This window comes from Nostoc sp., assembly GCF_036917975.1.
In the GTDB taxonomy this organism is placed as follows: Bacteria; Cyanobacteriota; Cyanobacteriia; order Cyanobacteriales; family Nostocaceae; genus Nostoc.
The window spans coordinates 173,015-257,636 of record NZ_JBALEJ010000025.1 but is presented as its reverse complement, the minus strand read 5'-3'; the positions used below and the strand labels follow the sequence as shown (position 1 = coordinate 257,636).

Here is an 84,622-nt window from a genome sequence, read left to right as displayed (position 1 = left end):
CAGAAATAGTCAAAACAGCGCGAGGACAAGATTCCGTGCGAGCTTTTGCAAAAAAAGCTGGAATCAGTCACAGGACTGTAACACGGTTAGAGGAAGCTGATCTCCATGAACCGGAGGTTACTACTTTGCAAAAAATCGCGCCTTTAGTTGGCTACTCCAAAGAAGAGTTGATAGCCATCTTAGAGGCGAAAGCACATACTCCAGAGATCCGCCAATATCGCATAGCTGAAGATATCATTCCGATGATTAATCAACTCCCCGATGCCGAGGCGGCGAAAGTAGCCCAGCACATAATTGCTCGATTAGCTCGTCCGAAGATTTCAATTAATGGCATTCCGGGAGAAGGCGTCAGTTTCCACATTGAACTGCTGAATCAGAAGGAAATGGCTGATTTATTAAGAGCGATCGCGGAACGGATTGAGCAGTAAAAAAGCGCTTAGTGGAACGGGACAAGCTCGTTCCACTAGGCGCTTACTAGTGTCGGAAGTTTTTGGACGAATTAACAATAGCGAATACTTGCTAATGTCGGAAGTTTCTGGACGAGTTGACAGAATTTAAACGAGATGTGTTGGAATTTCTGCGTCAACCTCTAGAAGATGGCTACGTCACAATTTCCCGCACCAAATTATCGGTAATGTTTCCCGCGCAGTTTACTTTGGTGGCGAGTACTAATCCCTGTCCTTGCGGTTACTATGGCGATACCATCCAACAATGTACTTGTTCTCCCCGGCAACGCGAGCAATATTGGGCAAAACTTTCTGGGCCGTTGATGGATCGAATTGATTTACAAGTTGCAGTAAATCGCTTAAAACCAGAAGAAATTACCCAACAACCGACAGGAGAAACATCAACATCAGTACGCGAAAGGGTGCAACAAGCAAGCGATCGCGCCATCACCCGTTTCCAAGGAGAAGCAAATCTGCGTTGCAATGCCCATTTGCAAAGTCGTCATCTCCAGAAATGGTGCAAGTTAGATGATGCTAGTCGCAATTTATTAGAAGCAGCAATTAGAAAATTAGGTTTATCAGCCAGAGCCAGCGATCGCATTCTCAAAGTAGCACGAACTATTGCAGATTTAGCAGGAGAAGATGAGCTAAAAACTAATCATGTGGCGGAAGCAATTCAGTATCGCACAATCGACAGAATGCAGTAGTTTTCTTATATGATGGCTTAACTCTATCAAAGGTTAACGCAGATAATTCGTGCTACCAGCAGCTAGAACAGCAAAGCTAAAGCTATGATTCTAATAAATGAGTGACAGTCCAAATCTTATGGAAATCAATACTTTAGCAGAATCACAGACCACAAATTTAAAAGTCAATATTTTGCTGGAAATTAGAGAAGATGGTAGCGCGATCGCATCTATTTTGGAACTTCCACAGTATCGTGTCGAAGCGGCAACTCGTGAACAGGTACTCTTGAAACTGAACCAGCTTTTGGTTCAACATCTGGACAAAGTTGAAGTCATTCCGATGGAAATCAAATTGCCTCAAACTCATCAATCTCAAAAACCTTGGATGAAATTTGCAGGAGTATTTAAAGATGATCCAGACTTTGACGTAGTTCAGCAGTATATTCAAGAGTATCGTCAAGAATTGGATACTACTGAGAATCAGAGGGAAGCAAGTTGAGTCTTTGGATTCTCGATACTGATAGCGTTTCTCTTTTCCAGAGAGGAAATTTAGAAATTGTTCGTCGCCTAAACATGATTGAAGCTGGCGAATTAGCGATTACAATTGTTACTGTCGAGGAACAACTTCGTGGACGATTTCAAGTCATTCGACGAGCGGCTACTAATGATTTGGTTTCGGCTTATGAAAAACTACAGGTAACGTTCGATAGTTTGAAAAGCTTCAATATTTATTGGACTTTATATATTTATTGGACTTTATAAAGCTGTAGACGCAGAAGAAATTAACTGACCAATACGCTTGAGAATTTGCAAAACGGCGTACAGTTCTCTCGCGGATGCAAACGGGGCAAAAACTCTTGACAAATCGTACTGTGGCGTATTTGTTTGCGTCACTTTCACAAATAAAATATCGTCTCCATTCGTCACCATCCCAAACACAGGTTTACTGGGGTTAGGGTTAGCCATCATATAAGCTAGGGCTTGCGGTAAAGCTGACCAAACTGATAGCGTGGTTTTTTTTGACTCCAACACCATCACCCACAACTGATCTTGTAACACTAAAACATCAATCCTTCCGCGCAATATCTCCTCACCATCATTTAGCACTAGTTCCACGGATGATTCAGCCTTAATTCTGAAAGGAGGATCGTAAAATCCAGAGAGTGCAAGTATTGGTGATACTAACAACAATATGACTGTCCCTTCTAGTAAATCACCCCCGGCACGGTGATAAAGATACCTACGACGCACGACATCTACAGAGGCTTTTTCCGCTTCTGTAATTTCAGACAATCCCTCATACCACTCTGGGAAAAATTGCTCGTCTTCAACGCGGACAAAACCAAATCGATTTTCTGCATCCTCAAGAGTGGTAATCGCTTCTGTAATTGCTGCGGTCTGTGTCATTGCTTCTAGATAGGCTATAGGATCAACATTAGCGCATCTTTAATTATCGCCAATTGGCGATAAAGTTCTAAACTCCTCCCCAAGGACGCTGCAAAAACACCCTTGGGAGGATGTTACAACTCAGTAAATCAGTATCCAATATATCAGGGACTAAGCAACATCCCTAGAAGGAGACTGATTTGATGAATCTGCGAGCAATTTGGAAGTTATTACAAGAGACATTCAAAGAATGGAGTGAGGATAAAGCCTCAAGGTTAGCGGCGGCGTTAGCTTATTACACGATTTTTTCCATTGCACCGTTGCTAATTATTGTAATTGCGATCGCAGGTGCAGTGTATGGAGAGGAAGCGGCAAGAGGTCAAATCGTCGGACAAATCCAAGGTTTAGTCGGGCCAGATGGCGCAAAGTTTCTCGAAACAGCGATTCAGAATGCTAACAAACCACAAACAGGAGCGATCGCATCCATTATTAGTGTTGTAGTTTTGATCTTAGGTGCTACTGGTTTATTTACTGAATTGCAAGATGCCATGAACACGATTTGGGAAGTGAAACCAAAACCTGGACGTGGCGTAACTAACATGATTCGCCTACGTTTTTTGTCCTTTGCAATGGTGATTGGGATTGGCTTTTTACTTTTAGTTTCTCTGGTAATTAGTACGGCGTTAGCAGCATTAGTAACATACTTTAGCAACTTGTTACCAGGTGTTGATTTTATCTGGCAGATTCTCAATTTCATCCTCTCTTTTGCCATCACTACGTTCCTATTTGGACTAATTTTTAAAGTTCTCCCAGATGTCAAAATTGCTTGGAGTGACGTTTTAGTTGGAGCTATTCTCACCTCATTTTTGTTTTCCATCGGGAGATTTTTATTAGGACAATATTTAGGTAATGGTAGTTTTGGTTCAGCTTATGGTGCTGCTGGTTCACTGGTTGTGATTTTAGCTTGGGTTAATTATGCCGCACAGATTCTTTTCTTTGGTGCAGAGTTTACCCAAGTTTATGCCAGAAGATACGGTAGCGGCATAACTCCAACTAAACATGCCATACCTCTGTCTGATAATACAAAATATGATGACACTACTTCAACCAAGCAAGTATCCACTAATAAAAAGACATCTTCCAGTTTTATTAATCCCTTATTTCAGAATTTTAAAAAGCCCAAGCGCTTAAAACAGAGAAGAAGAAATCAGCGATTTTAATCCATGATTGCAGTAAAATTATACTTCTAAATCTGATAGATATTGAAGCATTTAATATCAAATCTGGTTAATTAGTGATGATTCCCATATTTGAATTTCTTCCCCGTCAGTTGGGTGGAGTTATTCGGGTTTAATTAAGTCATCAACCAGAGATGATATAACTTCTAATAAAAGTCAGCTTTATAAAAAAACACAAATAAATTTATACTGGATTTTTTCCAGAATTATATGGAAAAATGGTTTTTCATCAATTGGCACGCAATTTTTGTTCCTAGTATCAGTGTATTTGAGTTGATTATCCGTGGTTCACTGGTCTACTTAGCGCTGTTCTCAGTGCTACGCCTACTTCCTAGCCGACAATTAGGAACGCTAGGAATTACTGATTTACTCGTAGTTGTGTTATTTGCGGAAGCTGCTCAAAATGCAATGGCAAGTAATTACACATCGATTACTGAAGGTGCGATTCTGGTCGGAACGGTGATTTTTTGGAGTTACTTGCTGAATTGGTTAGGCTACAAACTTCCCCAGTTCCAACGTTTCTTGAATCCGCCACCACTGCTGCTGGTAAAAAATGGTCGGATGATTGAACCTCATCTGCAACGAGAGTTAATTACAGAGGATGAGTTGATGAGCAAGCTACGTCAGCAAGGTGTAGAATTTTTAGCTGATGTGAAGTTCGCGTATATAGAGGCTGATGGCAGGATTAGTATCATCATGTCGGATTCAAAAACTAGTTCCGTCCCTGAGCAAAAAGTAGCGTTAAAAAGCGATCTAGATTAATTAAACTGTAAAATATGACGGTTGTATTCTGTGCCGAACTGTGATTGAGCGTTATACTTTGCCCGAAATGGCTAATCTGTGGAATGAAGCCTATAAACTAAAAACTTGGCTGCAAGTCGAAATTGCTGTTTGTGAGGCTCAAGCTGAACTTGGTTACATTCCATCTGAAGCTGTTGAGGAAATTAAAGCCAAAGCAGATTTTGACCCGAAGCGGGTGTTAGAAATTGAAGCTGTAGTCCGCCATGATGTCATTGCTTTCTTGACAAATGTCAACGAATATGTAGGTGATGCTGGACGCTATATTCACCTGGGTTTAACTAGTTCGGATGTTTTGGATACGGCTTTAGCACTGCAATTAGTTGCCAGCCTAGATATATTGTTGCAACGTCTAGAAGATTTGATTCAGGTAATTCGCCAAAAAGCACGGGAACATCGTCATACAGTGATGGCTGGCCGATCGCATGGTATTCACGCTGAACCAATTACTTTTGGTTTTAAGCTAGCTGGTTGGTTAGCAGAGGTGTTGCGACATCAAGAACGCCTGATAATACTCCGGCAAACGATCGCTGTGGGTAAGATTTCTGGTGCGGTGGGAACTTATGCCAATATTGAACCCCGTGTAGAAGCGATCGCTTGTCAAAAACTCGGACTAAAACCCGATACAGCCTCAACACAAGTTATTTCCCGCGATCGCCACGCTGACTACGTGCAACAATTAGCCTTGGTAGCAGCCACCATTGAACGCTTTGCTGTAGAAATTCGCAATCTCCAAAAAACAGACGTTCTAGAAGTTGAAGAATTTTTCGCCAAAGGTCAAAAAGGTTCCTCAGCAATGCCACACAAGCGCAATCCCATTCGTTCGGAACGATTAACGGGAATGGCACGACTCGTCAGAAGTCACGCAGGTGCAGCTTTAGAAAACGTTGCCCTCTGGCATGAGCGAGACATTTCCCATAGTTCTGTAGAGCGGGTAATTTTGCCAGATGCTTGCACTTTGACTCACTTCATGTTGTCAGAAATAACCGACTTGGTGAAAAACCTGTTAGTCTATCCTGAGAACATGAAACGGAATCTCAACTGTTACGGTGGCGTTGTGTTCAGCCAAAAAGTATTACTGGCTTTGATAGACAAGGGAAGCAACCGAGAAGATGCTTATGCGATCGTCCAAGAAAGCGCTCACGCCGCTTGGAACAAACCAGCAGGCAACTTTCAGGACTTAATTAGCAAAGACCCGCGTGTTACCCAAAAGCTGTCTCCAGAAGAACTAGAGGTGTGTTTCGACCCCCAGCAACATCTGCGGCATTTAGAAGAAGTTTACCAACGATTAGGAATTTAGCATTAATTTACCTGTAGTGAGCGCTTAAGCGCTTGCTACTAACCTTTTAGGGAACTCCAAGAAATAAATTATCCAATATTGTGGGGTGGGCATCTTGCCCGCCATATCGACTGGGCGGGCGAGACGCCCAAGTTAATTGGATATTTTTTTATTTGGAAGTCCCTTACCCCAAAAATACGCAGATATTATAAAACAAGATATAAAAAGATACCAACAATATTTAGTATTGCATTGTTGAAGAGTGTCCCTCTAATGCTGAAATTATTGTTTACACTGGGTAGTATATAGAACAAATACTTATTTATTAGTGTTAACAGTGCTTTGATGATTGAAATCCTAGCCACACTTTCTGCCTCTGCGGCAGCAGGAATGAGAATAGGCATACCTTTGTTGATTATTGGACTATTGCAAGGTAGTGATTTGTGGTCACAAGTTCCAATTTTATCTCACATTTCTCCACCACTATTATTAGGTTGCCTCACCAGCTGGTCATTAATTGAATTATTAGTCTCAAAAAAACTATGGGGGCAAAGATTTTTACAACTGGTTCAGTTATTCATGTCTCCCATCGTCGGCGCAATTATGGGGTTAGGAGTAGCTACCGCAACAGCAACGCCAAACTGGTTGATTGCCATCATTGGAGGTTTGTTAGCTTTGGTACTCCAGCTAGTCCAAGTTGGTTGGTTCTATAGGTTACGTGGCTTACCATTGTGGGCAGTCTTTCTTCAAGATACCTTGTGCATTGCCCTAGTACTTTTTGCCTTTGATGCTCCTTGGCAAGGAGGAGTAATTGCTTTAATACTGCTCTGGTTCGCAGTTCGTAGTGCGAAGCAGTGGTATGACTGGCGCAGGGGATTAGGGACTAGGTACTAGGGACTGGGGATTGGGGATTGGGGACTGGGGACTGGGGACTGGGGATTGAGGATTGATTGGTGGTAGGGCAATAGGTTCGGTTAAGGCAAGAGATGCGATGAATCGCCGTCCCTACAATAATCAGTTTTTGGTAGAGATGGCGATTCATCGCGTCTTTGTGATCTAGAATTTTCATCAAAAAACCTTAAGCGAACCATATTGGGTGGTAGGGGACTAAGAACTGGGGATTAGGGATTATATTATTCTTCCTTTACCTCTCCTACTCCTTTCTGCTTTTCCCTTCCACTCTCCCTCTTCATTACCCAATCCCCAATCCCCAGCCCCCTTTACTGCAAAATCCCAATCATGTGCAAGAAGCCGTGACCGGTAATTAGCTCAATGATTAAGGCAATAAAACCCAGCATCGCAATCCGACCATTCCATACTTCAGCGCTAGTTGTCAGTCCCCATTCCCAACGCTCTTGGGGGTACATCTTTACCATTTTTTTTATTTGGGCAGCTTGCGAAAGCTTGAAACTAGGGTTTCTCAGCGCATCAATCACTAATTGGGCTAGTGCATTAATAAATACTGGATGGGTATTGGGAGCCGGTACGCGGCGGAAGTTGTGGATTCCTGCTTCTTCGGCTACTTCTCGATACTCAATATCAATTTCTTGTAGTGTCTCGATATGCTCTGAGACAAAACTGATTGGCACTACAACCAAATCTTTTACGCCTTGTGCGCCTAGTTCTTTGAGGGCATCTTCAGTATAGGGTTGGAGCCATTCTACTGGGCCGACACGACTTTGGTAAGCTAAGGTGTGAGCATTGGGTCGATTGAGGGTCTGGATAATCAGGGCACTACATTCTTCAATTTCCTGCTGGTAAGGGTCGCCTGCTTCTTCAACGTAGCTTTTCGGAACGCCGTGAGCGCTGAAGAATATATGAACCTCATCCGGGTTAGGAAACTGCTCAAGTTCTTGGGCTATGAGTTGCGCCATTGCTTGCAGGTAGCCTGGTTCTTTGTACCAAGAAGGAATGACGGTGTAATCAATGGGTTGAAGTTTTGGATCTTCTTGCCAAATCTTTTCTAAAAGCCGGAAGCTGGAACCACTGGTACTAATGGAAAACTGGGGATATAGTGGTAATATTACTAGGTGTTCTACATTATCTTGGGCAATCTGTGCGATCGCTTCTTCTGTATAGGGATGCCAATAACGCATTCCTACGTAAATATTGGCTTCTTGTCCCAAATAACCCAACTGTTCTTTTAAAGCTTCCCCTTGTGCTTCTGTAATCCGTCGCAGTGGAGAACCACCACCGATTTGCTTATAATTTGCTTGAGATGTTCTGGTTCGCCGTGTGGCAATAAACCAGGCTAGGGGCTTTTGCAACCAGCGAAATGGTAGGCGAATAATTTCTGGATCGGAAAATAGGTTGTACAAAAACGGCCCGACATCCTCTAGCTTGTCGGGGCCACCGAGATTGAGTAATAAGACGCCTACACGACCCATAGCAGTTACTTTCCCCCAATCTTTTCAGGTTTTTTACTAATGTTAACAATATATCTTTATTAAATATAAAGCTTAATAGCAAGGAAATATGCAATGGCAACAATTTTAAGAGATTGGAGTTACCGTTATCAGTGGTTGTATGATGGTATTTCGCGTTTAGCAGCCTTAAGTGTAGGTGGTGAAGCCCGTTTTCGGCAACTTGCTTTGCAAGGCTTAACAATTCACTCAGATACTCAGATTTTAGATTTGTGTTGTGGCAGTGGTCAAACGACGCAATTTTTGGCAAAAACTTCACAAAACGTAATAGGATTAGACGCTTCACCCAAGTCTTTGCAACGGGCGCGGCAAAATGTACCTGAAGCTTCTTATGTAGAAGCTTTTGCCCAGGAGATGCCATTTGCAGATAATCTATTTGATTTGGTGCATATCAGTGTTGCATTACATGAGATGCAGCCTCAGCAATTACAAAAAATTATTAATGAAGTTTATCGAGTGCTGAAACCTGGAGGAGTATTTACGTTGGTAGATTTTCACGCTCCGACAAATCCGATATTTTGGCCTGGGATATCGATATTTTTGTTGTTGTTTGAGACGGAAACAGCTTGGGAATTGCTGAAAACTGATTTAGTTGAGTTGTTAGCTAATACTGGCTTTAAAGCGAGTAAGTCAACTTTATATGCAGGTGGAAGTTTGCAGGTGATACAGGCGAATAAGTGAATAATACTACTTTATTAATATCAGCTAAAAAACTCTGCTATTAATAAAGTAGAGGTGATGTTATATAGTACTTAAGCAGGTTGGCAGTGAAGAAATGACACAGGAACTAATAGACCTCAAAAAGAGTATTCTGGAAGGACGTTATGCAGATGCCTTGGCAATTGTAGACGAATTAGAAGGCATGAGTAAACAAGCTATTCTGCGGAATATCCAAGCTTATTTAAGGATTCTGCTAATTCATTTGATTAAGAACCAAGTAGAACAACGATTAACTGGTTCATGGGCAAATTCTATTCGTAATTCAATTCGAGAAATTAAAAGTCTTAATATCAAAGATAATAAAAAATCTTACTATATTAATTTAGGTGAGTGGGAGAGCTTGATAGAAGAGGAAGTAATCGAAGATGCGATCGCTGATGCCAGTGATCAAGTAATGAATGAAATATATAATCAATTCCAACTGTCTGAAATAGTGGATAGGAACCAAATTATTCAGACTGCATTGAAGTTTTTGGCACTAACTTATTCCTATTCGGCTAAGGAGTTACCCGCAGTTTTAGCTGAAAATTTAACCCAGTTATCCGGTGGAGAGGATTGGAAAGCAGGTAGGCGGTAAGCTGATTGATAAGTTGTAGTATTTATTTTATAGTACTGTACGTATAACAAATAATAAAATTTTCGCTAATTAAAGGTAGAGATGATGCAAGAAGTAACTCGCCGCCAATTCATTGCAACAGCCACCCTAGCAACAGGTTTTGCCCTCGCAGTACAACCCATTTCTGCCGGAGTCATCACCACTGATGATAAGGGGTTAGTCGCTGGTGCGGTGAAAATTCCTGTTAAAGATGGCGAAATTCCTGCCTATAGGGCAGCACCGGCTACTGGTGAAAATTTCCCAATTGTTTTGGTAATTCAAGAAATCTTTGGCGTACACGAGCATATTCAGGATATCACTCGTCGCTTTGCTCGGTTGGGGTATTTAGCGATCGCACCGGAATTATTTATCCGTCAAGGCGATGTCTCAAAGTTAAGCAGCATAGACGAAATTCGCCCAATTGTCGCTAAAGTACCAGATGCCCAGGTGTTATCTGATCTCGATGCCACAGTAGATTGGGCAAAGAAGTCAGCTAAGGGTAATGGCCAAAAGTTGGGAATTACAGGCTTTTGTTGGGGTGGTCGTATTACCTGGTTATATGCAGCGCACAATCCCAGCGTGAAGGCAGGTGTGGCATGGTACGGGCGACTCGTAGGTGATGCCACTGAACTTCAGCCCAAGTACCCCATCGATATTGTATCGACGCTGAAAGTCCCCATTCTCGGACTTTATGGTGGGAAGGATACGGGTATTCCTCTAGATACTGTAGAGCAGGTGCGCGATCGCTTAAAATCCAGCAATAGCAAATCTGAAATTATCGTCTATCCCGATGCGCCCCACGCATTTTTTGCCGATTATCGCCCCTCCTACCGCGAGAAGGAAGCGAAGGATGGCTGGAAACGCCTCTTGGCATGGTTTAAGCAAAATGGTGTTTAAAAAACTTTGGTCTATGAACTGTGACGTTGAAAAAAGTTCCAAATTGTTTCGCTGGCGTTCAACCCCAGCTTGGCATTGAATTTGTTTAGGTTCTCGTCAGTTGAGGAACCACCAGGCCAAAAATGTCCACCGTTTACTACCGCTAGCTGCCAGACTTCTGAGTTGCCACTGCAAGCTGTGTAGAGAGCGGTTTTTACTTTCTCTTCAGAAAAATTTGGAGATGCCTTTGATGAGCTACATTGATCGTGCGATCGCCAAAAATCTACCATATCTGAGATCGAAACCAGCGCTCCTCGTTGAGTGTGGTCGTCACCTTCATAAAGTACGTCGTGATCGTTTGTACCGTTAATCATTAACATCGATACGGAAGTTTTAGGCTGGCAATTAGGTTTGAGTCTAACTGGAAGCGAACCCGCTACTGATGCAAAACCAGCAATTTTATCAGGTAATTTACAAGCCAGTGCTTGGGTAAGTATGCCACCTCTAGAAAAACCAGTGGCGTAAACTTTATGGCTATCAATATTGATATCCTGCTGAAGGCGATCGATCAAAGCACTGACAAACAAAACATCATCCACCTTTCCTTGAGCGTTACCTCTCAGGCTCCATTTTTGGTCAATTCCATCTGGATAAACAACAATAAATCCTTGTTGCTCTGCTAATTCATTGAAGTGAGTCACATTACTAATAGACCGTCCACTACCATCATCTCCATGAAACACTAAAACTAACGGCATTGGGCGGTCTGGATTATAAGATTTTGGAGTATAAAAATAGTAAGTACGTAATTTTCCTTGGTTATTTAATTCTCCATAATGATCGCCACTCAAGATTTTTTCTTTACCTATATTTCTTTCTTCAGCCTGAATGGAATCGCAGGCTGTCAATAAAGTAATTCCTAATATAAGTATCAGAAGTTTTTTAAAAAGTCCAGAAGTTTGATATATGTTCATATTAATAGATGCTTTGCAAGTCTTATTGAGCAACAAGTTTTTATCTAATAGAGGCTAACAACCCAAGTAGGATTGTTAGCCTCTATCCAGATACTAAACTCTTATATTTACATATCGAGCAGGAACTCGAATCTTAACCCATCTGTTACCACGTCGTACTGTTTCCCAATGTGCACGAATTAACTTTCGTTGATATCGAGCAACAACAGGTTTATGCACAACAGCAACTCTATGAACATCGGGTCTGACAATTAGTTCTGCTGCTGATGCTTGTGAGGGTAAGGAGGAAATTGCAAATGGTAGAGCAAGTAATGCACCTAATAAAATACGTTTCATGTTCAAATCTCCATCAATTAATTAACTTGAGTTTGCTGCACAGCTTCATTGATTTGCTGTATTACTCCCAGTTTAAAATACTGAATAATAAAATACAGGGGAATAAAGTCACAATTGAAGTATGACTTTATTCACATTTTGGACTTTGGATAAAAAGATGAGTTCAGTGATACCACTTAACAACTAGTATTATTTTATTATTTAAATCATTCTACATACTGAATTTTTAAGACAATAATACCAATCAATACAGCAAGACCTAACGCTCTGCGAAAATAGTTAACGCCTTGAAATAGTTCCAGCCACGCCCAAGTGAACAAGGAGCCATTTGCCAGAACATCTAATACTGTATTGATTTTCCCAGTTGTAAAAATTAGAGTTAGTAAACTAGCTACTATCCAAAGAATAAGTGGCGGGTTTGGCATTTCAGCCACAACAATTTTGCCATTGCTATCACGGAAGGTTTTATCAAATAATGTATTTTGCATTCTTTGAAATTGCTTGCTACTTAGGTAAAAATTTTTAACTTGCAAAAAATCCGGGGCGTTATACTGAGAATAGGCTGAGGACTTATTGCAAATTATCTAATAATATTAAAACATTCAGACAAATATCTTTTCAATTATCTAATGGCTGAGATTAGAGCGGTCAAGCATATTCATATATGATTATATTGAAAGGCATACTCAGATGAAATTGCCAATATATTTCAGGATAAATGACATCCCAAACATAGAAAAGCCTCCTAGTGTAGGAGGCTTAAAAATTAGCAGAGACAACTTGTTTAACTACAGCTTAACTACAGCGATCGCTCCTCCTAATGCAGAGAAAAAGGCGGAAACGGATGCTGTGGCAAATAACCACCACGCTGCTGTCGCTGCGGCTTTGCGGGTTTCTTCTGCTTGGCGCTGTGCTTGATGCTTCACCTGTTCTAGGCGGCGTTGGGCTTCATGCTGTATGCGTTCTGCACGTTGCAATACTGTGTTGCGGGCCCGTTCAATTTGGTCGATGATCCGGTTGGCGTCTTCCTCGGAGATGTCCTCACGAGAACTCATAATTGCCACTAGGGTATCACGGTCAAAGGAGGAGAGGCGATCGCGCAGAGCATCAAATCCTGCTTGAGGATCGTCAAAAAATGTGCGAACATCGCGCTTAATACTATCATAGTTAAGTTCTGGGCGATCCAGAGAGTTGAGATAGTTACGGATACGAGCAAAAACCCCATCAATTGCATCTTGAATGCCTCGTTGGATGTTCCGCACTTGTTCGACAAATTGATCCTTTACGGATACGATGCTATCGGCAATCCGCGCTGCTTCTTCATCAGAAATATCTTCCCGAATTTTCAGCAGGGCGATAATGGTAGAACGATCAAACTGAGAAAGGCGATCGCTAAAACTTTCCACCCCAACTCGCGGATCGTGCAATAATAATTGCAAGTCGCGTTTGATACCTTCTGGATTTAGTTCTTCTTTGCCAGTTTGACGCAGATACTCTTCTAGATAACCTTTGAATGTTTCCACTCTTTGCTGTGTACGGCTAGCTAGGCGACGAGGCGCACGTACAAAGTTGCGAATCGAAGTTTGGGTGGAATCAATGATTTCATTGACTTGTTCTTCACTCAAATCTTGGCGTTGACTGAGTAATTTCACCAGTGTATCCCGGTCTACCTGCGACAAGCGACGGCGCAGGGCGACGGCTCCCTCTTTGGGATTTTCAAACAATCTGGTCAAGTCTCGCTGAATACCTTCTGGATTGAGTTCTTGTTTACCAGTGTTTCGTAAGTAATCTGCGATCGTTGTCGTCACCGAGTCGTATTGCTCTTTCGCTTTATCGACTACAGCTTGGGGTGTATGGCGAATATTATGCCATGACTCTTCAGTAGCATTGATGATTTGATTAACTTGATCTTCACTCAAATCTTCTCGCTGACTCAACAATTGCACTAAGGTATCGCGGTCAAAGCGAGATAAGCGCGCCCGAATTGAGGTAATCCCAGCTTGCGGATCTTCTAGTAGCTTTTTGAAGTCGGCGCGGATGGCATCAGGATTCAGTTCTGATTTGCCGGTGTTACGCAGATATGATTCTACATTCAGCCACAGGGTTTCTGCCTGATATTGTGCCTGTTCTGCTAGTCCTTTGGATTCTACCAAGACGCGATCGCGTTGTTTTTCCAACTCGTCGAGAATGCTGTCTACTTCATATAGCTGGACATCATTACGTTGTAGCAATATCTCCCGAATTTCTTGGCGTTCAATGTGAGCCAATCGCAATGTCAGGGTTTCATAATCTGCTTCTGAGTCTGTCAGCAGTGGTTTGAAATTCTGCTCAATGCCTTCGGGAGTCAAATCTGCTTTCGGAGTAACAAGCAGATAACTTTCTACTGCGCGTTGCAAGTCTTGGACTATATCTCTTTCTTCAATAGCTCTGACTGTTACTAGCACTTCTTGGCGAACAGTTTCTAGCTGATTTGCAATGCGCTGAATTTGACCTTGGGTAAGCAATCCCCGTTGTTGCAAAATTTTGGCGAAATCATTGCGGGATAGTCGTTCTAGTTCCCTGCGGACGATTCCAGGGTCGGCTGCTGGGTCGTAGATGACATCATGAAATTCCTGGGCAATTCTTTCTGGACTCAGTTGCCAAGCATAAGTATTGTACAGGTAGTTTTCCACATCAGCCCGAATTGGGCTATAAGGTTGTGATGGTGTTGGCAAGCCTAGCTTATCTGCTTGTTCGGTGACTTTATCTTTGGCGCTGGTGAGAGTACCCAAGATTTTTTCCACATCCAAATCAGACAAATCTGTGCGTCCTAACACAATGCCGGTTAAGGCAGATAATCCTTGCTGGAGTGTACTTTGAATTGGCCCGGTAGCTGCCTTTTGACCAGATTCTTTAGAACCACGGTTTTCTGCTAATAACCGTTCCAGCTTGGCGTTGAGTTCATCTGTTTTGTTTTGTCCTGGTGGGAGTGATTTCAGATAATCGATTAACTCACCCAAACGGTCTTGGGTGGCTGGTTGCTGACTTACCACTTGCTGCCAAACTTTAAATAAAGTATCAGCAATGCGGCTAACATCTTTTTTGGAAAGATCGGTGCGACTGCTGACTAACTCGATAAATTTTTGGCGATCGATGTTGCGGATATCTGGAGTCCCGGCGATCGCTTTTAATTGCGGATCGTTGAGTAGATTTTCAAAATCGCTCCGAATCTTTGATACATCGAGTTCTGGAGGACGGATCTTTTCTAAGTAATCTTCAATGTTTTCTCGGATACTCGCGGGGTCGATGGCGCTTCCGAGTTCTCGACGGACAGCGGCGGCGGCGGCTTCTGCTGTGGCTACCACTTGGTTATTTATAGCTTTAGCACCCAAGGCGGCAGTAGCAGTCCCCATAATCGCCTGAAACCCAGATGTTGCCGTATTGACAACTGAGCCGATTAAAGAGCCTACAGTGGTGGAACTGACCCAAACTAGGAGCAAAAAGTAAGCACCCCAAATCACCAAACCGAGAATCGCTCCCAATCCTCGGTCTGAGATTACAAGGCTCAATTTTACTGCTAGGAAAGAAGCGATTAATAAGGCGACTGTTACAGTGACTAATGTCCAAATCCCCACTGCTGTGCCGATTTTGCGAATACTGCCGCCTAAACTTCCGACTTCCCCATTATCTGAATCCGAGTCAGATGAGTGCCCCAGGTAGGAAATACCGGCTGCAAGGGAGAGATTAGTTAGAACTAATTGGAAAGCAAAGGCTAGAATCACGCCGGAGATTAAAGCCACAAAAAAGCGTGGCCCGGAAATGAGAACCGATGCCTGTGCTGGCGTGATATTTGAGGCATCTACTTGAGTCTGTGCCACCCATAGTAGTGGTTTGTAGAGTCCCACCATGATTTCCGTACTTTGGAGCATTGGATTTCCTTTTTCTAAGTTTAAAATTGGGGAATTAAGAATTTCTTGAGAAGCAAATCTTAGTATTTATTGTTTTTACCTATGGCATTACCTAACTCTTTAGATCAGAATCGTAGAATTTAGCTGTTTAAAGCATCTCTCTAAGGGTTGAAACCGTCATCCAACGGAAGATATAAATTTTACCATCTCTTGCTAAAAATATTAATTAAATTAGCATGTAAACATTAATTGTATGCTGTCGATTTTTAATTTTTAATTGCTTATTTATAGCGATTTGTTTTAATTAAATTGATGATATTTGCTATCCTTTATCACCCTCTATAGGTCAATAAACTTGGGTTAGGAAGGTAGATTAAATAAGATGTAAAACTTCATCCTGTCTCCAGCTTCCCTCTCCAATATATCGGCTACGATGTACACACAAGTCCTAAAAAGCTTGTTTGATAGGACTTTTTTCGTTCCCAGTCTCCGACTGGGAATGCATTCATTGAGTCTCTGACTCCATATCTGACTGGAGGCAGAGCCTCTAAATCAGGCATTACCATGCAGAGCTTGTGTTCGAGAGCAACGATAAAACTCTACAATATAAAAGCTCGATTTTCAAGATAGTCGCTATAAATCGATGCGATTCCACTCCGTAAAAGCTGCTATAAAATACTTACAAAGAACAGCGATCGCATTTTCTCGTAAAATATTGGGTTTTGTTCCCTAACCCAATCCAATACTGTTCGCTTAAGTCAAGAGACGCGATGAATCGCCGTCTCTACAATAGACATAGGAGTGAAAATGAATGTAGAGACGTAGCACTGCTACGTCTCTACAAGGATTCTGGATAACGCATATTTAATTTCTGGAGATGTCTAATAATTAATCTTTCGTCTTTGCGATGATTTATCGCATCTTTAGTGATCTAAAATTTTCATCAAAAAACCTTAACCGAACCGTATTGTAACCCAATCTACACATTTTTATTTTTTAGTCTTAGCAGTATTGCATTGGTTTCTACCCAAAGTTTATTTACTGAGTAGCTAAAAAAGCCACCTAGTTGTTAGGTGACTTTTCTCCGATCAAAATTTGACAAAAATTACTGGAATTTTAAACAGCGATTATTCATCAATACTACTGGGAATACCCAAAACGGCACAGGGAAAATTAGAACCTAGAGCCTCAATCATCGGATGATTGACAGAGTTGCAACCGAGAAACAGAATATCAGCCGTTTCTAATTCAACTACTTTGCTAAGTTCTGTAGAAATGCAGCCAAACCGCAAATGAGATTTAAAGGAACCCTGCCATTCTTCAGCTAAACTTCGCGCTTGCCAGAGAATTATATCTGCTTGTTGCAGGGGAGTTACCATAGTCTGCAATTTGGGTTGAGTTAATACCTGTGTGACAGACTTTGATACTTCACTAACTTGACATGCCAACGGAAACTGTTGTGTTGGAAAACTCAAGATATTTGAATACTGACTACTTTGATTATCTTCTACCACATAAACAGCTTGAACTGTGACTTCTGCATTAGTGGCTAAACGGGTTTGATGGGCAATCCAAAAAGCAATATCTAGTGCTGTATGACTGTTGGGAGATGCGTCATAAGCAACAATTAAGTTAACTGCTTTTGAACTTTGAGGTTTTTTAGAAAAAGGTTTTTTTGGTTCTGGCACGAGTACCATTTGTTCGATTAAGTCATCTCGACCTGTGGCACTTTGCAGACGTGCTAACATTGGTTTGATTTGCACAGCTTTACTTCTCCTAATGAAATGAATTAGCAATGAGAAGCAGGGGGACAAATTTTAGATTTTAGATTTTGGATTTTAGATTGAGTGACGATCGCCAAAATCTCAAATCTGAAATCAGTCAAGGAAACCCCAATAATAACTGTATTACAGCCAAAATCTTGGGGGTTCCTTCCATTGCCTACGGAGTTAGCTGACGGGCTAAGACTGGAAGGTGTCTCTCTCTTAGGAGTGCTGAGTGGTGTTAGCGATAGCGGGGCGTTTAGCCCGTGCTGAGTGCTGAGTTAATATTAATAATTCCTAACTCCCGACTCTTAACTCCTCACTTTCTTTGAGATACGCCCCACAATATGGTTCCTCCGTTCCAAATCCAGCTTTCATGAATTTGAATTAGGCTACCCACTAAAAAAAATGATAATCTAATTTACTCGTCTTGGGTAAAATATCGATCGAGGAAATTTAGGGCGTGGTTGCGGAGTTCAAAATACTCTTTTGAGTTTCGTATGGCGGCGCGAGCCTCTTTCAGAGGAGCTTCGCTAACGCGCGGACGCTCAAAAGGAACTTCTAAAATCTCTCCGATACTAGCAGCCGGGCCATTGGTCATCAAGACGATGCGATCGGACATATAAATTGCTTCGTCTACATCGTGGGTAATCATCATCACTGCTTGACGATTATTTTCCCAAATATCCAATACCTGCTGCTCTAATTTGCCACGAGTTAGTGCATCTAGTGCCCCAAAAGGTTCATCCATCAGCAACATTTTGGGACGAATTGCTAAGGCTCTGGCAATACCTACTCGTTGTTTCATACCTCCAGAAATTTCATCGGGATATTTGTCGGCCGCCGCCGTCAAGTTTACCATTGCCAAGTGTTGATTTACAATGCTAATTTTTTCAGATCGATTAGCATTTTTTAACACTTCATCTACGGCTAAACGGATATTTTCTCTTACTGTTAACCAAGGTAACAGTGAATAGTTCTGAAATACCATCATCCTTTCGGCTCCCGGCTGACGAATTTCTTTCCCATCTAGCCTGACTGAGCCGGAAGTTGCTTTTTCTAAACCAGCTACTATCTTTAATAGAGTTGATTTCCCACAACCTGAGTGACCAATTACAGAAATATATTCATCTTCACCAATCGTCAGATTAACTCCATCTAAGACGACAAACTTATCTTTATCAGGTGTCGGATAAGACTTGACTAAATTTTCAATTTCTAAAAATCCAGGGCGGGGCAGAACTTGGTTCTGAGTATTAATAGGTAATGAGGTATATTCCATCATCCAATGCTCCGCAAATAATTTAGTCGTCAATCAATTTTTGATTTTGAATTTTGGATTTTAGATTGATCTTGACCAAAAAGATGTTGTGCTGCTGATAGCACAGCGTAAAGCCTTCTCTAAGAGAGGCTCCGCCAACGGCATGGCTTCGCTTAGAGCGACGTAGGAGCTACTAGCCAAGCTATACCTAAACTAATTCGCAAGCCTGTAAAAATATACGGCAAACTTGCAGGCCAAATGATTTTTGTAATCCGTCGCCAACGGGGCATTTCTAACACTCGCGCCACATCTAAATAATCTTGGGGAACGCTAGAAACTCCTAAGGCGGTATTAATAATCGTCGGACATAAGGAGGTAATAAAGATGACAAAAATGGCGGAAGGTTCTGCTAAATTGAAAATTGCTAAGGCAATGGGTAGCCAAGCTAGAGGCGACACAGGTTTAAAAATTTGAATGATCGGATTAAGCGCTAGCATTGCCGGTCTGGACATGCCAATTAGAAACCCTAGAGGAATCGCTACTACCGCACCTAACAAAAAGCCCAGTAATACCCGACGCAGACTTGCGATCAACAACCAACCAATTCCTAAGTTGCCTGGGCCTCTTTGATAGAAAGGATTTAAGATGTAGTCTAGATTTGCGATTAGCGCTTCTGGTGGAGTGGGCATTAATTCATGGTTGGCAAGGGCAATAATCCACCACAACACAATTATTCCCAAGAAGCCCAATACAGGTAGAATGAAGACATCTCTAAGGATGACAGGTTTTGTTTTGTTCCAAACGGCTTGTGTGGCGATCGCTGCGATCGCTGCTAGATTTAGTTGAAATATCATTTACGACCTCAACAGATTTAAGTGCAGGTACAAAACATTTGAGCAGTACCAGCCTTGGACACCGATGAGATCAGAACATTATAAAAATGCCGTCTCTTCAGTCTCCTCTCAATGCCTACGAAGTTAGCTGACGGGCTAGGGCTGAGAGATGCCCTTCTGAAGAAAGTTATGAGTTATGAGTTATGAGTTAATTATTTAGTAAAATAACTTCTAACTCCTCACTTCTCACTTTTAACTCCTCACTCTCAATTCCTCACTTTCTTTGAGATACGCCCCACAATTTGGTTCCTCCGCTCCAACGTCACGCGCTGTGATCTACTGGATTAGGCTGACTTACTCTAATTAAGTACAAACTTATGTACACTATAACATTGATATACATAATATAACATCAATGCTTCCGTGAAAGTATCTGTCTTATACTTAATCTTGTTTATTTTGTTACATAAATCAAGCGTATACCCTCACTTTTCGGTAATCAAGCATAATCTCAGCAACAAAATAATTTGTAAAATCTATTTCTTTTGGTAGGTGAGACACATCGCTATTTTTGTTAAAACACCACTCTAGTCGCTAAACTATTTGGATATGGAACTTCACTCATCTATCTCCTAGCTGAATTTAACATAATGGATTTTAGTCAACTACTGGCTGAAAAAACTGACATCATCATTGATAAATGGATTTTAGCTGTTCGCAAGGATAGACGGATTGAAAGTGCTGATGACTTATCTTATACATCGGTAAAGGATCACATTCCTGATGTTTTGAAAGCGATGGTGACAGTGCTTTCAAAACATCAGGATAATGATATTCAGTCAATGGTTACTGCCAGTTTTCAGCATGGAGCTATTCGAGCCGAACAAGGCTTTGATCCAGCAGAAATTGCCAGAGAATATCATCTGCTGCGGACAGTAATATTTGATGCTCTACAAGCAGATTTATTAGAAGGAACACCTGTAGAGATAATTCTTTCCATGCGTTTGATTGATGCGATTGTAGATGAAGCGATCGCTCGATGTTTTAAAAGTTATGTTGAGGAACGCTTACGAGAATTAAAGCAGTTGCAAGCATCACTAACGCTTCATAATGAGGAACTCACACGGTTAATTAGCGCCAATCAAGAATATCTTTCCCAACTCGCCCACGAATTGAAACATCCTTTAACTTCCATTATTGGCTACTCGGATCTGTTTTTACGCCAACAACGACGCAAGACTGAAATAAAAGACAACTATACCAATTTAGAACATATTGAGCGGGTACTACGCAATGGTAGACAGTTACTTCATCTAATCAATGATGTGCTAGAACTTTCGCGCTATGAAGCAGGGCAGATAAAAATCCAATTAACACCTACAGATGTGCGTGAATTAATTGATAATGTGTGTGAAATGTTGGAACCTTTGGCTGCGGGGAAAAATTTACAAATCGTAGTAGATTGCGAACGCGCTCCCGAAAAACCATTAACAGACTCTTTTCAGTTACAACAAATTGTCACAAATCTTATTAGTAATGCGATTCGTTATACAGAGTCGGGGACTATTATTATTATGTGTCAGATGTTGGAGAATCAGGGATGGGCGATCGCTGTTTCTGACACTGGAGTTGGCATTGCCCCCGAAAACCAAGCCCAAATATTTGAACCCTACTTTCGCGTGACTTCTAGCGATCGCCCCTATCTTCCTGATAGTACAGGATTGGGATTAGCGATCGTCTCGCGGTTGGTGAAACTATTGCGGGGTGAAATTAACCTAGTGTCACAGGTAGGTGTTGGTTCTACTTTCACCGCGATTTTCCCTCTAGAAGTGGAGTTTTAAAAGTATTGGGCGATTGGAAATCGCGGCTACACAAGCAAAGTCCACCTCCGTGGACTAAGAATAAGAGAAAATCACGGGTTTGCTAACCTGCGGAGGCAGGTTTTGTCTAGACATCTCCGAAAAAGAATTGTTTTGACTTAGCACTGCTACGTCTCTACAAGAGTTCTGGGTAACGCATCTTTAATTTCTGGAGATGTATTCTGTATAGCCGCGATTTCCAATCGCCGGGGTTTTTCTTAGGGATGGTGTGTACCATCCCCGATGTTTCATCTTTCTATTTCATCTACTGCTTTAGGAACCCCCGCAGTTAACACCTCATATCCATCAGATGTAACTAACACATCATCCTCAATCCGAATGCCAATGCCAACCCATCGAGGATCGGTCTCTGGTTGGTCTTCTGCTAGTTTGGTATCTGGCACAATATAAATTCCCGGTTCTACCGTCAAAATTTGACCTGGTTGCAAAATCTGCGGTTTGTCTTCACCATGCTGATAAACTCCCACATCATGGACATCCAGACCTAACCAATGACTGGTGCGGTGCATATAATATGGCTTATATTTCTCTTCTTCAATTAACTTATCAATTTCACCTTTGAGAATACCAAGTTCAACTAAACCTTCCGTGAGGACGCGAACTGCTGTATCGTGAACTAATTTGAAGGGATTACCTGGCTTAATTTGAGCGATCGCTTGTTTTTGTGCCTCCAAAACAATCTCATACAGCGTTTTTTGTTCTGGCGTAAATTTACCACCCACAGGAAATGTTCGGGTAATGTCAGAGTTGTAATAACCGTAAGCACAACCGGCATCAATTAGCAGTAATTCTCCATCATGCATTTGACGATTATTTTCAATGTAGTGGAGTACGCAAGCATTCACACCAGAAGCCACAATGGAAGGATAAGCTGGCCCTAAGCCACCCCGCACTCGAAAGATGCGTTCCATCTCCGCTTGGATTTCATATTCATAACGTCCAGGTGCGGTGATTTCTTGGGCGTAATTGTGTGCTTCTGTAGCGATCGCTGCTGCTTGACGCATCAATTCCACTTCAGCTTCGCTTTTGATCAATCTCATACTGTTGAGGACAGGGCCAGTATCTTCAATAGCGATCGGCCCAGTACCGCGCTTAGGATAAGTCCGCAATAAACTTTGGTAATGTCTGATGATTTGATCATTAAAATTGCGATCGCGTCCTAAGTGATAATAAATCCGGCTGGCTTTTTCTAAATACTGCGGCAACTTTTCATCTAACTCGCTAATGGGGTACGCTTCATCAGCACCATAAATTTCCTTGGCTGCATCTACCCCACAAAGATAACCAGTCCATACTTCCTTTTCGCGATCCTTCGGTTGGACAAACAGCACAAACCGATGTTCTGAATGATGCGGCGCTAAAACTGCTACTGCTTGTGGTTCATTAAAACCTGTCAAGTAAAAAAAATCACTGTCTTGACGATAAACATACTCTACATCGTTGTGCATTACTGCCATAGGCGCACTGCGAAAAATGGCTGTACCATCACCAATTTTTGCCATTAATTGCTCGCGACGCTGCCGATATTCTGCTTGCATAGCTGATGTTTTTAGGAAAATATTGTATTATTTTACACTTTTAACAACTGACAGATGCACAGTTCATGCCTCTTAATAGTTGCTAATCTAAGTTATTCTAACCAATATTTGTTTCCACTCAAGTCATAAATCATTAGAGAATAATCAATTATCTCGAAAAACTTAGATCCCCGACTTTTTAAAGAAGTCGGATATCTTGTTGTTATTGAATAATTTAGGATATTTATGAAATGAAATAAATTTTAAACGTTTATCTTATATAAATTCTGGTATTTCATAAATCTAACAACACACAGGATAAAAATATGTCCACTCAACTCATAACAAAAAAAGCGATCGCTTACGTGACCAATAAAGATGAATTAATGGTATTTACACATGCTGATTTTCCTGAAGCTGGCGTGCAAGTACCTGCTGGTACAGTTGAAGAAAGTGAAGAGCCATCTGAAGCTGTGCTGCGAGAGGCTTATGAAGAATCTGGTGTTAAGGGAGTTCGTATTATTGAGTTATTGGGTATTTATCAATACAATATGACTCCCTATCGCAATGAAATTCAAGAACGTTATGTTTATCATCTCGAATTAACTCAGTCTACACCATCTACTTGGCAGCATTGGGAAATACATCCAAGTACTAGCAAAAACCCTATAGCCTTTGATTTTTATTGGGTTAAACTGGATGGCTCAGATTTAGGACTAGCTGGTGGTCAAGGTTATTTTTTATCTAAACTTGCTCACAAAATAAACAATAGTGGTTCTCCAGATAATACTTGAGAAAGTGCCAATAAAACAAAGATAAGATTATACAAATTTATTAGGAATAATGTAGCGATCTCTTCTATTTTCAGCAAGCCCTAATTAAACATACAATAAATTTATAGTTCCTAATTAGAGATTCATCGCTCGAAACAATGATTTTCAGGACTAAAGTACTTACTACAAACTTTAATTTATTTACGCCTATCTACTTAGGATATTTCTAAGTTAAGAAAAAATATATGGCTAGTGTGGATATTCTTATCTGACTGATTCCTCGTTAAAAATACAAGTAGATTGTTGATACAACATTTAAATGTCAAAGAAACTAGATATGATAATCATTTTTTATTTACAAATAATCATATATAAAATACAAAAAATATTTTGCAATTGCTTATATAGAACTTGAAAATTTTAGAATAATAGTTTAAAAAATATTTATTTTCAAATGGTGACATTAATAAAGAAAAAATAGTTATAAAGAAATATTGAAACCCTGGTAAATGTTATTTCGTTACAGAAAGAGATGATTACAAAAAGTTAAAAGAATATAATAACCAATCATAAAAATACACCATGCCTGGAACTGCAAATAATTCCTCACCCTTATCTTTGAATACAACTGAATGGGCATCAGATTCTTTTGCCAAATCACAAATATTGACAAATTCTCTTAGTAGTTTAGATACTAATTTGGGGCTTGGGAGTACGAGTAGTAGTTCCTCACTAGCACTACAAAGTGAACCGATGACTGCGCCTGTTAAAACCTCACCAAATCCCAATCCTAATCCTTATATAACTAGTGCGGCGATTACTCCTGACTTTAACGGTGATGGTAAAACAGACAAAGTTTGGGTCGATTCTACAACTGGTGAGATTATCATTCGGTTAATGGATGGATCAAAAGTTTTGGAACAGGGTTCTCTAGGTAAATTCGACCTAACTGCGTATACTTATGAAATTGGTGACTTCAATGGTGATGGCAAAACCGACTTCTTATTACGCAATAAGACAACCGGTGCCAATAGCATCGTACTAATGGATGGCACAAAAGTTGCTAGTATGGCATCTTTAACCAGCGTTGACCCAGCGTGGACTCCTGAGATTGGCGATTTCAATGGCGATGGCAAGACCGATATCTTCTGGCATAATGCTACAACTGGTGAGAACGCTATTTGGGAGATGAATGGCACCACAGTTCTGAGTGCAACTGTTTTAGATAAAACAGACCCAGCGCTAACTCCTACCATTGTTGATTTTGATGGCAATGGTAAGAGCGATATTTTCTGGCGCAATCCGACAACCGGTGCTGACAGCGCTTGGTTTATGGATGGTACACAAAAGACTGAATTGGCGCTGCAATCACAGGATGCTGCCTGGACTCCTACCTTTGGTGATTTCAACGGCGACTATAAGACTGACATTCTCTGGAGAGACACTCAAACAGGTCAGAACCAGATTTGGTTGATGAATGGTATCTTAGTCACGCAGGGTACTTTGGATACACTTGACTCATCTTGGACTTCTCAAATTGGCGATTTCAACGGCGACGGCAAGACCGACATCTTCTGGCACAATAGCAAAACCGGCGAGAACACCGCTTGGTTGATGGATGGCACAACAGTTGCTACTCAAGCTTTCCTACCGACCACAAACACAGCTTTGACACCATCCCTTGGCGATTATAATGGCGATGGTAAGACCGACATCTACTGGCGCGATCAGACAGGAGGTGCAGACACCATTTGGACTATAGATGGGACAACAGCGACTCCAAATCCGATTAGCGATGCTGATAAACTTACCCCAGAATGGTACACGTTCTAAATTTAGGGGCATTGGGCATTGGGAAAGAGGAGGCAGGAGGCAGAAATAAATTCTTGAGTTTTGTTAGCGCAGCGTAAAGCCTTCTCTACGAGACGCTACGCGAACGGCATGGCTTCGCTTAGAGCGAGTTTGCGTTCGCTTTTAGCGTCTCGTAGAGAGCGTCCTGCTTGAATTTTGAATTGATTTCTCCCTCATCCACTCATCCCGTACTTCTCAAAACTTGTAACTCAAAACCTGAATCACGGTACTTTCCGGCAAATCTTTAGGGCTAATGGAAATACTATCTCCATTGCTGCGCCGCACTTTCATACCTTTCATCAAGGCAAGAAAATCGTCGAGTGGCGAAATATCGCACTTAGCAGCATCAGCAGCTTGTGTCCGATAATGGGTCGGAATCACCAATTTGGGATTTAACACTTCAACAGCCTGCTTTGCTTCTTCAGCATTGTAGGCTTTTGCGCTACCTCCCACTGGAATAAATGCTACATCGGGACGCCCCATGAGTATTTTTTGCTCAATGGAAATGGGTGCAGCGGCTCCGCCTAAGTGTACGATATTAATTCCGCCTTGCTTCCAACTCCAAGCTGTATTTGAGCCAAACTGCTTACCACCTTTGCGATCGTGGTCTATAGCAATTCCTTGAAACTTAATACCTTTGAACTCATAAACTCCTGGTTCGTAGATGAGTTTTGCGTTTCCCGGTAGTATGTCCACAGCACCTTCATCCAGCAGTTGACTGCTAATCAGTACCAAATCTGCTGCAACTTTTGGTGGACGATACCCAGCAGTACAGCCGATTGTCCGAAATGGATTGACGAGAACTTTCGCACCGCCACCAGTAAAAAGAAAGCAAGTATGACCCAACCACTGAACTGATAAACCGCTAGATTGTGCATCAGCTTGAGATTCAGAACCCAAGGTAGTAAGCAAAGCTGTTACCAACCCCGCCCCAGCATAGCCCATCAACTGTCGTCGTTTCATTAATTATGCTCTTGACTATAACTGTTCCAGAAAATTTCGCAATAACTGTTTTCCTGAAGATGTCAGGACACTCTCTGGGTGAAACTGGACGCCCTGAATGTGAGGATAGTTCCGGTGTCGCACTCCCATAATGGTGTTATCTTCAACCCAAGCGGTGATTTCTAACACATCTGGGCAAGTTTCACGTTCTATCACCAAACTATGATATCTGGTAGCAGTTAGAGGATTTTCTAATCCCCGGAAAACCCCCACTCCAGTGTGAGACACCTGAGAGGTTTTGCCATGCATCAACTCTGGAGCCGGAATTATTTTACCACCGAACACTTGACCAATACTTTGATGTCCCAAACAGACACCCAAAATAGGTAACTCTTGTCCTAGCTGTTCAATTAATTCTAAAGAGATGCCAGCATCTTCCGGGCGACCAGGCCCAGGAGAAATAACTACGGCTTGCGGTTTTAATGCCCGAATCTCATCTATGGATATTTTGTCGTTACGAAAAACTTTAATATCATCTGCCACTGGGAATTCTGCTGCCAATTCTCCCAAGTACTGTACTAAGTTATATGTAAAACTGTCGTAATTGTCGATAACTATAATCAAAGCTCATCACTCCTGGTTTTTACCACTTATCAGTTGCAAAAAGCATAGATAAGTATCTCATATTATTTGTTGGCTAGGTATAAAAATAACGCTGACGTGGACGCGTAGGCATTAAGCGGCTACTCTACGGCCACTTTATAAAGAAATTACCAAGTAAACCTTTAGTTAGGATGCTTGGCGCGTAGGCGTAGCCCGTCGTAGACATCGCAACATTTAAATTTTTAATATGTTCTCCAAAGGAGAGGAGACAGAGTGCGATCCTCTGACTGAGTAATTTGGCGATGCCTGGGTTGGGCAAATCACGTCTACAAAGCCGATATAATTAACTTTACGAGAGGAGGGAGTAATAGGATGCTAGCTACTAGCATCGCTACCAAAGCAGAAACAAGCACTGCACCAGCTGCACAATCTTTAGCAATTTTTGCCAAATCATGGTATGTCTGCTTAACGGTTAAGTCCACAACGGACTCGATCGCTGTATTTAATAACTCTAATGCCAAAACTAAACCACTAGTTATCCCAATTACCGCTATTTCCACCGCTTGCAGATGCAAAAATACGCTTAACGCGATCGCCATTGCACAAACGCTGATGTGGATGCGAAAATTACGTTGAGTCTGAAAACTATAGCTGATTCCAGCCCAGGCATATTTAAAACTAACAAATAAATTAGAGGCTACTTTCCAGGAAAATTCCCGTTCGTTAGACACCAGTGTTTGTAACGAGGTGGGCGTTGGTGATGGAGAAATTTTTTGGGACATAGACTTAAAAACACAAGAACAGAGTTGCTACAGTGGGAATATTCGCCGATCTTAATGGCGAAATTAACTTTGAGGCAATCTTTAAGCAATTTTGCACAAAAGTATTATAAAAGTATCACCCCAAATTAACATTAAGGGATACATAATTACTACTATTCTATGTCAATAGCAATACCTATTCCCTTCAGCAATTTTACTTGCTGTTCTAACATTCGCTCCAAACTTTCTTCATCAGGATGATCCCAGCCCAATAAGTGCAATAAACCATGAGATGCCAACCAGGCTAGCTCGGTTGGTAAGCTATGTTCCTGTTGTTGAGCTTGTCGTTGTGCTGTATCTACAGATACGATAATATCACCTAAATATAATGGTACAGAAGCAAGCATTTCTTTGCTTTGAGGAAAATCCACCTCCAAAGCAGCAAATGCTAAAACGTCTGTCGGTTTATTTTGCTGACGATACTGAGCATTTAGTTCTTGAATTTGCGAGTCATCTGTCAAACGCAGCCCGATTTCATAACTTGGCGCTGGTGGGATTTGAGGGTGAAGTATTTCTAACCAGTGATTAAACCAGTTTTCCCAAGTTTCAGGAGTAATTCGGGCATGAGTGTCCTCAATCTTTACAGATGTTGTCGGGGACAACTCATAAAAATACTCTTCCACATATAATTCAACTCTCAGGGGCATATAGCCTCCTCGTCTGAGGTTTACGGTTTGTTTGTTAGTGAGTAAGATAAGCAAGACCAACAAGGAGAGCTAAAAGCCCTACGGCAGTCAGTCCAAAATGCTTTAGGGAAGTTCCACCCTTCCGCACCATGTTTCGCATGGCGAGTTTTACGTAGCTAGGTTGGGGTTCTGTTGAAGGTGAATTGCTCATAGTTATTTGTCTACAGACTCTTTTATAACTGTAACAGTTGGTCTGGACATAGAATTGCGATCGCCCATATATTGCTAAGGCGTTTCTCAGTGAAACGCCTTAGCAGTTGGGGTGTTATGTAATGAGTGCCTTTATGCCGTAGTGTTTTCTACCAGCTTATTTTCTTGGCGCAGATAAGCTTGAATGAATGTATCAAGTTCACCATTCATCACATCAGCGATCGCTGTTGTTTCCGTGGTTGTACGTAAATCTTTCACCATTTGGTAAGGGTGAAATACATAGTTACGGATTTGGTTTCCCCAGGAGGCCTCTACCATATCGCCGCGAATTTCGGCAATTTCTTGGGCGCGTTGCTCTTTAGCTATAACCAACAGCTTTGCTTTGAGACGATTTAGGGCTTTTTCTTTATTTTGCAGCTGCGATCGCTCTTCTGTACAGCGCACGGCAAGACCTGTGGGCAGGTGAACAATCCGTACCGCCGTTTCTACTTTGTTGACGTTTTGCCCACCTTTACCGCCAGAGCGAGTTGTGGTGATTTCCAAATCCTTATCTGGAATATCCAATTGCACAGAGTTATCAATCTGTGGCATCACTTCCACCCCAGCGAAACTGGTTTGTCGCTTGCCGTTGGCATTAAAAGGTGAAATCCGCACTAAGCGATGTGTACCCATTTCCGATCGCAAGTAACCATAAGCATAACGACCAGTAATTTCTAGAGTTGCCGATTTAATTCCGGCTTCATCACCCTCTGACTCTTCCGCTAAAGTTACCTTATAGCCGTGAGCTTCGCCCCAACGGGTGTACATCCGCATCAGCATAAATGCCCAGTCTTGAGCATCAGTGCCACCAGCACCAGCACTAATGGTCAGTACAGCCCCTTCAGCATCATAGGGGCCAGAAAGTAACTGTTGTAACTCCCATTGGTCAAGGTCACGATTCAGTTTAGTGATGGTAGATTCCGCTTCTTGGAGTAGTGCCTCATCGGTTTCTAACTCCAATAACTCAACAACTGCCCTAGTATCTTCTAGATTGGCGTGCCAGCGATCGTATTGCTGGAGATGGGCTTTCAGGTCATTGAGTTCTTGCAGGGTTTGTTGGGCTTGGGTTTGGTCATTCCAGAATTGTGGCTGTGATGATATTTTTTCGAGGTCTTGAATTTTTGCTGTCAGTGCAGGTACGTCAAAGATAGTCCTGGGTTTTACCCAGGCGGCCAGACAACGTTTCGATTTCGCGTTTGAGTTCTAGGACATCCATAATGCTTGCTGAATGATAGATAGAGCGCTTTAGATTAAAAAATTGCTCTTTATTCTACTGATGTTTCTTGATTTTAGCAGTTGGGCAAATTTTTTCTGCACTAGTTACAAAAGTTACTTGAAATTATCAAGCACTTCTTTACCCACTGAAGTAGTGTGATTTAGCTGTTGCAGATAGGCTTTGATAAACAAATCAATTTTACCGTCTAATACCTCTTTCGCAACAGTTGTTTCGACATTGGTACGTAAATCTTTTACCTTGGTGTAAGGATGTAAGATATATTCACGGATGAGCTTGCTGGATAGCGATTTGATCAGCCGGGGTTGAATTTCGTCAACTTGCTGGACATTTTGGGCTAGTGCGTAGGCGTAGCCAGCCGTAGGCATCGCAAACAGTTTACTCTTGAGAATAGCTAAGGCTTTCTCTTTGTTTTGCATCTGACTGCGTTCTTGATCGCAAAATACACTAATTCCGGTACGAATGTGAACCATATTTACCCATGTTTCTACATGGTTGACATTCCCCCGATAGCGAGGCCAAGTGATTTCCAAATCCTTCTCTGGAATCTCCCACTCAACTGACTCACCAAATATTGGGATAACTTCTATACTAGCTAAACTCGTCTGCAAGTTGTTAATAACATGGAAGGGTGATATTTGCTGTAGTTGATGTGTGCCTGTTTCTGATTTGAGGTAGCCGTATGCACAACTTGCTGTAATTTCTAAGGTTGCATACTTAATCCCGCCCTCATTCCCCTCATAAATCTCTACTAGATGCAATTGGTAATTGTGACTTTTTCCCCAACGCCAGTACATTTGCAGCAACATAGATGCCCAATATTCAGCATCTATGCCACCAGCGCCAGCAGTAATAGTGATAAATGCACCTTTTTTGTCTTGTGGGTCAGACAATAATTGTCGTATTTCTGCTGTTTCGAGTTCTTGTTGGAGTTGGGTAAGGTTGCTTTGCACCTCTTGCCACAATTGCTCATCGGCTGATAATTCCAACAATCCCAGTGCAGCCTTGATATCTTCTACAATCGAACACCAGCGCTGATATTCCTGATGCTTGTAGAATATGGAGTATTCAATTTCTTGAACTACTTCATAAGCAGGGGTTGGATTATGCCAAAAACCAGGTTGAGCAATTACTTGATCTAAATATTGAATTCTTGCAGTCAAATATTGGAGGTCAAAGACAGTCCTCAGCCTTACCCAAGATATTAGACAATCTTTCTACTTCGCCTTTGATATTTAAGAGTTCCAGCATGGTTTCACTCACTTAAGGCTGAACCTATCTACATATTATACTATTAAAACGATGAAAAAACCGTGGCTGCTGAAAATTTAACCACGGTTTTTACTTTATAAAACTTTATCTTTTGTTAGTGCCTACAAACAATTAATTGCGGCCATTTAGAGAAATTATCAACCGCAAGATAAAGACGAACAAGTTGATGTAAGTTAAGTACATCGACAAAGCAGCAGGCAGATATTGATCATCGCTGTAAGTGCGGGGCAAGATGTAGAAATCAACTACAGAAACCCCAACAAACAGGAATACTCCTAAACCGGAGATGGCGATTTCTAACCAATTTGGTGTATAAACACCAAACATAGCAAAGCCGAATTGCGCTAAACACACAACCACCAAGGCTATAACGCCAAGATTGATGGTTTTCGTCAAAGCCATGCCATCTTGTTCAGAAAGATTTGAACCAATTTGACGAGCGAAAATAAAAGTGACACCACAACCAAGGGCAGCTAAACCAATGCCTTGAATGCCAACACCTTGGGATCTCAAAGCGACAAATATCAAGCCACTGAGAGTATACCCAGACAAGAGGCTGTAGGTTGCCAACAGGGGTAGTGCAAGCCCTTTATTACCTTTTTGGGCAACATTTTGGGCAACAAAGAACAAAATTAACTCCAAAATCACCGCACCAATGAAGGTCGGAAAGAAGATTTCGGGGTTAGTACGGATAATTCCCAAACCGCCGTAGGTTCCTAATGCCGTTAGCACCAATCCGCCACCAACATAGGGGAGGGCGTTGGCAATCACGTTTGGGCCAACAAGGGCGTGAGATTTAGCCTCACGGATAGCTTCACGAAAATTACTGGTATTGCTCATATTGAAAAACTGTTTTTTAGGAAAACGTTCTGCCTATTCTTATTCTTACCAATCTTTACGGTTAACGGACAAGGATTTAATATCGTTGTTAAATCTGAAGGACGGCTTTGTTGTTGAAAATTAGAGTCGTCAGTTTTTGAGGATTTCACAGCCTCTTTAGTACTGATAGCATACTCTTTACCCTTGATTGCAACCTATTTTGCGATTAATTCAGTACCGATCCACTTGCACTCAGTATGACAGATGCGTATTAGGTCAGTCATGCATTTTTCAGCAAGCCCTAGCTAGTTTTTGTTGCGAAAGCTAAAGATTATTTACCATTCAAGAGTTATATAAAAAGCAAAAATCACTTGTAACAGAGGGGTTCGCAAAATCATGCGTACAAATACTGAATTGTGGAGTTAGACCCCTAACAAGTTCAGTGAAACGACGATGGCTTATTCTTCCCTGACTCAGCAAAATAATAACAGCTTAGAAGAAAATATACGCAGCTCCATTTTCTCAGGAATTAGGAGTTACAACAAAGGTAATGTATATGGCAACAAGTGAGTCCTCTTTACGAACTGATGGTATAGAATTATTACACTTGTACCACCAGAATCCTTCTATTAAACTTCGTAATAAACTTGTACAGTTACATACTGGCTTAGTGCGAAAGATGGCTCATAAATTTAGCCATCAATGTAACGAACCTTATGAAGATTTAGAACAAATCGGTTATTTTGGTTTAATTAGGGCAATTGAGCGCTTCGACCCAAGCCAAGGATATGCTTTTAGTTCCTTTGCAGTGCCATATATTCGCGGTGAGATGCTGCACTTTTTGCGCGATCGCAGTACTCTATTAAAAATTCCTCGTCGTTGGCAAGAATTGTACAACGAAGGACAAAAGATTCGCAAGGACTTATCAATCTCTTTAGGTCGCCCGCCCAAGGATGCTGAAATTGCCAACCAACTCCGGGTATCTGTGCAAGAATGGCAAGAAACCAAGTTAGCGGCTCAAAACCGGATGCCTTTGAGTTTAGATGCAACCGCAGTTAACTATGTTGATTGTCAAATAACCTTGGGTGAAGCACTTCCTTGTCCTCGTTCTCATGTGCTTCTGCAACAAGAAGAAGAACGCCAACAACTCCAAGGCGCAATCAATATGTTGGAAGAAAAACCCCGCATGGCAGTTGAAATGGTATTCTTGAAGGAACTTTCTCGCAAGGATGCGGCTAAAAACATTGGTACTAGCCCAATGACAGTAACGCGCTATCTCCAAAAGGGAATTCAAGATTTGATTTGTTATTTGCAACCACAGGTAATGCCCACTGGTTCGTAGTCGTTTGAGGGAGACGGGGGAGAACAAGTTATTAAAGATCGCAAAGATTTAGAAGTTTATAAAATGGCTTTTGATTGAGCCATAATAATTTTTGAACTATCAAAAAAGTTTCCAGTAAGTAGGTGGGTGGGAAAATTTATAAGTATGTCATTGCGTTGGCGTAAGCCTTCCCGCAGAGTATGAAACGGAGTGTAACGAAGGCGAGTACGTCTCTAAGAGTTGCAATCACAAGGACTTTGACAGATTTTACATTTGGTTACATAGTTAGGTTAATTTGTGCCTACCTACTTAGAGGAATGTTATTCACTAACTGACGGGCTACTGGCAACAATTTTGGGTTTTCGAGACGCGATAAATCGCCGTCTCTACAAGTGTTTTGGGTTTATTTGAACTGTATTGTCCTATAGAACTTTCATTTCCCTAAACCTAGATGATTTTGTAACGCTTGGCGCATTACTTCTACAGGCAAAGTTTCCTGCTGCAACCAGATTTTTAATGCTGCTACCCCTTGTTGAACTAGCATTTCTAATCCATCGATTGCAATTGCGCCTTGTTTTTGTGCCTGTTGGAGAAATTGCGTCGGTTTAGGAATGTATATTAAATCGTAAGCGATCGCACCTGTTGGTAAATTTGCTATTTCTTCTACACTCAAAGGCGATTCATCAACTTTGGGATACATCCCAATCGGAGTTGTGTTTACGAGCAGATTGGCTTGGGGAATGAGCTTTGGCAATTCCTCCCATTGATGAACCTGAAATTTATCAGCTAGGGGTGAATTGCTCCAACTGTTGCGAAATTCTTCTAATTTCTGCATATTGCGTCCAACAACATGAATTTCTGCAAAACCTAGCTGAGTACAACCTACTACAACAGCTCTTGCTGCACCACCATTACCTAAAATTACCGCTACTTTTTGACTCCAATCTTGTTTATATGTTGTTTGCAAAGGGGCGATAAATCCTTCTATATCTGTATTTGTGCCTACCCATTGGTTATTTTGGCGGCTAACAGTATTCACTGCTCCGATAGTTTGAGCCAGGGGAGTAATTTCTGAGAGGAGGGGGATGATTGCCTGTTTGTGAGGAATTGTGACACTAAAGCCCACAACTCCAATAGCCGCGAAACCTGCGATCGCCACCTCTAAATTTTGTGGTTCAATCGGAAAAGGTAGATAAATGTAATCTAATCCTAATTGTGCGATGTCTTCTCTACGAGAGGCTTCTCTTTCAGAGATGCTAACGCGAACGCCAACGACGAGCTGCGCTAACGCAGCATTATGCATCACTGGTGACAGTGAATGCTCCACCGGATGTCCAATGACTCCTAGTAATTTAGTTTTCCCTGTAATTTCTTTTGTCATTTGTTATTTGTCATTTGTCATAGCTCATCCCTGTCTCCAGTCACCACTCCCCCACCTAGCCTACAATTATTAAAAGCTCCTTAACATTTCTTTAAATCATGCAGGCAACTACAGCCCCCTCTACAATTCCAATTCCTGGTAAATATTGGCAGTGGCGCGGGCACAACGTTTACTACGTGCGTGCGGGAGAGAAACAAACGCAACGTCCGCCCTTGCTTTTGGTACACGGATTTGGTGCTTCTACAGACCACTGGCGCAAGAATATCACAGGATTGTGCCAAGATTTTGAAGTATTTGCGATCGACCTTTTGGGATTCGGGCGATCGGCAAAACCAAAATTGCAGTACAGTGGCGACTTATGGCGCGATCAACTCCATGATTTTATCAGCGAAGTGATTGGTCAAAAAACAGTATTAGCAGGTAATTCTCTTGGTGGTTATGCTTGCTTATGTGTTGCCGCCCAACGTCCTGACAGCGTAGCTGGATTAGTATTGCTCAATAGTGCCGGGCCTTTTAGCGACAGCCAGCCGACATCTGAACCTGAAGCTTTACAAAGCGAAATTCAGCCACCCAAAAAACCCTCTTCTTTAGAGAAACTCTTGGGTGATTCAGTTAAGTGGATTTTTCAACAACCTTTAGCTCAGTTTGTGTTATTTCAATACGTGCGACAACGTTGGGTAATTCGCCAAACTTTAGAAAAGGTATATCTTGATAAAAGTGCAGTTACAGACCAATTGGTAGAAGAAATTTATCGTCCCGCTTTTGATGCAGGTGCATTGGATGTATTTGTTTCAGTTTTTAGCAGTCCTCAAGGGGAAAAAGTTGATGTGCTGTTGAAGCAATTAACTTGTTCTTTGTTGATGTTATGGGGAGAGGCTGACCCTTGGATGAATGCTAGAGAACGTTCTCAAAAATTTCGCCAATATTGTCCTGAGTTGACAGAATATTTCTTAACAGCAGGTCATTGTCCTCATGATGAAATACCCGATAGAGTAAATCAACTTTTACGCGATTGGGTTTCATCTATTGACTAGTGATATTAAATATCATTAGACCAAGTTGAATAGAGATGCGACAAATTGCGTCTCTACTCGCAGGTTTTTCTATGAAAAAGATAGTTATATGAAAGAGTAAATTACTATTAAGCTAAAATTCCTGTTACAACAATCTGACTTTTCCCGTTAAGTCGTGAAACAACGAAATAGCAAGGGTTTAATATCAAATTTTGCCTAAGCTGGGTCACTAAGCCAATTTGGATTTTTTACACGCGCCAAGCATCTAAATCCTAGCTGCTTAAAAATGTAAAACCCGTTCATTAAGCTGACTTTTCCCGTTAAGTCTCTCTAGCAAGCTGCCAACCTTCACAAAGGTCGTGCAATTTTAACCAGCCCGTCCACAGTACCTGGATTCCAATCGGAGTTTTATGTCGATGTTCAAGATAGCCACCAAGACGAGCGATACCTTCGGCACACTTCGTGAACGCTTCCACAGCCCAAGCAACTGTTAATACCTTGGGGAGTTTGGGTGATTTGGCGCTCATTACCTTGATCTCAAGGGGATTGAGCAGTTCAGTAGCGTTGGTATCCGGCTGGGTGCGGTGTAAATAAGTCAGCTGCAACAGTTCAACAGCAATTATACTCAAAAACCAATAGTATTGCCTTCATACCATCGGCAGCAAGTCTGTATCGTTCAACTTGACACCCCGATTTTAAAATTTTATGATATTCCTCTACTCGCCAACGGTAAGAATACCAACGCAGAATTGTAGCAGCAATAGTTGCATCGGTGACTGCTTCTGTTGTCAATAACATCCATTCTACAGGAGTTTCACCTTCTGGACAATCTATTTCTATGGCATAAACAGCATAAACTTCAAGTGGATCTCGATTATCAAAACGGTAAGGAGTACGGAGATTAACTTGGCAAAATCGCACCTCTAATTTAGCTTTGCGAGGAGAACGCTTACTAGTTTCTGGGAGTTGAATTTCTTGCCGTAATGAAATGGGTTGAGCTTCTAATTTGGTCCACAAGCGCTCACTGTTAGGGTCTAAACTCCGGTTTTGAGCAGCACGAACCACAACCCCTGTATGCTGAAGTTCACGAACTTTATCAAAGACCTCTGCTATATCACCTTCACGATCAAAAACATGGATCACGCGAGTAGATTTGCTAACACTGCTTTCTATCGTAGTCAGTGCTTCTACCCAACGATAAGATTCTTTCTCCTCAAAGGGGCGTTTTCGGGCTTCATATCTAGCTTGGGCTTGGCGTTTTTTCTTCTGTTCTGGTGTCTCATCTTTTGGTGGCTTCTGTTTTGGCTCTCGATGCCAAACTTTTTGCCATAACATACCGAGTGATTGGCCAATTTCTGGATCTATTGCTAAAGCACTGTGCAATATTAAACCATTACCCCCTTTGCCAATTGGACCATAACCTTCTTTTTTAGCCACAATGTTGTCATAATCAAGAAAGGTAGTATCTCCGACGCACAGCACTACTTCGCATTCCGCAACAGTTTCCGCCGTCATTTGACAGTGCGGCTCAATTATCTTGGAAAATTCCACTTTAGCGTTCGCAAAAACTCATAAGCCCTCTTGAGTACGGTTCCTCCGTTGAATATTTCCGACAGTGCTTTGCCAAATCCTTGACTTATAGCGTAGCCAATTGACATTGCACGCTCATTCAATCGGCGGTAAGCGTAGCCTACCGTAGGTAATCGCCTAGTTCACAGGTTGCAAAATTTTTCTCCCACCAGTCCAACATTGCTTGTCACCTTTAGCACCCGATTTTCATTACTCTACCGTATATGCGGGGCTGTTCCCTAAATCCTTTGTGAGTCTGCTTTTCGAGACTTAACGGGAAAAGTCAGTTACAACAATCCGGGAGCCTTCTAAAAACTTTTCTACTTTGATTTGTGTTCCTAACTCCTCTCCCAAGGCGGGAACGTGAGTAATCACGCCAACTAATCTGTCTTGTTTTCCCAAAGAAAGTAGGATATTTGAGACACCTTTTATAGTTTCCGCATCTAATGTTCCAAATCCTTCGTCTATAAATAGACTGCCTAACTTGGCTCCTCTAGACAACTTTTCTGAAAGTGCTAGAGCCAGTGATAAAGAAGTAGCAAAGGTTTCGCCACCAGAGAGGGTTTGCACTCGTCTTGTTTCACCACAACTCCAGTTATCTTCTACTTTATATTCTTTATTTTCATATTTCAATGCATATCGCTGTTCTGTAAGTTCAAGCAGAAACACTGTTGCTAGTTCTACTAACTCGCGCTCAAAATGCTGGAGAATATAGTCTTGAAAGCGATCCGATCGCAACTCTTTAGACAAAATTTGATATGTTTCTAGGTCTTGTTGTTTGGTAGATAGTTGTGCTTGCAATTTCTCTACTTGTTCTCGCTGTTCTTCAGCTTTAGCAATCAAAAGTTTTAAATCGTTATATTCATCTTGTGCTTGTTTATATTTTTCTCTAGTATCAGCAACATATTTTTCATCCTGGGCAATTATTTCTGTGTTTGTAGTTCTGTCACCAATTGCGTCAGTTTCGCGATTAATATTAGTTTGTAACTGAATTTTATTCGTGTTATAATCATCAATTTTCTGCTGCCATTGACTTTGGACTTGTGGGGATATTTTAGATTGCTGAAACATTTCCTCTGTAAAGTTTGCAGAGAGTAAACTAGTCTGCCATTCAGCTTCTAAATGTTCTTTTTCAGTAGAAGCTAAATCAAAGTCTTCTCTTGCCTTTACATCACATTGTTGAGCTTGTCTAAATTCATCACGAGCCGTTTGATAGCACTGGGTTTCATGCAGAATACGATGCTCTAAATCTCCTTTATCTTGTTCTAGCTTTTGGAATAAATTATCATAAGAATCACTACCAGTAAGCTTGGAGAGTGTGTCTAATATTTCCTGAATTTGTGTTTTTTTGTGGTCTAGTTCAGATGCTAGGTCTTGATGTTGAGTTTGCGTATCTAATAACTTAGTTTTAAGTAAATTCAAATTGAGTTCACTAGCTTGAATTTCCGCTTCTGCTTTTTCTTTATGTATTAAATATTTTTGATAATTAGTATCACTTTTGTGTAGTGCTTGGCGTTCTTGATCAAGTGCCTTAACTTCCCATTTGTCTGCTTTTAATATGACAACAATTTGTTCTGTCTCTGCCTCAAGTTCAGCTTCTTTTTCTGCTAATATTTTTTTATATTCAGCTTGTTGTTTCTTCAGATATTCTCTAGTTGTTTCAGTCTGAGTTTTTACTTCAGTAGCTTTTTGGCGGTTTTGTTCAGCAGCGCGATCGCGTTTTTCTAGTGCTTTGATATCGCCTGAAGATTCTAGTTGTGGTAATAAGTGGGCTTCTGGATAAATTCCACCGCAAACTAGACAATCATCACCAGTATGCAGAAATGCACGCAAAGCCGCAGCATAATTTTGTTGTCTAGCAGTATCTAATTCAAGACGATATTGATCGCATTCTGCTTCAGATTTTTGGAAATTTAAAATAGCAGATTGATAATCAGACTCAGCAGTGTTTAACTCTTGAGTGATTTGCTGTAATTTCGTGCGATCGCTTTCAACTTGCTTTTGTATTCCTTCCCATTTAATTAGGAGTGGTATTACTTGATTAAGTTGTTCTAGTCTTGAGCCACCAGGAAAATATTGAGACAGTTCATGATTAGCTGCCATCAATCTCTGATTTTTTTGATTTAATTCAGCTTCAGCCTTTTTTACAGCTTGATCAGCCTCAGTTATCAGCTTTAATTTTTCTATTAATGTTTTTTCTAACCTTTTTATTTCATCGTTAATTACACGCCTCTGTTGTTCGTAAATTTTAGCTGCATTCAGAGCTTCTTCTCGCTGTTTTAGCTGTGGTACAATCTCAGCCTGATCAGCTTGTGCTTGACTAAAAATATCTTCTTGTATTTTAAAAGCTGATTGTTTTTCAATTAAAGCTTTGGCAGCAATCTCAACATCAGCTTGAGTTTTTTCATATCGATTACGAGCCAAATTGACTGATGTCCAAGAGGCAGATAGACGATCGCCAACTCGTGCTTGTTCTAATTGCTGTTTTAATTCACTTATTTTTGGAGCTTGTTTATTTAATTCATCAAGTTGCTGTTGCCAATTTGCTAAATCTCTCAGACGTTGCAATAATTCTTTTTCGGCGACTAAAGCTATTTGTGCTTTGCTAACTGTTTCATGTAATCTGGGTAATTCTTGTGCTAGAAACTGAGAGCGATCGCGTCGTTGAGAATTCAGTTCTTTATCTTCTATATCTAATGATAAATCCAGATTTTTTAGCTGTTCTTGAATTGCGTTACATTCACCTTTAATCAGGTTAGCTCTCGTCCCAGCCTGCGAACACATATCTTCAAAAATCTTTTCGTATCCAACCAGACTGTTTAAAATCTTCCGCCGATCAGTACTTTTACCTTTAAGGAACTCATCAAATTGCCCTTGAGGTAGAAGGATAACTTTTGTAAAAGTCTCAAAATTCATTCCTAAAGCTTTCTCGATAACGGCGTTAATCTCTGCTTCCTTTTGTTCTCCAAAAGGTTGAAATTCACCGTTTATTCGCTTTTCTAACTTAAAAGTAAGCTGGGCTGTTTTAGTACGATATGACCATGAGCGAAACACTAGATACTCAGTTTGATCTACCAAAAAGCGTAATGATACCTGTAATTTTAAGCCACCCTGACTCAATAATTCTTTGGGTTGAGTTTTTCTTGCTACTTTCCCATATAGTGCCAAAGTCATCGCATCTAGCAAAGATGATTTACCCGCGCCGGTTGGGCCAGTAATAGCAAATAATTCCATTTTCTCAAACAGAATATTTGCCTGCTTCCTAAAACTCGTAAAACCTTCTAAAGTTAGCTCAAGTGGTCGCATTTTGGGTTTCCTTGATTTCCTTATATAGTTCCTCAAACTTCGCTACAACGGCGGGAGCAGGTGTAGTGTTTAATTCCTCTTGGAAGTAGCGCTTAAATTCTTCTACTGGATCAAAATCTTCTTGCTTTACAGATTTTACAGATTTTTCTCGCTTTGATTCTATTTCTGGATAACGCGGCTCAATTTGCAGCACTTTATCACCACAAATTTTCCGAATTTTGTCAGCTAATCCTATTTGAGGTGTTTGCAAGTTGATAATTACTTTCAGATAGCCTGGATGATCGCGTTGTGGTTCTAGTTTTTCCTCATAATCACTCAATTCGCACTCGACTATCTTCAAAGGTTTTTGACAAGGGATAGATATAAACTCTGGTTTTTTAGCAGGAGAACCAACCTCTACATCGATGAGATAAAATCCTTTTTCTTCCTCAGCTTCACCAAAGTCTACTTGAATCAAAGAACCTGAATAGTAAGTAGGAGCCGCAACTAGAATTTGCTGAGGTTTATGGATATGTCCAAGAGCAATATACTGAGCTTCAGCAGGTAGATTTTGCCCAAAAAGAGCGTAGGTTTCTTTGGTGTGGTGACGGGCTTCTGAGTTGGCTAATTTAGCACCATCAATAGTCAGGTGAGCCATGAGGATGTTAACGCTGTCATCTTGGAAGCCACTGGCTAAATTTTTGAGCAAGTAGTCTACTCTGTCTCTGTAGTGTTGTATTTGCTGCAACTCATCCATTGTCCAAAGATTTTCGACTGTCAACAGTCGGCGTTCGGAAGCAAAAGGCATTGCAGCTACACGCAGTTTACCGTTGGGCGTTTCTAGAGCAATCAAACCTCCTTGATTGACACGACGAGGTTTCCCTAAAATCTGCACACCAGCTAAAGACAAGAGATTAGCTATACCATCAAAGCGCGAAGCAGAATCATGATTTCCGGCGATCGCAATTGCCGGAATTTTAGCATTTCGCAACCCCTCAAAAAACTGATACGCAACTCGTTCAGCATCAGATGGAGGATTAGGAGTTTCAAAAATATCGCCTGCGATTAACACAGCATCAACTTCTAATTCTTTAGCTTGTCGTAAAAGTTCATTCAGAGTAAATTCAATTTCCGGGGTACGATCTTTGCCTTTGAGGTGTCGCCCCAAATGCCAGTCAGATGTATGAATTAAACGCACAATTCCTCCTAAAAACGGTCTATATCAGCTTCGATGCTGGTAATTTCTGCTTGGCTCAAAAACACTTCTTCTTTGCGAGTGGCGTAAGCAGGGAAGGGGAAGTTAACTAAAATTGGGGCGGGGACTTCTGGCTGATGCACAAACATTGTCCCGGATTTAAGAAATAAAGCTCGCTTGCGACAAGAACCGGTTAGAAAGTTGTATTCAGGGCGTTCTGCTTCGGCTGAATCTAACCTACCTACAACCCGGATAGCCGCTTGTCCCACAACCCGCCGTTCGACTTCTGAGGCGGTTTGCTGTGCGCCAATTAAGATAATTCCTAGCGATCGCCCCCGTTCTGCAATATCTACCAGTAAATCTTTAATGGGGCTACGTCCATCACGGGGCGCATATTTATTCAATTCATCCAGAACAATGAAAACAACGGGTTCTCTGCCCTGTTTCTCTTTCTGAAAAAATAGCTTTTGTAATAAAACACCCACAACAAATTTTTGAGCGCGGGCACTGAGTTTGTGAATATCAGTTACAGTCAGTTGAGCATCTGAAGCTATTGGATTTAGTTGGTATTTAGCAACTTCATCTGGTGGTAAATCCCCGCGAATTAAATGGTTAACTTCACTACTGATACCATATAAACGCCGAATCATTGCTTCAGCCGTAGCTGGAACATTTCGCCCTAACCAACGCCTGTTTTCTTCTCTATCTTCGTCATTGAGAAGTTTGTCTTCTAAGAAGTCAATTAAATCTCTAAAGGTTTTAATTTGTGTTGTGCCTTCTTCCCCAAACATTTCGACTTGTAAATAAGCTTGCGGTTTGCGGCGACTCTGGCGATCGCTCTGGTCATTTTCTTCTGCTAGCCGTGCTAATCGTTCTTCTACGGTTGTTACTAAGTAGGATAAATTACCCCGGTCTAAATCTTCACCAGTAAACAAAAAGCAAAACAAGCGATCGCGGCACAATTCCCGAATACTCCACAAATAAACTGATATCCCTTCAGAACGCTGTTCTAAATCAGAATCAACAGTCTGGGAATCTCTTTTTGGTGTAGCCCGAAAACTTGCACTTTTAAAAGGTTGTATTGGCAATTTCATCAGTTCATATTTATTTTTATCCTTTTGTTTTTCAGAATTGCCATAACTTTGATTTAGTTTGTCTAAAAAAAATAAATCCTCACCTTTAACATTGAAAATCAGCGCTTTTGTATTAGCTTTATAAGAACCTAAAACCGGAGAATTAAAAATAGAATGTAGTAAAAATAAAGCATAGGATGTTTTAGTAGCGACTCCTGAAACCCCAGAGATATTTACATGAGCGCCTTTCTCCCCATTGATAAATGAGTAGTTAAAATATGCTGCATTGCCGTTATTCATAATGCCAGCCGGAATTGGGGTATCCATGCTGTCAAAATACAAAGCTGATGCCAACTCCTTACCTACCGCGAGGTGAACTGGATCGCCTGGTTGTGGTGGTAAATATTCTTCTGGCTCAATTCTTGTGACTTGAACGTGAGCAGTGTAAGAAATATTTATTGGTAAAATACCTTCTTTAGCAACTAAAAAAGTATCAGTATCAAATTGCGCTCCTTCGTATTGAGTGCGGACATAATCCACCACACCGTAAAAACGTACAATTCCGCCACCATCTGGACGTTGAGTTTGTACCTCTACAACATCATCTAGCCGTAAAACTTTTTTGGCATCCACTGCTATCCAAAATTCTAAAGGAGTAGCTTCTTTAGTACCAAGTACAAAACCAATTGGTTCGGAAGATGTCATTCATTACCTCCAAAAGATGCCAGAAAGCATTGCAGCCGGCGTTTAATTAGTATTGCATCACCCATTCTTCTGCCTAATTCCCGTTCCAAAGCACTAACAGGTGCAAGGTTTTGTGGTGCGCGGGGATCTCGTGATGGATGGGAAGCATAATAGGGAATTAAATAGCACGTTTGATTAGCTATTTCTTTGGCTGTTTCTATGTCAATTTTGCTAGATAATTCCAGCCGCACGATACCATGTAAATCGTGGTAGCCAAGTTGTTGCGGGGAATGTTGAGAATCACCCGATTTCAAATACCATGAGTATTGAGATCTATCTTTAATATGAAAAATAGGCGTGCGTTGTCCTGGTAATAATTTCCACAAAAGGGCAGCATAATTTTCAGACAGGTATTGTTTGTGCATTGTCTTGATGTAGCCCAAGGTAGATGTTGGCGATTCATATCGTAATGCTCCATCCCGAATTACCAAAGTATCCGCATCTTTTACATTTAGTTTGCTTACTAGCTGTTCCTCTGCTGCTAGCATGGAATTTTGAACAATTGCGCTCCGTGCTTCAGGAGTATTTGGTTGATTGCTTTTAATTGCTGTGTAGAGTAATTCTGCTTTGCTTCCTAAAGGACAAGGGATGGGTGTTGATACTGCATCTTGCTCTCCACCAAAACCCAAAACTCGACGAACATCAATTTCAATGCAACTCGCTTTGGGAATAGTCCGATCCACTACCACAGCCCCCACGGCAATTGTTCCAAAAACACCGTATGTTATCGTGTTACCATCGCCACCCACAAGTGCAGCATCTAGCCGACGACGCCCGTCGATAAAGATGAGGCGATTAGGTAGCGATCGCGGTTGCAAAGACTCAAAACTATCCCAATTATCAGTTTCTACTGTCGGGTTAACATCACTTTCAGACAGTGAAAGCTCTTCGCTGATTTGAATTGGTGGCTCGTAGTCATTCCCCCACGGCTCCAAACGAAAGTTATGCGATCGCCAGAAGCTACTTACATAGTTCTCCTCAGACATTACTTTGTATTTTGATTAGTAAATTCTATGTTTTTAATATTACTCATAATCTCCGAATAATTGCCAGTTTTATGGATTATTCAGTCTTGGTAACTTTTGTTGATGGGTATTCAGATAGAAACCGTAGAGAGGAGGAACGACGTTCGCGCAGCGTGTCGCAGACAAGCAACCGCAATTCATACTGTTAGCGGATAGCTAAGGTTTAGCCTATTCTGACCGGAGCTAACGGAAACGTCTCCGGCTCCGTTCCTGAGTTCTGAATTCTTCTTATAAAATACCAAAAACCTGGTCGAGGTTGACCAGGTTTTATCGAGTTTACAGATTTCAATTTTAAACTAATTAACTAACTGAAGGTTAATAACTAAGGTGGACTGAATAACTAACAAACTCAGCATTTCTGCGTTTTTCCGCTTTAGGATTTGGCTTTGCCTTCTACAATTAGGCTTTTTGCCACTTTCATAATATTTGATATGCTGAAGTTTGCTTGGTCTTATGACAAGGGGACACTAAGTCATTGACCTTTTTTGTTTTGGTTTTATTTTATTTGGTGTCCTAGTAACTAAGTTATCACTTAGTTCGTGAGTTGCAACCCTTGGTTTACTAAAGTTGATGTTTTGTTAGATTTTGCAATCTAAAGCTATAGATTTGATCCCTAGCCTTCTTTTTAAGAAAGTTAAAGGGATCTTGGAGAGATCGGCATGACTCAGCAATCTGCATTGTCACCAATTCCACATAATTTGACTGTTATCAAGATGGTATCAATTTCTGCCAATTCGGCGGGAGAAAGCTTGATTTGGGCGGCTAAGGCGGTGTTATTCAGGATAACGTGCCCCAGCGATGTCTGGCGACAAGCCACTGCGCGTCTACGCATTTGTTTGTGGTTGAGCAATTAACCAGGCCAAAGCTAACTGAGCAAAGGTACAATTATGAAGAAGGGCTATAGGACTCAGTTTTTCTAGCGCTTGTTTGGTTAGGGAGCGATCGCAAGCTTCAATCACTTGTTCATACTTTAGATGGTTAGCAAAAACTTTAACTGCTTCCTAATTCATTCCCTTGGATAGGTTCATACTTTATCGGTTTTAGCTTCAAATTAAATCAGAGTTACAGTAGATGCTGATGGAATTGACTACAACTTTTCATGCCCTCAAAGAATGGGCAGTTGCCATAAATGCCTTGGAAAGTGGCAAAACAATTATGTTGCTCCGCAAAGGCGGTATCCATGAACGAAATGGACATTTCCAAGTTGCCCACAAGCAAATTTTGCTTTACCCCACTTATGAACATCAACAAGCTTTCATGCTGAAAGCTGAGTATGCCAATAGTGTCTATCCAGTAACATCAGGCTGGCATCCTGAAACAGTTCGCATCGGCAGTTGGGCTGAAATTACTGATATTTTGCCAGTAAGTGACGAGTCTATTGTCAACACCTTGCTTCCTTTCCATATTTGGAACGAGCATTTTATTAGCGATCGCCTCAAATGGAAACCACGTCAACCCCTTTATATTCTCCTCCTGCGGACTTACAAACTACCCCAAGAGCAAGAAATTCCCTATTACGCTAAGTACGCTGGCTGTAAGTCATGGATTGATTTAGATCGACCAATTCACTTGCAAACAGCAAAACCAGTTTTATCTAACTTTGCATACAGCCAACTAGTAGAGACAATTCGCGAGATTGTCGGCGATAAATTGTACGCTCCATCCTTCTAATAACCCAAGTTGCTGTCCAGATACCTGACTTTTTGAATAAGTCGGGTATTTAACAATTCAAAATTCAAAATTGAAGACATTTCAGGCGGGGATTTAAACCCCGACTGAAAATTATCCTCTATATGGGGCAATACGCTTGGGTTTTCGAGACGCGATAAATCGCCGTCTTTACAAGTGTTTTGGGCTTATCTAAACTGTAGGGGTCTTAAACCCTTGAATTTACGATAAATTTAGCTTCAGCTAAGTGCTACTCTATTTAATATTTAATTAATTGAGGGTTTTTTGGGCTTTTTTGAATAGTCTAAGTAGTTACGCAAAATTATTTATGTCATTTCGCTCGCAATGACATATTTAATTTTGCGCTACTACTTATTATCTGTTGTGAGAAATACATCAGCCTGACCGAAAATGACTCATGATACAAGCCCCTAAATTTATTTATGGAGAAGCAAAAAAATGTATTTTGAGACGCACAGCGCATCGCGTTTCGCGTCTCCCCTTGGGAGAAGAAATACGAAGTCCGTTTACAGAGCAACTAAATTTATTTATGGGGATCATTAATTTTGAATTTTGAATTTTGAATTCGGAGCGAAGCGACGTGACTTCTTTCGGCACAGGCGATATGGGTGGCATCAGATTACGAGCCTCAGTCAAAAAAGTAGTTATTGTTACACACGATAGCCAAAAACGCGGATAACATTATAAAAATCTCACCTAATAAAGAAGGTGTGGCGAAGCTGTTTATCTTGATGTACTACTGGCAGCAGTCTTCCAAGGTATGACTTTTTAAGCAATTATCCCTTACAGGATAAAACTTAATTACATTCTGTCTAAAGATATTAGGCAAAAAATTACCCCATAAGGGCGAGAATATTCTTGACAAAAGTCTGTTATCATGCTTATTAGCAAAAAAGCAAAGGAGTTTGCAATGCATCGACAAATGTGCTGGTTATCTAAGTCTAGTGGCGACGGAGAAAAAATTTTATATTTGCAGGCAGAACCCAATCAACCTTGGCGTCCCTACACAGCTTTTGGACATTTTGCAGTCCCAGATTATAAAATACAAGGTGGTTCTAAAGGTTGGGCAACTTATCAAAAACTTATCAAAGCAGGCTGGACACTAGTACCTAGCGCACGTGCAAACGAGTTTGGTACCAATAGCTACGCAGAGTCAACAATTCAAAATCAATAAGAGCATTAGGCAGTAGTTATTGTCCTCATCTTCTTTACTGCCTTATCCCATCATTGAATTCATGAATCTGGCGATCGCTCATCTTCCATGTAAAAATGCGGGTAATATCTACAATGTGGCTAATATGGATACCGTAATTACACCACAAAAAATTGAGTTACCACCTGGCGCGGTGTTGAAACTTTTGGGAAACTGGCAAGACTATCAAGTATTGAGTCAGCAACTAGGCGATCGCTCCTCGCCTCGGATTAAATATCGACCTGGAGAAATTTTACTGATGGCACCGCTACCAGAGCATGGAAGAGATGCGAGTTTGCTGGCATTGATAGTAATAGCTCTACTTGACCACTTAAACCGCATATACGAGTCATTTACGCCCATTACCATGAGTTTGTCAGAAATTAGTGGTATTGAGCCAGACTTTTGCTTTTACATTGAAAATTGTAGAGCCGTAGTAGGCAAAAAGAGGATTGATTGGGAGTCAGATCCACCACCAGATTTAGCAATTGAAATAGATGTCACAAGCTACACCGATATTAATGATTTCTTGCCATATCGAGTGCCAGAAGTTTGGATATTAAAGAGTAATCGATTATTAATTTATAGATTGCAGGGAGCAAGTTATGTGCTTACAGAAAGCAGCTACTTTCCTAACGTCAGAGAAATTGTGCAGCAATGTCTCCAAATGGCCAATGAGCAAACAACAAGTGAAGTCATTAGGTGGTTAAAGAACTTTTTGCATGGACAACAGTAGTTAAGAAAAATTGTAGGTTGGGTGAAGCAAAGCGCAACCCAACAAAGCCATGCGCGCAGATGCTTCGGTGCGTTACATTAACCCTTAATTACGAATTACGAATTATTTTAATCCCTTCAATTTGCGAAACTCTTGGACAACATCTTTAATATCCCGTAATTCACCTTCCACTAAATAGTTTAACTGCCGCATTTCATCTGCCGAAATCTTTCCAGCAAGGGAAGCGATCGCTGTTTTTAATTCGGGATACTTTTTTAATATTTCTTGTCGAACAATTGGCACAGTTTCGTAAGGTGGAAAATAATGTTTATCATCCTTGAGTACAACTAAACCTAAGCGAGAAATCTGCCCGTCAGTGGAATTACCCGCTACCATATCCACTTGTTTTTGAATTAAAGCGCGATAAATTAAACCCAAGTCCATAATTTGGGGAGATTTAGCAAAACGTAAATTGTAAGTTTTAGCTAATCCTGGAAAACCATCTTCCCGTTCTAAAAACTCGTAGCCGAAACCGCCACGCCACTGCGGTGTATATTGAGTAGCTTCCGAGAGAGTTTGAATGTTGTAGCGTTTGGCATCTTCACCCCGGACAATCATCGCAAAAGTATTTTCAAAACCCAAGCTTGGCATTACCTCCAGCTTAAATTGCTGAGAGTATGCCTGTTTTAATCTTTCATAAACTTCTTTTGGATCGTTAACTGTTTTCTGCTTTAAAATTGCAGTAAAAGCTGTGCCTGTATACTCAATATAAGCATCAATTTTACCGGCAGTAATAGCACTATGACAAACAAATGAGCCACCCAGATGAGGGCGACGAGCTACTTTTAAATTAGTTTTCGCCTCGATTTGCTGTGCTAACAGTTCACCTAAAATATCTTGTTCGGTAAAATCTTTGGAAGCAACAATTATATTACCACCGTTATTACTATTTACATTTGGTGTGCAGCTAGTGATTAGCAGTAACAAAGTAAAAGTTAAACAGCAAAGTCTGAAAAATCTTTTCATGAGACACCATTTATAAATTAAATTTTAGAGGATGTATTACAAGTATTGGGCGAATGGAATTCGCTACTACACAAACAAAGTCCACCTCCGTGGACTAATACAAAATCAAGGATTTTTAACCCACGCAGGTGAGTTTTGTCTGTGTAGCCGCGACTTCTAGTCGCCAGGGCTTAACTTTTAATTTTTAATTTATTCTCCAACCAGCCAATTGCAAAGTCAGCCAGTAATGCAATGACTGCCGCCGGAACTGCACCAGCTAAAATTAACTGATCGTTAACTACAGATATGCCGCGAAAAATAAACACTCCCAAACCACCAGCACCAATCGCTGCGGCAATGGTTGCAATACCTATGGCGATTACTGTTGCTACTCGCACTCCTGCCAAAATTATTTCCATTGCCAAGGGAATCTCAACTTGCAATAACAATTGTTTATCTGTCATCCCCATACCTCTGCCAGCTTCTCTAATTGCTGGATCGACGCTAGTAATACCTGTGTAAGTGTTACGAATTATCGGCAGCAAGGAATATACAATCAGGGCAAAAATTGCTGGGACTGCCCCAATTCCGCCAATTATGGGAACAGGAATGAGTAAACCAAAAAGTGCCAAACTAGGAATAGTTTGGAGAACATTTGCTATGCCGAGAATTGGTTGGCGGAGATAAGTTTTACGTGTAATTAAAATACCTAAGGGAATGCCTACAAGTATGGCAATTCCGATAGCGATTCCTACTAAAAATAGATGTTCTAGAGTATGCTGAAGAATTTCTGGGGCATACTTAACCAGGAAGAAATTTTTCATAAAGTATCTTGCAGGGAATGCAGACATTGCAGAAAGGCGAGACTTTCTGGATGTTGCGATCGCATAAATTCATCTGTCGTCCCCAATACTACCAATTCTCCGCCATACATTAAACCAATTCTCGATGCCAAAACTAAGGCTTCTTGAATATCATGGGTGACAAAAACCACTGTCTTACCTAACTCTTGCTGCAAATGCCGAAACTCTTGTTGCAGTTCTAGGCGCGTAATCGGATCGAGTGCGCCAAAGGGTTCATCCATCAACAACACTGGCGGATCTGCTGCTAAAGCCCTGGCTACACCGACTCTTTGCCTTTGTCCTCCCGAAAGTTCGTGCGGGTAACGCCCAGCGAATTGTGCTGGTTCTAAGCCTACTAATTGCAACAATTCATAAACCCGCGTTTTAATTTGTTTTGGTTGCCAACCTTCTAAAGAAGGAACTAAACCTACATTGCGTTCAACTGTAAAATGGGGAAATAAACCAATTTCTTGAATGACGTAACCAATTTTTCGCCGCAGTTTAATTTCATCCCATTGAGTTGTGGGAATACCATCAAATAAAACTTCGCCTTGTGTGGGTATAAATAAGCGATTAATTAACTTCATTGTGGTGGTTTTGCCACTACCACTGCGCCCAAGTAATACTAGTGCTTCTCCTTGACGGATGCTGAAGTTGAGATTTGACACCAATGGGCGATGGTTACGGCTAAAAGTGACATCGCGGAATTCGACGGCGGTTTGGTTATTTTGCAGCATGAGTGGCTTTTGGTGGACGCTAGCTGTATGTATTATGTGCTGATTTTGCTAGCGTGCTAACGCCCGATTGCTGTAGCGTACGTTGGATGACTTTTCAAACATCCTCTTAGAGGTAGGTTGGGTGGAGCGGAGTGCAACCCAACATATATTCAGGATGTTGGCTTTGGCAAAGCCTCCAACGCCACTTGCTACAACGCTCTTAACCCGTGCAACGCAGTGGCTCCCCAACCTACAATTTTTTTGCAATATTAATTAGGATTTACGCATAAAGATTCTTTAGAAAAATTGAGTGTAATTACTATTAACGCTGCCAATCATACATTAATCGTCCATGACGATCGCGCACAAGTTCCCATTCTCCATAACGATATCCTTGTCCGTGATAATCTATAGAGCGATAGCGTCGTCTGTAATAATGTCGTCGATTTCGCTGGCCTTGGTAATAATATGTTCCAGTCCGTTCCCATCTATAATAACGTCGTCGAGTTCGTCTGCAAGCTAACAAAATTTCTTCACTTTGCTCTCCAACTAATTTTGTCTGTGTGTCAATACTCTGTTGATTGAGAACATTATTTAGAGTATTATCCTTAGCTTCAGCTAAAGCAGGTGGATAAGTGAGGGTTAATAGCAGGAACACAATTGAGGATAGCTTTTGGAAACTGTTCACGTCTTTGCTTTTCCTAAATATTGGGAATCTTTTTATTTAATACTTAAGTCGAGCAATTATATAGTTCAGAGTTCACAAACTTGACGATTGCAAATGTAATGAAAGTACTTAATATTAATGGTCAGTGATACCATGATTGATAGAAAATCTTTGTTTTATAAACAATGGCATACATTCCCAAGAACGCAACGTGGTATATTGCTGAATTGGTGATCGAGTGTAACGTTGAGGGAAATCCACACAATGTTATTCATGTAAATATTGTTCTTGTCCGTGCTTCTTCACCAGAAGAAGCTTTTGAGAAAGCAGAAGAACTTGGTTATGAGAGTAACAGCACATATCTCAATCCCAAAAATCAAACCGTAACTTTTACTTATAGAGGCTTACGGGATCTCAATGTTATTCATGATGAATTAGAACATGGTGCTGAACTGATGTTTGAGGAAAAAATTGGTATATGTGAAAGCGATTTACAACAAATGTTGACTCCAAAATCTCAGTTAGCTATCTTTCGTCCGTTAGAACCAATAGATCCATCTAAGCCAGACTATAGCAGTAAAGAAATTATGAATGAAGTAGCAAAAAGAATGAGTGGCGACGTGGATTAAATTAATCTGAGTGGTGATTTTCTCCAAAGTAGGGAGTACCTAAAGCTTTTGGGGGTGTAGATTTCCCCAACTTACCGACTAATGCCAATAATGCGATCGCATAAGGTAGCATGACTAAAAATTGGTAAGGGATATTTGCCCCTAATGCCTGAATTCGCAGTTGTAAAGCTTCTGTAGCCCCAAACAGCAGACAAGCTAAAGTACTACCTATAGGATGCCATCTGCCAAAAATTAATGCTGCGATCGCAATAAATCCTTTACCAGCACTCATCCCTTCGGCAAAAAATCTTACTTGTACCAGAGTTAAATAAGCACCTCCTAAACTCGCAAGACAGCCACTAATCACCACAGCGATATAACGGACAAATACTACTGAAATTCCAGCCGTGTCAGCAGCTTTCGGAGATTCACCCACTGCCCGCAATGTCAATCCAAAGCTAGTTTTAAATAAAAGGTATGTAGTTAAAATAACTAAGATAAATAATAAATAAACTAAAAAATCTGACTGAAATAGTAGCGGTCCAATCAGGGGAATATTGCCTAAACCAGGAATCATAATTGCCCCAATTCCAGGTAATTGCTGCGTACTGCTGCCACTAAACACTAACCGGGCAAAAAACGATGTTAATCCAGCTGCGACAAGATTAATTGCTAGCCCAGATACCAATTGATCGACACGCAAAGTTACACACAAAACAGCATGGAGTAGTCCGATTAATCCACCTGCAATTAAGGATGCAAGGATACCAAGCCAGGGATTACCAGTGTAGAAAGTAGCAGCAGCACTAGTAAAAGCACCTGTAAGCAACATTCCTTCTAAGGCGATATTTAACACGCCCGATCGTTCCGAGTACAATCCTCCAAGGGCTGCAAATGCTAAGGGGACGGCTAGACGTAAGGTAGCTATTAAGTAATCGGAGAAGAAGTTGAGATTATTATTCATAAACCCTTTTTTAAAACAAGTCGCAAGTCGCAAGTCGCAAGTCGCAAGTAAGTTAAGGGAGCGGGGATTTAGACCCCGACCCAAAACTTACCGGTTATTGAACCGGGGGACTTAAACCCACCGTACTCTGTTAAACGCAGAGGTTCGCAAAGTATCGCAGAGTTTTCTCCGTGTTCCTCTGCGTTAAACCTTCGCGCCCCTTTGCGTTATTTCTCTTTCCACCGCGAGACTGATAGCAATAAATAACACCATAAACCCCTGAATCGCGTAAACTACAGTTACCGGCACACCTGCACTACGCTGCATTACATTTGCACCACTGCGAAGCGCTGCAAAAAACAAAGAAGTTAAGACTACACCGATAACACTACCACGACTTAAAAAAGCGATCGCAATGGCATCAAATCCATAACCTGGGGAAACTTGTTCAAATAGCCGATATTTCAACCCCATCACCTCACAACTTCCAGCTAACCCAGCTAAACCACCCGCAGCAGCCATCACCAGCATAATGGTACGTTCAACAGATATGTGGGCATAACGGGCAGCAATGGGGTTAAATCCGACTGCTGTAATTTGATAACCTAGAGGCGATCGCACTAACAATATCCATAAAATACCTGCGGCAATTAAAGCTAATAAAATCCCAGCATGGGCAAGGCTTTGCGGTAATATAATCGGCAAACGGGATGTTTTGGCAATTAATGGCGAATAAGGACTAGGCGCACCTGTTGCCATTAATGGATTTTGGACGAGGTAGCTAACTAAATTCACGGCGATATAGTTGAGCAATAATGTAGTAATTACCTCATTCACTCCGCGCATGGCTTTGAGATAACCAGGAATCCAACCCCAAAATGCACCAAAGAAAAATCCGGCTAAAAGTGCTAAGGGGATATGAATCACCGCAGGTAATCCTTGCACATATAACCCAATTAAAGTACTTCCCAACGCACCCAGATAAATTTGTCCTTCTCCACCGATATTAAATTGCCCAGCCTGCAACGCCACTAACACACCTAAACTAGCGAACAATAGCGGTGTCATTTTGGTGAGGGTGTTACCAAATCCAAAGTAGGTAGAGAGAGATTCTTGAAATAGAATGCTGTATGCAGTGATGGGATTTGCCCCAGCAATTAGCATGAGGATAGCACCGATGATAAGGGCGGAGGCGATCGCAATGAGCGGTGATAGGATTGGTAACAGGAATTTCATGCGATTACTTGCGATCGTTAGGTTTGGAGGTATGATTTGCTATGCAGTTCATTAACTCCTCAAAGCTGAATCAAATTGAACAATTTATAAACATCATTTTTAGTTTTAAATTTTGTTCTAACTGTTCTGCTGATTCTGAATTGCTGTAATTTCATCAGGCGTTAAAGTTACAACCTTTCCTTCTCGCATAATACTAATCGATTGACCAAGTTTACGATGTCGTTCTATTGCTGCTGCAATTGCTGCTTTAACTCCAGCATCAATTTTACTATGTAACTTTTTCATTTCTTCTTCAGTCATTTAATACCTCAATAATTTGCTTCCAAATCTCATTTATATAAATAATAGGCTGTTGATGAATAATGCATTCCGCAACGAAAAGGGGAGATGATCTAGAGTTATCATAGATCATCCAACCATCGCATAAAGGTAAGTATAAAGAAATCAGGTTCTTTTGCCCTTGTTGGTAGCGTCTACGAATAACATCTTCTGGAATCGAGTGTCCACCACTAGCAACCCTTGCTGCTACTCGTTCTACTGCCAAGTCAACGCTTTGTAACCAAAAGTATATTAAGTTAATTGTGTAGCCTTTTGCTCTACAACCAATAATAAAAGGTGCAAAACTTCTAGCTGCTAGCGTAGTTTCAAAAGCAAAATCACTACCTGAATTAGATAACGTTCGCAGTCGCATAATCATTAATCTTCCTGCTTCTATAGCCATTGAATCAGGATTTAATGGAGATAGTCCAGCAGCAATAGCATCTGCATTTACGTACTCAAAACAGTCTAGAAAATTCGGTAACAAACTCATTGAAACAGTAGTTTTTCCTGAACCATTTGCACCACCAATGATATAAAGACTCGGCATTTTACTCTCTGGGTGTTCCCCCAGCCATCAACAAACCAATTTCTTCTACCTTCGCCGTGGCTGCATCCAAAATAGCTACAAACTCACCTCTGTAGATTACAGCAATGCGATCGCTCATCGCCATCACTTCTTCTAACTCAGTAGAAATATACAAAATTGCGGCACCGCGATCGCGTTCTGTTAAGATTCGAGACTGGACGGCTAATGTCGCGCCTACATCTAACCCCCTTGTAGGTTGCATAGCGATAATTAAAGCTGGTGTTTGCGCCAGTTCTCGCGCTAACACCACTTTTTGTTGATTTCCTCCCGAAAGCTGACTTACCTTGATATCAATCCCATTGGCCCGAATGTCAAACTCTTGCATTGCAGCTTGGGCACGATTGGCGATCGCTTCTTGTTGTAACAAAAAACGGCGACAAAATGGCAGATATTTAAAAGCTTTTAAAATCAAATTTTGGGCGATGCTAAATTGCAACACCAATCCCATTGTCTGTCTATCTTCTGGGATGTAGCCCACTGAGGAATGCTTGGACGTAAACTCAATTTTACCCTGCTTAATAGTCCGCACAAAAGCGATGGCATCAGCTAATTCTCGTTGTCCATTCCCATCTACACCAGCAATTCCTAAAATTTCTCCCGCCCGCAGTTCAAAAGATACATTCTTTACAGTCGGAATATTTCTTTCATCAGTAACTTGTAAATTTTGCACCGACAGAATGATTTCTCCTGGTAATATAGAACTTTTATTTAATTGTAAAGCTACCTCCCGTCCTACCATCAATGTTGCTAACTGCTGACGTGTTGTCACTGAAGTTGATGTTGTTGCTACTACCTTTCCCTGGCGCAAAACTGTGACTGAATCACAGAGATGCATTACCTCTTCTAATTTATGACTGATAAAAATGACTGTGTTACCTGCTGCTGCCAATTGGCGCAAGATAGCAATTAATGATTCTACTTCTGGCGGTGTCAAAACTGCTGTAGGTTCATCAAGAATCAACAGCTTTGCTCGACGGTAGAGAACTTTGAGAATTTCTACCCGTTGTTGTGCCCCAACAGATAAATTTTCAACTTTGGCAGTGGGATCAATTTCTAATCCATAAGCTTGGGATAATGCGGCGATTTCTTGCTGTTTAGATTGTAAATTTAGCCGCCAAGTTTTATCAGTCCCTAAGATGATATTTTCTGTAACAGTTAATTGAGGTACAAGCATAAAATGTTGGTGAATCATGCCAATACCTAATTTAATTGCTTCATTTGGCGAGGAAATTTTTATTAGTTCTTCTTGGAGATAAATCTCACCAGCATCAGGTTGATAGAGTCCGCTAATAATATTCATTAAAGTACTCTTACCTGCACCATTTTCGCCTAGTATTGCATGAATGCTTCCAGATGCAACACAGAGATTGATATCGTCATTAGCAATAAAAGACCCAAAGCGTTTGGTAATATTATTTAAGCGTAAATAGTTCATATTCACTAAACTGATAGCTCGTAGCGAGGACTGTAGTATACCTCTTCCAAAAGTCCTTAACACCCCTCCTCCTGGTAAGGCTAAGGTGTATACACAAGTCAGATCCAGTTTTTAGGAAGGGGGAAGAAAAATCATGTTCCCTCCCCTACGGGAACGCAAAGCGCGTATATAAGAGGAGGGTTGGGGTGGAATTAAAACAATTCGCAATTCGCAATGACGCTCGATGACTCGCTCTAAGCGAAGCCATGCCGAAGGCTTTACGCTGCGCTAACGCAATTCGCAATTACGTTTTGGGACGGGGATTTAGACCCCGACCCAAAACGGGCTGCCTGTATTGCTGGGGACTTAAACCCCCAAAGTTCGTTAAAACTGTACTGAAATTGTTCCTAGAACAGTTAGTGACGCTCCAGGAAGTAGATAGTAGCCATGAGAATCGTAATAATTGGTATCAAAAAGATTCTTGAAGTTAAGACCCACTCGCCAATTTTCATCTCTATAGAAAATAGAGGCATCAGTTCTGACGTAGGAGGGAAGGACAACTCCATTGTTTGGTAGTAAAGCTTCGCGATCGCCAAATGCACTGCTCCCGGATGACTGTGACTATAATTGCGACATTGCACGATTTGAATTTGGCTGCTAGTTATGGCGATCGCATTTAGGGACTTCCAAAACTTAATTAGGATACAGTAACCCATTGCTGGAGGGCGCTTTTTAGTTGTAATTACTTTAAAACGAACCGTTTAATAAATCCTGTAGGAGATTTTGTTCGATAGCGATACCACCACATAAAAAAACAGTAACAAAAAGAACTAGTGGTGCAACTCCAACAAACACGTAGAGTATGCGGGTGGGTAAGCCACCAAAAGTGCCGTAGTGCAAATCGTTAAAGGAATTGAGGATGTTATATCCAAAAAAACAAATTCGTATTCTATGAAGATTTGTACAACTGTTCGTTATTTTAAATAAGGTATGAGGTTTTTACTGATATATATAAATATAATTGTTAGTCTTTATAAAAAAACTAACCAACCTTTTATTAGTACAATTATGACCGCAAATAGCATTAAATTTACGATCACCTTCAACGACCCTGACTTGGACGCGGAAGAAAAGGACGAGCAGGTTCAACGACTAATTACTGAACTCAAGCAAATTGACGAGGTAGATACAGTTGGTCGTGTTCTTGATCCTAGCCCACCAGAAGGCAACAAAGCATTAGGTGGGTTTCTGGTGGGTCTGTTAATGGCTGAGGTAAATACAGCCAATGCGAAAAAGTTGATGGGGTTTCTGGGCGATCGCCTCGGTGGTAAACCGATTGAATTGTCGGTGGAAGCCAACGGCAAAAAACTGACAGTGAAAGCCCACAGTCGGGAAGAATTAGAAGCCGCCATCAAAGCAGCCCAAGATTTTATTGCTGCATAGACAGGAAAACATGGCAAAGGAAACATGATTACTTCTCCTGAGTTAAACTTCCAACTTCAATGACGAGAAATCATCTTCTAGTAATTTATCGCCTCTAATTAAGGAATTTATTGAGCATTTGAAAAAGATTTAAGTACATTTTTGATCCGTAGGCGGGCTGGGCAACTGAAAAATCTGCGGGACTTGTTGCCGATCTGTTTATCGAACAGAATTCAGGAGTCAGGAGCCAGAATTCAGCAATGTTTTTTGTGCGACTGGCGGATAGCGCAGCGTTAGCGAGTCTTGTCTGCGACACGCTACGCGAACGAGCGTCTGAATAATCGGCGTTTTTGCACCCCCACCAAATTGGAAATTTGGTGGTCTTCAATTCCTGCGCGGTCTGAATCCCCGACTGATAGCGCAGCGTTAGCGAGTCCGCGAGCGTCTTGATTCTGACTTCTGAATTCTTCTTCAATTCATTCCATAAATAAATTTAGTTGCTCTCAAACCATTTTTCTTTTTCTTTTTTTGCCTTTTTACTTTTTACTTTTGCCTTGTTCGGTGATGCTGGGGATAAAAATTAGCGATCGCCTACACCAGCCCCGTTATCATGGCAGTAAGCGGCTGTCAAAGGAAGTATAAGCCATGTTTGCCCTTGTTTCCTCAGAAAAGACTCAATTGCCCCCTGGTTCTGTGGTGCGCTTACCTGCTACCTGGGAAGAGTATCAGCGTTTGTGTGACCAACGGGGAGATGGATCGATTCCACGTATAAAATACTGCAATGGAGAAGCCTTGCTGATGTCGCCATTACCAGTACATGGTCGAGATGCCAACCTACTCGCCGACATTGTTAAAGCACTATTAGATCACGATGGTCGGGAATATGACGCATTTACACCTGTGACTATGACCTTACCAGAAGAAAGTGGAATTGAGCCAGATTATTGCTTTTATATTGACAACTGGCAAGCGGTTTCTGGTAAAAAACGCATCGATTGGCAACAAGATCCGCCTCCAGATTTAGTCATTGAAATTGATGTCACTAGTTATTCCGATGTACAGGATTATCTTCCCTACCGCGTTCCTGAAGTGTGGCTATTCAAGAAGCAGCAGCCATTGATTTATCAATTACAAGGCGCAGATTACCAACTGCAAACTCACAGCCGCTATTTTCCCGACTTTGATTTGATAAGTATAATTTCTCGCTGTGTACAAATCGCCTACGATCGCAACACCAGCGCTGCCATCCGCGACCTGAAACAACGCTTAAACAATCCTATCTTGCCTCATTGACCGAAAACGACTCATGATACAAGCCCCTAAATTTATTTATGGGGATCATTGAAGACCACCAAAATTGAAATGGACAAAAGTTAAAGTGGCAACAAGAGATTGCTTAGAACCCTAGAACCCCAAATTTTTTAAAATTTGGGGTTCAGGTTTAATTGATACCAAAAACTGACTCGACAGTTGACTTAATCGAATCTCGCGCATCCTTTAAAGTTTGGCTAATGGGATGTTTTGCCTGTAAAAATGCGCGGGCACAATTGCGTCCCGGCATTCCCGAAATTGAACCACCTGGATGAGTACCGGCACCAGTCAAAAATAGATTATCAATTGGTGTTTTGTAGTTCGCTATTTCTGGCAAGGGGCGGAAAAAGATCATTTGATCTAGAGTCATGTCAACATGGTAATAATTGCCTTTGTATGCACCTAATCTTTCTCCCAGTTCTGCTGGACTTTCTACACGACGGGCAATAGTTGCATTCTTGACATTTGGTGCATAGTCTGCCAACTTATCAATTACTCTATCTGCAACTTTGTTTTTCAATTCATCAGTCCAACCAGTACCTTTTAACCCAGTGCCTTCTGCGCCAGCAATTTGATAAGGGGCAAAAAACTCAATCCATAGGGTGTGCTTACCTGATGGTGCTAATGTGGGATCTAAATAACTAGGCATTACCAAATACATTGATGGGTCAGCATCAGGAATCTCTCCCAAGGTACATTTGCTATGAGCCTGTTCTACATGAGCCACGGAATCTGCAATTAAGATAGAACCGACGAGATATTCGTCTTTGTGGGCGTGGTATGGAAAGCGCAGTGGTTCATCTAAAGCCAAATCTATTTTGAGGATAGTTTCGTTGTTATTAACGATGCGGCGTTCTAATCTTTCCCATAGATTTGGATCGGCTGCATCAACATCGCTTTTATCAGTCATTTGTAAAAATAATCGCTTGGCATCAATATTAGAAATAACCCCATATTTAGCGCGATATTCTTTACTACCAGCAACGCGTACACCTACAGCTTTGCCATCATCAATTAAAACTTTTTCAACATGCTGGTCTGTGAGAATCACGCCACCTTTACTTGTGACTAAATTCACCAAAGCTTGCACAAGTGCGCCAGTGCCGCCGCGAGGTCTAGCCATTCCTGGATTATGACGCATTGCCATCATAATTGCACCAATAGCAAGGGTTTTTTGTGATGGCGGCGCACCAAGTTCTGATGCTAGTCTGGCTAGTGGTGCTTTTAGAAATTCCTCATCAAACCACTCGTTAAGTAAATCTTCAGCGCTGGTTAACATCGTGCGAATGAAGTCCAGCGTTTTGTTTGGAGAACCAATCACCGAAAATAAATCTTTCAGTTTTGTGATGTCGTAGTTACCAAGGATATCTATAATTGACTTTGGTGGTGCATTGAACATCGGAATCATTGCACCTAGCGATCGCTGCCAAAAATCTACAAATTCTGCGTATTTTCTAGCATCACGTTCATTGTAACGAGCAATTTCGGCACAAGTCTTTTCCACCGACTTATGTCCTAAGAAATACTTGCCGTCAGGATGAGGACAGAAAACAACTGGATCGCACTCTAAATAATGCAAGCCGTATTTTTCTAATTCTAATTCTTCAACAACTGGCCCTAAGTGAATAAATTCATGGTCAATAGCACACAAATTAAATTTAAATCCTGGGGCTTCTTGGGGTAAACACTCTTCAGTTGTTGCTGCACCACCTGGAACAGGACGTTTTTCTAGTAACAGAACGCTATAACCAGCTTTTAGTAAATAAGCTGCACAAACTAGCCCATTATGTCCAGCACCGATCAGCACAACATCATACTCTTGCATAACTTGAAATTTAAAAATAAGTAGCTTTCCAAAGCTATACTAGAAAAATTTTCTGACATTTACATCATCCTTCAGTAACAAAAATTATCTTTAACTCCTGTCAATCTTACTAAGGAGATAGTAAAGTTGATGATGAGGGTATTTGCCTTACCTGAGCTTCTAGCATAAGGATTAAATTACCCTTCTGTGCTTCTATATTTTTGATATTAAAAGCGATATCTTCCCATTCAAAATATGGTAGACTCATCAGTTCTTTAGCTTTCTGCATCAACGCTACAATTAATTCTATTGAAATCCCCTCTCCCTCAGTGCAGTTAAAACCCTCCAGCATCGCGGGTTGTGAATGACTTCGTGGACGTGCGATCGCAGTGTAAGCTAAAGGGCGAGTATTTCCCATTTCCTTTAACAGCAACTTTCCCCTAAATTCTATTTTGCCATCACCAGGTAAAAATACCTTAATTTCTTCCGGCTCAAAACTAACAATTTCACCATCTACATTCAACTCTAAGTTTTGCATTTGGTTACGAACAAAGTCTGAGTCCAAAGCAGTATTAATATCTAATTCAGTGAGTATAATTCGAGCAATAGCGTTTACTGGCTGACCGAGTTCTATTTTACCAAAAAGAGCGCTGAAAGGATTGATGGCAATACTATCTGTTTGCAGTTTGATTTCCTGTACGCGAATGTCTTGCTGGATAACTAATCCTTGACCTGTAAGCGAAACTCCATCAGCCTGTCCTTGAACTATTTTCAATAGATCGGTTTGTATATCTATTTCTATTTGTTCTACTTCATCTAGCTGACTGGATATTCTTTTTTCAGCTTCTTGGCATAGAAATTGTTCCTCCAAGCGATGCTCTTCAGGCATAAATTAGTCATCTCCTAAACATCCTATTATTAGTTACTGTAAAGGCTAGTTCTGAAGATTAAATCTATATTCGGGTATATGTCCCTCTTCGACTCGCAGAGGGATGGTTTTACGTAGCAACATCTCTTAGTAGTCAATACAGTTCGGTTAAGGTTTTTGATGAAAATTTTATTTTAGATCGCTAAAGATGCGATAAATCATTACAAAGACGCGATAAATCGCCGTCTCTACAAAAAACTGATTATTGTAGAGACGGCGATTCATCGCGTCTCTTGATTTAACCGAACAGTATTGTCTTAGTAGTCTGTTTTTTACCGCTAATTAGATTGGATACTATATAACTCGTCGAACCCAGTTATCTTAAAAGTCCCCAGTCCCCAGTACCCAGTCCCCAATCCCCAGTTCAAATCTGCTAAAGTTTCAGTTACCCTGAATTGTAATGTGAATATTAGAGACTGGTGCAAGTTAATACAGGCAATAATAGCGCCTGGATATTACTGTTTAAGTACCAGGATCAAAGCGCGATTCTCCTGTGGAGAGGCTGCGCGATCGCGTGCAGAATATTTACAGTATTGCCTAAAATTATGGATAATTCCCCAGTGGCCGCTCAAGCAGATGCATCCTTACCAAACTACACTCAGGAAAATATACCTCTAGTGCAGTCAGCAGTTGGCTCAAATTCACCACCGAAGCAAAAAGTAGGAACTGACTTTGACTCTCGGATGATGTTGCGGTGTTTGGAACTTGCTCGCCGCGCTTTAGGGCGGACTTCGCCAAATCCGCTAGTGGGTGCAGTTATTGTCAAGGATGGCAAAATTGTCGGCGAAGGGTTTCATCCTCGTGCAGGTGAGCCTCATGCAGAAGTGTTTGCCTTAAAAGCCGCAGGCGTTAGCGCTGCCCGTGGTGCAACAATCTATGTGTCACTTGAACCTTGCAATCACTACGGACGTACTCCCCCTTGTTCGGAAGGATTGATCCAAGCAGGGGTGGCAAAAGTAGTAGTGGGTATGGTTGATCCCAATCCATTGGTAGCTGGAGGTGGTATTGCCCGTTTGCGGGAGGCGGGGATCGAAGTTTTGGTAGGAGTAGAAGAAGAAGCTTGTCGCCAGCTAAATGAAGCTTTTGTGCATCGCATTCTCTACAAACGACCTTTAGGAATTTTAAAATATGCCATGACTTTAGATGGGAAAATTGCTACTACCTCTGGTCATAGCGCTTGGGTGACAAGCCAAGAGGCCCGCAATGAAGTACATCAACTGCGGGCGGGTTGTGATGCCATAATTGTCGGCGGTAATACAGTCCGACAGGATAATCCTTACTTAACCAGCCATCAGGTGGGGGCACATAATCCCCTGCGGGTGGTGATGAGTCGCCATCTTAACTTACCGGAAAGTGCCCATCTGTGGCAAACTACGGATGCTCCAACTTTGGTGTTGACACAGAAAGGTGCTAACCCCGATTTTCAAGAACTGTTGCTCAAACAGGGTGTGGAGGTAGTGGAATTAACATCACTGACACCGGATAAGGCAATGGCATACTTATATGAACGAGGTTTTTGTAGCGTGCTATGGGAATGTGGTGGTACCTTAGCTGCTAGTGCGATCGCTCAAGGAGCAGTGCAAAAAGTTTTGGCATTTATTGCCCCAAAAATCATTGGTGGTAACATTGCCCCCACACCAGTGGGAGATTTAGGTTTTACTACCATGACTGAGGCGTTATCTCTAGAACGTGTTCGTTGGCGTGTAGTAGGCTCTGACTGCTTAGTGGAAGGTTATTTTCCTCAAAAAGCCAGTTGACTATCAATTCATGCTGATTTTGCGATTATGAACACTGGCGTTCATGGGCAATATCGCGTATTAGGGCTAGCCGAGATTGAATGTAGTGGCACAGATAATCAGTTTCGTGAGAATCTAACAAAACTTGCGTTTCGGTTTGTTTTACTAACCACTGCACCAAGCTAGCATCATCCAGTTGTAAGAGGAGCTTGGCTTGGGCGGTTTCAACCACTGACCAAAGCTGACGCATAATTGTAGGAGTCATCAGACCTCAATTGAATAATTTAGCTTTGCTCTTTTTAGATTACACAATTCCGATCGCAATTTACGACATGAATATAGAAGCTGAGACAAGTATTATTAAAAACTTAATAATGGTATTTATAACTTTATGAAGATTAAGAATTGAAAATGGGCATTGGGCATTGGGCATGGGGCATTGGGAAGACAGATTTTCATGGGTTTAGTTGTAAAACCTAGAAAACAAACGGGCTAATTCTAAAAATTTAGTTTTTGTGCTTGTGAAGACTGAAATTGTCTTGATTATAGCCCAATTAAGACAGTTTTGTAAGCACTATCTGGAATACTGAATCTGTCTTATGGGATACAAAAATTTAGCTTTTGAGAACAATATTTTTCAGAAAATTAACACTGTTTGGCTGTAGATGGACTGACAAAATCATGTAAATCTACATCCCAAATGCTGATGTAAATAAAATCACATTTTTGGCGGATAATTTGACCTTTAACTGAGCCATTCTTAAAACTAAAATTATCAGATTTACGCTGTTGTACCTGTTTAAGTCCCTGCTTAATTTCTTCAGTGGCTTGCCCACTTAACATCCCATTCAAGGTATCTTCCATTACCTGCGGGTCTACCGATTGGGCAAAAGATACCTCAGTTTGGCGCAGCGATTTAGAATTACGATCGAATAAGTAGCCAAGGTCAATTTTGTTTGGCACTAGTTTGTAAACGACAGCACGAGTCTTACCCCATGCGCCTCTTAAATCTTGATTTGGTTTGCCAAGGGTAGCCTCTACGGCGCTTCTTGGTGTACCTGTAGGAAATGCCGGAACGCTAGCGACTTTACTGGGCGGCTGTTCGTTGGTTTGTGGTGCTGAAGGTGCTTCTGGTGTGGGAACTGCGCTCGCCTCATTCTTTGGTTCTGGCTGTGGTGTAGAGACTGCTACTGGTGTTGGAGTATTTGAAGTTATAGGCTTCCTTTTTGGCTGTGGTATAGATACAACCGGAGGATTAGAAGTTGGCAAAGTTTCGGGAATTACTGGCTGTTGTCGTGGTGAGATCGGTACAGCTGGAATTGGAAGTGGTGAAGTTTGGGAAGAAATGGGCGGTTCGCTAGATATAGGAGTCGGAAAAGATTCTGGCAATGGGGTAAGACTTGTGGCAATGGTTGTTTCTGGCTGTTTCTGACGAATGATGCCAGGTATTACAACTGCACCAATCAAGCCGCCTACTAGCAAACTACCAAAAATTACAGCAGATTTTTGCCAGTTTCCAGGAGCGGAAGATCCTGCGATCGCAGAATTGTTTTGCGGAGAATATAATGGCTGAGTTTGTCGAGTCGATGTCGCAGTGGGAGAAAAACTGACTGTGGCAGTATTTGCAGCTAAATCAGGAGGTATATTGCTAGCAGATTGCAGGGCATATAGCATTTTACTGGCAGTGCTGTAGCGATCGCCAGCATGAGGCCTAATTGCCTGATTGAGTATCGCCGCCAATTGAGAAGAGACATGAGGCGCGTGTTGCTGCCAAAGTATTTCCCCAGTTTTCAGATCGGTTAGTAGTTCTTGCGGGTGTTTGCCAGTCAATAGATAAATCGCTGTTAAACCTAAGCTGTAGATATCAGTGGCGTAAACTGGGCGGCCAACGGCTTGTTCGCTAGGCATATATCCGGGTGTACCAATAACGAGCGATCGCGTCGGGTATCCTGAAGGATTTACCACAGAACGGATTGTTTCTTTAACTGCCCCAAAATCAATCAAAACTGGCTCGCTATCAACAGAACGGAGAATAATGTTATCTGGCTTGATATCGCGGTGAATAATGCCTTTGCTGTGAACATAATTTAAAACTGAAAGCAGACTCAAGAGGATTTGCCGAACCACAGTTTCACTCTCAAATCCTTTGGCTTCGACAATTTTTGTCAGGGTTTGACCGTGAATCCATTCTTGGACGAGGTAAAATTGCCCGTTCTCAGAAAAGTAGGCATAGAGTTTAGGAATTTGGTAGCTACTTTCACCCAAATACTCCAAGGTTGCGGCTTCCCTTTCAAATCGCTGTTGAATAAGTTGATAGGTTTGCGGGTCATTATTAGTGACCGGTTTGAGTTGCTTAATCACACAGCGACGGCGAGAAGGCATGTGGACATCTTCTGCTAGAAAGGTTTCGCCAAACCCACCAGCGCCGATTACCTGGATAATTTGATAGCGATTGTTCAGCAGGGTTATTGTCATGAAAAATTATAAGCGTAGACACCCAATGCGGAGCTAGAGACTTCCTCTCTTCTCCAGGCTTGTCGTCAGACATCGCCCTTTCCAAATGTACATCAGGTAAGCTTACCTCGCGATGGGCATTAAACTAGAGACTGGGGATTAGGGATTGGGGACTGGGGATTAGGGATTGGGGATTGGGGACTGGGGACTGGGGATTGGGGATTGGGGATTGGGGACTGGGGATTGGGGATTGGGGACTTCCAAATAAAAAAATATTCGATTAACTCTTGTGGGGTGGGCATCTTGCCCGCCACATTATAGACTGGGCGGGCAAGATGCCCACCCCACAATACTTGGATAATTTATCCATCAATTATTTATTGACAGACCACTAGGCGAACTCTATAGTTTCAACAAACTCTAAAATACTCTCCTTGATGTCTTCGGCCTCTTCTTCAATAGAATCGGGAGTTTCGCCGTTAATAAAGCTGTGTTGACTACTAACTATATACAAAAATTCACCCCTGATAAAGGTAAGCAGTCCTCGGTACGCATCTAATCTGATCGCAGTTCCATTATTTTCTTGCTTAGAAATTGTGGAACCTTTCGGCATATCGATTAACACGTAGTAAGCGCCTCGCAAAGTATTTTCCAGATATTCGGTATACTCCACAGAAGCATCTGGTACATTGGCAAAAATCGCCTGCGGTACATACTTGTCTACTAAAATTGTTTGTAAATATTCTTCTTGTCCAACAGCCTCCAATTCCTCTAACTGTTCCAGGGGGAAGGGATAATAATCAATTCTCAGCAAAGTACCGATGTCATCAGAAAAGCCAACTACTCCTTCCTGGCTCTGAATTCTACCGCCCTGCTGGGGATCAACCGGAATTGGCACGGTAAAATTACCTAATGGGGATTGATATACCTGGTCGCTAAAATCTTCGATGACTACTGTTTCATCATCATCGTCATCATCATCGTCTGCATATTCTTCATCTTCTGCTTCTTTAAAGGCTGCAATTACCTCCTTGATGATTTCCTCTGCTTCTTCATCCTCAAGTTCTAAGGCTGCTTGTAGCTTTTTGAGGTAGGCTTGTTTCGATTTGGGGATGGCGAGTTCATCGTCTAAAAGTACTATTACCCCAGCAGCAAAACCATCTAGCACTAATTCATCTGAGAGAGATACTTTAGCGACATTAAACAAAGGCCCAATTCCTTCTTCTTCGGCAATGGAGATGAGTCTATCAACTATTTCTGTGATTTCATCTTCTGAGTATTCCTCGAAAACCTCGAATTCCCAGAGAATACCCGCTAAACTTTCTGCATCTACCTCGTCAATCACTGAATCTGCGATCGCAGTGACAGTTGCGATCGCCGCCACCGCTTCCTCTGGACTTAGTGATTCCTCTGATGTCTTTGGTGAGTTAAAAACCTTGTCATATTTAGTCATATTTGCTACCTAAATTAATTCCTTGATAGTAATAACAGATTGAAAGTGACAATGGTCAGTTTACCAATGGAGCGAATCTTCTAGAGAAAAAGTTGGCTAATACGTTATTTACTCAGTATTGCTCAAATGTCACAAAACCTTGTTGACAGATAATCTCCAAAGGGTTGAGGTGTTCTCAAATCTGTTGTCGAATATACACTTAAACACCAGCTAGACTCAATATTTACCGAAAGTCAATTTAACTAAATATTGTAAATTTTTGTGATCGAGCAATTATCGTTAATAACTGCTATATTCCTGTGTTTTTATCCTCTAGCAGATGAATTATATCTATCGATAGAATTATAAACTAGCTAGCGATAGATACCTACACCGTGGGCAGGATGTCACAATACCGATGCTTGTAGTGACACACAATACTCAAAGCTTTTGTACTGTTAGTTCTACAAATGTAAATTACGTGAAATTTTGAGTTTTTTATGGTAAAAACCCCTCCATCGCAGTTTTCCCCAGATCAATACAAAGTTGATTCTGCACAAGAAAAAGTAGACGCTATTATAGAAACCCCACCATCGGAAACTGAAATTGACCTAGAGTTTCTTTACACCAGAGATATTGAATTTCGTCAAGAAACTATTTACTTTCTTGTGGTCGATCGCTTTTATGATGGCGATCCAGATAATAGCGAAGGTGCAAACTCAGAACTGTACGATCCAAATAGAAAAGATTGGGGTAAGTACTGGGGTGGCGACTTGCAAGGTGTCATCGATAAGTTAGACTATCTTAAAAACATGGGAGTTACTGCCCTTTGGCTAACTCCACTATTCGAGCAGGTTGAAGAGTTATTTATTAGCAATGCGGCAATGCATGGCTATTGGACAAAAGATTTTAAACGGATTAATCCTCGCTACATTGCTGATGGAGAAAATCCTTCTTTAAATGCTACTCAAGAAGAAAAAAATACCACCTTCGATCGGTTAATTGCGGAACTACACAAGCGCAATATGAAGCTGGTGCTAGATATTGTCTGCAACCATAGCAGCCCTGATACCAGTGGTAGTAAGGGTGAATTATTTGATGATGGTGTAAAAATTGCTGACTTCAATAATGATGTCAATAATTGGTATCATCACTATGGCGAAGTGCAAAACTGGGAAGATGATTGGCAAGTTCAGAACTGTGAACTAGCTGGTTTAGCAACCTTCAATGAAAACAATACAGAATATCGGGAATATATTAAGTCAGCAATCAAACAATGGCTAGACCGGGGTGTGGATGCACTGCGGGTGGATACTGTCAAGCACATGCCGATTTGGTTTTGGCAAGAATTCACTGGCGAGATGACCAATCACAAACCAGATGTATTTATTTTTGGTGAATGGATTTATAGTAATCCGAGTGACGATCGCTCGGTGGAATTTGCCAATCACTCAGGGATGACACTTCTAGACTTTGGTTTGTGTGTGGCAATTCGAGCCGCATTGGGGCAAGGTTCAGAAATGGGATTCCAAACCATTCAATATATTTTCGATCAGGATTATCGCTACAACGGGGCAACAGAGTTAATTACCTTCATTGACAACCATGATATGTCCCGCTTTCAATCGCTGAACCCCGATCCAGCTATGTTGAAGGTTGCGATCGCTTTAATTATGACATCTCGCGGTATTCCCTGCATTTACTACGGTACAGAACAGTATCTCCATGACGACACCGATGGTGGTAACGATCCATACAACCGCCCAATGATGGAAAATTGGGATGCTGATAGTGAAATTTATCGTTCCATCAGGTTGCTGTCTGGTTTACGGCGACTGAATCCAGCCGTGTCAATGGGTAGCCACTGGCAAAAATACTTAACACCAGATGTTTACTGTTATGTACGCCGCTATCGTGACTCTCTGTGTTTTGTCGCTTTAAACCGGGGAGGAGAAGTTACCCTCCCAGAAGTAGAAACAGAATTGCCTGATGGCGAACATACCTGCGTGATGACTCGCAATAAGTATGAGGTAAAAGACGGCAAGATTTATAACCTGGTACTAGAAGAACGGGGAGTGCTTGTTTTCAGTCACGTTGGCGAACGAATCAAAGCACAGACAATTGTCCGCGTCCAACTCAATGGCGTGGATACTCAACCCGGTGAAATTATTGTGGTGACAGGAGATTGCCCAGAGTTGGGTAAATGGGATATTAGCAAAGCATATCCTTTAGAGTACATCAACTCAAATACCTGGTCGGCTGAGATTCCCTTTGATGAAAGTGCTGGTAAACTGATTGCTTATAAATATGCCATGTGGCGGGAAGGGCAATCGCCTCTGCGCGAAAATCTGGTAAATCGCCGCTGGGTGATTGCGAAAGAAGGTACTGTCAAATGGCGTGATACCTGGGCATCAGGAAGAGAATCATAGAAATTTATACGGTAGAGTCTGTTGATCATACTCAGTGCTGAGTGCTGATTGCTGAGTAAGAATAATACTCAGCAATTTTGCACAGGTAGAAATTTATTTAGTCAGAAGGTTCAGTAAATAGTTATTTTGGGCATTGGGCATTGGGTATGGGGTAAAACTAGTTTTGTTAGCGGTAGCGGGGCATTGAAACTGTTCCAAGTTCCCACTCAGCACTCAGCACTCATTACGGGCTAAACGCCCCGCTACCGCTAACAGCACTCTTAAAGGGCATGAGAAATGATTAACATCTCATAGCGATCGCTAATGTTGTTTCTAGTTGATCTTGGGGTAAAGTCGTTAAAATAAATACTTCTTGTACCGTCTTACCCTGCCGTGCAATAACTTTATAACCACCGCGAATCGGTACTGAGACGCGGAGTTGCATTTTTGGACAGTGACCTTTTGCCCGCCCAATCACTCCTGGCGTCACAGTTTGGATACCATCGTGCTGACAAAGACGTTCTAATATGGGAATCAGACCAGAAAGATGTGTCGAGTGATTCCAAACTAGTCTAGCAGCTTTTTGTGAAGCCGTGCGGAGAGGATCTGCGGTGGGTTTGCCCATAATATTAATTAAGCTGCTTCTAGAGGTGCCATTGTCAAACCGGCTCGGCGCAGCTGCTGATGATAGAGTTCCGCAGGTTCTTGGGGCCCGACCCAGACGATCGCTTGACCTTCATAGTGTACCTGATTAGTCAGATCCCACGCGCGATCGCCACTCATCCCCGGAATATATTTCATCAAACATTCAGCCACATGTGGGAATGTATTAAAATCGTCATTTAATACAATCACTTTGTAATTCGGATAAGTCTTACGGACAACTTGATTAGACCGTTCAGGAGCTATAGTTGGTGCTGTAGCCATTCCGTAAACATCTGCTGAAAGTGTCATAACCATACAACAATTGGTCAAGATAATTTTACAAAACTACACTACAAGTAACTAGTTTAGTTCATTGATTGGGGATTGGGGAGTAGGGATTAGGGAGTTAGGAGTTAGGAGTTAAGAGTTAGGAGTTATATCAGGTTCGGTTAAACACTGGTAATATTTGTAGGTTGGGTTGAGGAACAAAACTCAACACTTTATCTGTATTCACGTTGGGTTTGACTGCTTTCAACTCAACCTACATTGATAGATTTTATTACAAGTAATCACCCAAACTTGATATTAGAGTTAGGTATTGTGCATTGGAAAGAATTTAATCCCCAGTCCCCAATCCCCAATCCCCAGTCCCTAATCCCTATTTCCAATTATCCCAGTTTTCGTTAAAAATAGATGTATCTGGGAAAGCGGTAGGATTGCCATTTTTTTGCAAAAGCCGTTGGAGTGCTTCTAGTTGTGGCTCTTGTTTGGGTAAATTATCAACTAGTTGGTAAGGTGCGATCGCATTTTTAATGGCAAAACTAGCAATAGTTCCCGCAGCTGCGCCAGATGACCATTCAAAGGAGTGTACCCGATAGGCAGCGGAGGCGATATGACTAGTGGCAATGCTTTTGCCTCCCACCAGCAAATTGTCAATTTTTTGGGGAATCATCGCCCTCAGAGCAATTTGAAAGGGATAAGCTTGACCAGCAGCACGTCTTTCACCTGGATGTTCTATATTACCAGGGGCTTCTGGAGGACTATTTACCATGCAAGGATGGAAATCTATGGCATAGTGACCAATTCCCACAGCATCGGGAAAAATCGTAGAACGAGTTCGTCGCATTGCTTTGTCTGCTGGAACTTTACCGTCAATTACTGATATGGCCTCTAAACCGGCAACTGCTGCTCGTAGCCGACGATACATATCTGCTGGCAGAGTCTTGGAGTAATACTCATCATTATAATCTCGGCGAGAAATATCAATTTCCCCGATAGTAAAACCTCCAGGCTGTCCCCAACTAGGGCGGCCAATGATGCGGCGTCCTTCTCGCATATAAGGATATTTCGATAAACCATGCACTGTTCCCATCGGAGAATTTAAACCAGAAACAAAGCGGTTATTAGTTTGCTGCTGCTTGACACCATCCCCTAGTTTAGAATCTGTAGTCCCAGCTACCAACCAATAATAGAAAGAGAGGGCATTTTCCTCAGCCTTGCGGAGGGTTTCTGTCCGCAATCCTCCCATCCAACCCCCTGGTTGTAACTGTCCAGTAGCTTGTAACTGTTGGCGAGTGTAAATTAGATTATCCTTGGCTGTCCCGGGGCGGTAGTCGTTACCCCAAGTCCAGTTTTGCATGGAGATATCCCCTGGTGTCGGCGCAGTAAAATCTACACCGCCAAATTTTTCTGATTTCCCTTGATTTGGACTCCAAATGCGACGATAGGTAAAAACTAAATCAAAGTTAGCCAGTCGTGTTAATTCATAGCTGAAATATGGCGCATATTCTAAATAAAATGGGGGCATTGTTTGCGGTTGGGGTTCCTTGGTTGCCTCCATTGCAAAGGTGTAGGTAAAGCCTTGAGGGCAATATGGATCGTTGTTGGTTTCAGAAGCAGAAGGTTCTAGGTAAGAACGGGCATCAATGCCTAATCGATAGGGAACATCAGCAAGGGCGATAATTTCTCCAGTTTCGCTGGTGTCTACAACGTACCATTTAGGAGCATCCTCTTTGGCTGCCTTGGGAATAAAACGGAGAATAGTTTTGGTAAACCGAGATGAGTTTTCGTAGCTATAAGAATCTTCGATAGTTTGAGATAAAGTAAAAGTATTGAGAGGTGGTGCGCCTTTTGATGGTTGATGTTGAATTGCGATCGCACTATTAATTATTTTGCCATCAGCAGAAATTTCTAAATCCTTAATTACCGTGTTGGGAAACCATTGCAGTTTCCCTTTGCCCTGCTTTTCGGCATCTTTAAGCATCTGGGTCAAAATAGTGTGAGCATCGCGGGGAAGAAAACAAGATTCACTTACCCAACAGTCACCGGGGTTAAGCTTACCGTATTTGCGCCCAATGCGGTTTCGCAATTCCAGATAGCCACGAGAATAGAATTTGAGAGCTCGCTGAGTTGGGCGCTCGTCTAATGCAGATGTCCCTTGAGCAGAAATTTGTCCCCCCAGCCAGTCAGTAATTTCTGTCAGACAAACTGTTCTTCCTGCTAACAAACCCTCATAAGCTGTGGCTACACCAGATAGTCCACCCCCAACCACCAAAATCTCGCAATTAACATTTTTGTCTGGAGTTCTTGGTGGTGTGGCCTTTGCTCTATCAAATACAATTAAACTAGATATTAAATTGAGAGCAATCAGTGATGTTAAGCTAAAAGCTACCTTATTTCTACGCTTCATTGTTAAAAAAACCGCTCCAAATCCTGTGTCACCTTGTAGAAGGTAGCATCCAGCAAATGTTCATTACAAGCTAATTGAAGGCATTCGTAATAGAGCGATTCGCAAGTATAGCTTGGGGCCTCTTGCCTAATAGACATCTCCAAAAATTAAATATGCGTTACCCATAACACTTGTAGAGACGTAGCACTGCTACGTCTCTACATTCTTTTTCGGAGATGTCTAATAGCTACCGAACCATTCCCCGCAGGACTTCAGTATCAATAGGTTTGATGAGATAAACTAACAGCAGATTCCAAACAATTCCTGCAATCAAAGGTAGTTTGCGAATCAGCTTCACCAATTTTGGCCCAGAACCGCCCTCAATCTCTGCAATTTTCAAGTTGTAACCTGCACAGTGTTGCAGGCGAGGGAAAAACTTGGGATGTTCCGTATTCAACATCACTGGAAAAGCCCGTCCGGCGGTTTCATTGGTGTTGCGGACAACTTGGAGATCAAACTCAGTAGCATCAAGCCCCAGTGATGTGTAGAACCCGGAACGTTCATGAACTGTCAAGGTGTGCGTAGCAAATACCGATAGTAAGAAAAAGCGACTCCACAGCCGAGATTTCCAAGTGTTCCAGAGTTGCGGTTGAGAACGTAAAAGCGCCTTGAATATATCCCCGTGGCGGTTTTCGTCTTGACACCAACTCTCAAAGTACCGGAAAATGGGGTAAAACTCGTTTTCTGGGTGCTTTTCTAGATGTCTGAAAATAATAATGTAACGCCAGTAGCCGATTTTTTCTGAGAGGTAAACGGTGTAAAGTACCCACTCAATCGGGAAAAACGTATAGGTGCGGGTTTTAGTAACAGTGGCTAAATCCAGGGAAACTTTAAAATCGCCCATTGCTTTGTTGAGAAATCCGGCGTGGCGGGCTTCATCACGCGCCATCAGTTGAAATATTTCAGCCAGCACTGGACTGCGATTTTTTAGTTTGCGGGATAATTCCTTGAATAGCAAGAACCCGGAAAACTCAGAAATGCAGGAACGTTCCAAATATTCTATAAACGCCTGCCTTGCTTCACCGCTAACGTGTTCCCAAGACTGTTCAAAGGCTTCATCGCGAACAAAATGATGGCGGTTGTAGTCTGTCCGCATTTCTGTCAACATCGCCTGCAATTCCGTTTCTTGGGCAGACAAATCCAACTGGGCTGCTGTTTCAAAATCTGTAGTATAAAACCGAGGGGTGAGTACAGTTTCTTTGCTGGGGGTTTTAGTTTCTGGCTTGGGTAAGGTGTTAACCATGAGTAATGCAGCGATCCAGTTAATAGTTCTATAACTATTAAGTTATAATAAATGGGATTATTTAGCTAGACCTCTTCACAATCCTTTAGCTATTACGCCGTAAACCTCCCACTGAAACGGTACTGTGCGATTCGTTTTCCCCTGCCTCTTACCCCTGCCAAAAGTTAAAAATCTCATACATTCGATGCAGGAGAGCATCTAGATTTGTTAATGTAAGAATAATGGAAATAGTACTGGCGTAGCTGCTTAAAATCTATTGGGCAGCAAGTTTCTATTAAAAGTAATATAAGAGAAAGAATTATGACGGCGTTTGAACCTCAAAGCATCCGCTCGTATAGCCAAGAAGATGTCCAACAAATTCTGCACTTGGCGATCGCTCGTCAAGCTGATGACAAAGATACAGAATTTTCTTATGAGCAAATATTAGAAATTGCCGCTGAGTTAGAAATATCACCTGATTCTTTAAAACTAGCAGAACGCGATTGGAGCGTACAACAGGGACAAGTCCAACAACGAAAAGCTTTTGACGCGTACCGCATCAGAAGATTTCAGAAGCGTCTAGGCAATTATGCAATTTTCAACGGTTTTTTTATACTGGTTAATTTAGTCACTGGTGGCGCAATTACTTGGTCACTGTACATTGTACTATTCTGTGGATTGCCTATAGGGCTTGATGTTTGGAATACCTTTCAAATCAAAGGCGAAGAGTATGAAATGGCATTCCAAAAGTGGAGTCGTAAACATCAGATTAAAAAAACCATCAGCACAGTTTTGAATAAGTGGTTTAAGGCATTACAGGCTTAGGAACGTGGATTAAATAAAATGCAAAACAATAGACATCTCCAGAAATTAAATATGCGTTATCCAGAACCCTTGTAGAGACTTAGTACTGCTACGTCTCTACATTCATATTCGGAGATGTCTAATGCAAAACTCCATCCTGTCTCTAGCTACAAAATAAACTACGATAAAACTATCGAAATAGTGTAGTTAAAGTTTATGAGCAATACTAAAAAGGTTAGTGACGACTTGAGCGCTGCTGGACAGCTAACTTCTGAAGATTTAAAACAGGCAGCCCAAGAGGGATTTAAATCGGTGCTGAACCTGCGTTCTCCCGATGAAGCAGGTTTTCTCAGTGACGAACAGCAGCAAGCCGAAGCAGCTGGACTGCAATATGCCAACGTCCCGTTAAAGCCTTCAGAACCAAATCAAGAGCAAACAGAGTTAGCAATTCAGGAGATTGAGAACTTACCCAAACCAATTTTAATTCACTGTGCTGCTGGAGCAAGGGCTGGTGGTATTGCCTTGATTGCCAATGCTATTAGTGAAGGTCTAACTTATGAGGAAATTAGTCAGAAAGCGCAAGAGCTTGGTTTAAACTTAGAACAACCGCACCTCAAGCAATTCCTACTTGAGAAATATATTGCCAAGCAAGCAGAGAAAAGTTAGTGATTTCGTGCAACAACCAAGCCTTAAGCTTCTGCCTTCTGCCTTTTTTTGTAAAGCTTTTATAAATTATCTCTAGCTTTCCAAATTGACTGAATTTTGTCTGTTATCACTTGAGCTTGGGTTAGCGCCAAAAACCCTTCATCTGCGTAGATTGGGTGGAACATAGTGAAACCCAACATTTTCGCGTGTTTGTTGGGTTTCACTACTGAACACCACTAACCTCTCAAAACTTTTGGGACAGACCACTAGTACCGCAAGCCGGAAGTCAAAAGTCAAAAGAATTGTATTCCAAGGTCTTGCACCATTTGAAATGGTATGTTTATTTCCGCCGTGCTGGACTAGACCCTTGAAGAAGAATTCAGAAGTCAGAATTCAGGAGCGGAGCCGGAGACGCTCCGCCTCCGGTCAGAATCAAGACGCTACAAAATCCATTCTGAATTCTGACTCCTGACTATTGAATTCTGTTCGAGAACCAAGTGCTGAGTTCTGGGTGAAATTTTTCACTCACCGCTCTTGAATCTATTGAGGTTTGTAAATAATTTGTATTTCTGCAAGGAATATTCCTTTAGACTGAATTTTAACTGAAAAATTTGGGAATAAACACAAATGCATTCGTTAAATATATTTTGTCACGAATTTGTAGTTGCTGTTTCCTTTGTAGCTTGCATTATTGGACTGTTGTTACTGTGGGACGGGCAGCAGCAAACAAATGATGTAGAAGAAACAGAACGAATTCTGTTCAGAATGAGCTTTAGTTACTGGCTAGTTTATTGTGTAGCTTTTGGTCTGGAGAAAACGGTTTTACCCAACTGGGAATGTGTACTCATGACTTTGAAAATAACTACGGCTCTGTCATATTTCTTAACTTTTTCTTGCATTGTTAGTTTGCCGCTACACAAATTTGCAGTACATCGGGTTGAAGAATAGTTATTTACTGAACCTTCTTTATTTATTAAATCTGTGTTTTGTCTGGGATTTTTAGGCATTTGGACAAGAGCGATCGCAAAATATTTTCTCAAAGCTTTCACTGATTTTTTCAAAGGTGCTAATTCATGATTAATCTTCTATTTACCTATTTTTAGTGTTCACCAGCTACAGGTAGACGTATGGTGAATGTACTACCCTTCCCTGGTTCAGATGTCACATCGATTGTGCCTTGATGTGCTTCGATAATGCAGCGAGATAGATATAGTCCCAAACCACTACCAGAACGTTGGTGTTTCCCTTGACGAAATCGCTCGAATAATATTGCCTGATCTGGTTTAGAAATTCCTGGCCCTGTATCTTGGATATCAATATTCACAGCTACAGGAGTGAGATGGCAGTGAATATCTACAGAACCTTTGTCTGTAAATTTGATGGCATTGCCGATGATATTTGTCAAAACTCGCCGCAGTTCGACGCGATCGCCCATGATGGTGCTTACGGTTTTGTCTTTTTCAAGGTTTACAACTAATCCTTTTTCTTCAGCTAGGGGAGTTAATTCTTGGGAAACTTCACTAACTAATTCCTGAATATTGCAGGGAGAAATTTTTAAGATTTTACAGCCTGCTTCATGACGATAAACTTCTAGCAAGGTATTTACCATTTCCAGCAGGTCTTGATTGCTGCCAATCATGGTATCAATTATTTCTTGCAATTGTGGCGAAACTTCGCAAAACCTGCCTTCCAGCAATAATTTTAATACGCGGTTAGAAGCTACTAGGGGTATGCGTAAATCGTGAGTAAAACGTGAGACAAAATCTGCCCGGAGGTTAGCCATCTGATCTCGTTCGTCGATACTATGCTTGAGACGCAGGAGCGATCGCACTCGTGCATGAAGTTCATCAGGATCGAATGGTTTACGAATAAAGTCATCTGCACCAGCATCGAGTCCTTCCACAACACTAGACTGATAGTGAGCCGTGAGCAGCAGAATGGGGATAAATGGCAACGCCTGATTCTGTCGGATGCGTCGAGTAAATTCATAGCCATCAAGCTCCGGCATCATCACATCTAAGAGAATTATGTCTGGTGGTGACTCCTCAACCATAGCCAGAGCTATTTTGCTATTTTCCACCAAGGTAATTTCATAGTCCTCATCTTCTAGGACTGCTTCTAAGACCAGTAGATTGTCAAAAACATCATCGACAACGAGAATTTTATCTTTTTTGACAGTTTTAGTTAAAGACATAAGGCTAAATAAAAAAAAGAAGTGCTTGGCTATTCCTCGCAAATCTAGTAATAGCTTACTTTACAAGCGCTGACATTATTAAGGGACTTCCAAATAAAAAAATAAATATGTTTTCTGATCTAAATCTTCTATTTTCTCAGTATTTATACGAAAAAATTAGATATAGTGTATTAGATATAACTTTATCTATTTTAGTCTAGAACCCCAGTGTCTTTATATCTGAGTTGCGGACACCAAAACTCTTGCCTTAGAAAGGCTTACGAGATAAGGTTATTTATGTCTCATGGGAGATGAAGTTTAGGGAACAATAGCAACTGCATTGCTTTTTGTATAAGATCCCGAATAGAAGAACGAGATTATTTTAATCTGTACTTTAGACAAATAACAGTAAAATTAAGCAACTATGAGTGAAATCAAGATCCTTTTGATTGAAGATCACAACCTGACAAGAATCGGCTTAAGGTCTGCCTTACAAACTCAGCCAGAGTTCAAGATTGTTGGTGAAGCAGCCAATGCAGCCGACGGTATTAAGCTCCTGAAAAGTCTCAAGCCTGATGTTGCAACTATTGACATTGGTTTGCCTGACATGGATGGTATTGATCTAACACGCACATTTAGGCAATATCAATCAGAAAGCGAAGATTATACAACAAAGCTGCTAATTTTAACGATGCAGAATAGTGAACAGGCAGTTTTAGCCGCATTTGCAGCAGGTGCAGATTCTTATTGCATGAAGGATATCGAAACTGAGAAACTAGTAGAGGCTGTGCAAACAACTCATGCAGGTAGCTCATGGATCGATCCAGCGATCGCAGACCTTGTACTACAACAAATACGCCAAGATTTCCCCGACGGTAGTAGAGGAGCATCTGGAAAAAGAGTCTTGATTGAAGGCATTGACCCAGATGTTGAGAAAAGTATAGTCAGCTATCCTTTAACTCATCGGGAAATGGATGTTTTAGAATTGATTGTCGCTGGGTGTGACAATGCAGAAATTGCCAAAAGACTCTATCTAACAGTCGGTACTGTCAAAACTCATGTTCGAGGTATTCTCAATAAACTCTGTGTTGCTGACCGGACACAAGCTGCTGTCCGTGCTTTGCGTGCTGGATTAGTACCTTGAGCAATAATGTCGTAATCATCAACTGCGTACACAAGAACACTTAAATAATTCGTAATTCGTAATTCGTAATTCGTAATTAAGTTTTGTGAAAGCGACGCGCAAAGCGAGTCTGCGATAGCGCCGGCGGCAAGCGAGTACTCGAGCGTAGCGTCCGGGGATTTAGACCCCGACCCAAAACTTGCCGGTTATTGAACCGGGGGATTTAAACCCACGGTACTCGGTTAACAAATAAATAAATAAATAAATAAATAAATAAATAACGTAATTCCCCAATCCCAATCCCCAGTCCCCAATCCCCATTCCCCGTTATCCGGGACAAAGATTTATTAAGAAATTGTTACAAAGTTTAGTACAATGACATAATTGACAAATAAGTATTTTTCCTCATATACATGATAGCGGATCAATTTCCTTGGCTTACCGCAATTGTCTTGCTGCCACTCGTTGCTTCCTTGCTCATCCCTGTACTGCCTGATAAAGATGGCAAGCGCGTGCGGTGGTATGCCCTGGGTGTAGGTATTGTAGACTTTGCCTTAATGTGTTACGCCTTTTGGAAGCATTACGATGCCAGTAGTGCTAGTTTTCAACTTGTGGAAAATTATGCCTGGGTGCCTCAGTTAGGTTTTAACTGGGCGGTATCGGTGGATGGACTTTCAGCGCCACTTGTGCTTCTAGCAGGATTTGTCACCACACTCTCGATTTTTTCGGCATGGCAAGTTGATCATCGACCCCGCCTCTTCTATTTTTTGATGCTGGTGCTGTATTCAGCACAGGTAGGGGTGTTCGTTGCCAAAGACTTGCTGCTATTTTTCATTATGTGGGAAGTAGAACTGATTCCCGTCTACCTACTAGTCTGCATTTGGGGTGGGCAAAGGCGTCGTTATGCCGCTACGAAATTTTTGTTGTATACCGCAGCTGCTTCTATATTCATTTTAGTTGCAGCCCTGGCAATGGGGTTATATGGCGGCGGGAATATGACATTTGACATCACCGCCCTCGCCAGCAAGGAATATCCCCTTAGTCTACAACTGCTACTTTATGCAGGATTGTTGATTGCATTTGGTGTCAAGCTTGCCGTTTTCCCCATGCATACCTGGTTGCCTGATGCCCACGGCGAAGCATCCTCTCCTGTGTCGATGATTTTGGCTGGTGTGTTGCTCAAAATGGGCGGATATGGATTGATTCGCCTGAATCTTGAGTTACTTCCCGATGCACATATTTACTTTGCGCCAGTTCTAGCTATTTTGGGTGTTGTCAATATTATCTATGGTGCATTGAACTCCTTTGCTCAAACCAATATGAAGCGGCGTTTGGCTTATTCGTCGATTTCTCACATGGGGTTTGTACTGCTTGGAATTGCCTCCTTCACCGATTTGGGAATCAACGGCGCGATGTTGCAGATGATTTCGCATGGTTTGATTGCATCAGTGCTGTTCTTCTTGGCAGGCGTTACTTACGATCGCACCCACACAATGGTAATGAAAGATATGGGCGGTATTGGTCAAGCCATGCCCAAAGTCTTTGCCTTGTTCACAATCGGAACGATGGCATCCCTAGCACTTCCCGGCATGAGTGGCTTTGCTGGCGAACTATCGGTATTTGTTGGGATCACAAGCAGCGATGTTTATAGTTCAACTTTCTGCACCGTCACAGTTTTTCTAGCCGCCGTTGGAGTCATCCTCACACCAATCTATCTACTTTCTATGCTGCGAGAGGTATTTTATGGTAAAGGTGCAGCACTTCTATGCGACATCAATAATGCAGGCTTGGAAAATCAAGAAGATGACGGAACAGTTTGTTTTGGTACAGACTGCTTAGTGCCAGAAGATGCAGTCTACGAGGATGCTAGACCCCGTGAGGTCTTCATCGCTGCCTGTTTTCTGCTAATGATTATTGGTATTGGTTTCTATCCCAAAATGGCGATGCAGATGTACGACGTGAAGACAGTTGCAGTAAATGCTAATCTTCGCCAGTCTTATGCCATAGTCTCGCAAACAAATCCCCAGATTTATGCTAATAGATTATTGGTTCCGCAAATTTCAGAGGTTGAGGTAGCGCCCATTTTGGGAACTTTGAAGTAAGCTTTTAGACTAATAGATTTTTTGTCTAAAAGAGTTTTGTCTACAACTAGTGGTCTATGTCATTAATTTTGTTGGGCTGCTAGATCCCCGACTTCTTCAAGAAGTCGGGGATCTGAACACCACTAACTTCTCAAAACTTTTGGGACAGACTACTAACTACTACCCATCTATGGGTTTTTATTAGAATTGTTGAAAGTATCTGTATCCAGATATTTGATTAACAAACGAGTTATACTGCCTCAAACGTTTTGCGATCGCACCACCTTTGTCACCTTATCTTTAACACAGCTTCATAAAAAATTGGTATTAGCATTCACCTGACATTATAGAACTCCTATTTAATTAAAAAAGCTCAGTACAACGCAAAAAAGCTGAGGAAGTTCGGCGAAGCCTCAGTCGGCTCACAGCATAAGCCTACACCCTACCTATAGCGCCGCACCAGCAAATAAGTTCAAAAATCCAATCGGATTGCTATAGTCAGCTTTGTATCTATTGCTGAACATATACACGTATTTATTGACGAAAGCTAACTAATCAAACTCAGGTTGTGTTAAAAATTCATATACTTTTTGTTTGAGTTAGTTAAATATGCGAATTAAGAGTTGATTTTAGATAAATCAACATTTTAAAAAAGTTCAGTAACATTCCTCTTTTAGGAACAAGTTAAATCTAACTAAAATATTAATAGTTGTGCTGGCTTAGTTGATAAAAAACTTCAATTATTCCAGGTTTATCTATTTGTCAACTCTCTATCAGACCGATTCATTAGTACTAAAATAGGCGCTCTCTTTTTACGAAGGAGAAGTTTATTTTCACCTTGCCTGATATAAAAGGTAGCGGATTAACGTACTAAGAACTAGTAAGTCTATTCATTTAGAAATCGCTGTAATTAGGTTTTCTTAAACAACAGCGTCATGATTTGTGTTGGAAAATTGCGGTTTTTTTCCAATTAATAACAAACACAACTTCTTTCAGCTTTGAATATTTATCAACCCATTTTACCAATTTCCATGCAACAATATATTTCTCATTTACTCCTACTAGTACTAGGAACAAGTTCAACTTTCATCATTACTCCGTGTCAAGCTCAAACTCCGGCAAAACCCAACAGTCAAAATATTGATAAGATTACTTCCACATCTTCAAATTCACCTTCTACTATCCAATTGAGTGATCTTGCCAATTCTACTAATAGCAAATCATCTATTGTCTCTGAAGCATCATCTAGTAACTCTTCTGCCGCTAATGCCAATATAACAGAAAATAAGCCTAAGCTACGGGTTCCTATCTCCAGCAGAATTTTTCCCACACCTTCGATGCAGCAATAATTAGCAGCTAAATATTGAGTTTACTTGTTGGACTAACAGGTATCTAAATTTATACATGATATACAATATTACGTGGTGAAAATACTACCCTAGTGAGAGATTTTTAATTTTTCTCTTTTGTTGGGTTAGGACAAATGTCATCCATCTATAGCGGCTCTCGTATTATGCGGGAAGCCGCTACACCTCATAAAGAAGAGTTTTTAATTCCTAACTCTAACTAATTTTTTACAACTTCAAATTCCAGGCAGCAAAAGCTAAAGTGCCCCAACCTGCAAGAAAAGCTGCACCGCCTAGTGGTGTGATCGCTCCTAAGGATTTAATACCGGTTAAACTAAGGGCATACAAGCTTCCTGAGAAAATAGCAATGCCAATGAGAAACAGCCATCCACTGGCGATTAGAGTGGGTTGAGGGGACTCGGTACGACTAATTAAGATGGCTACTAGAAAAAGTGCTAAAGCATGATACATTTGGTAACGAGCGCCAGTTTCAAAAATTTCTAGCGATTGCTCACTAATTTTTTCTCGCAAGGCATGGGAAGCAAAAGCACCAGCAGCAACCGACAAACCGCCTAAAATGGCAGCTACGCTCAAAAAAATCTGCGTCATTAGACTTAGCCGTAAGTTGATTATTAGTCATGAGTCATTGGTCATTAGTCATTAGTTAATAACAAAGGACAAATAATCAATGACAAATGACAATTAGACATCAAAATGATATGATACAGCCCCTTCTTCATTCACCTTAAAGTTTGCATTGAATTCTTTAGCTTTTTCATCTAAATATTGTCTGGCGTGGGCTGCGGGTAATTGTGACTGCATCGCAAAGCCTAAAACAGTTACACGCCCCTGATTTTCTTGTAGCATCTCATAAAAAATCGATTGCAGGCGATCGCTAACTTGTTGATTAAGCGCCTTTTTCTCCTGCCGACTTTGACGGTATAATCCCAATGCTAACCACGTGCCCAGTGTTAGGGTAGGGACACCAAAAATTAGATGTTCTACCGCAGTATTATCAATTACAGGGGTATTTGTTGCTGCTGAGAACTCAATCGAGCCATCCCAAGCTAAGGGTAGCGTAATTGATTTTTCCATAGTCATTTTATTAAATACCGATGCTGCTGATAGTATTACAAACATGAATCCCATTGTCAGTAGCCAGCCGGCAGCTAATTTTTCAGCAGTTTTCATAGTTTCACTTCAGATTTACACTTTGCTAGTGATTTTAACCTGACTTTTATAAAGGTTCCAGTAATCAATCTACTCCTAGCGATAGTTTTTTAGTTTTTGCGCCAGACTTGTTTACCTACTATTGGTTAAAAAAGCAAGGTTGTTAAGCGCATACAAGATACCCAGCAATCATGTAATATTTTAATATACTTACTTTCCTATAAAAATTCGGCGTTACACAATTTTAGGGTGGTTGTGGGGCGGTAGTTCTATGTGCCCAATAATTATAAAGATGGGTAAACGCAAATTTTACAAAACCATCAATATCACCATCCTGCAAATATACAAGACTAAAAAATCAACGTCAAATATTGTATAACTTACAACCAAGGAAATCGGAATGTATCCAAATTTACAAAATCCTTTCGTTGTTGGAACTCCCATTGTCCCAGAAAGATTCGTAGGGAGAAAGTCTCTCATAGCAGCAGCTTTCGATAAAATAAATAATCGCAGTCACTTGGCGGTATGGGGCGGATTGGGAACAGGAAAAACTTCGTTTTTG

Annotated in this window: 76 protein-coding genes, 4 pseudogenes and 2 riboswitches (1 of these 82 only partly in view); of the genes and pseudogenes, 31 read left to right on the top strand and 49 right to left on the bottom strand. The window is 41.4% G+C overall.

Going from position 1 to position 84,622, the window contains the following annotated elements; all coding sequences use genetic code 11:
• From V7K76_RS12785 to V7K76_RS12770, 4 genes and pseudogenes are all read left to right on the top strand, one after another.
• Positions 1–428 (top strand): helix-turn-helix domain-containing protein (locus V7K76_RS12785; RefSeq protein ID WP_335029799.1); only part of this gene is annotated, 428 nt, incomplete at its 5' end.
• A gap of 104 nt (positions 429–532) precedes the next feature.
• Positions 533–1,153: pseudogene (locus tag V7K76_RS12780) on the top strand (ATP-binding protein); the annotation flags it as partial.
• A gap of 118 nt (positions 1,154–1,271) precedes the next feature.
• Positions 1,272–1,631: a hypothetical protein gene (locus V7K76_RS12775; protein WP_334780489.1), complete on the top strand. Its 360-nt coding sequence runs from the start codon at positions 1,272–1,274 to the stop codon at positions 1,629–1,631.
• A complete protein-coding gene (locus V7K76_RS12770; RefSeq protein WP_334780490.1) occupies positions 1,628–1,894 on the top strand; it encodes a hypothetical protein in 267 nt (88 codons plus the stop codon). Before V7K76_RS12775 ends, V7K76_RS12770 begins: the two co-directional genes overlap by 4 nt.
• On the opposite strand, the gene V7K76_RS12765 is transcribed toward V7K76_RS12770, so the two are convergent.
• Positions 1,889–2,539, bottom strand: coding sequence for a type I restriction endonuclease (locus V7K76_RS12765; RefSeq protein WP_334780491.1), 651 nt, complete (start codon positions 2,537–2,539; stop codon positions 1,889–1,891). The two genes, V7K76_RS12770 and V7K76_RS12765, sit on opposite strands and share 6 nt — an antisense overlap.
• Before the next feature lie 182 nt (positions 2,540–2,721).
• Between V7K76_RS12765 and V7K76_RS12760 the strand changes: the two genes are divergently transcribed.
• From V7K76_RS12760 to V7K76_RS12745, 4 genes are all read left to right on the top strand, one after another.
• Positions 2,722–3,738, top strand: a complete 1,017-nt coding sequence (locus V7K76_RS12760) for a YihY/virulence factor BrkB family protein (RefSeq protein WP_334953578.1) — start codon at positions 2,722–2,724, stop codon at positions 3,736–3,738.
• A gap of 228 nt (positions 3,739–3,966) precedes the next feature.
• Entirely contained in the window at positions 3,967–4,518 is a 552-nt protein-coding gene (locus V7K76_RS12755; RefSeq protein WP_334780493.1) for a DUF421 domain-containing protein, read from the top strand.
• A gap of 40 nt (positions 4,519–4,558) precedes the next feature.
• Positions 4,559–5,854 (top strand): adenylosuccinate lyase, encoded by a 1,296-nt coding sequence (gene purB, locus V7K76_RS12750; protein WP_179063707.1) that lies wholly within the window; start codon positions 4,559–4,561, stop codon positions 5,852–5,854.
• 324 nt (positions 5,855–6,178) lie between these two features.
• Positions 6,179–6,727 carry a DUF4126 domain-containing protein gene (locus tag V7K76_RS12745; protein ID WP_334780494.1) on the top strand — a complete coding sequence of 183 codons (549 nt, stop codon included), beginning with the start codon at positions 6,179–6,181 and terminating at the stop codon, positions 6,725–6,727.
• Here V7K76_RS12745 and V7K76_RS12740 read toward each other — a convergent pair.
• Both V7K76_RS12740 and hemH read right to left on the bottom strand, forming a co-directional pair.
• Positions 6,717–6,902, bottom strand: coding sequence for a hypothetical protein (locus V7K76_RS12740; protein ID WP_334780495.1), 186 nt, complete (start codon positions 6,900–6,902; stop codon positions 6,717–6,719). The genes V7K76_RS12745 and V7K76_RS12740 overlap by 11 nt on opposite strands.
• 151 nt (positions 6,903–7,053) lie before the next feature.
• Entirely contained in the window at positions 7,054–8,220 is a 1,167-nt protein-coding gene (hemH, locus tag V7K76_RS12735; protein ID WP_334780496.1) for a ferrochelatase, read from the bottom strand.
• Positions 8,221–8,313: 93 nt separating this feature from the next.
• Here hemH and V7K76_RS12730 point away from each other — a divergent pair, with 93 nt between their 5' ends.
• From V7K76_RS12730 to V7K76_RS12720, 3 genes are all read left to right on the top strand, one after another.
• A complete protein-coding gene (locus V7K76_RS12730) occupies positions 8,314–8,937 on the top strand; it encodes a class I SAM-dependent methyltransferase (RefSeq protein ID WP_334780497.1) in 624 nt (207 codons plus the stop codon).
• A 94-nt stretch (positions 8,938–9,031) separates the two neighbouring features.
• Positions 9,032–9,553 (top strand): DUF29 family protein, encoded by a 522-nt coding sequence (locus tag V7K76_RS12725; RefSeq protein ID WP_334780498.1) that lies wholly within the window; start codon positions 9,032–9,034, stop codon positions 9,551–9,553.
• A gap of 84 nt (positions 9,554–9,637) precedes the next feature.
• Complete coding sequence (locus V7K76_RS12720; protein ID WP_334780574.1) at positions 9,638–10,468, top strand: dienelactone hydrolase family protein; 831 nt, start codon at positions 9,638–9,640, stop codon at positions 10,466–10,468.
• A gap of 11 nt (positions 10,469–10,479) precedes the next feature.
• Here the strand turns inward: V7K76_RS12720 and V7K76_RS12715 are convergent, their stop codons facing one another.
• From V7K76_RS12715 to V7K76_RS12685, 7 genes and pseudogenes are all read right to left on the bottom strand, one after another.
• Positions 10,480–11,421: an extracellular catalytic domain type 1 short-chain-length polyhydroxyalkanoate depolymerase gene (locus V7K76_RS12715; RefSeq protein ID WP_335029798.1), complete on the bottom strand. Its 942-nt coding sequence runs from the start codon at positions 11,419–11,421 to the stop codon at positions 10,480–10,482.
• A 93-nt stretch (positions 11,422–11,514) separates the two neighbouring features.
• Entirely contained in the window at positions 11,515–11,757 is a 243-nt protein-coding gene (locus tag V7K76_RS12710) for a hypothetical protein (RefSeq protein WP_334780500.1), read from the bottom strand.
• A gap of 206 nt (positions 11,758–11,963) precedes the next feature.
• A complete protein-coding gene (locus V7K76_RS12705) occupies positions 11,964–12,245 on the bottom strand; it encodes a hypothetical protein (protein WP_334780501.1) in 282 nt (93 codons plus the stop codon).
• A gap of 300 nt (positions 12,246–12,545) precedes the next feature.
• Entirely contained in the window at positions 12,546–15,665 is a 3,120-nt protein-coding gene (locus tag V7K76_RS12700) for an MFS transporter (RefSeq protein ID WP_334780502.1), read from the bottom strand.
• A 1,106-nt stretch (positions 15,666–16,771) separates the two neighbouring features.
• The gene (locus tag V7K76_RS12695) at positions 16,772–17,392 is read right to left on the bottom strand and encodes a universal stress protein (protein ID WP_334780575.1); all 621 of its coding nucleotides are present in this window, start codon (positions 17,390–17,392) and stop codon (positions 16,772–16,774) included.
• 175 nt (positions 17,393–17,567) lie between these two features.
• Positions 17,568–17,811, bottom strand: a riboswitch (cyclic di-AMP (ydaO/yuaA leader).
• A 17-nt stretch (positions 17,812–17,828) separates the two neighbouring features.
• Positions 17,829–18,689, bottom strand: a complete 861-nt coding sequence (locus tag V7K76_RS12690; protein ID WP_334780576.1) for an ABC transporter ATP-binding protein — start codon at positions 18,687–18,689, stop codon at positions 17,829–17,831.
• Positions 18,690–18,859: 170 nt separating this feature from the next.
• A pseudogene (locus V7K76_RS12685) lies at positions 18,860–19,522 on the bottom strand (ABC transporter permease); the annotation flags it as partial.
• 97 nt (positions 19,523–19,619) lie between these two features.
• A riboswitch (cyclic di-AMP (ydaO/yuaA leader) is annotated at positions 19,620–19,862 on the bottom strand.
• A 289-nt stretch (positions 19,863–20,151) separates the two neighbouring features.
• On the opposite strand from V7K76_RS12685, the gene V7K76_RS12680 reads away from it, so the two are divergent.
• Positions 20,152–21,342 carry a sensor histidine kinase gene (locus tag V7K76_RS12680; RefSeq protein WP_334780503.1) on the top strand — a complete coding sequence of 397 codons (1,191 nt, stop codon included), beginning with the start codon at positions 20,152–20,154 and terminating at the stop codon, positions 21,340–21,342.
• A 266-nt stretch (positions 21,343–21,608) separates the two neighbouring features.
• Here the strand turns inward: V7K76_RS12680 and V7K76_RS12675 are convergent, their stop codons facing one another.
• Entirely contained in the window at positions 21,609–22,919 is a 1,311-nt protein-coding gene (locus V7K76_RS12675) for an aminopeptidase P N-terminal domain-containing protein (protein ID WP_335029797.1), read from the bottom strand.
• Positions 22,920–23,224: 305 nt separating this feature from the next.
• Between V7K76_RS12675 and V7K76_RS12670 the strand changes: the two genes are divergently transcribed.
• Both V7K76_RS12670 and V7K76_RS12665 read left to right on the top strand, forming a co-directional pair.
• On the top strand, positions 23,225–23,692 hold the full coding sequence (locus tag V7K76_RS12670) for an NUDIX hydrolase (protein WP_335029796.1): 468 nt from the start codon (positions 23,225–23,227) through the stop codon (positions 23,690–23,692).
• Between the two features lie 561 nt (positions 23,693–24,253).
• Complete coding sequence (locus V7K76_RS12665; protein WP_334780506.1) at positions 24,254–25,504, top strand: FG-GAP repeat domain-containing protein; 1,251 nt, start codon at positions 24,254–24,256, stop codon at positions 25,502–25,504.
• A gap of 213 nt (positions 25,505–25,717) precedes the next feature.
• On the opposite strand, the gene V7K76_RS12660 is transcribed toward V7K76_RS12665, so the two are convergent.
• From V7K76_RS12660 to V7K76_RS12625, 8 genes are all read right to left on the bottom strand, one after another.
• Positions 25,718–26,485: an MBL fold metallo-hydrolase gene (locus V7K76_RS12660; protein ID WP_334780507.1), complete on the bottom strand. Its 768-nt coding sequence runs from the start codon at positions 26,483–26,485 to the stop codon at positions 25,718–25,720.
• Between the two features lie 15 nt (positions 26,486–26,500).
• Positions 26,501–27,088, bottom strand: a complete 588-nt coding sequence (locus V7K76_RS12655) for an anthranilate synthase component II (protein ID WP_334733417.1) — start codon at positions 27,086–27,088, stop codon at positions 26,501–26,503.
• A 305-nt stretch (positions 27,089–27,393) separates the two neighbouring features.
• Positions 27,394–27,849, bottom strand: a complete 456-nt coding sequence (locus V7K76_RS12650) for a diacylglycerol kinase family protein (protein WP_334780508.1) — start codon at positions 27,847–27,849, stop codon at positions 27,394–27,396.
• A 152-nt stretch (positions 27,850–28,001) separates the two neighbouring features.
• Positions 28,002–28,529: an rRNA maturation RNase YbeY gene (ybeY, locus tag V7K76_RS12645; RefSeq protein ID WP_334780577.1), complete on the bottom strand. Its 528-nt coding sequence runs from the start codon at positions 28,527–28,529 to the stop codon at positions 28,002–28,004.
• Positions 28,530–28,569: 40 nt separating this feature from the next.
• Positions 28,570–28,725, bottom strand: coding sequence for a DUF3285 domain-containing protein (locus V7K76_RS12640; RefSeq protein ID WP_094350437.1), 156 nt, complete (start codon positions 28,723–28,725; stop codon positions 28,570–28,572).
• A 131-nt stretch (positions 28,726–28,856) separates the two neighbouring features.
• Positions 28,857–29,979 (bottom strand): peptide chain release factor 2 gene (gene prfB / locus V7K76_RS12635; RefSeq protein WP_335029795.1). Its coding sequence is split into 2 segments (ribosomal slippage): positions 28,857–29,906 and positions 29,908–29,979, totalling 1,122 coding nucleotides; the frame shifts between segments, so codons are not numbered across the junction.
• A 113-nt stretch (positions 29,980–30,092) separates the two neighbouring features.
• Positions 30,093–31,245, bottom strand: a protein-coding gene (locus V7K76_RS12630; RefSeq protein WP_334780578.1) for a PCRF domain-containing protein whose coding sequence is annotated in 2 segments (ribosomal slippage) — positions 30,093–31,172 and positions 31,174–31,245 — 1,152 coding nt in all. Because the reading frame shifts where the segments join, the coding sequence is not laid out codon by codon here.
• 135 nt (positions 31,246–31,380) lie between these two features.
• Entirely contained in the window at positions 31,381–32,109 is a 729-nt protein-coding gene (locus V7K76_RS12625; RefSeq protein ID WP_334780510.1) for a Bax inhibitor-1/YccA family protein, read from the bottom strand.
• A gap of 535 nt (positions 32,110–32,644) precedes the next feature.
• Between V7K76_RS12625 and V7K76_RS12620 the strand changes: the two genes are divergently transcribed.
• Positions 32,645–33,430, top strand: a complete 786-nt coding sequence (locus tag V7K76_RS12620; RefSeq protein ID WP_104904777.1) for an RNA polymerase sigma factor SigF — start codon at positions 32,645–32,647, stop codon at positions 33,428–33,430.
• 412 nt (positions 33,431–33,842) lie between these two features.
• On the opposite strand, the gene V7K76_RS12615 is transcribed toward V7K76_RS12620, so the two are convergent.
• The gene (locus V7K76_RS12615; RefSeq protein WP_334780511.1) at positions 33,843–34,790 is read right to left on the bottom strand and encodes a shikimate dehydrogenase; all 948 of its coding nucleotides are present in this window, start codon (positions 34,788–34,790) and stop codon (positions 33,843–33,845) included.
• A gap of 98 nt (positions 34,791–34,888) precedes the next feature.
• On the opposite strand from V7K76_RS12615, the gene V7K76_RS12610 reads away from it, so the two are divergent.
• Complete coding sequence (locus V7K76_RS12610) at positions 34,889–35,824, top strand: alpha/beta fold hydrolase (RefSeq protein WP_334780512.1); 936 nt, start codon at positions 34,889–34,891, stop codon at positions 35,822–35,824.
• Between the two features lie 299 nt (positions 35,825–36,123).
• On the opposite strand, the pseudogene V7K76_RS12605 reads toward V7K76_RS12610, so the two are convergent.
• From V7K76_RS12605 to V7K76_RS12580, 6 genes and pseudogenes are all read right to left on the bottom strand, one after another.
• A pseudogene (locus tag V7K76_RS12605) lies at positions 36,124–37,553 on the bottom strand (IS4 family transposase).
• An 89-nt stretch (positions 37,554–37,642) separates the two neighbouring features.
• Entirely contained in the window at positions 37,643–40,678 is a 3,036-nt protein-coding gene (locus V7K76_RS12600) for an SMC family ATPase (protein ID WP_334780513.1), read from the bottom strand.
• Complete coding sequence (locus V7K76_RS12595; RefSeq protein WP_335029794.1) at positions 40,665–41,855, bottom strand: exonuclease SbcCD subunit D; 1,191 nt, start codon at positions 41,853–41,855, stop codon at positions 40,665–40,667. Before V7K76_RS12595 ends, V7K76_RS12600 begins: the two co-directional genes overlap by 14 nt.
• A gap of 8 nt (positions 41,856–41,863) precedes the next feature.
• Positions 41,864–43,630, bottom strand: a complete 1,767-nt coding sequence (locus V7K76_RS12590; RefSeq protein ID WP_334780515.1) for an ATP-binding protein — start codon at positions 43,628–43,630, stop codon at positions 41,864–41,866.
• Positions 43,627–44,655, bottom strand: coding sequence for a hypothetical protein (locus V7K76_RS12585; protein ID WP_334780516.1), 1,029 nt, complete (start codon positions 44,653–44,655; stop codon positions 43,627–43,629). Before V7K76_RS12585 ends, V7K76_RS12590 begins: the two co-directional genes overlap by 4 nt.
• A 719-nt stretch (positions 44,656–45,374) precedes the next feature.
• Positions 45,375–45,623 (bottom strand): annotated as a pseudogene (locus V7K76_RS12580) (hypothetical protein); the annotation flags it as partial.
• A gap of 142 nt (positions 45,624–45,765) precedes the next feature.
• On the opposite strand from V7K76_RS12580, the gene V7K76_RS12575 reads away from it, so the two are divergent.
• The 3 genes from V7K76_RS12575 (at position 45,766) to V7K76_RS12565 (ending at position 48,311) form a co-directional block, all read left to right on the top strand.
• The gene (locus V7K76_RS12575) at positions 45,766–46,365 is read left to right on the top strand and encodes a DUF1802 family protein (RefSeq protein WP_334780517.1); all 600 of its coding nucleotides are present in this window, start codon (positions 45,766–45,768) and stop codon (positions 46,363–46,365) included.
• Between the two features lie 928 nt (positions 46,366–47,293).
• Positions 47,294–47,557 carry a hypothetical protein gene (locus V7K76_RS12570; RefSeq protein ID WP_334780518.1) on the top strand — a complete coding sequence of 88 codons (264 nt, stop codon included), beginning with the start codon at positions 47,294–47,296 and terminating at the stop codon, positions 47,555–47,557.
• A gap of 124 nt (positions 47,558–47,681) precedes the next feature.
• Entirely contained in the window at positions 47,682–48,311 is a 630-nt protein-coding gene (locus V7K76_RS12565; protein WP_334780579.1) for a Uma2 family endonuclease, read from the top strand.
• Positions 48,312–48,413: 102 nt separating this feature from the next.
• On the opposite strand, the gene V7K76_RS12560 is transcribed toward V7K76_RS12565, so the two are convergent.
• From V7K76_RS12560 to V7K76_RS12545, 4 genes are all read right to left on the bottom strand, one after another.
• The gene (locus V7K76_RS12560; RefSeq protein ID WP_334780519.1) at positions 48,414–49,316 is read right to left on the bottom strand and encodes a glycine betaine ABC transporter substrate-binding protein; all 903 of its coding nucleotides are present in this window, start codon (positions 49,314–49,316) and stop codon (positions 48,414–48,416) included.
• Positions 49,317–49,486: 170 nt separating this feature from the next.
• Positions 49,487–50,119 carry an ABC transporter permease gene (locus V7K76_RS12555; RefSeq protein ID WP_334780520.1) on the bottom strand — a complete coding sequence of 211 codons (633 nt, stop codon included), beginning with the start codon at positions 50,117–50,119 and terminating at the stop codon, positions 49,487–49,489.
• Complete coding sequence (locus V7K76_RS12550) at positions 50,116–50,874, bottom strand: ATP-binding cassette domain-containing protein (protein WP_334780521.1); 759 nt, start codon at positions 50,872–50,874, stop codon at positions 50,116–50,118. The genes V7K76_RS12555 and V7K76_RS12550 overlap by 4 nt, the downstream gene beginning before the upstream one ends.
• Positions 50,875–51,175: 301 nt before the next feature.
• On the bottom strand, positions 51,176–51,541 hold the full coding sequence (locus V7K76_RS12545) for a hypothetical protein (protein WP_334780522.1): 366 nt from the start codon (positions 51,539–51,541) through the stop codon (positions 51,176–51,178).
• Positions 51,542–51,705: 164 nt separating this feature from the next.
• On the opposite strand from V7K76_RS12545, the gene V7K76_RS12540 reads away from it, so the two are divergent.
• Positions 51,706–52,149, top strand: coding sequence for a DUF4288 domain-containing protein (locus V7K76_RS12540; RefSeq protein ID WP_334780523.1), 444 nt, complete (start codon positions 51,706–51,708; stop codon positions 52,147–52,149).
• Between the two features lies 1 nt (position 52,150).
• Here the strand turns inward: V7K76_RS12540 and V7K76_RS12535 are convergent, their stop codons facing one another.
• The 7 genes from V7K76_RS12535 to V7K76_RS12505 all read right to left on the bottom strand — a co-directional run bounded on the left by V7K76_RS12535 (position 52,151) and on the right by V7K76_RS12505 (position 57,528).
• Positions 52,151–53,092 carry an ABC transporter permease gene (locus V7K76_RS12535; RefSeq protein ID WP_334780524.1) on the bottom strand — a complete coding sequence of 314 codons (942 nt, stop codon included), beginning with the start codon at positions 53,090–53,092 and terminating at the stop codon, positions 52,151–52,153.
• Between the two features lie 183 nt (positions 53,093–53,275).
• On the bottom strand, positions 53,276–54,307 hold the full coding sequence (locus V7K76_RS12530) for an ABC transporter permease (RefSeq protein ID WP_334780525.1): 1,032 nt from the start codon (positions 54,305–54,307) through the stop codon (positions 53,276–53,278).
• A 117-nt stretch (positions 54,308–54,424) separates the two neighbouring features.
• Positions 54,425–54,607 (bottom strand): hypothetical protein, encoded by a 183-nt coding sequence (locus V7K76_RS12525; protein ID WP_334780526.1) that lies wholly within the window; start codon positions 54,605–54,607, stop codon positions 54,425–54,427.
• A complete protein-coding gene (locus tag V7K76_RS12520) occupies positions 54,600–55,175 on the bottom strand; it encodes a zeta toxin family protein (RefSeq protein WP_334780527.1) in 576 nt (191 codons plus the stop codon). The genes V7K76_RS12525 and V7K76_RS12520 overlap by 8 nt, the downstream gene beginning before the upstream one ends.
• Position 55,176: 1 nt before the next feature.
• A complete protein-coding gene (locus V7K76_RS12515; protein ID WP_334780528.1) occupies positions 55,177–56,649 on the bottom strand; it encodes an ABC transporter ATP-binding protein in 1,473 nt (490 codons plus the stop codon).
• A 395-nt stretch (positions 56,650–57,044) separates the two neighbouring features.
• Complete coding sequence (locus V7K76_RS12510) at positions 57,045–57,344, bottom strand: hypothetical protein (RefSeq protein ID WP_335029793.1); 300 nt, start codon at positions 57,342–57,344, stop codon at positions 57,045–57,047.
• A gap of 31 nt (positions 57,345–57,375) precedes the next feature.
• A complete protein-coding gene (locus tag V7K76_RS12505; protein ID WP_334780530.1) occupies positions 57,376–57,528 on the bottom strand; it encodes a hypothetical protein in 153 nt (50 codons plus the stop codon).
• A 168-nt stretch (positions 57,529–57,696) separates the two neighbouring features.
• Here V7K76_RS12505 and V7K76_RS12500 point away from each other — a divergent pair, with 168 nt between their 5' ends.
• Positions 57,697–58,071, top strand: a complete 375-nt coding sequence (locus V7K76_RS12500) for a hypothetical protein (protein ID WP_334780531.1) — start codon at positions 57,697–57,699, stop codon at positions 58,069–58,071.
• Positions 58,072–58,695: 624 nt separating this feature from the next.
• On the top strand, positions 58,696–59,343 hold the full coding sequence (locus V7K76_RS12495) for a Uma2 family endonuclease (protein WP_334780532.1): 648 nt from the start codon (positions 58,696–58,698) through the stop codon (positions 59,341–59,343).
• A gap of 148 nt (positions 59,344–59,491) precedes the next feature.
• On the opposite strand, the gene crtO is transcribed toward V7K76_RS12495, so the two are convergent.
• Positions 59,492–61,186: a beta-carotene ketolase CrtO gene (gene crtO / locus V7K76_RS12490; protein ID WP_334780533.1), complete on the bottom strand. Its 1,695-nt coding sequence runs from the start codon at positions 61,184–61,186 to the stop codon at positions 59,492–59,494.
• A gap of 109 nt (positions 61,187–61,295) precedes the next feature.
• The gene (locus V7K76_RS12485; protein WP_334780534.1) at positions 61,296–62,054 is read right to left on the bottom strand and encodes an LmeA family phospholipid-binding protein; all 759 of its coding nucleotides are present in this window, start codon (positions 62,052–62,054) and stop codon (positions 61,296–61,298) included.
• Positions 62,055–62,638: 584 nt separating this feature from the next.
• Between V7K76_RS12485 and ribD the strand changes: the two genes are divergently transcribed.
• Entirely contained in the window at positions 62,639–63,850 is a 1,212-nt protein-coding gene (gene ribD, locus V7K76_RS12480) for a bifunctional diaminohydroxyphosphoribosylaminopyrimidine deaminase/5-amino-6-(5-phosphoribosylamino)uracil reductase RibD (protein ID WP_334780535.1), read from the top strand.
• A gap of 25 nt (positions 63,851–63,875) precedes the next feature.
• Here the strand turns inward: ribD and V7K76_RS12475 are convergent, their stop codons facing one another.
• The 3 genes from V7K76_RS12475 to V7K76_RS12465 form a co-directional block, all read right to left on the bottom strand.
• Positions 63,876–64,094 carry a hypothetical protein gene (locus V7K76_RS12475; RefSeq protein ID WP_292853921.1) on the bottom strand — a complete coding sequence of 73 codons (219 nt, stop codon included), beginning with the start codon at positions 64,092–64,094 and terminating at the stop codon, positions 63,876–63,878.
• A gap of 380 nt (positions 64,095–64,474) precedes the next feature.
• Entirely contained in the window at positions 64,475–66,304 is a 1,830-nt protein-coding gene (locus V7K76_RS12470) for a protein kinase domain-containing protein (protein WP_335029792.1), read from the bottom strand.
• Between the two features lie 370 nt (positions 66,305–66,674).
• Complete coding sequence (locus tag V7K76_RS12465; protein ID WP_334780537.1) at positions 66,675–67,736, bottom strand: hypothetical protein; 1,062 nt, start codon at positions 67,734–67,736, stop codon at positions 66,675–66,677.
• Between the two features lie 479 nt (positions 67,737–68,215).
• On the opposite strand from V7K76_RS12465, the gene V7K76_RS12460 reads away from it, so the two are divergent.
• Positions 68,216–70,144 carry an alpha-amylase family glycosyl hydrolase gene (locus V7K76_RS12460; protein ID WP_334780539.1) on the top strand — a complete coding sequence of 643 codons (1,929 nt, stop codon included), beginning with the start codon at positions 68,216–68,218 and terminating at the stop codon, positions 70,142–70,144.
• Positions 70,145–70,424: 280 nt separating this feature from the next.
• Here V7K76_RS12460 and V7K76_RS12455 read toward each other — a convergent pair whose 3' ends face one another.
• The 4 genes from V7K76_RS12455 to acsF form a co-directional block, all read right to left on the bottom strand.
• Complete coding sequence (locus V7K76_RS12455; protein ID WP_334780540.1) at positions 70,425–70,748, bottom strand: DUF2103 domain-containing protein; 324 nt, start codon at positions 70,746–70,748, stop codon at positions 70,425–70,427.
• An 8-nt stretch (positions 70,749–70,756) separates the two neighbouring features.
• A complete protein-coding gene (gene clpS, locus V7K76_RS12450; protein ID WP_334780541.1) occupies positions 70,757–71,083 on the bottom strand; it encodes an ATP-dependent Clp protease adapter ClpS in 327 nt (108 codons plus the stop codon).
• Positions 71,084–71,426: 343 nt separating this feature from the next.
• Positions 71,427–73,457, bottom strand: a complete 2,031-nt coding sequence (locus V7K76_RS12445; protein WP_334780542.1) for an FAD-dependent oxidoreductase — start codon at positions 73,455–73,457, stop codon at positions 71,427–71,429.
• Positions 73,458–73,683: 226 nt separating this feature from the next.
• Positions 73,684–74,739, bottom strand: coding sequence for a magnesium-protoporphyrin IX monomethyl ester (oxidative) cyclase (gene acsF / locus V7K76_RS12440; protein WP_334780543.1), 1,056 nt, complete (start codon positions 74,737–74,739; stop codon positions 73,684–73,686).
• A 300-nt stretch (positions 74,740–75,039) separates the two neighbouring features.
• On the opposite strand from acsF, the gene V7K76_RS12435 reads away from it, so the two are divergent.
• The 3 genes from V7K76_RS12435 (at position 75,040) to V7K76_RS12425 (ending at position 77,115) form a co-directional block, all read left to right on the top strand.
• On the top strand, positions 75,040–75,543 hold the full coding sequence (locus V7K76_RS12435; RefSeq protein WP_334780544.1) for a 2TM domain-containing protein: 504 nt from the start codon (positions 75,040–75,042) through the stop codon (positions 75,541–75,543).
• 195 nt (positions 75,544–75,738) lie between these two features.
• Complete coding sequence (locus tag V7K76_RS12430) at positions 75,739–76,188, top strand: beta-lactamase hydrolase domain-containing protein (protein ID WP_334780545.1); 450 nt, start codon at positions 75,739–75,741, stop codon at positions 76,186–76,188.
• Between the two features lie 606 nt (positions 76,189–76,794).
• Positions 76,795–77,115 carry a hypothetical protein gene (locus V7K76_RS12425; protein ID WP_334780546.1) on the top strand — a complete coding sequence of 107 codons (321 nt, stop codon included), beginning with the start codon at positions 76,795–76,797 and terminating at the stop codon, positions 77,113–77,115.
• A 151-nt stretch (positions 77,116–77,266) separates the two neighbouring features.
• Here V7K76_RS12425 and V7K76_RS12420 read toward each other — a convergent pair whose 3' ends face one another.
• A complete protein-coding gene (locus V7K76_RS12420; RefSeq protein WP_334780547.1) occupies positions 77,267–78,361 on the bottom strand; it encodes a hybrid sensor histidine kinase/response regulator in 1,095 nt (364 codons plus the stop codon).
• Between the two features lie 403 nt (positions 78,362–78,764).
• Here V7K76_RS12420 and V7K76_RS12415 point away from each other — a divergent pair, with 403 nt between their 5' ends.
• The 3 genes from V7K76_RS12415 to V7K76_RS12405 all read left to right on the top strand — a co-directional run bounded on the left by V7K76_RS12415 (position 78,765) and on the right by V7K76_RS12405 (position 82,893).
• Complete coding sequence (locus V7K76_RS12415) at positions 78,765–79,484, top strand: response regulator transcription factor (protein WP_334780548.1); 720 nt, start codon at positions 78,765–78,767, stop codon at positions 79,482–79,484.
• A gap of 392 nt (positions 79,485–79,876) precedes the next feature.
• Positions 79,877–81,565, top strand: a complete 1,689-nt coding sequence (locus tag V7K76_RS12410; RefSeq protein WP_334780549.1) for an NAD(P)H-quinone oxidoreductase subunit 4 — start codon at positions 79,877–79,879, stop codon at positions 81,563–81,565.
• Between the two features lie 977 nt (positions 81,566–82,542).
• A complete protein-coding gene (locus V7K76_RS12405) occupies positions 82,543–82,893 on the top strand; it encodes a hypothetical protein (protein WP_334780550.1) in 351 nt (116 codons plus the stop codon).
• A 225-nt stretch (positions 82,894–83,118) separates the two neighbouring features.
• Here V7K76_RS12405 and V7K76_RS12400 read toward each other — a convergent pair whose 3' ends face one another.
• Positions 83,119–83,499 carry a DUF423 domain-containing protein gene (locus tag V7K76_RS12400; RefSeq protein ID WP_334780551.1) on the bottom strand — a complete coding sequence of 127 codons (381 nt, stop codon included), beginning with the start codon at positions 83,497–83,499 and terminating at the stop codon, positions 83,119–83,121.
• A gap of 93 nt (positions 83,500–83,592) precedes the next feature.
• Positions 83,593–84,081, bottom strand: coding sequence for a hypothetical protein (locus V7K76_RS12395; protein WP_334780552.1), 489 nt, complete (start codon positions 84,079–84,081; stop codon positions 83,593–83,595).
• 379 nt (positions 84,082–84,460) lie between these two features.
• Between V7K76_RS12395 and V7K76_RS12390 the strand changes: the two genes are divergently transcribed.
• Positions 84,461–84,622: the 5' portion of a hypothetical protein gene (locus tag V7K76_RS12390; RefSeq protein ID WP_334780553.1), read on the top strand. It continues 51 nt past the right edge of the window; 162 of the gene's 213 nt are visible here — the first part of the coding sequence; it begins with the start codon at positions 84,461–84,463; its stop codon lies off the right edge, out of view.

Excerpts from the sequence above, each read along its gene's own strand:
- crtO (WP_334780533.1), bottom strand. The coding sequence starts at position 61,186 with ATGCAAGAGTATGATGTTGTGCTGATCGGTGCTGGACATAATGGGCTA.
- V7K76_RS12555 (WP_334780520.1), bottom strand. The coding sequence starts at position 50,119 with ATGAAAAATTTCTTCCTGGTTAAGTATGCCCCAGAAATTCTTCAGCAT.
- V7K76_RS12425 (WP_334780546.1), top strand. The coding sequence starts at position 76,795 with ATGCATTCGTTAAATATATTTTGTCACGAATTTGTAGTTGCTGTTTCC.
- V7K76_RS12650 (WP_334780508.1), bottom strand. The coding sequence starts at position 27,849 with ATGTCCCAAAAAATTTCTCCATCACCAACGCCCACCTCGTTACAAACA.
- V7K76_RS12695 (WP_334780575.1), bottom strand. The coding sequence starts at position 17,392 with ATGTTAGCACGTCTGCAAAGTGCCACAGGTCGAGATGACTTAATCGAA.
- V7K76_RS12535 (WP_334780524.1), bottom strand. The coding sequence starts at position 53,092 with ATGAATAATAATCTCAACTTCTTCTCCGATTACTTAATAGCTACCTTA.
- V7K76_RS12640 (WP_094350437.1), bottom strand. The coding sequence starts at position 28,725 with ATGAGCAATTCACCTTCAACAGAACCCCAACCTAGCTACGTAAAACTC.
- V7K76_RS12530 (WP_334780525.1), bottom strand. The coding sequence starts at position 54,307 with ATGAAATTCCTGTTACCAATCCTATCACCGCTCATTGCGATCGCCTCC.
- V7K76_RS12420 (WP_334780547.1), bottom strand. The coding sequence starts at position 78,361 with ATGTCTTTAACTAAAACTGTCAAAAAAGATAAAATTCTCGTTGTCGAT.
- V7K76_RS12540 (WP_334780523.1), top strand. The coding sequence starts at position 51,706 with ATGGCATACATTCCCAAGAACGCAACGTGGTATATTGCTGAATTGGTG.
- V7K76_RS12435 (WP_334780544.1), top strand. The coding sequence starts at position 75,040 with ATGACGGCGTTTGAACCTCAAAGCATCCGCTCGTATAGCCAAGAAGAT.
- V7K76_RS12730 (WP_334780497.1), top strand. The coding sequence starts at position 8,314 with ATGGCAACAATTTTAAGAGATTGGAGTTACCGTTATCAGTGGTTGTAT.
- V7K76_RS12765 (WP_334780491.1), bottom strand. The coding sequence starts at position 2,539 with ATGACACAGACCGCAGCAATTACAGAAGCGATTACCACTCTTGAGGAT.
- V7K76_RS12725 (WP_334780498.1), top strand. The coding sequence starts at position 9,032 with ATGACACAGGAACTAATAGACCTCAAAAAGAGTATTCTGGAAGGACGT.
- V7K76_RS12745 (WP_334780494.1), top strand. The coding sequence starts at position 6,179 with ATGATTGAAATCCTAGCCACACTTTCTGCCTCTGCGGCAGCAGGAATG.
- V7K76_RS12575 (WP_334780517.1), top strand. The coding sequence starts at position 45,766 with ATGCTGATGGAATTGACTACAACTTTTCATGCCCTCAAAGAATGGGCA.
- V7K76_RS12705 (WP_334780501.1), bottom strand. The coding sequence starts at position 12,245 with ATGCAAAATACATTATTTGATAAAACCTTCCGTGATAGCAATGGCAAA.
- V7K76_RS12760 (WP_334953578.1), top strand. The coding sequence starts at position 2,722 with ATGAATCTGCGAGCAATTTGGAAGTTATTACAAGAGACATTCAAAGAA.
- V7K76_RS12670 (WP_335029796.1), top strand. The coding sequence starts at position 23,225 with ATGTCCACTCAACTCATAACAAAAAAAGCGATCGCTTACGTGACCAAT.
- V7K76_RS12660 (WP_334780507.1), bottom strand. The coding sequence starts at position 26,485 with ATGAAACGACGACAGTTGATGGGCTATGCTGGGGCGGGGTTGGTAACA.
- V7K76_RS12665 (WP_334780506.1), top strand. The coding sequence starts at position 24,254 with ATGCCTGGAACTGCAAATAATTCCTCACCCTTATCTTTGAATACAACT.
- V7K76_RS12475 (WP_292853921.1), bottom strand. The coding sequence starts at position 64,094 with ATGACTCCTACAATTATGCGTCAGCTTTGGTCAGTGGTTGAAACCGCC.
- V7K76_RS12515 (WP_334780528.1), bottom strand. The coding sequence starts at position 56,649 with ATGAACTATTTACGCTTAAATAATATTACCAAACGCTTTGGGTCTTTT.
- ribD (WP_334780535.1), top strand. The coding sequence starts at position 62,639 with ATGGATAATTCCCCAGTGGCCGCTCAAGCAGATGCATCCTTACCAAAC.
- V7K76_RS12455 (WP_334780540.1), bottom strand. The coding sequence starts at position 70,748 with ATGGGCAAACCCACCGCAGATCCTCTCCGCACGGCTTCACAAAAAGCT.
- V7K76_RS12460 (WP_334780539.1), top strand. The coding sequence starts at position 68,216 with ATGGTAAAAACCCCTCCATCGCAGTTTTCCCCAGATCAATACAAAGTT.
- V7K76_RS12585 (WP_334780516.1), bottom strand. The coding sequence starts at position 44,655 with ATGTCTGAGGAGAACTATGTAAGTAGCTTCTGGCGATCGCATAACTTT.
- V7K76_RS12525 (WP_334780526.1), bottom strand. The coding sequence starts at position 54,607 with ATGACTGAAGAAGAAATGAAAAAGTTACATAGTAAAATTGATGCTGGA.
- V7K76_RS12400 (WP_334780551.1), bottom strand. The coding sequence starts at position 83,499 with ATGACGCAGATTTTTTTGAGCGTAGCTGCCATTTTAGGCGGTTTGTCG.
- V7K76_RS12470 (WP_335029792.1), bottom strand. The coding sequence starts at position 66,304 with ATGACAATAACCCTGCTGAACAATCGCTATCAAATTATCCAGGTAATC.
- V7K76_RS12755 (WP_334780493.1), top strand. The coding sequence starts at position 3,967 with ATGGAAAAATGGTTTTTCATCAATTGGCACGCAATTTTTGTTCCTAGT.
- V7K76_RS12625 (WP_334780510.1), bottom strand. The coding sequence starts at position 32,109 with ATGAGCAATACCAGTAATTTTCGTGAAGCTATCCGTGAGGCTAAATCT.
- V7K76_RS12715 (WP_335029798.1), bottom strand. The coding sequence starts at position 11,421 with ATGAACATATATCAAACTTCTGGACTTTTTAAAAAACTTCTGATACTT.
- V7K76_RS12520 (WP_334780527.1), bottom strand. The coding sequence starts at position 55,175 with ATGCCGAGTCTTTATATCATTGGTGGTGCAAATGGTTCAGGAAAAACT.
- V7K76_RS12600 (WP_334780513.1), bottom strand. The coding sequence starts at position 40,678 with ATGCGACCACTTGAGCTAACTTTAGAAGGTTTTACGAGTTTTAGGAAG.
- V7K76_RS12410 (WP_334780549.1), top strand. The coding sequence starts at position 79,877 with ATGATAGCGGATCAATTTCCTTGGCTTACCGCAATTGTCTTGCTGCCA.
- V7K76_RS12610 (WP_334780512.1), top strand. The coding sequence starts at position 34,889 with ATGCAGGCAACTACAGCCCCCTCTACAATTCCAATTCCTGGTAAATAT.
- V7K76_RS12465 (WP_334780537.1), bottom strand. The coding sequence starts at position 67,736 with ATGACTAAATATGACAAGGTTTTTAACTCACCAAAGACATCAGAGGAA.
- V7K76_RS12720 (WP_334780574.1), top strand. The coding sequence starts at position 9,638 with ATGCAAGAAGTAACTCGCCGCCAATTCATTGCAACAGCCACCCTAGCA.
- V7K76_RS12415 (WP_334780548.1), top strand. The coding sequence starts at position 78,765 with ATGAGTGAAATCAAGATCCTTTTGATTGAAGATCACAACCTGACAAGA.
- V7K76_RS12430 (WP_334780545.1), top strand. The coding sequence starts at position 75,739 with ATGAGCAATACTAAAAAGGTTAGTGACGACTTGAGCGCTGCTGGACAG.
- V7K76_RS12485 (WP_334780534.1), bottom strand. The coding sequence starts at position 62,054 with ATGCCTGAAGAGCATCGCTTGGAGGAACAATTTCTATGCCAAGAAGCT.
- hemH (WP_334780496.1), bottom strand. The coding sequence starts at position 8,220 with ATGGGTCGTGTAGGCGTCTTATTACTCAATCTCGGTGGCCCCGACAAG.
- V7K76_RS12510 (WP_335029793.1), bottom strand. The coding sequence starts at position 57,344 with ATGGGTTACTGTATCCTAATTAAGTTTTGGAAGTCCCTAAATGCGATC.
- V7K76_RS12620 (WP_104904777.1), top strand. The coding sequence starts at position 32,645 with ATGGCAACAAGTGAGTCCTCTTTACGAACTGATGGTATAGAATTATTA.
- V7K76_RS12690 (WP_334780576.1), bottom strand. The coding sequence starts at position 18,689 with ATGGAATATACCTCATTACCTATTAATACTCAGAACCAAGTTCTGCCC.
- V7K76_RS12550 (WP_334780521.1), bottom strand. The coding sequence starts at position 50,874 with ATGCTGCAAAATAACCAAACCGCCGTCGAATTCCGCGATGTCACTTTT.
- V7K76_RS12710 (WP_334780500.1), bottom strand. The coding sequence starts at position 11,757 with ATGAAACGTATTTTATTAGGTGCATTACTTGCTCTACCATTTGCAATT.
- acsF (WP_334780543.1), bottom strand. The coding sequence starts at position 74,739 with ATGGTTAACACCTTACCCAAGCCAGAAACTAAAACCCCCAGCAAAGAA.
- V7K76_RS12775 (WP_334780489.1), top strand. The coding sequence starts at position 1,272 with ATGGAAATCAATACTTTAGCAGAATCACAGACCACAAATTTAAAAGTC.
- V7K76_RS12615 (WP_334780511.1), bottom strand. The coding sequence starts at position 34,790 with ATGACAAAAGAAATTACAGGGAAAACTAAATTACTAGGAGTCATTGGA.
- V7K76_RS12445 (WP_334780542.1), bottom strand. The coding sequence starts at position 73,457 with ATGAAGCGTAGAAATAAGGTAGCTTTTAGCTTAACATCACTGATTGCT.
- V7K76_RS12570 (WP_334780518.1), top strand. The coding sequence starts at position 47,294 with ATGCATCGACAAATGTGCTGGTTATCTAAGTCTAGTGGCGACGGAGAA.
- V7K76_RS12495 (WP_334780532.1), top strand. The coding sequence starts at position 58,696 with ATGTTTGCCCTTGTTTCCTCAGAAAAGACTCAATTGCCCCCTGGTTCT.
- V7K76_RS12675 (WP_335029797.1), bottom strand. The coding sequence starts at position 22,919 with ATGCAAGCAGAATATCGGCAGCGTCGCGAGCAATTAATGGCAAAAATT.
- V7K76_RS12680 (WP_334780503.1), top strand. The coding sequence starts at position 20,152 with ATGGATTTTAGTCAACTACTGGCTGAAAAAACTGACATCATCATTGAT.
- clpS (WP_334780541.1), bottom strand. The coding sequence starts at position 71,083 with ATGGTTATGACACTTTCAGCAGATGTTTACGGAATGGCTACAGCACCA.
- V7K76_RS12565 (WP_334780579.1), top strand. The coding sequence starts at position 47,682 with ATGGATACCGTAATTACACCACAAAAAATTGAGTTACCACCTGGCGCG.
- V7K76_RS12560 (WP_334780519.1), bottom strand. The coding sequence starts at position 49,316 with ATGAAAAGATTTTTCAGACTTTGCTGTTTAACTTTTACTTTGTTACTG.
- V7K76_RS12500 (WP_334780531.1), top strand. The coding sequence starts at position 57,697 with ATGACCGCAAATAGCATTAAATTTACGATCACCTTCAACGACCCTGAC.
- V7K76_RS12395 (WP_334780552.1), bottom strand. The coding sequence starts at position 84,081 with ATGAAAACTGCTGAAAAATTAGCTGCCGGCTGGCTACTGACAATGGGA.
- V7K76_RS12740 (WP_334780495.1), bottom strand. The coding sequence starts at position 6,902 with ATGAAAATTCTAGATCACAAAGACGCGATGAATCGCCATCTCTACCAA.
- V7K76_RS12700 (WP_334780502.1), bottom strand. The coding sequence starts at position 15,665 with ATGCTCCAAAGTACGGAAATCATGGTGGGACTCTACAAACCACTACTA.
- V7K76_RS12590 (WP_334780515.1), bottom strand. The coding sequence starts at position 43,630 with ATGACATCTTCCGAACCAATTGGTTTTGTACTTGGTACTAAAGAAGCT.